The sequence below is a fragment of the Streptomyces sp. C36 genome (assembly GCF_040932295.1).
GTDB classification, from domain to species: domain Bacteria; phylum Actinomycetota; class Actinomycetes; order Streptomycetales; family Streptomycetaceae; genus Streptomyces; species Streptomyces triculaminicus.
In genome coordinates this window covers 224798-332345 of sequence record NZ_JBFQGI010000009.1, presented here as the reverse complement: position 1 = coordinate 332345, position 107548 = coordinate 224798, and the positions used below count along the sequence as shown (strand labels likewise).

94 protein-coding genes and 2 tRNA genes (1 of these 96 only partly in view) are annotated in these 107548 nt (G+C 72.1%); 45 read left to right on the top strand and 51 right to left on the bottom strand.

Annotated elements, in window-relative coordinates; all coding sequences use genetic code 11:
- Positions 1-119 precede the first annotated feature (119 nt).
- A complete protein-coding gene (locus AB4K12_RS27200) occupies positions 120-602 on the top strand; it encodes a MarR family winged helix-turn-helix transcriptional regulator (RefSeq protein WP_368436941.1) in 483 nt (160 codons plus the stop codon).
- 110 nt (positions 603-712) lie between these two features.
- Here the strand turns inward: AB4K12_RS27200 and AB4K12_RS27195 are convergent.
- From AB4K12_RS27195 to galU, 7 genes are all read right to left on the bottom strand, one after another.
- Positions 713-786, bottom strand: a tRNA-Ala gene (locus tag AB4K12_RS27195).
- Positions 787-883: 97 nt separating this feature from the next.
- Positions 884-1945, bottom strand: a complete 1062-nt coding sequence (glpR, locus tag AB4K12_RS27190; RefSeq protein WP_368436940.1) for a gephyrin-like molybdotransferase receptor GlpR — start codon at positions 1943-1945, stop codon at positions 884-886.
- 146 nt (positions 1946-2091) lie between these two features.
- Complete coding sequence (locus AB4K12_RS27185; RefSeq protein ID WP_368436938.1) at positions 2092-2706, bottom strand: GNAT family N-acetyltransferase; 615 nt, start codon at positions 2704-2706, stop codon at positions 2092-2094.
- A gap of 67 nt (positions 2707-2773) precedes the next feature.
- Positions 2774-3256 (bottom strand): molybdenum cofactor biosynthesis protein B, encoded by a 483-nt coding sequence (locus AB4K12_RS27180; protein WP_368436937.1) that lies wholly within the window; start codon positions 3254-3256, stop codon positions 2774-2776.
- Complete coding sequence (moaC, locus tag AB4K12_RS27175; RefSeq protein ID WP_362262787.1) at positions 3253-3735, bottom strand: cyclic pyranopterin monophosphate synthase MoaC; 483 nt, start codon at positions 3733-3735, stop codon at positions 3253-3255. The genes AB4K12_RS27180 and moaC overlap by 4 nt, the downstream gene beginning before the upstream one ends.
- Before the next feature lie 64 nt (positions 3736-3799).
- Positions 3800-5140: a gephyrin-like molybdotransferase Glp gene (gene glp, locus AB4K12_RS27170; RefSeq protein ID WP_368436936.1), complete on the bottom strand. Its 1341-nt coding sequence runs from the start codon at positions 5138-5140 to the stop codon at positions 3800-3802.
- A gap of 4 nt (positions 5141-5144) precedes the next feature.
- On the bottom strand, positions 5145-6047 hold the full coding sequence (gene galU, locus AB4K12_RS27165) for a UTP--glucose-1-phosphate uridylyltransferase GalU (protein WP_362262793.1): 903 nt from the start codon (positions 6045-6047) through the stop codon (positions 5145-5147).
- 81 nt (positions 6048-6128) lie between these two features.
- Here galU and AB4K12_RS27160 point away from each other — a divergent pair, with 81 nt between their 5' ends.
- Positions 6129-6740: a 5-formyltetrahydrofolate cyclo-ligase gene (locus AB4K12_RS27160; protein ID WP_368436934.1), complete on the top strand. Its 612-nt coding sequence runs from the start codon at positions 6129-6131 to the stop codon at positions 6738-6740.
- 12 nt (positions 6741-6752) lie between these two features.
- On the opposite strand, the gene AB4K12_RS27155 is transcribed toward AB4K12_RS27160, so the two are convergent.
- On the bottom strand, positions 6753-9683 hold the full coding sequence (locus AB4K12_RS27155; protein ID WP_368436933.1) for a penicillin acylase family protein: 2931 nt from the start codon (positions 9681-9683) through the stop codon (positions 6753-6755).
- Positions 9684-9930: 247 nt separating this feature from the next.
- Between AB4K12_RS27155 and AB4K12_RS27150 the strand changes: the two genes are divergently transcribed.
- The 5 genes from AB4K12_RS27150 to mscL all read left to right on the top strand — a co-directional run bounded on the left by AB4K12_RS27150 (position 9931) and on the right by mscL (position 15250).
- Positions 9931-11481, top strand: coding sequence for a potassium/proton antiporter (locus AB4K12_RS27150; protein WP_368436960.1), 1551 nt, complete (start codon positions 9931-9933; stop codon positions 11479-11481).
- Positions 11482-11724: 243 nt separating this feature from the next.
- A complete protein-coding gene (locus AB4K12_RS27145; RefSeq protein WP_368436932.1) occupies positions 11725-13005 on the top strand; it encodes an MFS transporter in 1281 nt (426 codons plus the stop codon).
- 66 nt (positions 13006-13071) lie between these two features.
- Positions 13072-13392 (top strand): FmdB family zinc ribbon protein, encoded by a 321-nt coding sequence (locus AB4K12_RS27140; protein WP_368436931.1) that lies wholly within the window; start codon positions 13072-13074, stop codon positions 13390-13392.
- 108 nt (positions 13393-13500) lie between these two features.
- Positions 13501-14358, top strand: coding sequence for an S-methyl-5'-thioadenosine phosphorylase (locus AB4K12_RS27135; RefSeq protein ID WP_368436929.1), 858 nt, complete (start codon positions 13501-13503; stop codon positions 14356-14358).
- A 412-nt stretch (positions 14359-14770) separates the two neighbouring features.
- On the top strand, positions 14771-15250 hold the full coding sequence (gene mscL, locus AB4K12_RS27130; protein ID WP_368436927.1) for a large conductance mechanosensitive channel protein MscL: 480 nt from the start codon (positions 14771-14773) through the stop codon (positions 15248-15250).
- A gap of 34 nt (positions 15251-15284) precedes the next feature.
- On the opposite strand, the gene AB4K12_RS27125 is transcribed toward mscL, so the two are convergent.
- Positions 15285-15542, bottom strand: a complete 258-nt coding sequence (locus tag AB4K12_RS27125; RefSeq protein WP_368436958.1) for a hypothetical protein — start codon at positions 15540-15542, stop codon at positions 15285-15287.
- Positions 15543-15599: 57 nt separating this feature from the next.
- Between AB4K12_RS27125 and AB4K12_RS27120 the strand changes: the two genes are divergently transcribed.
- Positions 15600-16820: a low temperature requirement protein A gene (locus AB4K12_RS27120; protein ID WP_368436925.1), complete on the top strand. Its 1221-nt coding sequence runs from the start codon at positions 15600-15602 to the stop codon at positions 16818-16820.
- Positions 16817-17947 (top strand): P1 family peptidase, encoded by a 1131-nt coding sequence (locus AB4K12_RS27115; RefSeq protein ID WP_368436924.1) that lies wholly within the window; start codon positions 16817-16819, stop codon positions 17945-17947. Before AB4K12_RS27120 ends, AB4K12_RS27115 begins: the two co-directional genes overlap by 4 nt.
- Here the strand turns inward: AB4K12_RS27115 and AB4K12_RS27110 are convergent.
- Both AB4K12_RS27110 and AB4K12_RS27105 read right to left on the bottom strand, forming a co-directional pair.
- Positions 17937-18140 carry a DUF397 domain-containing protein gene (locus AB4K12_RS27110; protein WP_368436922.1) on the bottom strand — a complete coding sequence of 68 codons (204 nt, stop codon included), beginning with the start codon at positions 18138-18140 and terminating at the stop codon, positions 17937-17939. The two genes, AB4K12_RS27115 and AB4K12_RS27110, sit on opposite strands and share 11 nt — an antisense overlap.
- Positions 18137-18967: a helix-turn-helix transcriptional regulator gene (locus tag AB4K12_RS27105; RefSeq protein ID WP_362262823.1), complete on the bottom strand. Its 831-nt coding sequence runs from the start codon at positions 18965-18967 to the stop codon at positions 18137-18139. The genes AB4K12_RS27110 and AB4K12_RS27105 overlap by 4 nt, the downstream gene beginning before the upstream one ends.
- Positions 18968-19106: 139 nt before the next feature.
- On the opposite strand from AB4K12_RS27105, the gene AB4K12_RS27100 reads away from it, so the two are divergent.
- Together AB4K12_RS27100 and AB4K12_RS27095 are read left to right on the top strand one after the other, a co-directional pair.
- On the top strand, positions 19107-19337 hold the full coding sequence (locus tag AB4K12_RS27100) for a hypothetical protein (RefSeq protein ID WP_086574463.1): 231 nt from the start codon (positions 19107-19109) through the stop codon (positions 19335-19337).
- Positions 19337-19570, top strand: a complete 234-nt coding sequence (locus AB4K12_RS27095; RefSeq protein WP_368436920.1) for a hypothetical protein — start codon at positions 19337-19339, stop codon at positions 19568-19570. The genes AB4K12_RS27100 and AB4K12_RS27095 overlap by 1 nt, the downstream gene beginning before the upstream one ends.
- On the opposite strand, the gene AB4K12_RS27090 is transcribed toward AB4K12_RS27095, so the two are convergent.
- Positions 19549-20532: a LysR family transcriptional regulator gene (locus AB4K12_RS27090; RefSeq protein ID WP_368436919.1), complete on the bottom strand. Its 984-nt coding sequence runs from the start codon at positions 20530-20532 to the stop codon at positions 19549-19551. The two genes, AB4K12_RS27095 and AB4K12_RS27090, sit on opposite strands and share 22 nt — an antisense overlap.
- Positions 20533-20722: 190 nt before the next feature.
- Positions 20723-22321, bottom strand: a complete 1599-nt coding sequence (locus AB4K12_RS27085) for an MFS transporter (protein ID WP_368436918.1) — start codon at positions 22319-22321, stop codon at positions 20723-20725.
- Between the two features lie 68 nt (positions 22322-22389).
- Here AB4K12_RS27085 and AB4K12_RS27080 point away from each other — a divergent pair, with 68 nt between their 5' ends.
- Positions 22390-23355 carry a helix-turn-helix transcriptional regulator gene (locus AB4K12_RS27080; RefSeq protein WP_368436917.1) on the top strand — a complete coding sequence of 322 codons (966 nt, stop codon included), beginning with the start codon at positions 22390-22392 and terminating at the stop codon, positions 23353-23355.
- Positions 23356-23453: 98 nt separating this feature from the next.
- On the opposite strand, the gene AB4K12_RS27075 is transcribed toward AB4K12_RS27080, so the two are convergent.
- The gene (locus AB4K12_RS27075) at positions 23454-24467 is read right to left on the bottom strand and encodes a sigma-70 family RNA polymerase sigma factor (protein ID WP_362262835.1); all 1014 of its coding nucleotides are present in this window, start codon (positions 24465-24467) and stop codon (positions 23454-23456) included.
- Between the two features lie 489 nt (positions 24468-24956).
- Between AB4K12_RS27075 and AB4K12_RS27070 the strand changes: the two genes are divergently transcribed.
- The gene (locus AB4K12_RS27070; protein ID WP_368436916.1) at positions 24957-25391 is read left to right on the top strand and encodes a hypothetical protein; all 435 of its coding nucleotides are present in this window, start codon (positions 24957-24959) and stop codon (positions 25389-25391) included.
- Between the two features lie 55 nt (positions 25392-25446).
- Here the strand turns inward: AB4K12_RS27070 and AB4K12_RS27065 are convergent, their stop codons facing one another.
- The gene (locus AB4K12_RS27065) at positions 25447-26214 is read right to left on the bottom strand and encodes a dioxygenase (protein WP_368436914.1); all 768 of its coding nucleotides are present in this window, start codon (positions 26212-26214) and stop codon (positions 25447-25449) included.
- Positions 26215-26342: 128 nt separating this feature from the next.
- Between AB4K12_RS27065 and AB4K12_RS27060 the strand changes: the two genes are divergently transcribed.
- Positions 26343-26894, top strand: a complete 552-nt coding sequence (locus tag AB4K12_RS27060; RefSeq protein ID WP_368436913.1) for a MarR family winged helix-turn-helix transcriptional regulator — start codon at positions 26343-26345, stop codon at positions 26892-26894.
- A gap of 150 nt (positions 26895-27044) precedes the next feature.
- On the opposite strand, the gene AB4K12_RS27055 is transcribed toward AB4K12_RS27060, so the two are convergent.
- Positions 27045-28550: an MFS transporter gene (locus tag AB4K12_RS27055; RefSeq protein WP_362262844.1), complete on the bottom strand. Its 1506-nt coding sequence runs from the start codon at positions 28548-28550 to the stop codon at positions 27045-27047.
- A 98-nt stretch (positions 28551-28648) separates the two neighbouring features.
- Entirely contained in the window at positions 28649-29308 is a 660-nt protein-coding gene (locus AB4K12_RS27050; RefSeq protein WP_086574445.1) for a TetR/AcrR family transcriptional regulator, read from the bottom strand.
- A gap of 263 nt (positions 29309-29571) precedes the next feature.
- On the opposite strand from AB4K12_RS27050, the gene AB4K12_RS27045 reads away from it, so the two are divergent.
- A complete protein-coding gene (locus AB4K12_RS27045) occupies positions 29572-30837 on the top strand; it encodes a M6 family metalloprotease domain-containing protein (protein ID WP_368436911.1) in 1266 nt (421 codons plus the stop codon).
- Positions 30838-30897: 60 nt separating this feature from the next.
- Positions 30898-30973: transfer RNA gene (locus AB4K12_RS27040), tRNA-Arg, on the top strand.
- Positions 30974-31034: 61 nt separating this feature from the next.
- Here the strand turns inward: AB4K12_RS27040 and AB4K12_RS27035 are convergent.
- Positions 31035-31424: a hypothetical protein gene (locus tag AB4K12_RS27035; protein ID WP_368436910.1), complete on the bottom strand. Its 390-nt coding sequence runs from the start codon at positions 31422-31424 to the stop codon at positions 31035-31037.
- 336 nt (positions 31425-31760) lie between these two features.
- On the opposite strand from AB4K12_RS27035, the gene AB4K12_RS27030 reads away from it, so the two are divergent.
- The gene (locus tag AB4K12_RS27030) at positions 31761-32963 is read left to right on the top strand and encodes a cytochrome P450 (RefSeq protein WP_368436909.1); all 1203 of its coding nucleotides are present in this window, start codon (positions 31761-31763) and stop codon (positions 32961-32963) included.
- Between the two features lie 85 nt (positions 32964-33048).
- Here the strand turns inward: AB4K12_RS27030 and AB4K12_RS27025 are convergent, their stop codons facing one another.
- From AB4K12_RS27025 to AB4K12_RS27015, 3 genes are all read right to left on the bottom strand, one after another.
- Positions 33049-34008 carry a thiopeptide-type bacteriocin biosynthesis protein gene (locus tag AB4K12_RS27025; RefSeq protein ID WP_368436907.1) on the bottom strand — a complete coding sequence of 320 codons (960 nt, stop codon included), beginning with the start codon at positions 34006-34008 and terminating at the stop codon, positions 33049-33051.
- Positions 33983-36577, bottom strand: a complete 2595-nt coding sequence (locus AB4K12_RS27020) for a lantibiotic dehydratase (RefSeq protein WP_368436906.1) — start codon at positions 36575-36577, stop codon at positions 33983-33985. Before AB4K12_RS27020 ends, AB4K12_RS27025 begins: the two co-directional genes overlap by 26 nt.
- Before the next feature lie 311 nt (positions 36578-36888).
- On the bottom strand, positions 36889-37032 hold the full coding sequence (locus tag AB4K12_RS27015) for a thiocillin/thiostrepton family thiazolyl peptide (protein ID WP_190067116.1): 144 nt from the start codon (positions 37030-37032) through the stop codon (positions 36889-36891).
- Between the two features lie 195 nt (positions 37033-37227).
- Between AB4K12_RS27015 and AB4K12_RS27010 the strand changes: the two genes are divergently transcribed.
- From AB4K12_RS27010 to recQ, 7 genes are all read left to right on the top strand, one after another.
- Complete coding sequence (locus AB4K12_RS27010) at positions 37228-38304, top strand: hypothetical protein (protein WP_368436904.1); 1077 nt, start codon at positions 37228-37230, stop codon at positions 38302-38304.
- A 46-nt stretch (positions 38305-38350) separates the two neighbouring features.
- On the top strand, positions 38351-39697 hold the full coding sequence (locus AB4K12_RS27005) for a YcaO-like family protein (protein ID WP_368436902.1): 1347 nt from the start codon (positions 38351-38353) through the stop codon (positions 39695-39697).
- A gap of 23 nt (positions 39698-39720) precedes the next feature.
- Positions 39721-40332: a TOMM precursor leader peptide-binding protein gene (locus tag AB4K12_RS27000; protein ID WP_368436901.1), complete on the top strand. Its 612-nt coding sequence runs from the start codon at positions 39721-39723 to the stop codon at positions 40330-40332.
- A 15-nt stretch (positions 40333-40347) separates the two neighbouring features.
- Complete coding sequence (locus AB4K12_RS26995; RefSeq protein WP_368436900.1) at positions 40348-41976, top strand: tpaE; 1629 nt, start codon at positions 40348-40350, stop codon at positions 41974-41976.
- Positions 41973-42674 carry a tpaF gene (locus tag AB4K12_RS26990; RefSeq protein WP_368436898.1) on the top strand — a complete coding sequence of 234 codons (702 nt, stop codon included), beginning with the start codon at positions 41973-41975 and terminating at the stop codon, positions 42672-42674. Before AB4K12_RS26995 ends, AB4K12_RS26990 begins: the two co-directional genes overlap by 4 nt.
- A gap of 153 nt (positions 42675-42827) precedes the next feature.
- Positions 42828-44864, top strand: a complete 2037-nt coding sequence (locus tag AB4K12_RS26985) for a restriction endonuclease (protein WP_368436897.1) — start codon at positions 42828-42830, stop codon at positions 44862-44864.
- A gap of 107 nt (positions 44865-44971) precedes the next feature.
- On the top strand, positions 44972-47059 hold the full coding sequence (gene recQ / locus AB4K12_RS26980; protein ID WP_368436895.1) for a DNA helicase RecQ: 2088 nt from the start codon (positions 44972-44974) through the stop codon (positions 47057-47059).
- A 26-nt stretch (positions 47060-47085) separates the two neighbouring features.
- On the opposite strand, the gene AB4K12_RS26975 is transcribed toward recQ, so the two are convergent.
- The 4 genes from AB4K12_RS26975 to AB4K12_RS26960 all read right to left on the bottom strand — a co-directional run bounded on the left by AB4K12_RS26975 (position 47086) and on the right by AB4K12_RS26960 (position 53260).
- Positions 47086-47763, bottom strand: coding sequence for a class F sortase (locus AB4K12_RS26975; protein WP_368436957.1), 678 nt, complete (start codon positions 47761-47763; stop codon positions 47086-47088).
- A 195-nt stretch (positions 47764-47958) separates the two neighbouring features.
- Positions 47959-48585, bottom strand: coding sequence for a hypothetical protein (locus AB4K12_RS26970; protein ID WP_368436894.1), 627 nt, complete (start codon positions 48583-48585; stop codon positions 47959-47961).
- Between the two features lie 215 nt (positions 48586-48800).
- Positions 48801-50681, bottom strand: coding sequence for an MFS transporter (locus AB4K12_RS26965; protein ID WP_368436892.1), 1881 nt, complete (start codon positions 50679-50681; stop codon positions 48801-48803).
- Between the two features lie 182 nt (positions 50682-50863).
- Positions 50864-53260 (bottom strand): D-alanyl-D-alanine carboxypeptidase, encoded by a 2397-nt coding sequence (locus AB4K12_RS26960; protein WP_368436891.1) that lies wholly within the window; start codon positions 53258-53260, stop codon positions 50864-50866.
- Between the two features lie 376 nt (positions 53261-53636).
- Between AB4K12_RS26960 and AB4K12_RS26955 the strand changes: the two genes are divergently transcribed.
- The 3 genes from AB4K12_RS26955 (at position 53637) to AB4K12_RS26945 (ending at position 56113) form a co-directional block, all read left to right on the top strand.
- On the top strand, positions 53637-54410 hold the full coding sequence (locus AB4K12_RS26955; RefSeq protein ID WP_368436890.1) for a GPP34 family phosphoprotein: 774 nt from the start codon (positions 53637-53639) through the stop codon (positions 54408-54410).
- 311 nt (positions 54411-54721) lie between these two features.
- Complete coding sequence (locus tag AB4K12_RS26950) at positions 54722-55591, top strand: helix-turn-helix transcriptional regulator (RefSeq protein WP_362254568.1); 870 nt, start codon at positions 54722-54724, stop codon at positions 55589-55591.
- Between the two features lie 318 nt (positions 55592-55909).
- Complete coding sequence (locus AB4K12_RS26945; RefSeq protein ID WP_086574626.1) at positions 55910-56113, top strand: DUF397 domain-containing protein; 204 nt, start codon at positions 55910-55912, stop codon at positions 56111-56113.
- 134 nt (positions 56114-56247) lie between these two features.
- Here AB4K12_RS26945 and AB4K12_RS26940 read toward each other — a convergent pair whose 3' ends face one another.
- The 4 genes from AB4K12_RS26940 to AB4K12_RS26925 all read right to left on the bottom strand — a co-directional run bounded on the left by AB4K12_RS26940 (position 56248) and on the right by AB4K12_RS26925 (position 62620).
- Positions 56248-57651 carry a hypothetical protein gene (locus tag AB4K12_RS26940; RefSeq protein ID WP_368436888.1) on the bottom strand — a complete coding sequence of 468 codons (1404 nt, stop codon included), beginning with the start codon at positions 57649-57651 and terminating at the stop codon, positions 56248-56250.
- 123 nt (positions 57652-57774) lie between these two features.
- A complete protein-coding gene (locus tag AB4K12_RS26935; RefSeq protein ID WP_368436886.1) occupies positions 57775-60372 on the bottom strand; it encodes a bifunctional FO biosynthesis protein CofGH in 2598 nt (865 codons plus the stop codon).
- Between the two features lie 134 nt (positions 60373-60506).
- Positions 60507-61034 (bottom strand): DUF4232 domain-containing protein, encoded by a 528-nt coding sequence (locus AB4K12_RS26930; RefSeq protein WP_368436884.1) that lies wholly within the window; start codon positions 61032-61034, stop codon positions 60507-60509.
- Between the two features lie 188 nt (positions 61035-61222).
- Positions 61223-62620, bottom strand: a complete 1398-nt coding sequence (locus AB4K12_RS26925) for a helix-turn-helix domain-containing protein (protein WP_368436883.1) — start codon at positions 62618-62620, stop codon at positions 61223-61225.
- A gap of 205 nt (positions 62621-62825) precedes the next feature.
- Between AB4K12_RS26925 and AB4K12_RS26920 the strand changes: the two genes are divergently transcribed.
- Positions 62826-63521, top strand: coding sequence for a DUF4232 domain-containing protein (locus AB4K12_RS26920; RefSeq protein WP_368436881.1), 696 nt, complete (start codon positions 62826-62828; stop codon positions 63519-63521).
- A gap of 78 nt (positions 63522-63599) precedes the next feature.
- Here AB4K12_RS26920 and AB4K12_RS26915 read toward each other — a convergent pair whose 3' ends face one another.
- On the bottom strand, positions 63600-64457 hold the full coding sequence (locus tag AB4K12_RS26915) for a TIGR03619 family F420-dependent LLM class oxidoreductase (protein WP_368436879.1): 858 nt from the start codon (positions 64455-64457) through the stop codon (positions 63600-63602).
- 121 nt (positions 64458-64578) lie between these two features.
- On the opposite strand from AB4K12_RS26915, the gene AB4K12_RS26910 reads away from it, so the two are divergent.
- Positions 64579-66084, top strand: coding sequence for a CehA/McbA family metallohydrolase (locus AB4K12_RS26910; protein WP_368436877.1), 1506 nt, complete (start codon positions 64579-64581; stop codon positions 66082-66084).
- Between the two features lie 254 nt (positions 66085-66338).
- Here AB4K12_RS26910 and AB4K12_RS26905 read toward each other — a convergent pair whose 3' ends face one another.
- Complete coding sequence (locus tag AB4K12_RS26905) at positions 66339-66746, bottom strand: DUF6415 family natural product biosynthesis protein (protein ID WP_368436875.1); 408 nt, start codon at positions 66744-66746, stop codon at positions 66339-66341.
- A gap of 275 nt (positions 66747-67021) precedes the next feature.
- Here AB4K12_RS26905 and AB4K12_RS26900 point away from each other — a divergent pair, with 275 nt between their 5' ends.
- Together AB4K12_RS26900 and AB4K12_RS26895 are read left to right on the top strand one after the other, a co-directional pair.
- Positions 67022-67900, top strand: coding sequence for a helix-turn-helix domain-containing protein (locus tag AB4K12_RS26900; protein WP_368436956.1), 879 nt, complete (start codon positions 67022-67024; stop codon positions 67898-67900).
- Complete coding sequence (locus AB4K12_RS26895) at positions 67818-68126, top strand: DUF397 domain-containing protein (protein ID WP_368436873.1); 309 nt, start codon at positions 67818-67820, stop codon at positions 68124-68126. The genes AB4K12_RS26900 and AB4K12_RS26895 overlap by 83 nt, the downstream gene beginning before the upstream one ends.
- Here AB4K12_RS26895 and AB4K12_RS26890 read toward each other — a convergent pair.
- On the bottom strand, positions 68123-68644 hold the full coding sequence (locus tag AB4K12_RS26890) for a DUF1203 domain-containing protein (RefSeq protein WP_368436871.1): 522 nt from the start codon (positions 68642-68644) through the stop codon (positions 68123-68125). The two genes, AB4K12_RS26895 and AB4K12_RS26890, sit on opposite strands and share 4 nt — an antisense overlap.
- A 144-nt stretch (positions 68645-68788) precedes the next feature.
- Positions 68789-69706, bottom strand: coding sequence for a LysR family transcriptional regulator (locus AB4K12_RS26885; RefSeq protein ID WP_368436869.1), 918 nt, complete (start codon positions 69704-69706; stop codon positions 68789-68791).
- A gap of 71 nt (positions 69707-69777) precedes the next feature.
- On the opposite strand from AB4K12_RS26885, the gene AB4K12_RS26880 reads away from it, so the two are divergent.
- Positions 69778-70446 carry a maleylpyruvate isomerase family mycothiol-dependent enzyme gene (locus tag AB4K12_RS26880; RefSeq protein ID WP_368436867.1) on the top strand — a complete coding sequence of 223 codons (669 nt, stop codon included), beginning with the start codon at positions 69778-69780 and terminating at the stop codon, positions 70444-70446.
- A gap of 5 nt (positions 70447-70451) precedes the next feature.
- A complete protein-coding gene (locus tag AB4K12_RS26875; protein ID WP_368436866.1) occupies positions 70452-70919 on the top strand; it encodes an anthrone oxygenase family protein in 468 nt (155 codons plus the stop codon).
- On the opposite strand, the gene helR is transcribed toward AB4K12_RS26875, so the two are convergent.
- A complete protein-coding gene (gene helR / locus AB4K12_RS26870) occupies positions 70900-73056 on the bottom strand; it encodes an RNA polymerase recycling motor ATPase HelR (RefSeq protein ID WP_368436864.1) in 2157 nt (718 codons plus the stop codon). The two genes, AB4K12_RS26875 and helR, sit on opposite strands and share 20 nt — an antisense overlap.
- Before the next feature lie 249 nt (positions 73057-73305).
- Positions 73306-73737: a MarR family winged helix-turn-helix transcriptional regulator gene (locus tag AB4K12_RS26865; RefSeq protein ID WP_368436862.1), complete on the bottom strand. Its 432-nt coding sequence runs from the start codon at positions 73735-73737 to the stop codon at positions 73306-73308.
- A 102-nt stretch (positions 73738-73839) separates the two neighbouring features.
- Between AB4K12_RS26865 and AB4K12_RS26860 the strand changes: the two genes are divergently transcribed.
- Positions 73840-74763 carry a zinc-binding alcohol dehydrogenase family protein gene (locus AB4K12_RS26860; protein ID WP_368436861.1) on the top strand — a complete coding sequence of 308 codons (924 nt, stop codon included), beginning with the start codon at positions 73840-73842 and terminating at the stop codon, positions 74761-74763.
- Between the two features lie 90 nt (positions 74764-74853).
- Here the strand turns inward: AB4K12_RS26860 and AB4K12_RS26855 are convergent, their stop codons facing one another.
- From AB4K12_RS26855 to AB4K12_RS26825, 7 genes are all read right to left on the bottom strand, one after another.
- Entirely contained in the window at positions 74854-75516 is a 663-nt protein-coding gene (locus AB4K12_RS26855; RefSeq protein ID WP_368436859.1) for a trans-aconitate 2-methyltransferase, read from the bottom strand.
- A 391-nt stretch (positions 75517-75907) separates the two neighbouring features.
- Entirely contained in the window at positions 75908-76660 is a 753-nt protein-coding gene (locus AB4K12_RS26850) for a hypothetical protein (protein ID WP_368436857.1), read from the bottom strand.
- Positions 76657-77088, bottom strand: a complete 432-nt coding sequence (locus AB4K12_RS26845; RefSeq protein ID WP_368436855.1) for a hypothetical protein — start codon at positions 77086-77088, stop codon at positions 76657-76659. The genes AB4K12_RS26850 and AB4K12_RS26845 overlap by 4 nt, the downstream gene beginning before the upstream one ends.
- Before the next feature lie 186 nt (positions 77089-77274).
- Positions 77275-78843, bottom strand: a complete 1569-nt coding sequence (locus AB4K12_RS26840; RefSeq protein ID WP_368436853.1) for an APC family permease — start codon at positions 78841-78843, stop codon at positions 77275-77277.
- Positions 78844-79038: 195 nt separating this feature from the next.
- Positions 79039-80844: an amidohydrolase family protein gene (locus AB4K12_RS26835; protein WP_368436851.1), complete on the bottom strand. Its 1806-nt coding sequence runs from the start codon at positions 80842-80844 to the stop codon at positions 79039-79041.
- Positions 80845-81041: 197 nt separating this feature from the next.
- Positions 81042-82172: an LLM class flavin-dependent oxidoreductase gene (locus tag AB4K12_RS26830; RefSeq protein WP_368436954.1), complete on the bottom strand. Its 1131-nt coding sequence runs from the start codon at positions 82170-82172 to the stop codon at positions 81042-81044.
- Between the two features lie 189 nt (positions 82173-82361).
- Positions 82362-83582, bottom strand: a complete 1221-nt coding sequence (locus AB4K12_RS26825) for an amidohydrolase family protein (protein WP_368436850.1) — start codon at positions 83580-83582, stop codon at positions 82362-82364.
- A 156-nt stretch (positions 83583-83738) separates the two neighbouring features.
- Between AB4K12_RS26825 and AB4K12_RS26820 the strand changes: the two genes are divergently transcribed.
- From AB4K12_RS26820 to AB4K12_RS26810, 3 genes are all read left to right on the top strand, one after another.
- Positions 83739-86672 (top strand): BTAD domain-containing putative transcriptional regulator, encoded by a 2934-nt coding sequence (locus tag AB4K12_RS26820; RefSeq protein WP_368436848.1) that lies wholly within the window; start codon positions 83739-83741, stop codon positions 86670-86672.
- Between the two features lie 435 nt (positions 86673-87107).
- Positions 87108-87317 (top strand): hypothetical protein, encoded by a 210-nt coding sequence (locus AB4K12_RS26815; RefSeq protein ID WP_207246662.1) that lies wholly within the window; start codon positions 87108-87110, stop codon positions 87315-87317.
- Between the two features lie 674 nt (positions 87318-87991).
- A complete protein-coding gene (locus tag AB4K12_RS26810; protein WP_368436847.1) occupies positions 87992-88219 on the top strand; it encodes a hypothetical protein in 228 nt (75 codons plus the stop codon).
- A gap of 81 nt (positions 88220-88300) precedes the next feature.
- On the opposite strand, the gene AB4K12_RS26805 is transcribed toward AB4K12_RS26810, so the two are convergent.
- Positions 88301-89947 (bottom strand): fatty acid--CoA ligase family protein, encoded by a 1647-nt coding sequence (locus tag AB4K12_RS26805; protein ID WP_368436845.1) that lies wholly within the window; start codon positions 89945-89947, stop codon positions 88301-88303.
- A gap of 126 nt (positions 89948-90073) precedes the next feature.
- Here AB4K12_RS26805 and AB4K12_RS26800 point away from each other — a divergent pair, with 126 nt between their 5' ends.
- The 3 genes from AB4K12_RS26800 to AB4K12_RS26790 are packed head-to-tail and all read left to right on the top strand — an operon-like array spanning position 90074 to position 92460.
- Positions 90074-91225 (top strand): lipid-transfer protein, encoded by a 1152-nt coding sequence (locus tag AB4K12_RS26800; RefSeq protein WP_368436843.1) that lies wholly within the window; start codon positions 90074-90076, stop codon positions 91223-91225.
- A gap of 6 nt (positions 91226-91231) precedes the next feature.
- The gene (locus AB4K12_RS26795) at positions 91232-91696 is read left to right on the top strand and encodes a Zn-ribbon domain-containing OB-fold protein (protein WP_368436841.1); all 465 of its coding nucleotides are present in this window, start codon (positions 91232-91234) and stop codon (positions 91694-91696) included.
- The gene (locus AB4K12_RS26790; RefSeq protein ID WP_368436839.1) at positions 91693-92460 is read left to right on the top strand and encodes an enoyl-CoA hydratase/isomerase family protein; all 768 of its coding nucleotides are present in this window, start codon (positions 91693-91695) and stop codon (positions 92458-92460) included. Before AB4K12_RS26795 ends, AB4K12_RS26790 begins: the two co-directional genes overlap by 4 nt.
- Positions 92461-92470: 10 nt before the next feature.
- Here the strand turns inward: AB4K12_RS26790 and AB4K12_RS26785 are convergent, their stop codons facing one another.
- Positions 92471-95011: a PQQ-binding-like beta-propeller repeat protein gene (locus AB4K12_RS26785; protein ID WP_368436837.1), complete on the bottom strand. Its 2541-nt coding sequence runs from the start codon at positions 95009-95011 to the stop codon at positions 92471-92473.
- Between the two features lie 241 nt (positions 95012-95252).
- Entirely contained in the window at positions 95253-96065 is an 813-nt protein-coding gene (locus AB4K12_RS26780; protein WP_368436835.1) for a VOC family protein, read from the bottom strand.
- Between the two features lie 326 nt (positions 96066-96391).
- Between AB4K12_RS26780 and AB4K12_RS26775 the strand changes: the two genes are divergently transcribed.
- Positions 96392-97039, top strand: coding sequence for a TetR family transcriptional regulator (locus AB4K12_RS26775; protein WP_368436834.1), 648 nt, complete (start codon positions 96392-96394; stop codon positions 97037-97039).
- Between the two features lie 244 nt (positions 97040-97283).
- On the opposite strand, the gene AB4K12_RS26770 is transcribed toward AB4K12_RS26775, so the two are convergent.
- Both AB4K12_RS26770 and AB4K12_RS26765 read right to left on the bottom strand, forming a co-directional pair.
- On the bottom strand, positions 97284-97763 hold the full coding sequence (locus AB4K12_RS26770) for a nitroreductase family deazaflavin-dependent oxidoreductase (protein WP_368436832.1): 480 nt from the start codon (positions 97761-97763) through the stop codon (positions 97284-97286).
- On the bottom strand, positions 97763-99022 hold the full coding sequence (locus AB4K12_RS26765) for an acyl-CoA dehydrogenase family protein (protein WP_368436830.1): 1260 nt from the start codon (positions 99020-99022) through the stop codon (positions 97763-97765). Before AB4K12_RS26765 ends, AB4K12_RS26770 begins: the two co-directional genes overlap by 1 nt.
- 92 nt (positions 99023-99114) lie before the next feature.
- Between AB4K12_RS26765 and AB4K12_RS26760 the strand changes: the two genes are divergently transcribed.
- Positions 99115-100287 carry an acetyl-CoA acetyltransferase gene (locus AB4K12_RS26760; protein ID WP_368436828.1) on the top strand — a complete coding sequence of 391 codons (1173 nt, stop codon included), beginning with the start codon at positions 99115-99117 and terminating at the stop codon, positions 100285-100287.
- A gap of 37 nt (positions 100288-100324) precedes the next feature.
- Here AB4K12_RS26760 and AB4K12_RS26755 read toward each other — a convergent pair whose 3' ends face one another.
- Positions 100325-100744: a Zn-ribbon domain-containing OB-fold protein gene (locus AB4K12_RS26755; RefSeq protein WP_368436826.1), complete on the bottom strand. Its 420-nt coding sequence runs from the start codon at positions 100742-100744 to the stop codon at positions 100325-100327.
- A 131-nt stretch (positions 100745-100875) separates the two neighbouring features.
- On the opposite strand from AB4K12_RS26755, the gene AB4K12_RS26750 reads away from it, so the two are divergent.
- The 3 genes from AB4K12_RS26750 (at position 100876) to AB4K12_RS26740 (ending at position 104749) form a co-directional block, all read left to right on the top strand.
- On the top strand, positions 100876-103095 hold the full coding sequence (locus tag AB4K12_RS26750) for an acetate--CoA ligase family protein (RefSeq protein WP_368436824.1): 2220 nt from the start codon (positions 100876-100878) through the stop codon (positions 103093-103095).
- Between the two features lie 34 nt (positions 103096-103129).
- On the top strand, positions 103130-104005 hold the full coding sequence (locus AB4K12_RS26745) for an enoyl-CoA hydratase/isomerase family protein (protein ID WP_368436822.1): 876 nt from the start codon (positions 103130-103132) through the stop codon (positions 104003-104005).
- Between the two features lie 93 nt (positions 104006-104098).
- Complete coding sequence (locus tag AB4K12_RS26740) at positions 104099-104749, top strand: flavin reductase family protein (protein WP_368436952.1); 651 nt, start codon at positions 104099-104101, stop codon at positions 104747-104749.
- A gap of 44 nt (positions 104750-104793) precedes the next feature.
- On the opposite strand, the gene AB4K12_RS26735 is transcribed toward AB4K12_RS26740, so the two are convergent.
- The 3 genes from AB4K12_RS26735 to AB4K12_RS26725 all read right to left on the bottom strand — a co-directional run.
- A complete protein-coding gene (locus tag AB4K12_RS26735; RefSeq protein ID WP_368436820.1) occupies positions 104794-105798 on the bottom strand; it encodes a hypothetical protein in 1005 nt (334 codons plus the stop codon).
- A 264-nt stretch (positions 105799-106062) separates the two neighbouring features.
- The gene (locus AB4K12_RS26730) at positions 106063-107136 is read right to left on the bottom strand and encodes a Zn-dependent alcohol dehydrogenase (RefSeq protein ID WP_368436818.1); all 1074 of its coding nucleotides are present in this window, start codon (positions 107134-107136) and stop codon (positions 106063-106065) included.
- A gap of 31 nt (positions 107137-107167) precedes the next feature.
- On the bottom strand, positions 107168-107548 hold the end of the coding sequence (locus tag AB4K12_RS26725; RefSeq protein WP_368436816.1) for an aldehyde dehydrogenase. Its footprint extends 1083 nt past the window's final position; 381 of the gene's 1464 nt are visible here — the last part of the coding sequence; the start codon falls outside the window, past its right edge — the gene reads right to left on this strand; its stop codon occupies positions 107168-107170.

The window sequence follows — 107548 nt, the reverse complement described above, 5'->3', positions numbered from 1 at the left end:
AGCTGTCCCCTCCACAAGTTATTGGCCAGCCAAGCAATCGGGCCGAGAGCCACTGTAGCTCATTACTTGGCCAGCCAACATAATGGTGGGGAACCATTCCCCGGCGAAGGAAGCACCTCATGCCCGGCCCCACCCCGCAGAGCGGCACAGCCGCCTCCCCCGCCCCCTCCGCACGCCCCGCGTGCGGAGGTCAGGTCAGCCACGCCCTCGCCCGCGTCGCCCGGTCCCACCGCACCACGGCCGGGCACCTGCTGCGGCGCCTCGGGCTCTACCCGGGGCAGGAGCTGCTGATGATGCGTCTGTGGGAGGCCGGCCCGCAGCGCCAGTCCGAACTGATCAAACTGATGGAGCTCGACCCCTCCACCGTGACCCGCATGGTCCAGCGGCTGGAGCAGGCCGGGCTGATCAGCCGCTGCGCCCACCCCGGGGACCGCCGGGCCGTCCTCATCGAGACCACCCCGGCGGGCGAGGCGCTGCGCGAGGAGGTGGAGCAGGTGTGGCGGGACCTCGAGGAGCGTACGGTCGCGGGCCTCACCGAGGCCGACCGCGCCGAGCTTTCCCGGCTGCTGTCCCTCCTGGAACGCAACCTCGCCACCGGCTGAGCCCGTTGCGCCCGCCCCGCGCGAACCCGCGCGGGGCCGCCGGGCGCTGGGGGATCCCGGGCATGCGAAAGCCCCCGTCGGATACTCCCGACGGGGGCTTTCATGTGCGGTGGACCTGAGGGGATTCGAACCCCTGACCCCCTCGATGCGAACGAGGTGCGCTACCGGACTGCGCCACAGGCCCTTGCAACGAGTGGAACTCTAGCACTTCCATCCGGGTGCCCGGAAATCCGCTCCCCCGCGACTCCCCGCTGGTCAACGCCGGGGCCGGTCGCCGGGGATCACTCGTTGGCGGCGCGGGGGCGGTCGTCGTCGGCGTACTGGTCGAAGAGCGGCGTGCGGCCGCGCTCGCGGCGGGGGCGGCGGGAGCGGGCGGGGCGGCGCTCGTCGGCGGCGGGCTTGCGGTCGGAGGACGGCTCCACGGTGCTGGAGCGGGCGGAGCTCCAGGCGTCCGCGCCGGCGCCGGTGGCGCGCGGGGCGACCGGCGCCGAGACGTACGTGGGCAGCGGCACGGGCACGGGCTCCCAGCCCTCGCCGGTGCCCCGGTCGCGCTGCTGGTCGACCCACTCGGCGTGGTCGGTCTGCTCGACCAGCGCACGGCGGCCCGCGCTGTGGGCGGACATCGCCGGCGGCGCGGGGGCCTGATGGTGGACAACGGTGTCAGCGGCGGCCGGGTCGCTCTCGGGCGCCGCCGCGTGAGGGCGGGCACGGCCCTCACGCAGCCGTTGGGCGGCCTGTTCGGCGCGGCGCTGGTCCATGGTGAAGGCGAACCGGCGGCGCTCCTGGAGCCTCAGATAGACGATGTACGCGCTGAGCAGCGCCGCGGGCCCCGCCGGGGCCCACAGGAACGCCAGCCCGCCGACGCCCGCGACGACCGCGCCGAGGGTGAAGGCGAGGAAGAGCAGCACCGTGGTGCGGCGGCGCCGGGCGAGGACCTTGGAGCGGCGGGCCCGCTCGGCGGCGCTCTGGGCCGCGCCCTGGGCGGCGGCGCTCTGGGTGGCCGGGCTCGCGGGGGCGGCCGGCCGGTCCGGCTCCGCGCCGGACGCGGGCGCGCCGAAGGACCGGACGGCGACCGGGTCGGTCGCGGCGTCCGGCTCGGGCGCGCCGGGCTCGGACCCCGTGGGGTCCGCCGGCGCCGGGGCGTCGCCGGAGGCGCGCCCCTCGAGGTCCTTGGCGTAACGGCGCTCCATGCCCGCCCGTCCGGACAGAAGCCGGATGGCCGTGCTGAAGCGTTCCGTCGGACGGGCTTCATTGAGCTCGTCCTGCCTACGGAGCCACATCGGCACCAAGTAGGCGGCCCAGGCCCCGACGATGACTGCGTAGATCAGGCCGCTGCTGCTCACCCTTCACACGGTAGAGGGGGACGCGCGGGGGATTCCGCCAATTGGCGCGGTGTGTCGCACGATCCGGCTGATATCTCGAACTTTTTTTGTGATTGTTGAGACCGGAACCCAACGAATACCGTCAATTGACAGTCGATTTCGAACGTTTATTTTATTTCCGGGGAGCGCCGGTGCCACCTGGCCACCAGCCCCTCCGGGACCTCGTCGGCGGTCAGCGCGTAGACCAGGTGGTCGCGCCAGGCGCCGTCGATGTGGAGATACCCCGGGCGCAGCCCCTCCTCACGGAATCCGAGTTTCTCCACCACCCGGCGGCTGGGCAGGTTCTCCGGCCGGATGCACACCTCGACACGGTGCAGTCCGACGCGGTGGAAGCAGTGGTCCACCACCAGCGCCACGGCCGTCGGCATCACGCCCCGGCCCGCCACCGCCTCGTCCACCCAGTAGCCGACGTGGGCCGAGCACATGGAGCCCCAGGTGATCCCCGCCACGGTCAGCTGGCCCACCAGCCGGCCGCGGTACTCGATCACGAACGGCAGCATGCGCCCGGCGTGCGCCTCGGCGCGCAGATGCCGGACCATCTGCCGGTAGGTGGGCCGTCGCGCCGGGGGCACGCCGGGCGGCGGCGGGGGGATCGTGGCCTCCCAGGGGCGCAGCCAGTCCCGGTTGCGCTGGTTGACCTCGCGCCACGCCCGCTGGTCGCGCGGCCTTATCGGGCGCAGGGCGACATCGCCGTCCATCAGCGTCACCGGCCAGAAGTTCATGCGCTCACCCGCCCGACACCGCTCACACGCTCATCCCGGTCACCGGCCGGACGCTCGGGCCGGACGCTCATGCGGAGGGGCGGGAGTGGTCACCGCCGTGGATCTGCTCCACCGCGTGCACCAGCAGGCGCTCCAGCACGGCCAGCCCGTCGCGCACCCCGCCGGTCGAACCGGGCAGGTTCACGATCAGTGTGCGCCCCGCGACCCCGGCCAGGCCCCGCGAGAGCGCCGCCGTGGGGACCTTCGCCAGCCCCTCGGCCCGCAGGGCCTCGGGGATGCCCGGGATCTCGTAGTCGAGGACGCGCCGCGTCGCCTCGGGGGTGCGGTCGCTGGGCGAGATGCCCGTGCCGCCCGTGGTCAGCACCACGTCGTACGCGCTCGCCACCGCCTCGCGCAGGGCGGCCTCGACGGGGTCGCCGTCGGGCACGACGCGCGGGCCGTCGACGGCGAAGCCCATCGCCGTGAGCCCCTCCGCCAGCAACGGGCCCCCCTTGTCGGCGTACACGCCCGCGGCCGCCCGGTTCGACGCCGTCACGACGAGCGCTCTCACCCGCGGCTCCACTTCCCGGACTTCCCGCCCGTCTTCTCCTCGACGCGGACGTCGGTGACGACCGCGCCCTTGTCCACGGCCTTGACCATGTCGACCACGGTCAGCGCGGCGACCGAGACCGCCGTCAGCGCCTCCATCTCCACGCCCGTGCGGTCCGTCGTCTTCACGGTGGCGAGGATCTCGACGGCGTCGTCGGCGACCGCGAGGTCGATCGTGACGCCGGACAGGGCGAGCGGGTGGCACAGCGGGATCAGCTCGGGGGTGCGCTTGGCGCCCATGATCCCGGCGATGCGGGCGGTGGCGAGGGCGTCGCCCTTGGGCATGCCCTCGCCGCGCAGCAGTTCCACGACGCGGGGGGAGACGAGCACCCGGCCGCTCGCGCGGGCGGTGCGCGCGGTGACCTCCTTGGCGGAGACGTCGACCATGCGGGCCGCGCCCGTGTCGTCGAGGTGGGTGAGATGCTCCTGGGCGCTGCTCATCGTTCTCCCGGTCCGGGCCCCTGTGGTGCCTGTGGGCAGCCACCGTACCCGGCGGGGCGGGCGGTCAGTCGAGAAGGACCACGTCCACTTCGGCGCCCTCGGCCAGCGAGGTGACGTTCTCGGGCACGACGATCAGGGCGTTGGCGTCGGCGAGCGCCTTGACCAGGTGGGAGCTCGCTCCCCCGACCGTGGTCACCCGGCCGTCGGCGTAGTGGCCGCGCAGGTACTGCCGGCGTCCCCGGGGCGAGGAGGCGACGCCCTGCGGGCACACCGCGCGCACGGTCCGGCGGTCGCCGAAGGGCGGGAGGCCCATGAGCGCCCGGACGGCGGGCCGCACGAAGAGCTCGAAGGAGACGTACGCGCTGACGGGGTTGCCCGGCAGGGCGAACAGCGGGGTGCGGTCGGGGCCGATGCGGCCGAAGCCCTGGGGCTTGCCGGGCTGCATGGCCAGGCGACGGAAGGAGACGCTGCCCTCCTCGGCGGTCAGCCCGGAGAGGGCCTCCTTGACCACGTCGTACGCGCCGACGCTCACTCCCCCGCTGGTGACGACCGCGTCGGCGCGCACCAGCTGGTCGTCCAGCGTGGACCGCAGCGCGGCGGGCTCGTCGTCGACGGCGCCGACGCGGTACGCGATGGCGCCGGCGTCGCGGGCGCAGGCGGTGAGCATGAAGCTGTTGGAGTCGTGGATCCGCCCGGCGGTCAGGGCCTCGCCGGGCGGGACGAGCTCGCTGCCGGTGGACACCACCACGACGCGGGGGCGGGGGCGTACGGTCACGGACGCGCGGCCGATGGCGGCGAGGAGGCCGATCTGGGACGGGCCGAGGACCGTGCCCGCGCGGACGGCGATCTCGCCGGCGCCGACGTCGCTGCCGCGGTCGCGGATGTGGGCGCGGGCGGCGGCGGGGCGGTGGACCCGCACCTCGCCGAGGCCGGGGCCGTCGCCGTCCGCGGCGGGCCGCCCGGCGGTCATCGCGTCGGCCCGGCCGCCGCCCGTGCCGCCGTCGGTCCATTCGACCGGCACGACGGCCTCGGCGCCGGGCGGCACCGGGGCGCCGGTCATGATGCGCACGGCCTCGCCGGGGCCGACGGTGGGCAGCTCGCCGCTGCCCGCCGCGATGTCGCCGACGATCGTGAGCACCGCGGGGAACTCCTCGCCCGCCCCTTCGACGTCGGCGACCCGGACGGCGTAGCCGTCCATGGAGCTGTTGTCGAAGGGTGGCAGGGCGGCGGGGACGGTGACGTCCTCGACCAGCACGCAGCCCTGGGCGTCGAGCAGTTGCAGCTCGATGGGCTCCAGCGGGCGGAGCTTCCCGAGGATGTCGTCGAGGTGCTCGTCCACCGACCAGAGACGGTCCGTGTCCGCGGTCGCGGCGGGGGGCGTGCCCGTGCCCGTGCTGGTGCTCAAAGCGCTACATCTCCTCGGTGACGTAACTGCGGAGCCAGGCCCGGAAGTCCGGACCCAGGTCTTCCCGTTCGCATGCCAGTCTGACGATGGCACGCAGGTAGTCACCACGGTCACCGGTGTCGTAGCGGCGGCCCTTGAAGACCACGCCGTGCACGGGTCCGCCGAGGCCCGGCTCGGCGGCCAGTGCCTGGAGGGCGTCGGTGAGCTGGATCTCGCCGCCGCGGCCCGGCTCGGTCTCGCGGAGCACGTCGAAGACGGCCGGGTCGAGGACGTAGCGGCCGATGACGGCGTAGTTGCTCGGCGCCTCCTCGGGGTCGGGCTTCTCGACCAGGCCGGTGATCTCGACGACGCCCTCGGTGTCGGTGGGCTTGACGGCCGCGCAGCCGTAGAGGCCGATCTGGGCCGGGTCGACCTCCATGAGGGCGATCACACTGCCGCCGTGCAGCCGCTGGATGTCGACCATGTGGGACAGCAGCGGGTCGCGGGCGTCGATCAGGTCGTCGCCGAGCAGGACGGCGAAGGGCTCGTCGCCGACGTGCGGGGCGGCGCACAGCACGGCGTGGCCCAGGCCCCGGGGGTCGCCCTGGCGGACGTAGTGCATGGTCGCCAGGTCGCTGGACTCCTGGACCTTCGCGAGCCGGGACGCGTCGCCTTTGCGGCGCAGCATTTCCTCGAGCTCGTAATTGCGGTCGAAATGATCCTCAAGCGGCCGCTTGTTCCGTCCGGTGATCATGAGCACGTCGGACAGGCCCGCGTGCACAGCCTCTTCCACCACATACTGGATCGCCGGCTTGTCGACCACCGGGAGCATCTCCTTGGGGGTGGCCTTGGTGGCCGGGAGAAAGCGGGTTCCGAGCCCGGCGGCAGGGATGACAGCCTTGCTGATCCGAGGGCGCGATTGAGTCATGAGCCGAACACTATCCGTTGCGTTTGGGCGGAAGATGTTACTCCGCCGAGTATGACCTGAGGCGAGGAGTTTGTACGAACAATGATCGAAGCCAATGCGTTTCCAGGCCCTCCCCAGCCTAGTAAAAGCGGGTTGCGGCGCTCCCTCCTGGCCGTGAGATCCGGGTTGACCTCGGATGACATCGCGACGGCCGAGGCCGCTCTGGCGCGCCGGGCGCTGGAGCTGCCCGAGCTCGCCGGGGCGCGGACGGTGGCCGCCTATGTCTCGGTGGGGAGCGAGCCGGGCACCCGCGCCCTGCTGGATGCGCTGCGCGCGCGGGGCGTGCGCGTCCTGCTGCCGGTCCTGCTGCCCGACAACGACCTCGACTGGGCGCCCTACCGGGGCGCGGACCGTCTCGTGCGCGCCTCCAAGGGCCTGCTGGAGCCCGACGGCGAGCGGCTGGGCCCCGACGCGGTCACCGGCGCCGACGCCGTGCTGCTGCCGGGGCTGGCGGTGGACGACCGCGGCCTGCGGCTGGGCCGGGGCGGCGGGTCGTACGACCGGGTGCTGGCCCGCCTGGAGCGGGCCGGGGCCGACCCGGCGCGCGTGGTCCTCCTCTACGACGACGAGGTGGTCGCGCGGGTCCCGGAGGAACCGCACGACCACCCCGTGCACGCGGTGGTCACCCCTGACGGGGTGCGCCGCTTCGGCTAGCGCCGAGGCCGGCTACGGCTTGAGCGTGAGCGTCGCGTCGCCCGACTTCTTCACCGCGTCCGGGCTAAAGGCCCACGGCAGCAGCTCGCCCTTGGCCCACTTGTCCGTCTGGTCGTAGTAGTGGGCGTTGTAGGCGTGGCCGGAGGCGCCGGTGAGGTTGATCCAGCGGGACTTGTCGAGGTCGTCGAGGTTGACGACCATCCGCATGGACGGCACCCAGATCACGTCGTAGCCGCCCGCCGCGTTCCAGCCCGCGGCGTTGACCGCGGCCTCGCCGCCGGCGAGGTTCCAGGGCCCCCGGTTGAGCATCCACTTCACGATGCCGGGGCCCTCCTTGCCGAGGGTCTGGTTCTTGAGGTTCAGCTGGTGCAGCCGGCCCCAGCTCCAGGACGTGACGTCCTTGCCGAGCTTGGAGGTGAGCTCCCAGCGCGCGTCCTTCATGGCGCGCTCCAGCAGCTCGTCGCGGTTCTTGGCGCCCGGGTTGGTGCGGGTGCCGCTGGTCTTCCACCAGGAGTCCTCGGGCTTGCCGAGGATGCTGCGGACGACCTCGAACCAGCGGTCGCCGCCGTCCGGCTGCGCGTTGTCCGGCTCGCGCTCGCCGCACTCCAGGACCAGGCGGGTGTTGCCGTCCAGGTCCTCCTGCGGACGCGAGTCGTCCGCCGGCCGCACCCGCAGGCACTGGTCCTTGACCCGCAGCTCCTTGGGGAGCTTGTTGCCGAAGGCCAGCTTGAGGGTGTTGCGCCAGACGGCGTTGAAGTACGCGGCGGCGGCCGAGTCGGCCTCCTGGCTGTAGTCCCAGTCCTTCAGCAGCTTCTGGGCCTCGCGGACGTACTTCGTCTCGCGCTCGTTGGCGCCCTTGACGTCGATCTTCAGCAGGTAGGGCGTCAGCAGCTTGGCGATCTCGCTGTTGTTGTCCAGCTGCATCTTCTGCATGTCGTCCGTCGAGATCTTCCCGCCGTCCTTGATCTTCGACTGGATGAGCTCGTTGATCCGCTGGCTGCGGGCGCCGTAGCCCCAGTCCTGCGTGAGGAGGTAGGGGTACTTCTTGTCGGCGACGGCCTGGTTGGCGGTGACGATGTAGCCGCGCTCGGGGTTGTAGTCGTACGGCAGCGCGGACTGCGGGATCCAGCCGGTCCACTGGTAGGCCGGGTCCCAGCCGGGCGCCGGGAGGCGGCCGTCGGGGGCCGCGGCCTGGGCGTCGGTCTTGCCGTCGGTCTTCGCCTCGTCCTTCGCCTCGTCCTTGGCGTCGATCCGGCCGTCGCCGTTGGTGTCGGTCCGGGCGGTCGTGCCGTTGGCACCGGTCTGGCCGGTCTGGCCGGTCGCCTGGTCCTCGCCCTTGGCCTCGCCCGCCTTGCCGCGGACCGGGATGCGGCCCGGGGCCTGGTAGCCGATGTTGCCCTTGGTGTCGGCGTAGATCAGGTTCTGCGAGGGGACGTCGAAGTCGGCGGCCGCCTTGCGGAAGGACTGGAAGTCGTTCGCCTGGTTCAGCGCGAACAGGCCGTCCATGGTCTTGCCCGCGTCCAGCGCGGTCCAGCGCAGCGCGACGGCGTAGCCGTCGGCGCGGTCGGGGGCCGGGTCCTTGACGGGCGCCTTCGCGCCGACCTTGACGAGCTCGTCGTTGCGGTCGGAGACGATCGGGCCGTTGTTGGTCTCACGGACGGTGATCTCGCGGCTCTTCTCGCCCGCGACCTTGATGGTCTCCTTGCGGGTGACGAACGGCTTCTGCTTGCCGTCGTAGAGGTAGGAGTCGGCGGTGACCTTCTCCAGGTAGAGGTCGGAGACGTCCGCGCCCAGGTTGGTCATGCCCCAGGCGATGTCCTTGTTGTGGCCGATTATCACGCCCGGCATGCCGGAGAAGCTGTAGCCGGCGACGTCGTACGGGCACTGGGCGCCGGTCTTGGTGCAGTGCAGACCCATCTGGTACCAGAGCGAGGGCATCTGCGGCGCGAGGTGCGGGTCGTTGGCCAGCAGCGGCTTGCCGGTGGTCGTGTACTTGCCGGAGACGACCCACGAGTTGGAGCCGATGCCGTTGCCGTTCGGGCCGAGCAGCGCCGGGACCTTCTCCAGGGTGCTCGACAGCGAGGACAGGCTGGAGCGCAGCCCGCCGGCCGCGGCGCCGCCGCCGGTCGTGGCGTTCTGGCCCGCGCCGGCCTGCGTGCCGGTGCCCGCGGCGCCCTTCGGGTCGTACGTCTTCGTGGCGGTATCGACCGTTCCGCCCTCGGTGATCGGCTTGTTCCGGTCATACGGGTACGCCGGGTACAGCTGCTCGATCTGCTTCGGGTTCAGCCGGGAGGAGGCCAGCGAGCGGTCGATCTCCTCCTGCATGTTGCCGCGCAGGTCCCAGGCCATGGCCTTGAGCCAGGCGACCGAGTCGACCGGGGTCCAGGCCTCGGGCTTGTAGTCGTTCTCGAACTCCAGGGCCGCGTACTCGACGGAGAGCGACTTGCCCTTGTGGTCCTTGAGGTAGGCGTTGACTCCGTCGGAATACGCCTGGAGGTACTTCTTGGTGGCCGGCGACAGCTTGGTGTCGTACTCCTGCTGCGCGACCCGGCGCCAGCCCATGGTGCGCAGGAAGGCGTCGGTCTCGACCTGGCCGGAGCCGAACATCTCGGAGAGCCGTCCCGCCGTCAGATGGCGGCGGACGTCCATCTCCCAGAACCGGTCCTGCGCCTGGACGAAGCCCTGGGCGCGGAAGAGGTCCTCGGCGTTGTCCGCGTAGATCTGGGGGATGCCGTGGTCGTCCCGGACGACCTTCACCTCACCCGACAAACCCTTGAGCTTCAGGGTGCCGTCCGTCGTGGGGAAGGAGGCGCGCACGGTACTGACACTCCAGTACGCGCCGAAGGCGACGCCCGCCACGAGCAGCAGCACGAATGTGATCACGAGCAGGCGGGCGCGTCGCCCCTTCTTCTTCTTGCCGGGGCCGTTCTTGTTGGCGGGCATCGCTGTCCTTAGAGGGGCAGGTGGTCCTGGAATGCTGGAAGCAACCATAGGCGCAGGGCGGGGAAGGCCCCGACGCGGAGTCGCCTCCCGCGCCCGGTCCCCTGCCCGTCCCGGGGACCTCCCCGTCGCGGCCGCGTCAAGAACCCGTAAAATATTAGATTAGGAAACGAACTTCCCATCGGCTGGTGAAACGTTCCGGTCGGTCGGCGGAAGAGACCGTGTCAAAACCTCGTGAAGGGACCGGCCCCTGACTGTCCACCACCTCAACGAACTCCTGCTGATCTGCTCGCTCGTTCTGCTCGTCGCGGTGGCGGCGGTCCGGGTCTCCTCGCGCAGCGGGCTTCCCAGCCTGCTCGTCTATCTGGGGATAGGCGTCGCCATCGGGCAGGACGGCATAGGCATCTCCTTCAATGACGTCGGCCTCACCCAGGTCATCGGCTACGCCGCCCTGGTCGTGATCCTCGCCGAGGGCGGCCTCGGCACCAAGTGGCAGGAGATCAAGCCCGCCCTGCCGGCCGCCGCCGTGCTCTCCACCTTCGGCGTCGCGGTGAGCGTCGGCGTCACCGCGGCCGCCGCGCACTACCTGGCCGGCATCGACTGGCGCCAGGCCCTGATCATCGGCGCCGTCGTGTCCTCCACGGACGCCGCGGCCGTCTTCTCCGTCCTGCGCAACGTCCCGCTGCCCGGCCGACTCACAGGTGTCCTCGAGGCCGAGTCCGGCTTCAACGACGCCCCCGTCGTCATCCTCGTCGTCGCCTTCTCGGCCGCCGGCCCGGTCGACCACTGGTACGTCCTGCTCGGCAGGATCGCCCTGGAACTGGCGATCGGCGCGGCCATCGGCCTCGCGATCGGCACCCTGGGCGCCTACGGGCTGCGGCACGTCGCCCTGCCCGCCTCCGGCCTCTACCCCATCGCCGTGATGGCCATCGCCGTCACCGCCTACGCGGGCGGCGCGCTCGCCCACGGCTCCGGCTTCCTGGCCGTCTACCTCGCCGCGCTGATCCTCGGCAACGCCCGGCTGCCGCACTGGCCGGCCACCCGTGGCTTCGCCGAGGGGCTCGGCTGGATCGCCCAGATCGGCATGTTCGTCCTGCTCGGCCTGCTGGTCACCCCGCACGAGCTGTTCGACGACATCGTCCCCGCGCTCGTGGTCGGCCTGGTGCTGACCATGGTGGCCCGGCCCGTGTCCGTCTTCCTGAGCACGGCGCCGTTCCGTACGCCCTGGCAGGAGAAGGTGCTGCTGTCCTGGGCGGGACTGCGCGGGGCCGTACCGATCGTCCTGGCCACCATCCCCATGGTGGCCGGGGTCCAGGACAGCCGCCGGATCTTCAACATCGTCTTCGTGCTGGTGATCGTCTACACCCTGGTGCAGGGCCCGACCCTGCCCTGGCTGGCGAGCCGGCTCCGGCTCGGCGACAACGAGGCGGAGGACCTGGGCATCGAGTCCGCGCCGCTGGAGCGGCTGCGCGGGCACCTGCTGTCCGTGGCCATCCCCGAGGGCTCGAAGATGCACGGCGTCGAGGTCTCCGAGCTGCGCCTGCCCCCGGGCGCCGCCGTCACCCTGGTCGTCCGCGACGACGCCAGCTTCGTGCCCGGGCCCACGACCGTCCTGCGCAAGGGCGACGAGCTGATGGTCGTGGCCACCGACCCGGTGCGCGACGCCACCGAGCGGCGGCTGCGGGCGGTCGGCGAGGGCGGCAAGCTGGCCGGCTGGCTGGGCACGGGAAACGTGGCGGGCGATGCGGTCGCGAAGCCGAAAGCAAAGTGGGGTCTGGTAAAGAGGAAGTCGGTTAAGTAAGCTATTCGCTTATTCACGTGCGTAACGGGAGTTTCGTTACGCACCGTGTCTGACCTTCACACCGAACCAACTCTGCCTGATGCAGGGCTGGCGCGACCGCACGGCGGCCGCGGTCGCGTGGCCCCTGGTGCCACAAGGCGGCCGGATAGGCATCTACCACGGTCCTGCGCGAGAGGACAGCTCTCGGCGCGCTCCGTGCGACACCCGTCCGGAGCGCGCTACCAGGCAGCGGAAAGGCCGGCCGTGGCATCCACGGTCAACGACTCCGCCGGGGCCCGCCCCGGATACGGACAGCTGCTGCGCACCCGCGGCGCCTGGACGTTCCTGCTCCCCGGCTTCCTGGCCCGGCAGCCCTTCGCGATGCTGACCATCGGCATCCTGCTGCTGGTCAACGACACCACCGGCTCGTACGGCACCGCCGGCACCGTCTCGGCGACCGCCGGCGTGGCCATGGCGCTCTTCGCGCCGCAGAGCGGCAAGCTCGCGGACCGCTTCGGCCAGGCCGCGGTGCTGATCCCCGGCGTCGTCGTGCACGCCGCCGCGATCTCGCTGCTGACGGTGCTCGCGCTGTCGCACGCGCCCCTGTGGGCGCTGCTGGCGGCCGCCGTGCCGGCCGGCGCCTCGACCCCGCAGATCGGGCCGATGGTGCGGGCCCGGTGGGCGAACAAGCTCGAGGGCTCGCCGCTGATGTCCACGGCGGCGGCCTTCGAGTCCGTCACCGACGAGTTCACCTTCGTGATCGGCCCGGTGCTGGCCACCGCGCTGTGCACCGGCGTCCACCCGGCCGCCGGCCTGGTCGCGGAGGCCGTGCTGACCCTGGCCGGCGGCCTGCTCTTCGCCACGCAGCGGCGTACGCAGCCCCAGCCGAGCCGCTCGGCGGCCGGCACGGCGGACGGCAAGCGCGCCTCCGCGCTGTCCGTGCCCGGCGTGCGGGTGCTGGCGGTCGTCATGCTCGGCATCGGCACCGTCTTCGGCGGCATGCAGGTGTCGATGACGGCCTTCACCAAGGAGCTGGGCGAGCCCGGCCTGAACGGCCTGATGTACGGCGCGTTCGCGGCCGGAAACATGATCGCCGGCATCGTCTGCGGCCTCGTGGCGTGGAAGTCGAGCCCGCAGCGCCGGCTGCTGACGGCCTTCCCGCTGCTGGTGCTGGCCACCTCCCCGCTGTGGGCCGCGGACTCCATGGTGCTGCTGGGTGCCGTGGGCATGCTGGTGGGCCTGTGCATCGCGCCCTCGCTGATCACCGGCTACACCCTGGTGGAGAAGCTGGTCCCGGCGAGCGCCCGCACCGAGGCGTTCACCTGGCTGACGGGCGCCGTCGGCCTGGGCCAGGCGGCCGGCGCGACCGTGGGCGGACGGCTGATCGACGCCCATGGCGCGAGCACCGGTTTCCTGGTGCCGCTGGTCGGCACCGCCATCGCCCTGGTGGTGCTGTTCACGCTGCGCAAGGCCCTGACCCCGCGGTCGGAGTCGGTCGTCGCGGCACGTGGGGTCGGTCACCGTCAGCCCGTTTCGGTGGACTGACGGACCGGAATACTGCACTATTGAGCATCGTTAGCACTCATTGAGTGAGAGTGCCAGGAGGAGCAAGTGCCGACTTACCAGTACCAGTGCACCGAGTGCGGGGAAGGCCTCGAGGCGGTGCAGAAGTTCACCGACGACGCCTTGACCGTATGCCCGCAGTGCGACGGCCGCCTGAAGAAGGTGTTCTCGGCGGTCGGCATCGTCTTCAAGGGCTCCGGCTTCTACCGGAACGACAGCCGCGGCTCGTCGTCCAGCAGCAGCCCGGCCGCGAAGTCGTCGACGACCACGTCGACCGGCTCGTCGTCCGCGTCGTCCTCTGCGTCGAAGAGCACCTCCTCCGCGCCCGCCGCGTCGTCGGGCTCGAGCAGCAGCAGCTCGGCCGCCTGACGCGCAGCCTCACGCACGCACCGGAGCCCGTCGCCCCCCCCTGGGGGCGGCGGGCTCCGCCGTATGTCCAGGCGGGGCCGGGCGGGGCGGTCCCGCTAGGGTGACCGCATGGCCGACACGATCAGCGCATCAGCAGGCACGGCGGAGATAGGCGTCATCGGGGGATCGGGGTTCTACTCCTTCCTCGAGGACGTGACCGAGATCACGATGGAGACGCCCTACGGGGCGCCGAGCGACTCGCTCTTCCTCGGCGAACTGGCCGGCCGGAAGGTCGCCTTCCTCCCCCGCCACGGCCGCACCCACACCGTTCCGCCGCACCGCATCAACTACCGCGCCAACCTCTGGGCCCTGCGCTCGCTCGGCGTGCGCCAGGTGCTGGGGCCGTGCGCGGTGGGCGGGCTGCGCGAGGAGTACGGGCCGGGGACGCTGCTCGTGCCGGACCAGCTGGTCGACCGCACCAAGACCCGCACGCAGACCTTCTTCGACGGGACGCCGCTGGCCGACGGCACGGTCCCCGAGGTCGTCCACATGACCTTCGCCGACCCCTATTGCCCGGTGGGGCGCGCGGTGGCGCTGGGCGCGGCGCGCGGGCGCGACTGGGAGCCGGTGGACGGCGGGACGATGGTGGTGATCGAGGGCCCGCGCTTCTCGACCCGCGCCGAGTCGCTCTGGCACGCGGCGCAGGGCTGGTCGGTGGTCGGCATGACCGGGCACCCGGAGGCCGTCCTCGCCCGCGAGCTGGGCCTTTGCTACACCTCGCTGTCGCTGGTCACGGACCTGGACGCGGGGGCCGAGACGGGCGAGGGCGTCACCCACGAGGACGTGCTGCGGGTCTTCGGGGAGAACGTGGCGCGGCTGCGCGAGGTGCTCTTCGACGCGGTGGCGGCGCTGCCGAAGACCGCGGACCGCGACTGCCTGTGCACCCACGCCCACGACGGCTGGGACCTGGGGATCGAGCTGCCGTAACCGGCCGGGGCCGCGTGGGGTGGGGCCTTCGTCACCCCCACGGGGCACGGGTTTTTCCACAACCGGGCGGTAGTCCACAGGCCCGGGCGGGGTCCGGGAAAAGCCGGGATCGTGAGGAGCGCCGAGAACGCGCTCGCGCTCCTCACGAAAGGCGGTGGCCCGGCATGCCCGCTCCCACTCCCCCTGTGTCTCCTTCTCCGCTCCCCTCCCTGTTTCCCCCTCCGCCTCCCCCGTGGACGCCCCCGCGCCGCCGGGTGCCGCTCTTCGCCCCGGTGCGCGTGAGCGGGCGGCGCGGACGGTCCGCCGGCGGCTGGGCTGATCGTGTTTGGGGATGTCACAGGGCAGCCAGATTCTCTCGTATGTTATGGAATCGACCATTCCGTCACAGGTACGCACAGAGAGAGGTTGTTCGGTGAGCGAGAAGAAGACAGGGGTCCTTGGCGGCTTCAAGGCATTCCTGATGCGAGGCAACGTCGTGGACCTCGCGGTCGCCGTCGTCATCGGGGCGGCGTTCACCAACATCGTGAACTCTGTGGTCAAGGGCGTCATCAACCCGGTCGTCGGTGCGTTCGGCACCAAGGACCTCGATCACTACGCGGCCTGCCTGAAGGGCCCCTGCGCGCGCGGCGCGACGGGAGAGGTGACCAAGGGGGTCTACATCCAGTGGGGCGCGGTGCTCAGCGCCTCGCTCACGTTCCTGATCACGGCGGCGGTGGTCTACTTCCTCATGCTGCTGCCGATGAAACGCTGGCAGGACCGCCAGGCCGCCAAGGCCCCGGTGGAGAACAAGTCCGCCGAGCCCACGGAGATCGAGCTGCTGGCCCAGATCCGCGACACCCTGATCGAGCAGCGCCGGGGCCCGGGCTCGGACTCGGTGCCGGCCCCGCGCTAGGCAGGCGCGCGGCGGGCGGCACCGGTGGCGCCCGTCAGACGTGGTGGGGCGGCTTCTCGTCCAGGAAGCGGGCCAGATCGGCGGCGCTGTCGCCACCGCCGGATGCCGGGCGGTCGCCCCACCCACGGTCGGTGTCGTCCGAGGACTGCTGCGACAGCGGGTCGTCGAAGATCAGCGCGGCTGCGGTGGCCGGGTCACGCCGGGGCGTGCGCGGTTCGGGGGCGGTACTCATGCCTCCAGGGTACGGGCGGCGGGCCCGGCGGCGGGCGGTCGGGCGGCGACAGGCGTTCAGTGGGCGACGGGCGGCGTTCGCCGGGCGGCGGGCGGGCGCCCCGGCGACAATCGCCCTATGAGCGAGGAATCGCCTCCCGCCCGGAGCTCCGGCCTGCTGCGGCCCATGACCGAGCGCGGGCGCGAGGAGGAGCACCGGACGGCGACCCCGCTGGAGCTCTTCTTCGACCTCTGTTTCGTGGTCGCGGTCGCCCAGGCCGGCCGGCAACTGGTGCACGCGCTCGCGGAGGGTCATCCGGGCCACGGCATCCCGGGCTACCTGATGATGTTCTTCGCCATCTGGTGGGCCTGGATGAACTTCTCCTGGTTCTCGTCCGCGTACGACACGGACGACGCGCTCTACCGCGTGGTGACGCTGGTGCAGATCGCCGGCGTGCTGATCCTGGCGGCGGGCATCCCCCGCGCGTTCGACGTGAGCGACTTCTCGCTGGTGTGGTTCGGGTATCTGGTGATGCGCCTGGCGCTGGTCTTCCAGTGGCTGCGCGCGGCGCACGCGTCGACGGGGGCCGAGAGACGCACGGCCCTGCGGTACGCCATCGGCGTGTGCATCTGCCAGGTCGGCTGGCTGGGCCTGCTGGTCCTGCCCGACCACGCCAAGCCGTGGGTCTTCGTGGTGATGGCGATCGCGGAGATGACGGTCCCCGTCGTCGCCGAACGCGGCCGGGCGACCGCCTGGCACCCGCATCACATCGCCGAGCGGTACGGCCTGTTCACCATCATCGTCCTCGGCGAGACGGTGGCGGCCGCCACGACGGCGGTCCAGTCGGCCGCGGACGAGCACGAGGCCCTGGGCACCCTGGTGCCGATCGCGGCCGGCGGCCTGCTCCTGATCTTCGCCGCCTACTGGATCTACTTCGCGGTCCCCATCCACCTCCATCTGGCCTCCAACCGCCAGGCCTTCCTCTGGGGCTACGGCCACTACGTGGTCTTCTGCTCGGCGGCGGCCATGGGCGCCGGCATCGAGGTGGCGGTCGAGCAGGTCATCGGCAAGGCCCACATCTCCACCTTCGCCGCGTCGGCCACGGTGACCGTCCCGGCGGCCCTCTTCACGTTCTCGGTCTGGCTCCTCCACTCCCGCCACTACAAACGGGGCCCCGCCCAGCAGTTGACCTTGCCGACCGCATCCGTGGCAGTCCTGGCCTGCACGTTCGCGGGCAGCGCGGCGGTGCTGCTGGCGGGGTTGGTGGCGGCGGTGACGGTGGCGGTGGGAGCGGTACTGGCGGCGAGAGGGGAAACGGGCCTGTCCGAACGTCCGTCCCGTGGTACGCATGCCGCATGACCACCCTGCGGCCCGCCCCGATCCCCGGCCCCCTCGACGCCCTCCAGGACGTGCCCGGCCTGCGCGTGGGTCACGCGCAACGCACCGGTGACGGCGCCCTGACCGGCACCACCGTCGTCCTCACCGACCCGGGCGCGGGAACGGGTGCGGGCGGGGTCGTGACCGCCGTGGACGTGCGCGGCGGCGGGCCCGGCACACGGGAGACCGACGCCCTCGACCCGCGCAATCTCGTCCAGCGCGTCGAGGCCGTCGTCCTGACCGGCGGCAGCGCCTTCGGCCTGGAGGCGGCGGCCGGGGTCATGGCCTTCCTCGAGGACGCCGGCCGCGGCTTCCGCGTGGGCCCGGACCCGGCCCAGGTCGTGCCGGTCGTCCCGGCGGCGGCCCTGTTCGACCTCGGCCGCGGCGGCGACTGGCGCGCCCGGCCGGACGCCGCCCTCGGCCGGGAGGCGGCCGAGGCGGCGGCCCGCGGCCGAGGCGACGGGCCCGTGGCGCAGGGCAATGTGGGCGCCGGCACGGGCGCGGTGGCCGGCGGCCTGAAGGGGGGCATCGGCACGGCCAGCCTCGTGCTGCCCTCCGGGGTGACGGTCGCGGCCCTCGCGGCCGTGAACGCGGCCGGGTCCGTGGCCGACCCGGCGACCGGCGTGCTCTACGGCCGCTACGTCGAGGGCGGCCGCGTCGAGTACCCGGAGCCGGAGCGCCACGCCGCCGCCCAGCGGGCCCTGGACGAGGCTCGCCAGGAGTCGGTGCGGCGCTGGGCGGCGTCGGCGCACCCGCCGCTGAACACGACCATCGCCGTGGTCGCCACCGACGCCGTCCTCACCCGCGCCCAGGCGCAGAAGCTGGCGGGCACGGCCCACGACGGCCTGGCCCGCGCGGTGCGGCCCGTACACCTGCTGACCGACGGCGACACGGTCTTCGCCATGGCCACGGGCCGGCGGCCGCTGCCGCACGAGGAACACCTGCCCGGCAGCGCCGACTTCGCCGCCGGCGCGGTCAACGAGATCCTGGCGGCGGGCGCGGACGTGCTGACGCGGGCGGTGGTCAAGGGGGTGCTCGCGGCGGAGAGCGTCGACGGGCCGGGCGGCGTCTTCCCCTCGTACCGCGAGCTCTACCGGTCTACGACGTGAGCGTCGCGACGAACGCCGCCCACGTTCCGGGGGCGAAGTGGAGCGGGGTGCGTTCGGGGCGCTTGGAGTCGCGTACGCGTACCGTGCCGGTGCGCGCCAGGGCGGGGGCCCATTCCACGCAGCCTCCGCCGTCCGCGTTGCTGTAGCTGGACTTGACCCATATCGCCTCAGCGGGAATCGTCGTAGCGTTCATGACGGAAGATCCTCCACGATGGCCCGGATGAATGCCCTCGAGTCGCTCGGTGAGAGGGCGAACGCGCCCAGCACCTCGAAGGACCGTTGGTGGCGACTCACGTGGCCCGGTTCTTCCAGCGACTCGATCGTGGTGATGCTCTCCTCGTAGGCGATGACCGTGTCGTCATCCAAGGTGAACAACACCAAGTGACCGCCCATCAGAGGGTGTTCCCCGTGCGAGAACGGCAGAACCTGCAGAATGCTCGTCGACGTGCTGGCCACCTCGGCCAAGGCGGTCAGCTGTGCGCGCCAGACGTGGGGCCGGCCGACGGGACGGCGTAGTACCGCCTCGTCGACGATGTACGAGACGTCGGGCGGCGCGTCGGACCGCAGGAGCGCCTGGCGGGCCATGCGGACCGCCACCATCTCCTCGATCTTGCTCTCGGTGCGTCTCGGATCGCCCAGCCGGAAGATCGTGCGGGCGTAGTCCTCGGTCTGGACGAGTCCCGGGATGAAGCAGCCGGCGTACTCCTGGATCAGCCGCGCCCGCGTCTCGAGCTCCATCCGGCGCCGGTATTTGTCGGGGTGAACGTCGTGGCGCGCCAGCGCGTAAATCCGTTCAAAGATGCCGTCCGTCCCGAACGCCGCGTCCAGTTTCGCCGCGAGGTCCGGCGGTGGCACATAGTCCGCGATCTCGATGCGCGAAAGGTGGCTGCGGCTGTACCGCACGACCTCCGACAGTCCGTCCAGCGTCATCCCGGCCTGCTCGCGGCGCCGCCGGATCTCCGCGCCGAACAGATGTCGGGCCGACTTCTCCGGCGTGAGTTCCCGTACGCGCCGAGCCATACGCACCGCCCCCTATCCCATGGTCGGGGTTGGGATCCCCACCCCCTACCGACGGTACGCACCGTGCGCAACCCTGGTCTCCGGCAAAGTAGTTGACCCGCTCGAACGAGTGAACACCCGAACACAATCCGAGGTCTTCATGCCCACCCCCGTCCCACATGCCACTCTCGACCCGTTCGACGAGGCCGAAGCCGCGCTGGCCACGCTCCGAGAGGCGCTCTTCGGCGCCAGAATCGCGTTGCCGGCCCTCGGTCTGCACACCGCGCCCGGGATGAGCGAGACGGTGTTCGTCGACCTCGGGATGGTACGGCCGCACGCGGCGCGGGATCTCGCGCGGGTGATCGAGGCGGGGACGGGGGCGGGTCGCTGATGGGGGTCGAGGTCGAGATCGAGGTCGGGGCCAACGCGGTGGACACCGTCACCGGCGGGCGGGGCAAGGTGACCGCCATCGATGCCGACCGCATGGCCAGCGTCCGGCACCCCAACGGGACGACCTGGCGTACGCCCGCGTCCAATCTGCGTCCGCCGACCGTGCAGGAGGAGCTCGGCCTGAAGGCGGCCGAGGTGACGTTCGCCCGCCGCTACGGCGTCTGGCCCGACTGAGCCGGGGGCGGAGGCGGGGGCGGGGGCGTGTCCCACCACCGGGCGTTCGGCCCGCCCCCCGCGGTCGCGCCGCACACCTCGCGCACGACGCCGCGCAGCGCGACGATCGCCGGTTTCTCCCGCCGTGCCGCCGCCCAGGCGAGGACCACGCTGCACGGCGACAGGTCGGTGACCTCGACGTAGCTGATGCCCGGGCGGGGCATCAGCTCGCGGACGTCGGCCGCCGCGAAGGTGATGCCCTGGCCGAGGCAGACGGCGGACATCAGGGTGTCGAGCGTGGTCGCGCGGTGGTCCGTGGCCAGGACGGGCGAGCCGTCGGGGCGCGGGTCCACGGACCAGAAGTCGCGGTAGACGCGGGGGACGTGGTCGGCGACGTTGACGAGCGGGATGCCGGCCAGTTCGGCGATGGTCACCCGGTCGCGGTGGGCGAGGGGGTGGCCGTCGGGGAGGCAGACGAGCCGGTGCTGGGTCGCCACCTCCAGGGTCTGCAGGCCGGGCGGCAGGGGGCCGAAGCACAGGACCGCGTCGACGCGGTCCTCGAGGAGGACCTGGGCCTGCTCGGCGAAGGTGACCTCGCGGAGTTCGATGTCCAGGCCGGGGTGGAGCCGGCCCATCCGCTCGACGACGGCCCGGATGACGGGCAGGGCGACGGCGTACGCGCCGAAGACCAGCCGCCCGGACAGGGTCCGGGTCCGCCGCGCCGTGTCCACGGCCTGGCGCAGTCCGTCGGCGGCGTCCACCATGACTCGCGCGTGGGGCAGGAGGGCCTCTCCGGCGGTGGTGAGTTCCACGCGTCGGGTGGAGCGTTCGACGAGGGTGAGGCCGAGGCGTTCCTCGAGGGCACGGATCTGCCGGCTGAAGGCCGGCTGGCTGATGAACAGCCGCTGTGCCGCCCGTCCGAAGTGCAGTTCCTCCGACAGGACGAGCAGCAGCCGCAGTTGGCGCACGCTCGGATCGGACACGCCGCCCTTCACCATGCAGGCAACGTTATCAATCCCGCCCGCCTTCGCATCACTGCTCGCTTCCGGCCGGTACGGGCGGAAAGGAAGAATGAAGCGGCGGGGGCAACGGGGGAAAGACGTCCGGCGCACCACGCGCGAGGGCCCGGTCTCCACGGGGGAGGACCGGGCCCTCAGGCGTCGGTTCAGCGGTTCAGCGTGTAGCTGCCGTCTCCTTGCCGGTGGCCGACGCGCCGGCGGAGGCGTCGCCCGCCGCGGCGTCCTCGACGGCCTCGACACCCTCGGCGGGAGCCGTGGCCTTGCGGGGCAGCGCGAACATCAGGGCCAGCACGACGACGAGCACGCCGGCCGCCCACCACATGCCGTGGCGGAACGCTCCCGCGAACGCCTCGCCCGCCTGGCCCTGGGCCATCTTCTTCTCGTCGAGGGCGTTGAAGAAGACGACCGAGACCAGGCCGAGGCCGATCGCGTTGCCCAGCTGCTGCGTGGTGTTGATCAGGCCGGACGCGGAGCCGGAGTGCTCGCGCGGGACCTCGGCGATGACGGTCTCCGTCAGCGGGGCGACGATCAGGCCCATGCCGAGGCCCATGACGATCAGCGGAAGGGCCATCTGCCAGGGCGCTATGTCCAGCCCGAAGTGCTCGGTCTCCCAGATGTAGAGGACGACGCCGCCCATCATGGACAGCGCGCCGGCCTGCAGGACCTTGCGGCCGAACTTCGGGACGAGCTTCTGCACCGAGATGCCCGCCGCCACCGAGACGCCGATCGAGAACGGGATGCCGGTCAGGCCGGCCCGCAGCGGGCTCCAGCCCAGGCCGATCTGCATGTAGAGCGTCCAGATGAGGAAGAAGATGCCGCAGACGATGCCGAAGGCGATCTCGACGCCGATGCCGGCGGCGAAGCTCTTGACCTTGAACAGCGACAGCTCGACCAGCGGCGACCCGTCCTTGCGGGTCTTGTACCGCTCGTACGCCACGAAGGCTGCGAAGACCAGCACGCTGCCGGCCATGCACAGGTGGCCCCACAGCGGCCAGCCCAGCTCGCGGCCCTGGGTGAGCGGGTAGAGCAGCATCAGCAGACCGCCGGTGGCGAGGACGACGCCCACGAGGTCGAGCTTGAGGGCCTGCGGCGCCTTGGACTCGGAGATGAACTTACGGCCCAGGATCAGGCCCGCGACGCCGACCGGCAGGTTGACGAGGAAGATCGGGCGCCACTCGAGCCCGAAGAGGTTCCACTGGGTCAGCAGCGCGCCGAGGATCGGCCCGGAGACCGCGCCCAGCCCGACGATGGCGCCGAAGAGACCGAAGACCTTGCCGCGCTCGTGCGCGGGGAACGTGGCGTGGACGATGGCGAGCACCTGCGGCACCATCAGCGCCGCCGTCGCGCCCTGCAGGACGCGGGCCGCGACGAGCAGATGCGGGTCGCCGGCCAGGCCGCAGAGCATCGAGGCGACGGTGAAGCCGCCCATGCCCAGCAGGAAGACGCGGCGGCGCCCGTATATGTCGCCGAGGCGGCCGCCGGTGATCAGGCCGGCGGCGAAGGCGAGCGCGTACCCCTCGGTGATCCACTGCAGGATGCTGAAGGAGGCGCCGATGTCCTTCTGGATGCTCGGCATGGCGATGTTGACGATGGTGACGTCGACGAGGTCCATGAAGGACGCGGTCATCACCACGGCGAGCGCCAGCCAGCGGCGGCGGTCGGCGGCGCCCTCGAGGGGCGGATCGGTGGTCGCGGTGGTGGTCACAAGCGGGGCCTTCCTTGTCGTTCGCCGGGTTCGTCCGGTGTCGTCCATGTCGCTCAGGAAAAGCTAACCCGGATGTAGGACAAAAGGAGTCCTACATCCCTGACACTGTGAGGACCATGACGGACACCCCGGTACGGCTACTGAATCTGTTGTCCCTCCTCCAGACGCCTCGTGAATGGCCCGGCAGCGAGCTCGCGGACCGGCTCGGCGTCAGCTCCCGCACGATCCGGCGGGACATCGAGCGGCTCCGCGATCTCGGCTACCCCGTACAGGCAACGATGGGAGCGGAGGGCGGGTATCGGCTGGCGGCGGGAGCCGCCCTGCCGCCGCTGGTGCTCGACGACGAGGAGGCCGTCGCCATCGCGGTGGGGCTGCGGGCCGGCGCGGGCCATGCCGTGGAGGGTATCGAGGAGGCGTCGGTGCGCGCCCTGGCCAAGCTGGAGCAGGTCCTTCCGTCCCGGCTGCGGCATCGCGTCTCCGCCCTGCAGGCGGCGACGGTGCCGCTGACCTCCGGCGACGGCGCGACCGTCGACCCGCGCACGCTGACCGTCATGGCCTCGTCCGCCACCGGCCACGAGCGGCTGCGCTTCACCTACCGTACGGGTGACGGCACCGAGACGAAGCGGCTGGTCGAGCCGCACCGGCTGATCAGCACCGGCCGGCGGTGGTACCTCGTCGCCTACGACATCGACCGCGACGACTGGCGCACCTTCCGCGTCGACCGGGTGAGCGAGCCGTTCGCCACGGGGGCGCGCTTCACCCCGCGCGAGCTGCCGGTGGCGGACGCGGCGGAGTTCCTCAAGCGGTCGATGGCCCGGCTGCAGCCGACGTACCGCCTGGTGGCGACGTTCCGGGCGCCCGTGGAGTTCGTGGCGGCGCGGCTGCCGAACTGGCTCGGGGTGCCCGCCGCGGACGGCGACGACGCCTGCCGGCTGGACGTGACGTCGTCGGACGCGCTGGAGTGGGTGGCCTTCCGGCTGGCGATGGTGGACTGCGAGTTCACCGTGGAGGAGCCACGGGAGCTGGTCGAGCTCCTGGAGGGGCTGGGCGCCCGGATCAGCCGCGCGGCGGCCGCGCGCTGAGCCCTGCGGGGCGGGAAGCGGGCGGCACGCGGGCAGAGAGAAGGGCCCCGGCGCAAGGGGGGGAGGCGCCGGGGCCCGGTCTATGAGGGTATGCCCTTTTACGCCGCCGCGTCGAACCCGGTGTCGTGAGCCATCTTCTTCAGCTCCAACAGAGCATGCTTCTCGATCTGCCGGATGCGCTCGCGCGTGAGGCCGTGCTGCTTGCCGACCTCGGTGAGCGTGCGCTCGCGCCCGTCCTCGATGCCGTAGCGCGCCTTGATGATCGACGCGGTGCGGTGGTCGAGGCGGCCGATGAGGCCCTCGAGCTCCTCGCTGCGCAGGAGCGCGATGACGGACTGCTCGGGCGATACGGCGGAGGTGTCCTCCAGCAGGTCGCCGAACTGGGTCTCCCCCTCGTCGTCCACGTGCATGTTCAGGCTGACCGGGTCGCGGGCCCAGTCGAGCACGTCACCGACGCGCTGGGGCGTGGTGCCCAGCTCGGTGGCGATCTCGGCGTGCTCGGGGTCGCGGCCGTTCTCGCGGTTGAACTCGCGCTGGACCCGTCGGATGCGGCCGAGCTCCTCGACCAGGTGGACGGGCAGCCGGATCGTGCGGGACTGGTCGGCGATCGAGCGCGTGATGGCCTGGCGGATCCACCACGTGGCGTACGTGGAGAATTTGAATCCCTTGGTGTAGTCGAACTTCTCCACCGCGCGCACCAGGCCGGCGTTGCCCTCCTGGATGAGGTCGAGGAGCGGCAGGCCGCTGCGCGGGTAGCGGCGGGCCACGGCGACGACGAGGCGGAGGTTGGACTTGATGAAGACGTCCTTGGCGCGGGCGCCGTCGGCGGCTATCGCCTCCAGCTCCTCGCGGGAGGCCGCGCCGGCCTTGTCACCGCCGTCCTCGAGACCGTCGAGGATCTGCTGGGCGTAGACGCCCGCCTCGATGGTCTGCGAGAGCTCGACCTCCTTGGCGGCGTCGAGCAGGGGCGTACGCGCGATCTCGTCCAGGTACATGCCGACCAGGTCGCGATCGGCGATCTCCCCGCCCGAGGACACGCGAACGCTGCTTGCCTCGTCCGTTCCACCGGTGGCGCTGGTGGTCCGACGACGGGCGACGGCACGGGTTGCCATGCGTACTCCCTTGCGATGAGACGGTCGCGGGGTGGGCCGGGCGACCGATAGGGCGCCCCGTCCGAAGTAAAGAACGGCCGGAATCCGGACAGAATTCCCCGAAGCTTTCTTCTTTTTTGTGATCATGCAGTATCCTGCGCGGCCGCAACCGGGGCGGCCGACCGGCCGGCCCGGACGGAAGCGCAGGTCAGGCGGGCGGCGACGCCGTCGTCGCACCCGCCGCGCCACCGCGCGGCCAGGGCGCCCATGAGACGGCCGTCACACTCCGGCGCCGCCCGTCCGTGGTCACCCTTCCCCTGCACAGACGCCGCCCGGCGGGCTCCGGTTGCCCGGAGAAATCCCGGAAGGTCGGTTTCCCGGGCCGCCGTTCCGCCGGGTGACGGCCGCGTTCCACCAGGTGACGGCCGTGTTCCGCCGGATGATCGAGTTGCCGGGCCAGGTGGGCGGGTGTGCGCTGGTGGGACGGAGGGTGAGTGAGAGGAGCCCGACATGCCGACGCACTCGATCACCGGGCGGTACCCCGCCCACGAAGCCCCCGGACCGGTCTCCCGGACCGGCCATGTGCGCCACGAGGGGCGGGCCTCCCGCGCCGTCTGGGCCGTCCCCGTCGCGGGCGGCGTGGTCCTCGGCCTCTACGCCGTCTTCCTCGCCCACGACAACGGCTTCTCCCAGGGCGGCGGCTGGGTGCTGGGCATCGTCGCCGGCGTGATCGCGGCCGCCCTGGGCTACTTCGTGATCCAGGAACGCAACCAGATGATCACCGAGGTGCGCGCGGCCGCGTTCGGCACCCTCTTCGGCGTCTCGATGGGCTTCCTGCGCAGCCTGAGCGGGGCGTCGGTCCTCGACTCCTGCTTCGTGGGGCTCGCCTTCGGCGTGGGCATGGGCCTCTCGTCGTACTACATCTTCTACTGGCACGAACACTGAACGCGGCTACCCGCACCCGGCGCCCGTACTCCTTCCCGGAGGCGGGCGCCGGGAGTCACCCGAACTGCACCGAGCGCTTGGCCAGCCCCATCCAGAAACCGTCGATGACGCTGCGCTGCCCGCCGAGGTCGCCCTCGGCGGCGCCCATGGCGACGAAGAGCGGCGCGAAGTGCTCGGTGCGGGGGTGGGCAAGCCGGCCCGCCGGGGCCTTGTGGGCGAAGTCGGCGAGCGCGTCGACGTCCCCGGCCTCGAGCGCCTCGCGCCCCCACGCGTCGAACTCCGCCGACCAGGAGGGCGGCCCCGACCCCGCGTGCTTGAGCGCGGCGAGGTTGTGGGTGAAGAAGCCACTGCCGACGATCAGCACGCCCTCGTCGCGCAGCGGCGCGAGCCTGCGGCCGATGTCCATCAGCCGCCGCGGGTCGAGCGTGGGCAGCGACATCTGGAGCACGGGTACGCCGGCGTCGGGATACATCTCGACCAGCGGGACGTACGCGCCGTGGTCGAGGCCCCGCTCCGGCAGGTCCTGTACGGGCGTACCGGCGCCGCGCAGCGTGCGGCGCACCCGGTCGGCGAGTTCGGGGGCGCCGGGGGCGGGGTAGTGGACGCGGTAGTAGTGCTCGGGGAAGCCCCAGAAGTCGTACACGAGGGGGACGGTCTCGGTCGCGCCCAGCGCGAGCGGGGCCTCCTCCCAGTGGGCGGAGATCATCAGGATCGCGCGGGGGCGGGGCAGGCCGGCGGCCCAGCCGGCCAGCTGGCCCGGCCATATGGGGTCGTCCGCGAGGGGCGGCGCGCCGTGCGAGAGGTAGAGGGCGGGCATGCGCATGAGGGCCTCCTCGAGGATCTACTTGAAATATCAAGCTTTACGTCCGACCTTAGTTCATACTTATTTAAACTTCAAGCATCGAGCTCCGGGCACGCGCCGGGGAGGCAGCGAGTGAAACAGTGGACGTTATGAAGAACCGACCCGCGGCGAGCGCCGAGGCCCGAGCCGAGGCCCCGTCCGCCGAGACCCCGGGGGCCGCCGCCGAACCCCGCTGGCTGACCCCGGCGGAGCAGGACACCTGGCGGGCGTACATGCACGCCTACACGCTCCTGGAGGATCACCTCGACCGGCAGCTGCAACGGGACGCGGGGATGCCGCACATCTACTACGGGCTGCTGGTGCAGCTCTCGGAGGCGCCGCGCCGCCGGATGCGGATGACCGAGCTCGCCCAGTCCGCCAAGATCACCCGCTCGCGGCTGTCGCACGCCATCGCCCGGCTGGAGAAGAACGGCTGGGTGCGCCGCGAGGAGTGCCCCTCCGACAAGCGGGGCCAGCTGGCCGTGCTGACCGACGACGGCTTCGAGATGCTGCGGCGGTCGGCGCCGGGCCACGTCGAGGCCGTCCGCGCGGCCGTCTTCGACCGCCTCACCCCGGAGCAGGCCGCCCAGTTCGGCGAGATGTGCCGCGTCATCGCGGCGGGCCTGCAGCCGGCGGGGGCGGACCTGCCCTGGCTGCGCTGACGCCTCAGGCACGCGACCGCTGACGCCTTACGCACGCGACGTACGCATACGACTTACGACTGACGCACACGACGCGAAAGCCCCCGCCGGGGAACGGCGGGGGCTTTCGCGTGCTGGTAGGCGCCTGCGCGGTGGAGCGCCGCTACCCGGTCAGTGGGCCATCACCGGGACGACGTCCTCGGCACCCTCGCCGTCGGCCGAACCGGCGACCGGGCCGCCCTGGTGGCCGGCGTTGATGGCGACGAGCGCGACGACCGCGGACACCGTCAGGATGCCGGCCGCCCACCACACGGCGGTGGAGTAGCCGTGCACCATCGACTGGAAGGTGAGCAGCTTCGGGTTGGCGCCGGACCCCATGTGGTCCTTGAAGTAGTCCGTGGTGGCGCTGGCGGCGATGGTGTTGAGCAGCGCGGTGCCGATGGCGCCACCGACCTGCTGCGAGGTGTTGACCATCGCCGAGGCGACGCCGGCGTCACGGGCCTGGACGCCGTGGGTGGACAGGCTCATGGCCGGCATGAAGGCCGTACCCATGCCGAGGCCCATCAGCAGCAGGCCGGGCAGGACGACGGTGGTGTACGAGGTGTCCAGGTCGATCTGGGTCAGCACGACCATGCCGACGGCCGCGAGCAGGAAGCCCGGGCCCATCAGCAGCCGCGCCGGGACGCGGGTCATCAGACGGGCGCCGATCTGCGTGGAACCGGTGATCATCGCGGCGATCATCGGCAGGAACGCGAGGCCGGTCTTGACGGGCGAGTAGCCCCGCACGACCTGGAGGTAGTAGGTCAGGAACAGGAAGAGGCCGAACATCGCGATGGCGGCGAGAGCCAGCGAGACGTAGATGCCGCCGCGGTTGCGGTCGGTGAGCACGCGCAGCGGCAGCAGCGGCGCCTTGACCTTCCGCTCGACGAGCACGAAGGCGAACAGCAGCAGCGCCGCCGCGGCGAACAGGCCGAGGGTGCTGCCGGCGGTCCAGCCGTCGGACTCGGCGCGGGTGAAGCCGTAGACCAGCGAGACCAGGCCGAGGGTGGCCAGGATGACGCCGGGGATGTCGAGCTTCGAGGGGTTGCGGCTGCCCTCGGGCTCGTGGATCACGGCGATCGCGCCGGCCGCGGCGACGACGGCGAAGGGGATGTTCACGAAGAACGTCCAGCGCCAGTTGAGGTACTCGGTGAACAGGCCGCCGAGGATCAGGCCGACACCACCGCCGGCACCGGCGATGGCACCGAAGATGCCGAACGCCTTGGCGCGCTCCTTCGCCTCGGTGAAGAGGACGGCGAGCAGCGACAGGGCCGCCGGGGCGAGCAGCGCGCCGAAGACGCCCTGCAGGGCGCGGGCGCCCAGCAGCATGCCGGTGTTGACGGCGGCGCCGCCGAGCGCGGACGCGGCGGCGAAGCCGATCAGGCCGACGACGAACGCGCGCTTGCGGCCCCACAGGTCGGAGATGCGGCCGCCGAAGAGCAGCAGACCACCGAAGGCGAGGGCGTAGGCCGTGATGACCCACTGCCTGTTGCCGTCCGAGATGCCGAGGTCGGACTGGGCGGAGGGCAGGGCGATGTTCACGATGGTCGCGTCGAGCACGACCATCAGCTGGGCCAGGGCGATGAATATGAGCGCTTTCCAGCGCTTGGGGTCGGCTTGTGACAGGGCGTCAGGCATGGATGGGGCCTACCTAGCGGGTTGCGGAGAGGTGGTGGAGGAGTCGGGCCCGGCGCCGGTGGTGCGTGGCGCCAGTGGTGTGTGGTGCTCGTAGTGCGTCAGCGGTGGAGCACGGAGGACTCCCGCGCCGCACGACGCAGGTCCTCCAAAGTCGTGGGGGAACCGGGGAGTTCCGAGCGGACCGGGGTCATCAGCCCGTCCAGGAACAGCTGGAGATGGCGCCGCGAGAAGTCCTCGAAGCCGAGGCAGTCGGTGCCGGGCACCGGCCTGGTGAGCTGAGTGATCGCCACCATCAGGTCACCGATGGCCACATCGGGGCGCAGCTGGCCGGACGCGTGGGCGGCCTCGATCAGCGCCTCGATCCCGGTCTCCAGGCGCTCGCGCGCCACGACGTGTTCGGGGTGGTCCTGGTCGACGCCGCCTTCGCGCAGCAGCGGACACAGCGCCCCGATCCGCTCGTCGGCGGCGGCGTGAACGAAGCGCCTCAGCGCGCGGAAAGCATCGGGCTCCTCGGCTCGTGCCTGCTCGGCCTGGTCCGCGATGCGGTCCATGACGGAGAGGGTGACATGGTGGATCAGCTCGCGGCGGTCCGCGAAGTGCCGGTACAGCGTGGCATTTCCGACCCCGGCGCGTCGAGCGATTTCATCGAGCGAGGAATCGGCACCGTGTTCGACGAGCGCCTCACGCGCGGCCGCGACGATCCGCTCGCGATTGCGGAGCGCGTCGGCGCGAAGACGCGGCTGCGGGGCTGTGACCACGGCCGATCACTCCTTACCTGGGCTTGTCGGGGCCCGTCCGGGCCTTGGGGATCCGAAACGGGCCCTGCTCTGGCCCTTGCTCCGGACTGTTCCGCAATCGGGGACGGACTCCCCGTTTGGCAGGAACGCTCAGTTAAACGGGGAGAAGCTCCCCGGATATTTCGCCTCCGAATGAGATGCGCGTCACACCCCGGGGAGGGCCCTGCGGCCATCTGCCGCAACCCGACGGGCACCTCCGGGCCGCCCGGCGAAGGCTGGACGGCATGAGGACCCTGGTCATCGCCGTCACGATCGCCGCGGTGCTGGCCCTTGCCGCCCCGGCCCCGAACCGGGCCGGGAAGCAGAGCCCGGCGGCCCCCGGCGCGCCGGCCGGCGCGGGCGTCCGCCCGTACGGCCCCTGCGCGCTGCGCACCCTCAGCCGCGACGTCTCCGAGGGCGCCCGCACGCCCCGCGGCTTCGCCCCCTCCAGCGGCCGGGTGCGCGCGATCACCTTCTTCATCGACTTCCCCGACGCCCCGGCGCGCATCAGTCCCCGGCAGCGGTACGCCGAGTTCTTCCCCGCGGTCGCCGACTACTTCCGCGCCAGCTCCTACGGACGCCTCGACTACCGCTCCACCCCGGTGCCCCGCTGGATCCGCATGTCCCGCCCGTACCGCTCGTACGGCATCACCCGCAGCACGACCTTCGACCCGGCGCGCAACGACGGCTACCACGCGATCGCCCGCGAGATCCTCGACGCCGTCGACGAGGACGTCGACTTCCGGCGCTACGACCTGATCAACGTGCTGGCCGCGCCCAACGCCGGGCCGTCCGCCGTCCGGGACGTGCGCTCGGTGACCTTCGCCGGCGCGCCCACGGGCCTGGAGACCGACGACGGCGTCGACATCCAGAACGTGTCCTTCATCTGGAGCCGCCAGACCGGGGACAGTCCCTTCCGCGTCCTCAACCACGAGAACGCCCACAGCTTCGGCCTGCCCGACCTCTATTACGGCGGCCGCGTCCGCGCGGGGCACACCCCGGTGGGCCACTGGGATCTCATGGACGAGGACTGGGGCCCCTCGAACGACTTCATGGCCTGGCACAAGTGGAAGCTGGGCTGGCTCGGCCCCGGCCAGGTCCACTGCCTGACCCGCCCCGGCACCCGGACCGTGACCCTCACCCCCACCTCGGCGCCGGGCGGCGCCAAGCTGGCCGTGGTCCCCCTCACCCGCACCCGGGCGATCACGCTGGAGGCCCGCGCCCCGGGCCGGCTCGACCACGCGGTCTGCCGCCCGGGCATCGTGGTGAGCACGATCGCCTCGGACCTCTCCTCCGGCGCCGGCCCGGTCCGCACCGCCGACGCCACGCCAGGCAGCCGCGGCTGCCACCGGGGCGACCCCAATGTGGCGGCGGACATGACGGACGCCGCCTACCGCCCCGGCCAGAGCCTGACGACGGCGGGCGTCACGATCGACGTCCTGGAGCGGACCCCGTCCGGCGCGTATCGCGTTGCCGTCACCCGCACGCGCCCACCGGCCCACCACGCCTGACCCGCGCCTCGGCCGCCCTGCCCCCGCCGCCCCGGCACCCGCTACACTGACGGCGGTCCAGCCTCCGTAGCTCAGGGGATAGAGCACCGCTCTCCTAAAGCGGGTGTCGGCAGTTCGAATCTGCCCGGGGGCACCAGCGACAACGCGCCGGCCTGGGGTTTCTTCCCCAGGTCGGCGTTTTGCCATGCTGGGTCGGGTCAGGCCCCGGCCTCCGGCCCGGACACCGCCCCGGCCGCCGGCCCCGTCTCGAGACCGCTCTCCAGGGCGAGCCCCAGTCCGGTCAGCGTCTCGTGCACGCTGTTTCCCTCGGCTATCGCCTCGAGGGCGAAGGCGCCGACCGACGTCGGCGGATAGCCGATGATTTCGATCGCCTTGCTGACGCTGAACAGGCTCTGCATCTGATCGGGCCGGTCCCACAGATAGACCGCGCCCCACACCTGCCGTTCGGCGTTGGAGAACCACGCCTTGAGCCGCATACCGTCCAGCGTGGAGTAGGCGTCGACGGCATAGTCACGCAGGTAATCCCTGAGGCTCTCCACAGTGGCCTCCGACTTCTTCAGATCCCACATGACGATCGAAACGTACATAACCCAACGCCCCCATACGCACGGCTGACTTCGACAACTCCACGGTGTGGATTCCCTCCCGCAGACTACCTGTCATGACGTGCCCGCACGAGGGCCCACCGGGCATCAGAACCGGCTTATCCGGAGGGAGTTGTTCCGGTGGCCACCCCCGCCGCCACGTGCACCTTCTCCCGAGGGGAGAGAACGGAAGGCACGGTTCCGCCAGCGAACTCGGGTGGTATAGCGCCGGGTTAATCGCATCGCGTCGCGTGAGATCGGCCTCATTATCCCGTGGTGGCGAATAGAGCCGGATAGAGTGCGTCAGCAAATTCCCTTGAGTTGCCAGCGGAGCAGACCATGACGGACAGTCAGATCGGCGCTTTCCCCTATCCGAGGACCTGCCCTCTCCAGCCGCCCAAGGAGTACTCCTCCCTGCGCGCCGAACAGCCGATCAGCAAGATAACCCTGGCCTCCGGGCGGACCGCCTGGCTGCTCACCCGCCATGAGCACATCCGGCAGTTGCTCGCCAGTCCCGACGTGAGCTCGAATATGGCCCACCCCGGCTATCCGCTCCACTTCGACATCCCGGCGGAGGTCATGGAGCAGATGCGTCCGGTGATGCTCGCCATGGATCCCCCGGTGCACACCGCGCAGCGCAGGATGGTGATCCCGGAGTTCACCGTCAAGCGGGTGCTCCAGCTGCGTCCCCGCATCCAGGAGATCGTGGACGAGTGCGTCACCGCCATGCTCGCCGCCGAGGGGCCGGTCGATCTGGTGGAGGCGCTCGCCCTTCCCGTGCCGTCCCTGGCGATCTCCGAGCTGCTCGGAGTGCCCTACGCCGACCGCGCGTTCTTCCAGGACTGCTCCAAGAAGATCGTTTCGATCGACACCGACCCCCAGGAGCGGAACCAGGCGCATCAGGATCTGCAGGCGTACTTCGCCGAGCTGATCACCGCCAAGGAGGCCGACCCCGGCGACGACCTGCTCAGCAGGCTCGTCGTGAAGAACCGCGAGACCGGCACGCTCGACCACGACGGCCTCGTCGGGATGGCGAACGTCCTGCTGGTCGGCGGGTTCGAGACCACCGCGAACATGATCTCCCTCGGCGTCGTGGGCCTGCTGGAGAACCCCGACCAGCTGGCCAAGCTGACGGCCGACCCCGCTCTGGCCCCGCAGGCGGTCGACGAGCTGCTGCGCTACTTCAGCATCGCCGACCAGGTGACCTCCCGCGTGATGACGGCGGACATCGAGATCGGCGGGGTGCTGATCCGCGCCGGCGAAGGCGTCATCGGGCTGAGCGCCTCCGGCAACTTCGACGAGGCGGTGTACTCCGACCCGGACCGGCTGGACATCGACCGGGGTGGCAAGCACCACCTGGCCTTCGGCCACGGCATCCACCAGTGCATCGGCCAGAACCTCGCCAAGATGGAGCTGGAGGTCGTCTTCACCACCCTCTTCGCCAGGATCCCCGGCCTGAAGCTGGCCGCCCCGGTGGCGGAACTGCCGTTCAAGGACAGCATGGGCGTGTACGGACTGCACAAGCTCCCGGTGACGTGCTGAGGCACTCGCCTTGAGGTGAAGCACCCGTCCTGACGGGTGCGGCCCAAAGCCGGGCGAGGCCACTCGCCCGGCTTCACGACGTCCGCTAGCCGACCAGCCCCTCGAGCCCCCGGCGGACGAGGTAGGCGACGAGCCCCTCACCGGCGGGGATCAGCCCCAGGCGGTTGTTGGTGGTGTGCACGTAGTTCGAGACGCAGCTCAGGTACGGCGTGCCGTCGAGCCGCAGCTCGCGGACGTCGGCGTCGGGCTCCGCACCGCACACGGCACGGGCGCGGCCGGTGGCCTCGACGCTCATCCTGTGGAAGACGTCCCCCGTGCCCTCGCCGCGCCAGACCGCGGCGCACAGGTTCGTGAGCTGCGACGAGACGCCTTCGTGCATCTTCGGCCAGGCACGCTGCACGTCCTCGGGCGCGTACTTCCGCCAGTAGTCCTCGTACTCGCGGAGGAACCGCGTGGCGGCCTCCGGGTCGAGGCCCGCCCCGTGCAGGAACATCACCATGATCTTGGCGGCCTCGCCGACGGGGGCCCGCCCGGGCCCGGCGCCCGCCGGTTGCCGGGCCAGCAGGTCGAGGACCGCCACAGACGACTTCCGGAAGACGGTCTCGGCGATCGCCACGCCCTCCGTACCGCCGTACTTGCGGAACTCCGGCTCGTAGGTCACCGGGGCCAGGGCGCCGAGGGGCTGTCCCTCCCGGGAGCTCTCCCCCTCCAGGCGTGCGAGCTCGTCCTGGAGCCTCAGCCCGACCGCGTACTCCTCGCGGGCCGCGGCGTCGAACTCCGGCATGGCGTCGGCCAGGCGCGCGACGACCCGTTCGGCCGCCTCCGCCGAGCCGGCCTCCGGGCCGCAGAGCATCCGCAGCCGCACATGGGGCCCGCCCTGCCAGTACCGCAGGAAGAAGAAGTGGTCCTGGAGTCCCTCGTCCTCGAGCAGCGGGCCGACCACGTCGCACAGGAAGGAGGTGTGCAGCGAGGGCGGGATGTGGATGTGCACCGGACGCCACTGGGCCGTCCCGGTCTGCTCACTGCTTGTCTGTGTGCAGTTCAACGAAGAACTCCTCTGCTGCGGTCCAGCCCGTGTCCGGGCCGTAGTCGTCCACCGAAGGAAGGCACTCGCGGATCGACACGAGCACGTCGCCGCGCGACAGCGCGGACTTGGCCCAGCTGCGGACCAGGTAGGGGTTCCGGAAGTCGACGTACATCGGCTTGTGGACGCTGGCGCGGCGCAGGTGGGCGTAGTCCGCCCACTTGCGGGTCACCTTCCGGCCGCGTCCGGCCATCACGTCGCGCTCCTCGGCCGTCTGGCACAGCACGAAGGCGTGCCGGGGAAGGCCCTGGGACCGGCGCCACGCGTCGAAGGCCACGAGGGCCTCGTACGAGTCCCGGCTCAGGTCCTGGAGCATGGGGATGTCGGCCGCGGCCACGGTCCAGGACCTGCGGTCGGCCACGACGTCGCCCACGACGAGGCGGGGCGTCGTCCCCGTGTACTCGACGGAGCCTCCGACGTCCCGGATGTCGTCCAGGGGCTTCCACATGTAGCGGTTGGACGGGGACAGCGCCTCGAGCAGGCGGTAGAGCAGCGGCACCCCGATCGGGGTCAGGAAGTTCATGGGCACGAGGCCGAGGTCTTCCCCCGACGCGGGGTCGTGGAGGCGCAGCGACCTGGTGGCGTGGTCCGCCCGGACCTCCAGACGCTCCGGGCCGTACACCGTCCGGTCCGCGCCGAGCGACACCGCGCCGGGGTAGTTCACGACGCTCGGGGTCACCGGCGGATGCAGGTTGAAGTTGAAGCCGAGCACGGAGTTGAGGTCGACCTGGCCGGGGAACCGGTCGGCCAGGTGCTTGCGCTGCGCCTCCCGCAGGGACCAGTCGTCGGTGCCGGCGACGAACGAGCCGAACCGCGAGAAGTAGACGCCGTAGCCGGTGAGCAGGCCGTTGACGACCAGCGTGCGGTCCCGGTCCGGCAGCACACCGCGGGCGAACTGCGCCCGGAAGGTCACGGACTCGGTGTCCACGAGGTCGTCCAGGCCCGCGCAGGCCCGCTCGATGTCCGCGGGGTCCAGGTGCAGGGCGCCGTCCCCGGGCACGAGCCGCTCCCGGATCGTGCGCAAGGCCTCGGCCCGCTGCGTCCGGTACGTCTCGGCCGCCGCCACGCCACGGCCCATGAGGACGTCGAGCTGGTCCTGGTCGGTCAGCGACGAGAACGCCTTGAAGAACTCCAGGAACGGCATGGTGCGACGGTCCCCGAGCACCCGGGCCGCGAAGGCGTACAGGCCGATGCGCTTCACCTGGCCGTTGTCCAGCATCGAGGCCAGTCGCCAGAGGCCCGTCAGGGCGGGGAGGCTTCCCTCCACCGTCGGCAGGCTCCATGCCTGGGGCGCCGTGGCGGCGGGGGTGTCCTCGAAGACCGGTGACTTCAGGACCGACTCGGGGGGCGGGGACACCTTGCACAGCTCGGCGATGCCGTTGATCGCCCGGTACGCCGAGTCGAGCAGCCGCTGGCGCTCCTCGGCCGTCGCGGCGGCGAAGTCCTGCTCCAGACGCCTGAGTTCGGTGAAGTGCTCGCGCAGCGCCGCCGTCTCCGCCGTGACACCGGCGGCGAGCACCGCGTCGAGCTTCGCGGCGTACTCGGGGTCGTGGTCGTCGATCTCGGGGCGGAAGAACAGGACGCCGGCCCGGATCAGGCCGTGGACGACCTTGCGGCTCAGTTCGTCGTTCCCGGTGACGGCGGTGAGCGCGCGCAGCACGGAGGCGGCGGAGGCCGATCCGTCGGGCATCGCGGCCAGCAGCGTGTCGAACAGGGCCTCGCGGCGCATCCGGAGGACCGTCTCGGAGGCGATGTTCTCGCCGTCATGGGTTCCGGGGGCGACCCCGATGAATTCGATCGCCTCGGCAGCGGCCCGCAGGGTCGAGTTCAGCAGCAGGTGCCCCGTCTCCAGGCCGCCCGGTATGCGCGGCAGCGCGGCGAGCACCCAGTTCACGAGCAGCCGGTTCAGCACCGTGACCGACGCGTCCGACGCGTCCGGCCCGTGGTCCCGGGCGGGCGCCGCGGCACCCGGGTCGTCCGGAGGGAACGCGCCGATCTCCGTGAAGCGCCCGAAGGGCGACGGCTTCAGGGCGGCCCGGTAGGCGAAGTTGACGAGGGACGACTCCCGTAGCCGGGCCTTGCTGGGCTTGAGGGCCCCGCCCTCGCCCGTGACGAAGTCGTGCAGGCCGCGGTAGAGCTGGTCGCCGGAGAGCTGGACGCTCCGGGCCATCGCATCGTGTTCGAAGAGCGCGCGGAAGCCCGCGACCGCCTGCTTCTTCTCGTGCTCGAGTGCCTCTTGGCCCTCGCGCTCGCACTGTTCCGCGCGCACGCCGAGGGCGCACCAGCTCTCGAGCTCGGCGAGCGTCCCGGAGTCCAGGTGCGGGCGCAGTGAGTCCAGGCGTGCGGCAGCCCGGTCGTGGCGCAGGTTGTGCACGTCGCGCCGCACCCGGATCACGTCGGCCCGAGCGCTGTCGTCCAGCGTGGGCACGGCTTCGCCGAGGCGGTCGGACAGGCCGGCGGCCCGCTTGCCGATCTCTTCCCGCAGGGCGTCCAGCTCGTCGACGCGCGACCAGGCGGTGGTGAACGACATCCCCTCGAGCTCACCCAGTGGGAGTCTGCTCCGTCGGTAGACGACGTACGGACTGACACTCACACCCATAGGAATCCCCCAGCTTCGTCACGCGGGCCCGGTTCACCACGGCGTGCGCACGTCGGGGGCCGGGCCGTGGAGAAGGGGGCCCGTCGCTCCGGAGCCCGCCTGTCATTCCACCGAACCGGTTAAGTTCGCGGTTTAAACATTTCTGATGACGCGCGTAAAAGAACAGAAGGCCACCGCCGAGGTGCACCTCGACGGTGGCTCAACTATTTGCTAGCCCTGAATCAGGACTTGCTGGCCCTGGATCAGGACGAGGACGACGAGGAAGACGTCGAGACGCTGCTGGTCGTGCACGAGGCGGCCATGACCTGCGCCAGGTCGTCGTTCTCGCCGGCGCCGGCGATCAGGTCGGAGATCTCGAGGACGTTGAGGTCCATCTGCTGCTCCATTTTGAAGCACCCCCTTTTGGGTTTGTTGGTGTGCTCAGAAGTTAGCTATTCGATCGAGCGGCATGCAAGCGATATTCAAGGTGGCGTGGATCACACCGCACCCTCCCTTCATGATGATGATCATGTGAGTTACGGTCGGCGGCCAGAACACCTGTCGGCCGATCTGGGCGGGCACAGATCTGGGGGGATCTACCTGTGCATTTGTTTGTCACCATCCCGCAGCCCGAGGGTTCCTCCTATAAGGAGACGTTCGCGCCTCTCATAGGCGAGCTCTTCTCGCCCGAGCGCACGAGCACGCACGGCCCTTACTACTTCGTCCGTACGTGGGACGGCCGGGCCGGTGCGGAGGTCCTGCAGATCAGCGTCGACGGGGTCGCCGATCCCGACGCCTTCAGCGATCAACTGCGCAGCGTGGCCCGTACCTTCGGTTGCACACCTCAGATCGAGGAGACGCCGCTGGATCAGGTCCCGTCGCCCCTCTGGAACGCTGGCTTCGACGGAACCGGATTCTCCGCTTCCTCCAAGCGGCTCTTCCAGGAAGCCGCACCGATCCTCGTTTCATTCATGCATCGCACGATGCATGAACAGGATTCACTGACGCCGGCGCTTGATGCGATCCGCCTCATGGTCGCGCACAGCAGATCGACCCTGCTGATGTCTCCGCAAAGGGAACTCGAGGGGTATGCATTCCGAGATCTGCTATCCCTGCGCCTATTGAGCTACCGCTCCCATTACGAGGCGATCTATGCGCGCAGTAAGGATCCGGAATCCTTCGAAGCGGCCTGTGCAAGGTTCTATGAACAGGTTGGATCCGTCGCTCGGGAATTCATCGCGGAATGCGGCGATCCAGGTAACGTACTGACGACCGATACGCCGGTCCGGCAATGGTCCGAGTTCATCGTGTCCAGATCCGGCTCGCTGGCGGAGGACTTCCTGGACGGTACCGTCGTCAACGCCGGCCGAACGCTCGAGGATCTCGTCCGCGAGCGAGGCGGTCCGGTCGAACCGACGCGTTTCCATACGCCGCCCAGTGCCGAGCTGGATCGCCTGATGAACCGCGACGCCGATTTCATGGCTTTCCGGCTGCAGACCAGCATGCTCTACAGCTGCCTGTACACCCTCGGCTTCAGCCTGGCGGAGCGCTACGTCTTCTGCTACGTCGCCGCCCGGGCCAACGAAGAGGTCGCCGGGAAGCCCATGCAGGTGCTCCAGGACGAGCTCGACGGGCTGGCCCGGCGCATGGCGGCGGTCTCCGCGCCCGCCGCGGAGTGACGCGGCGCGAGCACGGAGACCACACGACCGCAGGAAGAAGAACCACATGGATCTGAGCAGGCCCCAGGAGCACATCTCGGCCGAGCTGCGCGGTCTTAAGGACCTCGTCTCGCCGTACGGACTGGTCTCGCGCACCGCGTCACTGCCGGTGCGCGAGGGCGAACCGTCCTTCGCCGTCCACCTGGCGTACCTCGGCGTCCCGTCCCGCGCGCTCGCCAACCTCCACACATGGGCCCATGACGAGGACCTGGGCAACGCCGACGGCGCGGGCACCGGGCTCACGCCCGAACGCGCCGAGCTGATCTCCATCGCGGAGGCGCTCGAGCGGTACTCCACGTGCGCGTGGGACGACGACGCGATGGTGCTCGCCGCCGAGAACGACCTCGACGAGGAGTTCATCTCGCCGTCGCGGTGGCCCAAGCTGTCCCCCACGGAGCTCGCGCGCGAGGACTGCAGCCTGGCCGAGTACGACCCGTCCGTCCCGATCCGCTGGGTGCGCGCCTGGTCGCTCACCCGGCGGGTGCCGGTGCTCGTGCCCGCCATCTCCGTCTATCTGCACATGCCCTACGAGTCGGAGTCCGAGCGGTTCACCCGTGGCATCACCACGGGCGCCGCGGTCCACTCCGACGTGCGGACCGCCGTGCTCGGCGGGCTGCTGGAGGTCGTCGAGCGGGACGCCATCGCCATGGTCTGGCTCCAGCGGCTGCGGCTGCCCGAGCTGGCCGTGGACCCGGAGCGGCTCGACCCCGTCACCCGCGAGTACTACCGCGTCGGCACCTCGACGGACCTGCGCGTGAGGCTGTTCGACGCGACGACGGACTTCGGCATCCCGGTGATCTACGCGGTGCAGCTCTCCGACGCCGATCCCACCCTCGCCCAGGTCGTCGCCGCCACCTGCGACATCGATCCGGACCGGGCCCTGGGCAAGGTCTACCGCGAACTGTCCTCCCTGCGGGTGGCCCTGCGCGGCTACGTGTCCGCCTACGCCGGGCGCGAGCTCGACCCGGCCAAGGTGAGCGTGGTCGGCGGCGCCGTCCACAACGGGGCGCGCGCCCGGCGCGACGTCTTCGACTTCCTGCTCGAGGGCGAGCGCCCGTCGTACGGCCTCGAGGGCATGCCGGCCCTGCCGGCCGGGGCGGACCCGCTGGACACCGCGGTCTCCCGGCTCGCGGCGCGCGGCGCCGAGGTGCTCGTCGCCGACATCACCACGGACGAGGCGCGTCAGGTCGGCATGCGGGCGGTGAAGGTGCTCGTGCCCGAGGCGATGCCCGTGTCATTCGTGCACGGCGAGCGCTTCCTCGGCACGCGGCGCCTGTACGACGCGCCCCGCGCGATGGGCCACCCGAGCCACCCCGAGGACGCGATCAACCCCGAGCACCAGCCGTTCGCGTGAGCGCGAAGAAGGAGCAGAGCAGCATGCCGCACGACCCGCGCCCGCAGTGCCTGTACATCATCGGTGACGCCTTCGGCCAAAGACTCATGGACCACCGCGGTGTTCCTCCGGAGCGGCGGGTGTCCTTCGAGGAGTTCCGCGACGGCACGGCCCCGCACGCGGACGTCGTCGTCGCCGTGCACTCCGGTGGCGACGAGGAGCTCCGCGACGAGATCGACCGGATCTGCGCGGAGCGGGGCACCCCGTCCGTCGGACTCCAGCTGCAGCCGACCCGGATCGTCTGCGGGCCCGTGGTGGTCCCGGGCCGGACGGCGTGCTTCGCCTGCCACCGCAAGCGTGCCGCGCAGCACGCGGGCTCGGCCCGCCACTACGACATCGACGCGTCCCTGTCCGGCCTGTCCGAGGGGTTCGGCCCGCAGCACCTGGCCGTCGCCTCGGGCCTGGTGGAGCTCGCCCTGACCGAGATCGCCTCGGGCGTCACGGGGATCGGGGGCACCGTGCGGACCTTCAACCTCGTCTCGGGGGCGGTCTCGGCCGCGGCGACGGTGTCGGTGAACCGGTGCCCGCGGTGCGGGGACAGGTTCGCCGAGGAGCGCGCGGCGAGCGCGATGCCGGTTCCGGAACTGCTGCGGTAAAGAGGGGGATTGATCATGGTTGCCGAGATGAAGGCCGAGCAGATCGGCCGGGCGGCGCGTACGGACATGCAGTTGACGGTTCCGGCCCGGCCCGTCCTGCGACGCGGGGTGAGGCTGCGCCGGGCCGGGGACTCCGTCGTGCTCGACGGCGCGGACCGGGGGCAGGCGTTCTCCGGCGCGTTCGCGCGCGAAGGACTGGTGCCGTTGGCCGAGGCGTGCGACGGCACCCGCGATCACGCGGCGCTGGCGCGCGAGCTCGGGCTCGACGAGGCGGCGGTCTACAAGTGCCTGGCCCTGCTGTGGACGGCCGGTGTGGTGGAGGAGGCGGCGTCCGGCGAGGAGCCGGGCGTGGCTCCCGAGCTCGCCGTCTTCCTCTCCCGGCTGGGCAACTCCACCGGGGCGAACCCGTCCTGGGCGGACGCCGTGGCGCGGCTGGTACGACGCCCGGTGCGGCTCGAGGGCGACTCCGCCCTCGTCGCCGCCGCCCGGGAGGCGCTGCGCGGGGTGTGCCAGGTGGTCGAGGACCCGGCCGGTCCGTCCGGACCCGGGGACGAGCTCACCGTGTTCTTCGAGACGGTCTCGTCGGCCGCGCTGCTCGCCGCCACCGAGGAACGCTGCCGCGAGGACGGGCGCCCGCTGCTGAGGGTGCGCGCCGACGCCACGACGATCGTCGTCGGCCCGTACGTCGACCCCGCGATCACGCCCTGCCTGGAGTGCGGCCGCCACGGTGAGGCGGCCCCGTCCGGCGAGCCCCCCGAGCACCTGCGCGACCTGGTCGCCGGCCTGGCCTCGCACCACGTCACCGCGCTGGTCGCACGGTCCACGATCACGCACCTGCCGATCGACTCCAGCGTGATCGACGCCGCGACCCTGGCCACGACCTACCGCCCCGCGGTCAGCCGTCCGGGGTGCCCGCGGTGCTCGTACGCGACGGGGCCGGTCGCGCCCCAGGCACCGGCCGGCGCCGTCTATGAGGCCTCGGTCGCGATCCCGCCGCGCGCGTTCCTGTCCCCGAAGGACCATCAGGCGCACTACTACGCGTCCAACCTGCGTCTGCAGTCGCAGTTCAAGGACTGGCCGAGCCGCCCCCACACGGCGCTTCCGGCCCCCGACCTCTCCGTGCTCGCCGGGGCCGGGCGGCCCGAGGAGTCCCCCGGCGACGTCCCGCTCACCGCGGACTCCCTCGGGCTGGTGCTGAAGGTCGCCTTCGGCATCAAGGACGACGAGAGCACGCCGGAACGCGTCAAGCGCTGGACCGCGGCGGCGGGGAACATCGGCTGCACCACGGCCTATGTGGTGCTGCGCGACGACCGGGTGCTGCCCCGGGGCGTCTACGCGTACGCCGTGGGCAGCCACACGCTCGCGACCGTCTCGAGCACGGTGCCCGCGGGCGACGCGCCGTGCGAGATCGTCGTCACCGGCGATCTGAAGAAGGTCATGACCAAATACGGCACGTTCGGCTTCCGGCTGGCGTTCCTGGACGCCGGCTGCGGGCTGACCAGTGCCCGGGAGGTCGCGCGGCACCTGGGGCTGGGCTTCGCCCCGGCACCGGACTGGGACGACGACGCCCTGGCCCATGTGCTCGGCACATCACCGGCCGACGAGCCCGTCGTCGCCGTCGCGACCCTGGGAGGTACGTCATGAGGAGCGATCTGGACACCATGAGGTCCGTCCTGGAGGGGCTCAACTCCCGGACGAGCGCCTCGGACGGCCTGGCCGCGGAGCGCCGGGCGGTGCCGTTCGCGAACGCCGTGCCCGTCGCCCCGGCCCCGGAGGCCGAGGACCTGCGGCCGGTCCACGACCTACGGGACACGCTCGCGCTGCGGCGCTCCTCGCTGCAGTACGCGCAGACGCCCGTACGCACCGACGTGATCCTCGCGCGGCTGGACGAGGTGCTGCGCCGGGACCGCGACGACTGGGGCCTGGACGAGGTGGCGGGCCCGCTGGAGGGCTTCGTCTTCGCGTTCCGCAGCGAGGGCGCCGAGCCCGGCGTCTACCGGGTGACCGCCGAGGGGACCTCCTACCTGGCCGGGCTCGACGTGCTCGGACCGGCCGAGGACCTGGGCGTGCAGCGGGAGTTCTCCACCGCCGCGGGCATCGTCGCGGTGTACGCCGACCTGGACCGGGCGGACAGCTGGGCGGGAGCCCACGGCTACCGCGTCAGTGCGGTGCGGGCCGCGATGGCGACGTACGACTTCCACCTCCGCTGCCAGGCGGCGGGGCTGGTCGGCACGCTGTTCGGGGGGCTCATCCCCTCGTCGGTGCGTCATCTGGTGCACGGCGACGGCGCGACGCGTCATCCCCTGCTGGCCACCACCTACGCCCATCCCCCGCGGAGCTGACCGGATTCCTCTCCTCCACGGGGCCCTTGTGACCACTCCGTGACCAGTTTGTCCTCCGCCCATTAGAGTTGGGGGATCGCCGCTGGTCATCGGGCCAGTACTGACGTGTGGTCCGGGGGCCCTGTGGCGTATCCGGGGGAGGGAACACAGCCGATGAGCCGCCGCTCCAGTGGACTGATGGGCGTCTGGGCGGAGGCCCAGCGGCAGCAGCAGCGCCAGCACGAGGCCCGGCAGCGGGCGGCGGCGCAGCAGCAGCGGGACCAGGAGCGGCAACAGCGGGCGCGCGACCGCGAGATGGCCCGCCAGGACCGGGAGCGCCGGCAGGCCTACCGGCAGGCGCGCGAGGCGGAGGCCCGGCGGCTGACGGAGGAGCTCGAGGAGAAGGTCGCGGCGCTGGAGGGCATGCTGGCGGCCGGCTGCGGGGCGCCGGCGTTCACCACCGCGGCGCTGGCCCGGTCCGAGCGGCTGGAGCCGTTCAACCCCGGCGGCCTGGCCCGGCCCATGGTCATGCCGGACCCCTACGACCCCCGCTACCAGCGCGACCGGCGGGGCTTCGAGAACGACTGGTACGCCGCGCAGGCCGCCGAGACCGAGCGGCTGCGGCGGCTGGAGGAGTACCGGCAGCAGTACGACCGGTGGGCCGCGAGCACGCTCGCCGAGACCCGCGAGTACAACGCCGGCATCGGCGAGATGGCGGCCGCGCTGCGGGAGGGCGACCCGGAGGCGGTGGTGGAGTACTTCTCCGCCGCGCTCTACGCCTCCGGCGCCTGGCCCGAGGACTTCCCCCACCGGATCGCCGCCGCCTACGACCCGGCCGCCCGGCAGCTGGTGCTCGACTGGGAGCTGCCCGGCCCGGACGTCGTCCCCGACGTGAAGTCCGTGCGCTACATGGTCAACGCCGACGAGCAGAAGGAGATGTCCCGGCCCGTCACACAGCGCCGGGCGCTGTACCGGGACGTGCTGGCGCAGTGCGTGCTGCTGGCGGTGCACGAGCTGTTCGCGGCGGACGGGTTCGGGGCGCTGGAGTCCGTGGCGCTGAACGGGTTCGTCGACGGCAACGACCCGGCCACCGGGCGGCCCGCGCAGATCTTCCTCGCGGCCGTCACCGTCTCCCGGAGCGTCTTCGCGGGGCTGCGCCTGGAGCAGGTGAGCGCCGTGGAGTGCCTGACCGAGGCGCTCGGCGGGCAGCTGGCCGCCCGCCCCGAGCAGATGGCGGCCGTGCGGCCGGGGCGGCGGCCGGACGAGGTCGGCCGCGGCGTCGTCTCGCACGGCGGCGACGACGACCCGGACCTCTTCGAGATGGACCCCGTCGCGTTCGAGGGGCTGGTCGCCGAGCTGTTCCGGGCCCGGGGCATGCGCGCGGTGACCACCCAGCGCTCCAACGACGGCGGCGTGGACGTCGAGGCCGTCGACCCGGACCCGATCAGCGGCGGCCGGATCATCGTGCAGGTCAAGCGCTACCGCAAGACCGTCCCGCCGACCGCCGTGCGCGACCTGTACGGCACCGTGCAGGGGGCCGGGGCCAACAAGGGCGTGCTCGTGACCACCTCGGGGTTCGGCCCCGGTTCGTACGCCTTCGCCAACGGCAAGCCGCTGACGCTGGTCCCCGGCGAGGAGCTGGTGGAGCTGCTGGCCCAGCACGGGCTGCGCGGGCGGCTGGGGGGCGGCGCGCCGCGCGGCCGGCGGGCCGCCGCCGCGCCGCCGGACGACCACAACCTGCTCGGCATGTCCTGGTCCGGGGGCGTCGCCCTCGACGTCTGCGCGCTGGTCTGCGACGGCACCCGCGTCCTCAGCGACGATCACTTCGTCTTCTACAACAACCCCCGCACCCCCGACGGCTCCGTGCGCGCGGCCGAGCCCACGCTCGCCGACAAGGCGGCGCTGCGGGTCGCCTTCGACGCGCTGCCGGCCGGCGCCGACCGGCTGGTGCTGGTGGCGGCGATAGACCCGGCGGTCGACCCGGACGCCGATCTCTCGCACTTCACCGACGCCCGGATACGCCTGGCCGACGCCTCCGGCGCCGAGCTGGGGCGGCTGGAGGTCTCCGACGGGCGGCCGGGTGAGAAGGCGCTGGTGCTGGGCTCCTTCCGCAGGCGGGCGAGCGGCGACTGGGACTTCGTGATCGGCGGCAAGGGGTACCCGGGCGGGCTCGAGGCGCTGGTGCGCGACTACGGAATCGACGTGGCCTGATCGACGTGCCTGATCGACATGGCCCGATCGACGTCGCCCGACCGCCCGGCCCGGCCCGATCGTGTGATCCACCACCGGGTGTCGGTGGCGGCTCGTAGACTTCTTCAATGGCCGACCCCACAACGATCACCGAAGCCGCCGCCGGCAGCGACGCCCTGGCCTGCCTGAGCCGCGTCTTCGGCTACGACGCCTTCCGCGGCGATCAGGAAGAGATCATCGAGCATGTCGTCGCCGGCGGCGACGCGCTCGTCCTGATGCCGACCGGCGGCGGCAAGTCGCTGTGCTACCAGATCCCGGCGCTCGTCCGGCCGGGCGTGGGCGTCGTCGTCTCACCGCTGATCGCGCTCATGCAGGACCAGGTCGACGCGCTGCGGGCGCTCGGCGTGCGGGCCGGCTTCCTGAACTCCACGCAGGACTTCGACGAACGCCGCACGGTGGAGGCCGAGTTCCTCGCCGGCGAGCTGGACCTTCTCTACCTGGCGCCCGAGCGGCTGCGCGTGGACGCCACGCTGCGGCTGCTCGAGCGGGGCAAGATCTCCCTCTTCGCCATCGACGAGGCGCACTGCGTCGCCCAGTGGGGCCACGACTTCCGGCCCGACTACCTCGCCCTGTCCGCGCTGCACGAGCGCTGGCCGGACGTGCCGCGCATCGCCCTGACCGCGACCGCCACCGACGCCACGCGTACGGAGATCGCGACGCGGCTGAACCTGCGCGACGCCCGGCATTTCGTCGCCAGCTTCGACCGGCCCAACATCCAGTACCGCATCGAGCCCAAGAACGACCCGAAGAAGCAGCTGCTGGAGCTCCTGCGCACCGAGCACGCCGGCGACGCGGGCGTCGTCTACTGCCTCTCGCGCAAGGGGGTGGAGGACACCGCCGCGTTCCTGGCCCAGCACGGCGTCGAGGCCCTGCCGTACCACGCGGGCCTGGACGCGGGCACGCGCGCGGCCAACCAGTCGCGCTTCCTGCGCGAGGACGGCGTCGTCATGGTCGCGACGATCGCCTTCGGCATGGGCATCGACAAGCCGGACGTCCGCTTCGTGGCCCACCTGGACCTCCCCAAGTCCGTCGAGGGGTACTACCAGGAGACCGGCCGCGCCGGCCGTGACGGCCTGCCCTCGACGGCCTGGCTGGCCTACGGCCTGCAGGACGTCGTCCAGCAGCGCAAGATGATCGACGGTTCGGAGGGCGACGACGCGCACCGCCGCCGTCTGGGCACCCACCTGGACGCCATGCTGGCCCTGTGCGAGACGGTCTCCTGCCGTCGCGTGCGGCTGCTGGAGTACTTCGGCCAGCCGAGCACCGCCTGCGGCAACTGCGACACGTGCCTGACCCCGCCGGAGACCTGGGACGGCACGGTCGCCGCCCAGAAGTTCCTGTCGGCGATCTTCCGGCTGGCCCGGGAGCGGCGGCAGAAGTTCGGCGCGGGCCACATCATCGACATCCTGCTGGGCAAGAAGACCGCGAAGGTCATCCAGTTCGACCACGACGCCCTGTCCGTCTTCGGCATCGGCGCCGAGCTGTCCGTCGCCGAATGGCGGGGCGTGGTGCGGCAGCTGCTGGCCCAGGGCCTGCTGGCCGTGGAGGGCGACTACGGCACGCTCGTCCTCACCGACGCCAGCGCGGACGTGCTCGGCTCGCGCCGCCAGGTGCCGCTGCGCCGCGAGCCGAAGAAGCCGGCCCGCTCGTCCAAGTCCGCGAAGTCCTCGGGTACGGGCAAGCGCGCCGCCCCGGTCGACCTGCCCGCCTCCGCGGTGCCGGTCTTCGAGGCGCTGCGCGCCTGGCGGGCGGCGGCCGCGCGGGAGCAGGGCGTACCCGCTTACGTGATCTTCCACGACGCCACGCTGCGCGAGATCGCCACGGCCCGGCCGGCCTCGCTCGGGACGTTGTCCGCGGTGGGCGGCGTCGGCGAGAACAAGCTCGCGAAGTACGGCGAGCAGATCCTCGAGGTGCTCACGGGCCTCGGCGACGCCGGGCCGGACGCCGCGGACGCCCCGGCCGCGCCTGCCGTGCCGGCCGCGCCGCACGCTTCGGCGCCGCAGGTGCCCGCGCCGCGCGCGGACAGCCGGCCGCGGCAGGCCCGCCCGGCGGCGCCCCGGGCGACGGCGCCCCGGCCGACGGCCGGGGACGAGCCGCCGTGGCCCGAGGAGGAGCCGCACTGGGGCGACGAGGAACCCCCCTTCGAGGACTTCTGAGGAGTTCCGAGAAGTTCTGAGGAGTTCTAGGGCGCCCTCGGGCCTCGGCCTCGGTCCCGGGCCGGGGCCTTCCAGTCGCCCGCCGGCCGGGGTGTCACGCGCACCCCGGTCAGGTGGGCGTAGACCACCACGTTGCCCAGGTAGGCGTCGTCCTCCGTCGAGAAGCCGCCGCCGCAGGTGATCAGCCGCAGCTCGGCCCGCCCGGAGGAGCCGTACACCTTCGCGGACGGGAAGCGCTGCCGGTCGTAGACCTCGATGGCGTCGATGGTGAAGACGGCGGTCCGCCCGTCCGCGCGGGCCATCTCCACGGTGTCGGCCTTCTTCAGGGCGCCGAGGTTGTAGAAGACCGCCGGGCCGCTCTCGTTGTCGACGTGCCCGGCGACGACGGCGGTGCCGGACGCGCCGGGCGCGGTCCCGGCGGCGTACCACCCGGCGAGGTTGGTGTCCGCCTCCGGCGGGCTCGCCAGGCTCCGGTCCGGCAGCAGCCCGAGCGGCATCAGCGGGGCGTCGACCCGGATGGCGGGGATGACCACGCGCGTGGGGGCGGCGGGCGGCAGCGGCGGGACCATCCGCTCGTTGCGGCGCGGGGCGAGGAGGGGCTCGTCCGGGGCGGCGAACGCCTCGGCTCTGGAGGGCTGGGGCGGCGGCGCCTGGTCCTTGGCGCCGTGCTCGATGAGCCAGCTGCCCGCCAGCAGCGCGACCATGAGCACGGCGGCGAGCAGCGCCTTGCGCCGGGCGTCGCGCTCGACGCGGTGCTCAGGGCGCTCCCGGGGCACGGGCGCGGCCCGCAGGAAGGCGCCGCTGCCCGGGAATCCTCCGGGGCCGTCCCAGGCCCCCGGACGCCGTGCGCGCGTCCGGGGACCGAGGGGCGGACCGGCCGGCACCCGGGAGGGCCTCGGTCAGACCCGGCTGCCGCCGCCGCGGCGGCGCAGGAACCAGGTGCCGGCGACGGCCGCCGTGGCCAGCACGGCCGCGCCCGCCACGATCTCGGCCGTGCCCGAGCTCTCGCTCGTCCCGCCGACGCCGGTCCGCATGCCGCCCATGGGGGGCGAGGCGGGCGTCGCCGGCATGGTCGCCGGCATGCTCGGCGCGGCCGGCTTCGAGGCGGGGGCGGCGGAGGCGGGGGCCGATGCGGGGGCGGAGGAGGCGGCGGACCGGGAGCCTCCGGCGCCCTCGGTGACCATCAGGTCGCCCGTGGCCTCCTTGCCGTCGTCGCACTTGGCGCCGATGCCGTACGTGCCGGGCTTCGCCGAGTCGGGCACCTTGAACCGGCCCACCACGACCTCCTTGTGGCTGCCGGGCGTGAGGTCGAACGACGCCGGGCCGCCGACCGCGCTGGCGTCACCCGTGCCGTGCCCCTTGGGGCCGCAGGCGGTGGTGTTCACCGTGACCGTCGCGCCCGGCCGCACGCTGCTCGGGCTGACCTCCAGCTGTCCGAAGGCCTCGTCGGCGTGCGCGGGGCCGCTCGACAGGACCGGTGCCGTTATGGCGAGGGCGGCCCCGGTGAGCACTCGTGCAGTACGCATGCTTCCTCCGTGAGCGCGGACGCGGCACGCCGATGTGCCGCAACGGAGTCGGGTTTCCGCGCTTCTCTATGCCGAGCGAAGCCGCGATCCCCCCGGCCCGCAGCCCGGCGGACGACGAACGGGTGACCGAGGCGCTACCCTCGGTCACCCGTTCGACTCACGTTCCGGTGCGTTCCGCCGGCGTCAGGCCACCCGACCGTCAGGCCACCCGACCGTCAGGGCGCCAGGTCCTCCGGGCAACCCGTGCCGCGCGGCAGCTTGTACGGCGACGCGATGCGGTACGTCCCCGCGCGCGGGGCGCGCAGCAGGGTCCAGTCGTCCTCCGGCTCGCCCGCCTTCGCGGGCACCACCTGCTTGGCCAGGCAGCCGTGGACGTTGACCGCCGGCTCGCCGCGCGGCCCCGCCTTGGGCGGCTGGAGCGCCTTGCCGCCCTCGTCCACCAGCGCCAGCCACGGCGAGTACGGGATGCGGACCCGCACCACGCCCGCCGACCGCACGGTGACGGTGATCTCGTTGGCCTTCACCTTGTCCACCGTCGCCGGCGGGTCCGCGAGCGGCGTGGGGTCCTTGACCTCGAACAGCCGCCAGTTGGCGTCCGACCAGATCTCGCGCAGGTACGTCTGCCCGGCGCCGACCAGCTTGGCCTCCTCGACGCCCGCGTTGTCCGGCTCGTCGGTGGGCAGCACCACGTAGTGCACGGCCCAGCGGTCGAGCCAGTCGCGGTAGCTGGCCGGGGTGAGCAGGCCCTCCTCGTAGAAGAGCGGGTTGCGCTTGAGGTCGGCCTGCCGGTTCCACCCGCGGGCCAGGTTCACGTAGGGGAACAGCGCCGAGGCCTCGCGGTGGCTGCGCGCCGGGACGACCTCGACCCGGCCGCGCGAGGCGTCCACCCGCTGCAGCCGGTCGACCAGGGGGGCCAGCTCGCGGGCCCAGGAGGCGGCGGGGGTGGTGTGGATGATGTCGCTGATGGAGTTGGCGGACTGCCAGATCGTGAGGGTCAGCACCGCCAGCACGCTCGCGGTCCAGACCCGGCCGCGCCGGAACAGCTCGGCCCGCGGCGGGACCTCGACCTCCATCAGGGCCGCGATCAGCACCACCCCGCCGAAGATCATGCCGAGCCGGGAGATGTTCGTCCCGATCTGCGAGGGGATCAGCCAGACCAGCAGCACACCCAGCGCGTACAGCGCCGAGACGACGCGGACCGTCCGCCACGAGGAGGGCGTGAACACCATCCCGAAGACGCCCGCGAGGAGGGGCAGGATCACCGAGGCGAACGACATCGGCTGCTGCCCGGAGAACGGGAACAGCCACGCCGACAGCCCCACGACCAGCACCGGCGTCAGCCCCAGCGCGTACGCCGCCGGGCGGCGGGCGCCCAGCCACAGCGCGGCGGCCACGATGCCCACGTACAGGCCCGCCACCGGGCTCGAGGCCGTCGCCAGCCCCGCCGTCAGGCCGGCCAGCGCCGCCCGTCCCCAGCGGTAGCGGCCGTCCGCGCGCCAGGCCGCCGGCCACGCGAAGATCGTCGCCACGGCCGCCAGCCCGAACATCACGCCCAGCGCGAAGGTCACCCGGCCGGATATGGCGTTGCACAGCAGCGCGAACGTCCCGTACAGCGCCGGCCACAGCGGCCGCTTCACCACCCGGCTGCGCACGAGCAGCAGCGCGATCAGCCCGGCCGAGACCGTGCTCGCGATCATCATCGTGGTGCGCACGCCCAGCAGCGCCATGAGGTAGGGCGAGATCACGCTGTACGAGACGGGGTGCATCCCGCCGTACCAGGCGAGGTTGTACGCCGACTCCGGGTGCTGCAGCGCGAACTCGGCCCACGCGTCCTGCGCGGCCAGGTCGCCGCCGCTGTTGGCGAAGACCAGCACCCACAGCAGGTTCAGCACCGCGGCCACGAGGAGGGTCAGCGGGACGGTCCGGGTGAGGAGCGCCCACCCGCCGTCGCGCCGGTGGCCCGGCACCACCGCCCACGACGGGCGGCGCCGGCCGGACGCTCCGGGCGCCGGATACGGCCCGGTGGCGCCGTCGCCGGATCTCTCACTGTCCGGCTCTCCCGGCCTACCGGCACGCGCCGGCCCCACGGTGCTCACTGCGGCTCTCCCCGTCTTTCCCCCGAGGTTCCAATCACCCCATCTTCACGCATGCCCGGTCGTGGCGAGCAAACCCCCACGTCCTGACACGCCTCCACACATCTCCGAGGCCGTGCGGCGGCTCCCGGCCCGTACGCGGAGTACGGACCGGGAGCCGCACCGGGCACGTCAGCCCAGGCGCGTCAGCCCAGGCGCGTCAGCTTCGAGCCGAAGGACGGCTCGGCCAGGGGCGCCTTCAGCGCCACCGGCACCTTGACCGCGTCCGCGCCGCTGCCCACGGTCAGCTCGCCGACCTCGGTCCCGGCCTTCGCCGAGTGCGGGAGCTTGCGGCCGGCGTCGCTCAGCGTGAACTTGGTCGTGAAGCCCGCCCAGCCCACGGCCGTGACGTCCTTCGTGGCCACGACCGGGGTGCGGCCGCCGAGACCGTCCTCGACCTGGCCGACGACGTCGCCCTTCTTGATCACGGACGCCGAGGTCAGGGACTTCTGGACGGCCAGCGTCTGCTTGTAGCTGTTCTCGAGCACCACCGCGAGGTGGGCGTTGGCGTCGGTCGAGCGCGGGTTGCGCTGGTCCATGGTGGCGCCGACGATCAGCCGCTCCTTGCCGTCGATCGTCCGCTTGGCCGCCCACATCAGCGCGCCGCCGGCCGGGCCGCTGGAGCCGGTCTTGACGCCCAGCACGCCGGTGCCCTTGGTCAGCAGCTTGTCGTTGTTGTTGTAGATCGGCTCGCCCAGGCCCTGGATCGTCGCGTTGGGCTTGCCCACGATCTCGCGGACGACCGGGTTCTTGATGATCACCTCGGCCAGCTTCACCTGGTCCGTGGCGGTGCTCTTGGTCGTCTCCTTCAGACCGCTGGGGTCCGTGTACGTCGTGTTCGTCATGCCGAGGTCCTTGGCGGCGGCGTTCATCTTCGTGACGAACTCCTCCTCGGACTTCGAGTCCCAGCGCGCCAGCTGGCGGGCGATGTTGTTGCCGGAGGGGATGAGCAGCATCTGCAGCATGTCGTACTGCGAGAACTGCTGGTTCTCCGTCACGATCAGGCGCGACTCGTCCTTGGCCTGGGACTCGGCGGCCGCCTGGGCGTCGATGGTGATCGGCGAGCCCTTCTCGCCCCGCTGCAGCGGGTGGTCCTTGAGGATCACGTACGCCGTCATCACCTTGGCGACGCTCGCCGTCGGCACGGGCTTCTGGTCGCCGGACGTGCCCACGTCACCGGAGCCCAGCACCTTCACCGCGGACTGGCCCTGCTGCGGCCAGGCCATGTCGGGCTGCTCGCCCGCGAAGGTGAAGGACTTCTTCCCGGCCAGCGAGAGCTTCGGCTCCGGCAGCGGCCGGAACGACTGCACGACGACGAAGACGATCCCCAGCAGGATCACCAGCGGCGTCCAGATCTTCACCCGGCGCGCGAACGTGCGGACGGGCGTCTCCGGCGGCGGCGGAGTGTTGGTCAGCTGAGCCAGCAGATCCAGCGGCGCCGCCGGCTGCTGCGGCCCCTGCGGACGCGCCGCGGCACCGGGCGGCCCGACGGGCGGCGGAGCCGACACCGGGACGCCGGGCTTGCCGGGCACGGACGGCTTGCCGGGCACGGCGGGCTTGGGCGCCGCCGGCTTCGCGGGCGCGCCGGCCTTGGGCGTGGCGGGCTTCGCCGTCGCGGGCTTGGCGGGGGCCTCGTCGTCCTTCTTGAGCGGGACGAACTGGCTCTTGCGCTCCTGACCGGGGGTCGGGAGCGGGGTGGGCGCCTTGAGGAGCTCGGTGGGCTCCTCGATGGCGGGCTTGGCGGCGGCGGGCTTGCCGCCGGCCTTGGCCTCGTCGCCGGCCTTGGAGTCCTTCGAGTCCTTGGCGTCCTTCGGGGCCACGGCCTTGAAGGCCGCGGTGGGCTTGTCGACGGCGGGCTTGTCGCCGGCGGACGAGTCGCCCTGCTTGCCCTCGGCCTTCGGCGGCATCGTGCGGAAGACGGCGGTCGGCTGATCGGCGGCAGGCTTGCCGGCCTTCTCGGCGCTCTCGCTCTTGTCGGCCTTGTCAGCCTTTTCGGCCTTCGCCGGCATCGTACGGAAGACGGCGGTCGGCTGGTCGGCGGCGGGCTCGTCGGACTTGCCGGCCTCGCCCCCCTTGGCGTCCTCGTCGGCCGCCTGGGCCTCGTCGGCCTTGGCCGCGCCCTTGGCGTCCTTGGCGTCCTTCGAGGTGACGGTCTTGAAGACCGCGGTCGGCTTGTCGACGGCGGGAGCGGGCTTCGAGTCCGGCTCGGCGGCCGGCTTCGGGTCCGGCTTCGCGGCGGGCTTCTCCGCGGGAGCGGAGGCGGCCTCGGCGTCGTCGGTCTCCGCCTCGCCGGCGTCGGCACCGGAGTCGACGCCGGAGTCGGCCTCGTCCTCGTCCGCCCCGGCCACCCACGCCTCCACGGCGGCCTTCAGGCGGTCGTCGCGCCCGGGGGCCTTTGCGGACGCGGAGGCACCGTCAGCAGCCTTCCCAGCGCCCTTGCCGGGGCCGGATCCGGCGTCGGCCGGGGCCGCGTCCGTGCTCTCCTCGGGGGAAACGTCCTCAGAGCCGGGCGCGGCCGAGGACGGCTTCACAGCCGTCTTCACCGAAGACCCCGTTTCCCGGATGACTCCGAGCCTGGGATCGCGTTCGCCGCCGGTCGTGCCAGTCGTCTCCCCCGACGACTTCCGCTGCTCCGACTTGTCGGGGGACTCGCCCGCCACCGATGCCTCCTCGAATTCCCGCGCCATACGCCGAGGCGGGGCGACTGGTCGCCCCGCTCCCCGATGCTCTCAACGTGTACCAGTGTCCTCTGGCACGTCACGTCGCAGCGCACCGTACGTCAGAGGACATCGTCAGGTCTTCACCCACGTGCAAGACGAGACGACATACCTACCGGTTCCCGCCCGAAGCCACCACGCACTCTCGACAGACCAATGTGAGAGGGGTCACCCTGTCACTCATCCACGCGGGGAGGCATGGATGGGCAGGAGCCGCAGAACAATTCCGGAGGAGCTTCTGCTGCTCGCCTTGGACCCGGCGACGGGAACAACGGCGCAGCCGCAGTCGCTCGACCTCGGTCTCGCCGGAGCCCAGCTCGTGGAGCTGGCTCTGGCCGGACGGATAGCCCCAGACGGGGATCGTATCGCCGTGGTCCACCCACGGCCGACAGGAGATCCGACGCTGGACACCGCGCTCGAACTGCTGCGCCGTCGCGGCAGCCCGGTGCGGGCCGTGCACTGGATCGGCGGGCCCCGGCTGGGGCTGCGTCAGACGTATCTCACGCACCTGGAGCGGTGCGGCATGGTGCATGCCGTGGCGGGCCAGATGTGCGGGGTGCTGCCGACCACGCGCTACCAGGCGACGGACACGGCCATCAGCCGGGAGATCAGGACCCGGCTGGACAGCGCGATCCGCACCGGCGTCCCGCCGGACCCGCGGACCGCGGCGCTCGCCGCGCTGGCCCACGCGGTCGGTCTCGGAAAGCACCTCTACCCGGGGAACGAGGGCCGCTCCTCGCGTTCCCGGCTCCGGGACCTGATCCGGCACGACCCCATGGGCGGGCTGGTGGCGCACGCCGTGATGGACGTGCAGAACGGCGTCGCGGCGCAGCCGCGACGGGCGCCGGCGACGGCCGGCGGCAATGGAACGGGACGCCGGGGCACGGCCGTACGGCCCCCCTCCGAGGCGGCCGGGGTGGCCGCCGCGCAGCAGGCGCAGCAGCATGGCGTCATGGCCCGCGCGGGCGTCTCGTGAAACGGTTCAGCAGCCGCTGAACCACGCATCGCCTTCCGCTCCACCCGACCGCACCGCAGTCCCCACGAGCCGGTCCGGTAGCCGCGACAGCGCGCGGGGCGGCGGGCCGTGGCGTCGACCTCGACGACACGGCCCCGCCGCCCCGCGCGCCTGTCCGCGCGCCCGTGCGTAGACACCCCTACGTCACGCGCCCCCAAGTGCCGGTCGCCGCGGGCGGACTTGGTGTAAGCATTTTCCAGCGCCGCCCAGGCCAGTGGTGGCAGGCTGCGGAGCAGGAGAGAAGCAGCATGACGGAGCCGGAGGTGCGTCCCGTGGCGTCCAGTGTCAACCCCACCGTGAGGCGGCGCCGCTTGGGGCAGGAGCTGCGCAAGCTCCGAGAACTCAAGGGCATGACCGCCGAGGAGGTGGCCGAGCGGCTACTGGTCTCGCAGTCGAAGATCAGTCGCCTGGAGAACGGGCGCCGCAGCATCAGCCAGCGTGACGTCCGGGACCTGTGCAGCGTGTACGGGGTCGAGGACCACCGCATCGTGGATTCCCTGATGCAGATGGCCAAGGAGTCGCGCCAGCAGGGCTGGTGGCACGCCTTCGGCGACATTCCCTACAGCGTCTATATCGGCCTGGAAACCGACGCCGCCTCGTTGCGGGTGTACGAGGCGTCGCTCGTTCCGGGTCTGCTGCAGACCCCGAATTACGCCAGTGCGGTGACCGAGGGTTCCTGGCCGGAGGCGACCGCGGCGGATGTCGAGCGGCGGGTGCAGGTGCGCATGCGGCGCCAGGAGCGCATCACCGACCCGGAGAACCCGATGCGCCTGTGGGCGGTGATCGACGAGTCGGCGCTGCGCCGGATCGTGGGCAGCGGCTCCATCATGCGGGAACAGATGGAGCATCTGGTGGAGTTCAGTCTCCAGCCGCACATCACGGTGCAGGTGCTGCCCTATTCGGTGGGCGCTCATCCCGGCATGTACGGAAAATTCTCGATTCTTGAATTCCATGACCCGCAGGACGCCAGCACGGTGTATCTGGAAGGGATCACCAGCGATCTTTATCTGGAGAAGCCCAACGACGTCCAGGCCTACAGCGTGATGTACGAGCATTTGCGGATGCAGGCTCTCAACGCCGAGGACTCCCGGCGGTTCATCCTCCAGATCGCCGAGGACTGGGCGGGGGCCGGCGAGGGCTGAGCGGTCGCGCCCGAGGGACGCCGCCGCCCGAGGAACGTCGATGCCCAAGGAACGGTGCCCCAAGGCCCGTTCCCTCAGGCCCCATCCGGCTCTGCTGCCACCGGATTCTGTCCATCCGCTCGTGCGGGAGGGAAGGTACACCGCTCTCCCTCCCCACGGAAGGGATGAATGGAATACGCCATCCGGTCGAGTGATGAGCCCGTTCATCTGGTGATGTTGGCGCGTAACGTCGATCGCGCCTCGGGAAACCGGCGGTCTGATCCAAAGGATCAGGGCTCATCAGCACACAGCTGTACCTCAATGGCATCGGAGCAACTCATGGCGATTCAGCAGGGAAAGACCACGTGGCGGAAGTCCTCGTACTCGCTGGCCCACGGCGACTGCGTGGAGGTCGCCTCCCCTGTGCGGCACACGATCGCGGTCCGTGACTCGAAGGACCCGCAGCGCCCGTCCCTCGCCTTCACCCCCGAGAACTGGTCCGCGTTCGTGGCGGTCGTCAACGACGGTTCGCGCGCCCTCTGATCAACCGCGGGTCCTCCGGCACAGCGTCGCCATCACCGCGATCGCCGTGAGGACACCGCCGCACAGAGCCCTCTCGCCTGGCACGCCGTCCCGGCCGAGAGGGCTCCGTCATGTCCACCGGACCTTCCGGCCCGTCAGCTCTTCTTGAGCGGCCGGACCGTCCCCATGATCTTGTCGATCTGCTCGGTGGACAGGGCGTCCGGGACGCCCTGGTCGGCGTAGAGGACCCAGCCGTGGAAGGTGCCGTCGGGCATCTTCTGGGCGATGCTCTTGACGATCGCGGTGGCCGGCACGCAGAGGCTCGGGCGGTTGGCGATCGTCACCTTGGCGGTGGCGGTCCAGCCCTCGAGGCCGTTGCGCGTCCAGGCCTTCTCGTCCGTGATCTCGATCTTCGGCTTGTGGTCCTTGCCGCCGTAGGCGAAGAAGCCCCAGTTGCCCGCCCAGTTCCGGGCGTTCGTCTTCAGGTCGCCGTCCCGGCCGCCGCCGGTGGTGCCGACCGTGGCGAGCTGGCCCTTGCCGGCCTCGCCGACCGAGTCGGGGTTGGCGGACGAGGCGCAGCCGCCCTCCTTGAAGTTGGCGGTGCCGGACATCACGACGGCCGGCTTGCCGTTCTCGGTGTAGGAGACGGCGGTGTCCGTGGGGAAGACCTTCCACTTGTCGGCCTTGCCCGGCACGTCGTACTGGAAGAAGTGCTCCTGGCGCATCTGGGTCTGCCAGCCGGCGACCATCGGCTGGGAGGAGCCGGGGGCGGCCGAGGCGCCGCCGTCGCCGCCCTGGGCGGGCGCCTCCGGCTGCTTGTCCTTCCCCTTCTCGTCGCCCGGGTTCTTGGGCGCGCCCTGGGCCTCGTCGGCCTTCTTGTCGCCGTCGTCGCCGGTCAGGAAGTAGACGCCGGCACCGCCGATGACCGCCAGCGCCACGACGCCGCCGACGACGGCGAGGAGCGTGGTGTTCTTCTTCGGCGGGCGCGGCGCGGGGCCGCCCGGCGGCATGCCCGGCTGCTGCATGCCCGGGGGCATCCCGTACTGCGGCTGCTGCGGCGGCGCCTGGTGCGCCTGGTGCGCCTGGTGCGCTCCGGGCGGCGGGGCCATGCCGGGACCGCCGTACGGCGCGGGCGGCGGGGGCGGGGCCATGCCGGGGCCGCCGTGCGCCGGTCCCGGCGGGGGCGGGACGGCCGGCTGGGAGAGCATCGTGGGCTGCGCGTGGGCGCCGCCCTGCGCCGGACCCGGCGGGGGCGGGGCCATGCCAGGGCCGCCGTGCGCCGGACCCGGCGGGGGCGGGACGGCCGGCTGGGAGAGCATCGTGGGCTGCGCGTGGGCGCCGCCCTGCGCCGGACCCGGCGGGGGCGGCGGCATGCCGGGACCGCCGTGCGCCGGTCCCGGCGGTGCCGGCACGGCCGGCTGGGAGAGCATCGTGGGCTGGGCGTGTCCGTCGCCGTTCGGGCCCCATGCGGGCGCCGGGCCGAAGCCGCCCTGTGACGACTGAGGGTCCTGCGGCTGCTCGGGCTGCTGCGGCTGCTGAGGGTTCTGGGGCCAAGACATGCGGGAAACCCTATGCGGGGTCTGTCGCCGCCGGGTCGGCGGGCGGCGACAGAACCGCAACACTTGTGCGAATACGGGTTGTCAGCCGTCCCCGAGCGGTTCTCAGCCGTCCCCCGGCGGATCTCAGTCGTTCCCCAGCACCGGCAGCAGCTCGGGCAGATGCCCGTCCGAGGCCAGCGCCGCGTCCTGCCGCTCCTGGGACACCGCGCCGTACACCGTCGTGCGCGGCCGCGCCGGCCGTCCGGCCTTCTCCGCTATGGCCACCAGGTCGTGGATCGAGCGGTACGACCCGTACGACGAGCCCGCCATGCGGGAGATGGTCTCCTCCATCAGCGTGCCGCCCAGGTCGTTGGCGCCCGAGCGGAGCATCTCCGCCGCCCCGTCGGCGCCCAGCTTCACCCAGCTCGTCTGGATGTTGGTGATGTGCGGGTGGAGCAGCACCCGGGCCATGGCGGTGACCGCGCGGTTGTCGCGGTGGGTCGGTCCGGGGCGGGCGATGCCGGCGAGGTAGACGGGGGCGTTGGTGTGGATGAAGGGGAGGGTCACGAACTCCGTGAACCCGCCGGTCTCCTTCTGGATCTCCGCCAGCGTGCGCAGGTGGCCCAGCCAGTGCCGGGGCTGGTCCACGTGTCCGTACATCATCGTGGAGGACGAGCGGATGCCGAGCTCGTGCGCGGTCTTGACGACCTCGATCCAGGTGGCCGTGGGCAGCTTGCCCTTGGTGAGGACCCAGCGGACCTCGTCGTCGAGGATCTCGGCGGCGGTGCCGGGGATGGTGTCGAGCCCGGCCTCCTTGGCGGCGGTCAGCCACTCGCGCAGGGACAGGCCGGTGCGGGTGGCACCGTTGACGATCTCCATGGGCGAGAAGGCGTGCACGTGCATGTCCGGCACGCGCTCCTTGACCGCCCGCGCGACGTCGAAGTAGGCCGTGCCCGGCAGGTCGGGGTGGATGCCGCCCTGCATGCACACCTCGACCGCGCCCACGTCCCACGCCTGCTGGGCGCGGTCGGCGACCTGGTCCAGGGAGAGGGTGTAGGCGTCGGCGTCCGTGCGGCGCTGGGCGAAGGCGCAGAAGCGGCAGCCGGTGTAGCAGACGTTGGTGAAGTTGATGTTGCGCGTGACGATGTAGGTGACGTCGTCGCCGACCGTGGCCCGCCGCAGGTCGTCGGCGATGCCGCACAGCGCGTCCAGCGCGGGGCCGTCGGCGTGCAGCAGGGCCAGCGCCTGGGCGTCGGTGAGCCGCGTGGGGTCGTCGGCGGCCTGGGACAGCGCCTCGCGCACGTCGGTGTCGATCCGCTCGGGCACCATGCCGGGCGCCGCGGCCTCGCGCAGCGCCTCCCAGTCGCCGTACACCTCGTCGAAGTCGTCGCGCCGGTCGGCGGTGCGGCCCTCGGTGTCGACGGTGCGGTGCAGGTCCGTGCGTCCGCTGGGGACGAAGACCTCCTCGGGCTCCTGCCAGGGGTGGCCCTCGACGACGGCGTCGGGGCGGGCCAGGCCCGTCTCGGGGTCGGCCAGCGCCCGTACGTGCGGCAGCAGGCGCGGGTCCAGCCAGGGCTCGCCGCGCAGGACGAACTCGGGGTAGACCGCGAGCCGTTCCTTCAGCTCGAACCCGGCGGCGGCCGAGCGCTCGGCGAGCTCCTCGATCTGGGGCCAGGGGCGCTCGGGGTTGACGTGATCCGGCGTCAGGGGCGAGACGCCGCCCCAGTCGTCGATGCCGGCGCCGATCAGGCGGGCGTACTCGTCGTCCACCAGGTTGGGCGGCGCCTGCAGGCAGGCGGAGGGGCCCATGATATGCCGGGCGACGGCGACGGTGGCGACGAGCTCGTCCATCTCCGCGTCGGGCATGCCGCGCATGGCCGTGTCCGGCTTGGCGCGGAAGTTCTGCATGATGAGTTCCTGGATGCCGTGATAGGCGCGGGAGACGCGGCGCAGCGCGAACAGCGAGTCCGCGCGCTCCTCGTACGTCTCGCCGATCCCGATCAACAGCCCGCTGGTGAACGGCACGGAGCTGCGCCCGGCGTCCTCCAGGACGCGCAGCCGGACGGCCGGTTCCTTGTCCGGCGAGCCGTGGTGCGGGCCGCCGGGCTCGCTCCACAGGCGGGTCGCCGTGGTCTCGAGCATCATGCCCATCGAGGGGGAGACGGGCTTGAGCCGCTGGAAGTCCGTCCAGGACATCACGCCGGGGTTCAGGTGTGGCAGCAGCCCGGTCTCTTCGAGGATGCGGATCGCCATGGCCCGTACGTACGCGATGGTGTCGTCGTAGCCCTCGGCCTCGAGCCACTCGCGGGCCTCGGGCCAGCGGTCCTCGGGCTTGTCGCCGAGGGTGATGAGGGCTTCCTTGCAGCCGAGTTCGGCGCCGCGCCGGGCGATGGCGAGGACCTCGTCGGGCGACATGAACATCCCGTGGCCCGCGCGCCGCAGCTTGCCGGGGACGGTGGCGAAGGTGCAGTAGTGGCACTTGTCGCGGCAGAGGCGGGTGAGCGGGATGAAGACGCTCTTGGAGTAGGTGATGACTCCGGGCCGGCCCGCCGCCTCCAGGCCCGCGTCGCGGACCCGGGCGGCGGAGGCGCACAGGTCGACGAGGTCGTCGCCGCGCGCCTGGAGCAGCACGGCCGCCTCGGTGACGTCGAGCGCCACGCCGTCCCGGGCGCGCCTGAGCGCGCGCCGCATCGCGTTGGAGGTCGGTGCGGGTTGCTCGGGTCGCTGTGCGCTCGAAGTCATTGTCCGAGCATACGAGCGCCCGCTGACGCCGTGACGTACTGGATGAGCCGGTTCCATGTGCCTCTTGTCACGTCATACGGAGGCATCCTCCGGAATATCCCGGCGATCTTCTTCTGGCTGGGGAAGCGCCGTGGTCACCACATCAAGGCGTCGGAGACATCGGACTGCCAGTAGGTGACGGCCGCGCTGTCGTCGATCCACGTGCCCTTCGGCAGGGCCAGCGAGTCGGGTCCGCCCTCGGAACCGTCACCGCTGTCGAGGAAGACATGCACGGTGCGGACGTCACGCCCGTTCTCCCCGGAGCCGTCGGCGGACGACAGCCGGATGCCCGCATAGGCGGACCGGCCCGGCTCGAGCGTCACGACCGACTGCGGCGCCGACTCCTCGATCGCCTGGGCGCCGACGTAGGTGTCGTTGTCGAAGCCCAGGAGCGGGGCCTTGACGAGGGTGCAGGACTCGGAGCCGGTGTTGGTGACGGTCAGCAGCTGGTGGTTGACCGGGCGGCTCACGTTCCGCACGGTGAAGTCGGCGGACGAGGTGGAGCACAGCGCCCGGACCGGGCCCCGGTCCGCCTGCGGGGCGGCCTGGGCGGGAACGGCCGCCGTCGCCAGAACGGCGGCGGCGGACAGGGCGGCGGAAGCGACGATACGTGCGAAGCGCATGGGGGCTGCTCCTGATGAGAGGTCAGTGACCGGTGGTCGCCCCGGTGTTCCCCGAGGCGTCATCAGCCTGCGGCGTCACCCGTCCCCGCTCCAAGGCCCGCCCGGCATTCCGGGACGCCGGGACGGCCACACACGGCCTGACCTGCGCACATGCCAGGCCGTGGAACGCCTCGGTGGAACGCGGACGGTCAGCCCTTGGGGGCGGGCGACCACCGGGTGTCCCCCGGCGGCTGCTGATACGAGGGCCTGCCCATGGAACCGCTGGTGCGGAAGGGCCTGCCCTGGTCGTCGATCCTGAACACCCCGCGCCGGCCGCCGCTGGACCACTGCACTTCCAGGTGCCATCGCACGTCGTGCTGCTTGGCGTCGGCCTTGACGTAGAAGACCTCGGGGTCGGTGCGGCTGACCTTGTACGGGAAAGCGCGCTGGCCGGCGATCGGGGTGAGGGCGGGTGACCCGGCGTCGAGGTCGACGCCGAAGGACCGTGTCGCCACGTCACCGCCGCAGCCGACGCCCGTGGCGTAGGTGTTCCAGGCGAGCGGCGCGTTCGTGCTGTCCACCCTGACGTGCAGTTCTTCGAGCACGACCGTGCTCGTGCCGGTCCCCTGCAAGGTGACCTTGACGAACTGGTTGTCGGCGGAGACGGCTCCGAGCTCGGACACCCAGGCGGGCGCGTCCTGCTCGAAGGGAGGTTTCGGCATCTGGTCGGGGCCCCGGTTGACCAAATAGCTCTGGGAGCAGGGGCTCTCGTAGGCGTAGGGCCGGGTGTGGACGGTCAGCGGAACGTCGCCCTGGTCGCCGCCGCCCTTGCCGTCACCGCCCTTGTCGTCACCACCGTCCTGCTTGCCGGCGGAGGACGGGGACGTGGTGCCGTCCGGCCCGGCGGAGGCGGCGGGCTCGCCGCTCTCCTTCCCCTCTTCCTCCCCCGGGGAGGAGGACGGCGTGGCGCCCGGGCTCGTCCCGGGCCTGCCGGGCCGGGCCGCCTCGGCACCCCTGGAAGAGGAGGCCGCAGGACTCCGAGGCCTTTTGTCGTCGTCGCCATCGGCGAGGCTGACGGCGAGTGCGGTGGAGCCCATCACACAGGTGACGGCCAGGGCGGCCAGCACGGCCTTCCGGAACTGCCACTTCCGTTGTGGGCGGCCGTCCGGCGAAGCCTGGGGAGCCGGCCCGCTCGACCGCGTGCCGGCGGGACCGGCAGGAGCCGCCGCCACGTCGGGCACCGGTGTCGCCGCCTCTGCCGGAGCCACGGGTTCCGGCGCTGCCGAAGCTGCGGGTTCCGGCTCTACCGGAGCCATGGGTTCCGGCTGGGCGGCATCGGCTGACGCCCCGTCCGCCCGCGGCTTACGGCCCCTCGTCGCGTCCGCGAGGATCCACTGCCGGTGGACCTCGAGCAGCTCTTCCGGAGTGGCCTTGCACAGGCGCGCCAACCGCTCGACCGGAGCGAACTCCGTCGGCACGGTGGACCCGTTGCAGTACCGGTGCAAGGTCGACGTACTGACGTGCAGCCGCTTGGCCAGCACTCCGTAACTCAGGCCGGACCGCTCCTTCAGCGATCGCAGCGACTCCGCGAGATCGCTTTCCCCCACGCCACTCCTCCGTCCCATGTCCCCGTTCCAGAGAACACCCATTCCCCCAGGTCAGAGCCGGTGCCAACGTTCCAGCGTCCCTAACCGGCCAGCGGAGCTGGCGCCCAGGACACGGCGTCGCACAAGCTTTCGTCATCCAAGCACGCCGCTCCCGGATCCGGTCGAGCGGCGCTCCGCTTCCCACCCGTCAAGAAAGAGATCCGCCATGCGCGCCTCCGTCCGCCGACCCCGTCTGCTCGCCGTCGCCGCCCTCGCGATCGCCTCGCTCGCCCTGACGGCGTGCGACAACGGAGAGGGATTCCGCGAGGAGGGCGCCGCCTCGCAGCCCGCCGGATCCCACCGGTCGCCGGCCCAGGACAAGCCGGCCGCCACGCCCGGCGGGACGGCCACCGCCAAGGCCCCGGCTGCGAAGGGGACGGGCACGGGCGGTACGGGCACCGCAAAGGGAGGGGGCCGCGCGTCGGCCGCAGGCACCGACCCGGACGCCCCCGAGAACCGCGTGCCCTGCACCGCCGACAACACCGAGGTCGTGGCCACCCCGGTCTCCCGCCCGCTCAACCACATGCTGCTGACGATCACCAACACGGGCTCCACCCTGTGCGACCTGGCGGACTACCCCATCGTCAAGTTCGAGGGCGCCCAGTCCGTCCCGCCGGTCATGGAGCACACCAAGCCGCAGGCGGTCACCTCGCTCCGGCCCGGCAAGAAGGGCTACGCGGGCGTGATCCTGTCCGCCGGTGACGGCCAGGGCGGCAAGGGCTACACGGCCCGGAGCCTGGAGATCGGCTTCAAGGGCAGCGACAAGATGACCGACGTCGCCCTCCAGGCCAAGGGCGTGCACATCGACAACTCGCTGCGCGTCACGTACTGGCTGACCACGGCCGAGGACGCCCTGTCCTGACCACCGCGTTCGCCGCCTGCCCGGTCACCGGATCCACGTGATCCACCACAACGCTCGAACGCCTGAACGTCTGAACGCCTAGAGGAACTCCGCATGCGCGTCCAACGCCCTGAGCACCTCGGACTCGGGCGCCGACGGAAGCCCCACCACCACCTCGGCGATGCCCAGATCGGCGTAGTGCGCGAGCTTGCCCGCCGAGGGATGCACGGCGTACGGCACCACCTCCGGCTCCCCCGGACGGCCCGCCTCCGACCACACCCGCCGCAGCTCCGGCAGCGTCTCCCCCAGCCCGCTGCCGCCGACGGGCATCCAGCCGTCCGCGTACTCCGCGACGTGCGCGAAGAGCTTCGGCCCGGCCGACCCGCCGATCAGCGTCCGGGGCCCGGTCAGCGGCTCGACGCCCTTGCGCTCGCGCGGCGCCCGCACCGGCTTGGGATGCGCCCAGCTGGCCTCCACCGACCCGAAGTCCCCGGCGAACGCCGTCGGTTCCCCGGCCCACAGCGCCCGCATCAGCGCCATCCGGTCGCGCACCAGGTCTCGGCGCGTACGCCACTCCACGCCGTGGTCGGCGGCCTCCTCCACGTTCCAGCCGTAGCCGACGCCGAACGTGAACCGGCCACCGCTGAGGAAGTCCAGCGAGGCCACCTGCTTGGCCAGCACGATGGGGTCGTGCTGGGCGACCAGCGTCACGCCGGTCCCCAGCTCGATCCTGTGGGTGACGGCCGCCGCCTGGGAGAGCGCCACGAACGGGTCCAGGGCGCGCCCGTACTCGCGCGGCAGCGGATCGCCCGCCGGCGCCGGCGTCACCCGGCTGACCGGGACGTGCGTGTGCTCGGGCAGGAAGAGACCGGCGAAACCACGCTGCTCCAGCTCATGGGCGAGCCGGACCGGAGTGATCGTCTCGTCGGTGAGGAAGGTCGTGGTGGCGATGCGCATGCCGGGCACCCCTGTCGTCGCGTGTGACCAAAGGTAAGCCCTGCCGGGCCACCGTGACCCCCACGACAATCAGCCGACACACCACTGGCCCACACGGGCGTCCCTCCGCCACACTGCGGCCATGCGCCGCCGCGACGTCCTCAGAACGACGGCTATCGCCGGAGCCGTCACCGTGCTTACGCTCGACGGCGTGAGTTCCGCCCACGCCGACGGCCCCGCCCGCACCACGGGCGAGGAGACCCGCACGCTCACCGGCCGGCTTCCGGCCGATACCGCGGACTTCGTCTACCTCCCCGTGGAAGTACCGCGCGGCGTCCGTGAGATCGCCGTCTCCTACGCGTACGACAAACCGCCCGTCCCACCGGGCACCCAGGGCAACGCCTGCGACATCGGCATCTTCGACGAGCGCGGCACCGCGCTCGGCGGCCCCGGCTTCCGCGGCTGGTCGGGCGGCGCCCGTACGGAGTTCGCCATCAGCGCCGAACGGGCCACCCCCGGCTACCTCCCCGGCCCCGTCCGCCCCGGCACCTGGCACGTCGTCCTCGGCCCCTACACCGTCGCCCCCCAGGGCCTGGCCTACGAGGTCAGGGTCACCCTGCGGTACGGGCGCCAGGGCGCCACCCCGCATCCGGTCCACCCGCCGCGCCGGGCGAAGGGCCGCGGCCGCGCGTGGTACCGGGGCGACAACCACCTCCACAGCGTCCACTCCGACGGCCTCCGCACCCCCGCCGAGATCGCCGCGGCCGCCCGCGCCGCCGGCCTGGACTGGATCACGACCACCGAGCACAACACCACCTCCGCCCACGCCGCCTGGCAGGGCCTGTGGGGCGACGACCTGCTGATCCTCACCGGCGAGGAGGTCACCACCCGCAACGGCCACGTCGTGGCGCTCGGCACGGACCCCGGCACCTTCATCGACTGGCGCTACCGCGCGAGAGACGACCTGTTCGGACGTTTCGCCCGCAGAATCCGGCAAACAGGCGGCATGGTCGTCCCGGCCCACCCCTTCGGCGCCTGCGTCGGCTGCAACTGGAAGTTCGGCTACGAGCACGCCGACGCGCTGGAGGTCTGGAACGGCACCTGGACCCCGGACGACGAGATGGCCGTGGCCGCCTGGGACGCGATGCTGACGACGGCCGCCCGATCGGGCGGCCGGTGGCTGCCGGCGATGGGCAACAGCGACGCCCACCGCGAGCCGCAGGTGGTGGGCCTGCCGCACACGGTCGTCCTGGCCGACGACCTCTCGCACGACGCCCTGCTGGCCGGGCTGCGGGCGGGCCACAGCTGGATCGCCGAGTCCCGCGCGATCGACCTGACGTTCACCGCCACGGACACCCATGGCGGCCACGCGAGCCTGGGCGAACGCCTGCGCACGGACGACGCCGTGACCCTCCGCCTGACCACCAAGGGCGCCACCGGCTGCACCGCGACCTTCGTGACGGACCAGGGCGTGCTGTTCACGGCCCCCGTTCCGGCCGACGGAACCCTCGAGTGGCACACCACGCCCGCCCGGTCGGCGTACGTACGGGCGGAGATCCGCCGGCCGTCGGGCGCGATGGTGGCCCTGACGAACCCGGTGTTCCTGGAGCGGCGCTCTCAGGCGGCGACCGGCTCGTCGGACAGGTAGGGCGGGGCCGGCTCGTACTGGATGGCGTCAACGACGCGCACCCCACGTTTCGCGCCGCGCCGCGCAGGTGCAGCCGGGCGGTCGCGTGAACAGCGGCGCGTACCCGGCCCGCGTCGCCGCAGCCAGATGCCGTTCCGGCAGGGTGGGGGGTCCGGAGGCGTGGGCGAGGAGCGGTACCGGCTGGGGCCGGGGTGGTGGCTGAGGCGTGGGCTGAGTGGTCTCCGCCCGAAGCCGCCACCGGAACCACAGGCGCCTCACGCCTCCTCCTCCCGCCGCAGCCGCCGCTCGTGGTGCAGCAGGTCCTCGGCGGCGCGCCCCAGGCTCCGGGCGAACGTGATCGCCGACGCGTACCCGTCCCCCGGCCCCAGCCCCAGCCGGTACCGCGCCTCCCGCACGGCGGCGAGCGCCGGACCCCGGACCGGATCGCCGAGCGCCCGCGCCCGGGCGGCGACCTCCACGTCGTAGGCCCGCTCCTGCACGAACACCTGAAGCCGCGCGGTCACCGCCCGCACCCGCCGCGTATCAGGCAACCAGCTGCCGGGGGCGGCGGCCTCGCGGATCACGTCCTCGATCGGCTCACGCCCGAGCCAGGGTCCGGGACCGGGCCCGGTCCTGCCGGTGCGCGCGGGACCGCTGTTCGCGGTCCGGGGGAAGAAGGGCATGGCGGCTCCTTCGAGAGGTACGGAGGCGACAGCCGAGCCCTCGCCCCGAGGTCGTCACCACCTTGCCGAATCCCAAAATTAGGATTCAAGAGAATCGGCGTCGAATCATCGCTAGGCTCCGAAGTGGCAAATGCCAGGGCGCCAACAGAAGGCTTGGTGGCGGTACTTGCCGCTCACGCGACGATGTCGGACGCACTCATGACGGGAGCAGAGGGGTGCGCGACACGAACACGCGGTGCCAGACTCAGCCCAGCAACAAGCGGCCACGGAAGGCAATGAGGGTGGGAGCACGCATCGGCCCGACGGCCCGGCGAATCGAACTCGGAATCGAACTGCGCCGACTGCGCAGTGAGGCCGGAATGACGCTCGAACAGGCGGTCAAAGGCCTCGGCTTCAGCGAGACGCAACTTCAGCGCGTGGAGACCGGGAGCATCCCTCTCAAGCAAGCCGGTCACCTGCGCAAGCTGCTCGAGCGATACGGCATCGCAGACGAAGAGCACATTGCGACGCTCATTCATCTGCACCGGGAATCCGGAAGCCAGGAGTGGACGTCATTCGCCAGTACGGTCCACCCCACCGTCCGAACCTTTGTGGGCGTCGAGTCGGTGGCCCGATCCATCAAGGCATGGCACCCGACTCTCGTCCTCGGCCTACTTCAGACCCGGAGATACGCGACCGCTGTCTTCGAAATGGAGAAGATGCATGACGAGTTCACGAGCGAGTACATCGAGCAGAGTGTTCGCCTGCGCATGATGCGCAAAGAGCTGCTGACCCGGCAGGACGATCCAGTGCACCTCTGGGCGATCCTGGGCGAGGCGGCGCTCCGCCACATCGTGGGCGGCAGCGACGTGATGCGCGAGCAATACTCCGAGATCACCGCGCTCGCGGAGCTGGACAACGTAACGGTTCAGATCCTCAGGACCAGCGAAATCGGCTACAGGTTCGGGAGCGACTTCACAGTCCTCGATCTGGGCGGGACACTGCCGTCGACGGTCCAGGTCGACGTGCCCTGGGGAGCCGCGTCCATGTCGGACAAGCCGCGTGAGGTCGGGAGATTCTCCCGGAAGTTCAATGCCCTCAGCGCAACGGCTCTGCCACCCGAGCAGACCTCGGGGTTTCTGCAGCGACTATCGAGAGAACTCAACGATGTCTGACATACGCACCACTCAACCTATCCTCACCGGCCACCCGTGCGTGTGGATCAAGTCCTCCTATAGCAACGCCGGGCAGAACTGCGTCGAGGTAGCCGGACTCGGAAGCCATGCGACCCGGGTCGGAGTCCGCGACTCGAAACAGAACAACGGCCCCGCCCTCGCCGTACCGGCCGCAGCCTGGACCTCGTTCATCCGCGAGGTCCAGGCGGGGGGCCGCCTAGGCTAGTGATCGATTCCGGCGGTGGGCCGTCGCACCTCGAAGTGGAAGCATCCGTATTCCAGTGCCCTGACGTGCACGAGCACCACGTCCGGGTCGCTGAACGCATCGTCGAAGGCTGCGTCGAAGCCGGCCGTGGTGTCGGCCGGAATCTCCAGAAGGCGTCCGCCGGCGATATGGCCCCGGGCATCGTAGCGGCGCACGGTGCGCAGGGCGCCCAGCCGATCGAAGGGGTAGTTCTCGCCGGGAGTGAACCCGCCGCAGTCATCGGCGTGGATGAAGACGGGGCCCTGTTCGTCGTACGCGCCCGGCAGTGCACCCCTATCGGCGGCCCAGCGTCGCAACGGGGCGTACGAAACGAGGGCAATCCGCTCGCCGAGCGTGATGGGGCGCAGGCAGCAGCGCAGCGGGGAGCCCGCATCGTCGCGGGTCGCGATGTACGGGGCGCAGGGACGGCCTGCGTCGTCGGCAACCCGTAGTTCCTTGAGGGCGGCTGGGTCAATGGGGAGCACGGTGTACCTGGTCATGTGCCCATGCTGGTTCGACGCACGTGTGTTCGCTGGCAGGAAACGGACGTCGCGTTCGTGCACGCTCACGCAGAAGGCTGACCGGAAACGTCACACCCGCTGAACGCAGGCCCCCTACGATCGCCATCCCTTGGAGTCGATCATCTAGCCCGCCGGCACCGTGGGCAGAGCCCCGCGCAGGGCGTCGAGGAGCGCTCGGGCCGCGGGGCTCGCGGGGCCGGTGGACCGCCAGGCGAGGGCGACACGGGCGCGGATGCCGGGACGGGTGATGGTCAGTGTCCGCAGCTGCCCGTCGGAGGCCGAGCCGTCCTCGCCCGTCGGTAGCACCGCGAGGCCCAGGCCGCGGGCGGCGAGCTGGGCGAGTACATGGGGCGCTGCCGCCTCGAAGGTGACGCGGGGCCGGAATCCGGCCTGTGCGCAGGCGCGTTCGAGCGCGGCGCGCACCCCGGTGCCGCGCGGCAGGCAGATCAGGGCGCGGTCGCGCAGCTCGGCGAGCGGAACGCTCGTACGGTCGGCCGGGGCGAGGAGCGGGTCTCCGGGCGCGACGGCGACGGCCAGCGGGGCGTCGATGACGGTCTGGAAGGACAGGCCGGGCGGGGGTACCTCGTCGATCGGTCCGAGGAGGGCGATGTCGAGTTCGCCGGCCAGGAGCGCGGCCTGCATGCGCTCCGAGGTGTCTTCGGTGAGCGCGATCTCCAGAGCGGGGTGGGCGTCGTGGAAGTCCGCGAGGAACGAGGCGACGTCGAAGGCGTGGCCGGTGGCCCCGGAGACCAGTCCGAGCGAGACGCGGCCGCGCAGCAGCCCCGTGTACGCGTCGACCGTCTGCCTGACCGCGTCGGCGGCGGCCAGCGCGGCGCGGGCGTACGGCAGGACGGCCCGGCCCGTCTCGGTCAGCGTCACCGACCGGTGGGAGCGGTCGAGCAACGGCTGTCCCAGCTCCTGTTCCAGCTGGCGGATCTGAGCGCTCAGGCCGGGCTGGGCGAGGTGCAGGCGGGCGGCCGCACGCGTGAAGCCGCCCTCTTCGACGACGGTGACGAAGTAGCGCAGCTGACGAAGCTCCATAAGCATCAATGCTAGATGGCAGCAGGACTATCTATTGGACGTATGGATCGACCGCCCGCACGCTTGATCGCATGCACAACACGACGGGGCGCGCCGGCGATCAGGCCGGCGTCGAGACGGACGTCAGGGCCGCTATCGCGGCGGAACGCCGGGAGCTGGCCGACCTCTTCGAGGGCCTGCGGGCCGACCAATGGGATGCGCCCAGCCTGTGCGAGGGCTGGAGGGTCCGTGAGGTCGTCGCCCACATGTCGATGGGATTCCGGCTCTCCCTGCCCGCCACACTGGGCGAACTCGTGAAGGCACGCGGGAATCTGCACCGCATGACCGACCGTGTCGCGCGCAGGGACGCGGCCGCCCACTCGGCCGGTGAGCTCGGCGCCTTCCTGCGGGACAACGCCGACCACCCCTGGACGCCGCCGGTCGGCGGGTTCGTCGCGGCCCTCGGCCATGACGTGGTGCACGGGCTGGACGTCACCGTCGCCCTCGGACTCGACCGGCGCGTTCCCGATGACCGGTTGCGCGTCCTGCTCGACGACATCAAGCCCCGCGGCCTGAAGTTCTTCGGCGTCGACCTCCGCGGAGTGCGGCTGTGCGCCGAGGACATGGACTGGTCCTACGGTTCCGGGGCGCCGGTGTACGGCGCCGCCCAGGACCTCCTCCTGCTCGCCTTCGGCCGCAGGCTCGCGCACGGCCGCCTGCGCGGCGAGCCGAGCAGCCGCTTCACCTCCACCGGCCGGTGAGGGCCATGCGTACCCGACTCCTCCAGGCGCTCTCCCTGTTGTCCACCGGCCTGCTGGCCGGTGCCTTCGGCTACGGCGCCGCCAACCTCGTCCCGACGTTCAATGCCGTGCCGATCGAGATGAGACTCGATTTCCACACGGCTCTGATGAGGATGAACGGCATCACCATGCAAGCCACGATGGCGGTCTCGGCCCTCAGCACCCTCGCCCTGGCCGCCGCGGAGCGCGGCCGGGCCCGCGTCCTCGCCGGCGCGGCGGGAGCCCTGGTGGTGTCGTCGTCCCTGATCACGCGGTTCGGGAACGTCCCCATCAACGGCCGTATCAAGCAGTGGGCCGCCACCGCGCCACCGGCCGACCACGCGGAAGTCCTGCGCCGCTGGGAACTGTTCAACGACGCCCGCACTCTGACCGCCGCGATCGCCTTCGGGCTCCTCGTCCTCCTCGCCCTCCGGGTCAGGCGCTCGCGCTCGTGAGGACCACGAGCTGCTGGGTCGCTCGCGTCATCGCGACGTAGCGGTCGACGCCTCCGGCGACGCCCTCGCCGAACGACTCCGGGTCGACGACGACCACCAGGTCGAACTCGAGGCCCTTCGAGAGCTCAGGGGTCAGCGACCGGACGCGCGGCGTCGCCCGGAACGTCGGATCGCCGATGACGCAGGCAATACCATCGGCGTTCTCGGCGAGCCAAGCGCCGAGGATCGAGTCCAGGTCCGTGACGGATCCGCGGACGACGGGGATGCCGCTGCTGCGGATGGAGGTCGGCACGTTGGCGTCGGGGAGCACGGCCCGGATGACCGGCTCGGCTTCGGTCATGACCTCGGCCGGCGTCCGGTAGTTGACGCTCAGCGACGCCACGTTGATGCGGTCGAGTCCGATCCGCTCGAGCCGCTCCTGCCAGGACTCGGCGAAGCCGTCCCTGGCCTGGGCACGGTCGCCGACGATGGTGAAGCTGCGGGACGGGCAGCGCAGGAGCAGCATCTGCCACTCGGCGTCGGTGAGTTCCTGGGCCTCGTCGACGACGATGTGCGCGAACGGGCCGGCGAGCCGGTCCGGGTCGGCGGCGGGGAGGGCGGTGTCGTCGATGAGGGTGTCCTGCAGGTCCTTGCCGCGCAGCATGGTGACCGCGCCCTCGCCGTCTTCGTCGGAGGCGAGGACGTTGTCGATGACGGCGGCCATGCGGGCGCGTTCGGCGGCGACGGCAGCCTTGTGGCGGCGCTGCCGCCGGTCCGACTCCGGGTCGCCGAGGCGCTGCCGTGCGGCGTCGAGGAGCGGCAGGTCGGAGACCGTCCAGGCCTGGGGGGCGTCCTTGCGCTGCAGCTTGCGTATCTCGTCCGCACTGAGCCAAGGGGCGCAGAGACGCAGGTAGGCAGGCACCTCCCACAGGTCTCCGACGAGGTCGGCCGCCTCGAGCAGGGGCCACGCGCGGTTGAGGGTTCCGACGAGCTCTGCGTCGTGTCGCAGCGCCCTGCGGAAGAGGTCGGTCGGGAGGTCCTCGTTGTCGCACCGGTCCAGCAGGATGGTGACGAGCTCCTCCCAGATGAGCTCGCGCCCTTCGTTGTGCGGGGTACCGGCTGCCGCGTCGAACGCCTCGGCCCAGTCGTCGGCGGTCAGCCGGATGTCGGCCCAGGTGGTCGAGACCGTCATCCCCTTCGTGGGGGGCTCTTCGTAGATGCTGACTGCCTTCTCGATCGCCTTCACCATGTCCGCGTTCGACTTCAGGCGCGCCACCTCGGGGTCGGTCTCGAGGGCCGCTGCGGCTCCCTCGGTGACGAGGTCGCGGACGGTGCAGGTCTGCACGCCCTCCTCGCCGAGGCTGGGCAGGACGTCGGCGACGTAGTTCAGGTAGGGCTGGTGCGGGCCGACGAAGAGCACGCCGCCGCGACGGTGGCCGAGGCGGGGGTCGGAGTAGAGGAGGTGGGCGGAGCGGTGCAGGGCGACGACGGTCTTTCCCGTACCCGGGCCGCCGTCGACGACGAGGGCGCCGCGGGAACCGGCGCGGATGATGGCGTCCTGGTCGGCCTGGATGGTGCCGAGGACGTCGCGCATCCGGGGCGACCGGTGGCTGCCGAGGCTGGCGATGAAGGCGGACTGGTCGTCGAGGGCGGCGTGGCCTTCGAAGCCGTCGGCGGTGAACACCTCGTCCCAGTAGTCGCCGATACGGCCGCGGGTCCAGCGGTACCGGCGGCGGCTGGCCAGACCCATGGGGTTGGCGTGGGTGGCGGCGAAGAACGGCTCGGCCGCCGGCGAACGCCAGTCGATCAGCAGTCGGCGGCCCTCGCCGTCGGTGAGGCCGAGCCGTCCGATGTACACGGGCTCGGAGTCGTCCGCGCCGACGATGCGTCCGAGGCACAGGTCCAGGCCGAAGCGGCGCAGGGCGCGCAGGCGGGCGGTGATGCGGTGGATCTCCGCGTCCCGGTCCATCGCCTCCCGGCCCAGGCCGCCGGGCGCCTTGCGCACGTCGTCGAGGCGGTCGGACAGCTCGGCGATCGTCTGCTCGAGGCTCTCCCCGAGGGCCGCGAAGTGCTGCTCGTCGTCGGAGATCAGTTTCGGGTCGGCCTTGGCGGCCAGGCGCTCAGGAAGATCAAACGCGCTGGTGGTCAGGGAGTTCATGGGTCTCATTTCCGCAGGTTCCGGCCTCGAGCGGTCGATTCTGCGGCATGACCGGGGCCTTGCCGCAAGGCCCCCCGTGCGCTATAAGTTAAGAGTGGCGAAGGGTGAGTACTCCCCTTCGCCTTTGTTGTTGTCGTCCACTGCGGACGCACACACGCCCACACGCCCCACAAGCCCGGGGCCACCCTCTCACGCACGCCTTACGGCCACGCTCGCCTTCACGCCTTCACCCCTTCACGCCTTCACGCCTTACGGCGCTTCGTGGAGCCGGGTCAGCAGGGCCATGAGCTGCTGCCGCTCCTGCGGGGCGAGCGGTGAGAGCAGCTCGTCGTTGGCCGTTTCGGCGAGGGCCGCGCAGCGGCGGAGGACGGCCTCGCCGTCCGGGGTGACGGTGACGGCGTTCTTGCGGCGGTCGGCGGGGTCCGGGGCGCGCAGGACGAGGCCCGCGTCCTGGAGGTGGTTGAGGATGCCGACCATGTCCTTGGGGTCGACGGCGAGCCGGCGGCCCAGGTCGGCCTGGGCGACGGGGCCGTATTCGGCGGTAGCGGCCAGAACAGCGTGCTGCATCAGCTTCAGCCCCTCGGCGGCGATCGCGTCGGCGACCAGGCCCCGGCCGCGTGCCGCGACACGGCCGACGAGCCAGGTCGGCAGGGACTGGATGTGCTGGAGGGGCGAGGTCATGCGAGCACTCTAACGAAAACCGTTGGACTTCCCCACGACTTTTCCCTTACCGTTGGGACACCCAACGAATTGAACCAGGTCAGATCGGATCGGGGAGGTCCTGTGCTGCGCATTCGCCATGAGGTCAACGGTGGGCCCGAGGTGCTGTTCGCCGAGGAGGTCGACCGGCCGGAGGCGGGCGAGGGGGAGGTACTGATCCGGTCCGAGGCGGTCGGGGTGACGCTGCCCACCGTGCGCAAGGTGCGCGAGGGCAGCGAGCCGACGTCGTTCGGGGGCGAGGTCGCCGGGGAGATCGTCGCCGTCGGTGCGGGAGTCACCGACTTCGCCGTCGGGGACCGCGTCACGGGCCTGTGCTTCACCGACGCCTACGCCGAGTTCGTCGTCCTGAACACCGCGATGGCCTCCCGGATACCGGACGGCGCGAGCGCCGTGGAGGCGGTCGCGCTGGTCCGCAGCGGGCTGGTGGCGCGCGGCGCCTACGAAGCGGCGCGCGTAGAGCCCGGCGAATCGGTGCTGGTCACGGCGGCGGCCAGCGCGGTCGGCACGCTCGCGCTGCAGTTCGCCAAGGCCGGCGGGGCGGGACGGGTCGTCGCCGCCGTCGGCAGCGCCGACAAAGCCGACTTCGTCCGGGGGCTGGGCGCCGACGACGTCGTCCTGTACGAGGACGCCGACTGGGGCGCCCCGTACGACGCGATCATCGACGGCGTGGGCGGCGACCTGCTCGGCCGCGCCGTACGGGCCCTGGGGACGGGCGGCCGCCTGGTGGCCTTCAGCTCGGGCGGCGGGACGGTGGAGGCGTACGAGCTCCTGGTGCGCGGCGCCTCGATGATCGGCTTCCAGATGCGGGCCGTAGCCCTGGGCAAGCCCGAGCTGTACGACCGCTGGCTGCGCGAGCTGTGGCAGCTGCGCGACGCGGGCACCCTGCGGACCGCCGTGCACGAGGAGATCCCGCTCGCCGAGGCCGCCCGGGCCCACGCCGTCATCGAAGAGCGCCGCAACCTCGGCAAGGTCGTCCTCGTCCCCTGAGCCCGGCCCTACCGCCGTCCTCGGAGCCCGAACCTACGGTCGGCGCCCTGGCCTACCGCCTGCGCCCGGTCCTACGGCCGGCGCCCTGACCTACCGCCTGCGCATCAGCAGATGCCCCCGGCGGTACCGCTCACCCTCGCGGGGCTCGCGCAGCATCCGGCCGACCTCGTCGAACCCGGCCTCGTACGCCAGGGCGGCGAGATCGTCGACCGGCCACCGGTACGCCGTGGTCACCTTGTGGTCGAACGCCACCACCGGGCCACCCTCGGACTCGAAGAACGCGAGCAGGAGATGGCCGCCCGGGGCCAGGGCCCGCCGGAACTCGGCCAGGTAGGACGGGACGTCCCGCGGCGCGGCATGGATGACCGAATACCAGGACAGGATGCCGCCCAGCTCGCCGTCGGCCGACTCCAGCGCGTCGATCGAACCGAGCTCGAAGCGCAGGTCGGGGTGCGCCCGGCGGGCCAGGTCGATCATCGCCGGCGACAGGTCGACGCCGAAGGCGTCCAGTCCCAGGTCGCGCAGGAGCGCGGTCATGTGCCCGGGCCCGCATCCGAGGTCTCCGACGGGCCCGGCGCCGGTGGCCCGTACCGACTCGGCGAACGCGCCGAGCATGGCGCGGTCCAGCGGAAGGTGGTCGAGCGCGTCGCGGACGAGTTCGGCGTAGAGGACGGCGACGCCGTCGTACGCCTGGGCCGTCGTCTGGGCCGTCGTCTGGGCCGTCGCATGCGTCGAAGGGGAGGATTCACTCACGGGACACGACACTAATCACCCCCTGCCACGCCCCCAGCGGCCCGGCACGCGCGCGTGAAGTGACGGGCGCCACAGCCGAAGTAGCCGGCAACCTCATCGCCGCCGCCCGCTCGGCCGGGGCCACCCGGGTCGCCCCCCAGGGCCTGGCCTACGCGTACGACCCGGCCGCCCGCTCGACTGACGGCCGGAGGGGCCGGGGTGGGATGGGCCGGGCCCTGAGAGGGACGTCAGGGTTATTTGCGGCCCAAGTACGGGCCAACCATCTCCGGGGAACGGCTCCGGGCCGTAAATAATCCAGTCCCGTAAGGGCCCGGCCCATCCCACCCCGGCCCCGCCCCCACCCCCCGGGCGCGCCTGGAGTTGAAGGTCACCGGACCGTCAGGCCGACGGCTCAGCGCCCTCCGGAGACCTGGGACCAGACGATCGCGTCGACCATGACGCCCGTACTGAAGCTGTCGCTGATCGATGTGACGGTCAGAACGGCCGTGCGTCCGCCGCTCGTTCTGACGCAGATCACGGTGCCCTCCTTGACCTCACCGAACTGCCCGGTCCCCTGGCTGGAGACCAGATCGGCGCACGCCTTCCGGGTGGGCTTGCCCGGGCCCTTCCACTCGGCGAGGTTCGGGGTGTTGACACCGTTGTCGGCACCGAAGACCCGGGGCGGGTTGACCATGACCAGGTGGATGTCGCGCTCGAACCTCACCGCCGCCGGCGGGACCGCGTCGAGCTTCGGACCGATCTCCGCGATGCGGACGGCCCCGGTCCACTGGACCGCGTCGGCCGGCACGGCGCCGGCTCCCGAGGGGGACGGGCCGGACCCATTCTGCGCCGGGGCCGGAACGGTGGCGAGCCCCGCGGCCGAGGGGGAGGACGCGGCGCCCGGCGGGACGACGACCCTGCCGCCGTCGTGCGCCGAACGGTCCGAATCGCTGCCGAACTTGATCAGGGCGAGCACGGTACCGACCGTCAGCACCACGGCCGCGGCGCCGGTCACCGCGAGCCACGCCTTGCTGCGCGGTGGGGCGTAGTGATTGACCTGGGTGTTGTACTGGCCGGCCTGCGCGGCGGCGGGACCGTGGAAGTCGTTTCCGGACGTGCCGCCGGTGCCCGGCCGGGCACCGGCACCGGCACCGGGCTCGCTCACGCGCCCCGCCCGAAGTGGTTGTGCTGCTGGTTGTGGTTGCCGGTCTGTACGGCGGCGGGGCCGTGGAAGGTGTTGCCGGACACGCTGCCACCTGTGCCGCCTCGCTCCGCCCGCCGGGCCGCCTCCTCGAGGAGCGCGCGGCACTCGACCGCGAACCGGGCGCGCCGATCGTCCGGCAGGCTCTCCATGAGGTCCGCGACGCGCGTCTCCCACACCACCTGCTGGCGCTGTCGCTCCCTCTCGCCCGCCTCCCCGGCCGGCCCCTCGAGCGCCGCGGCGGTCCGGTCGAGCCGTTCCAGTTCGACGCGCTCGCGCCCGCTGTCCCCCAGCCCCACCAGCCGGGCCAGCCGCCCCCGGAAGCCGGCCCACGCGTCCGTACCGGCGGCCTGAACGACCGCCGCGCCCAACGCCGTTGCTAAGGCCGTCAATGACTCCCCAAGCATCTCCGTTCCCCTCCTCAACACGCACGTGCGGGCATCGTACGGCGGTGCAGGTCGCGGCATCCACGGATTGAGCACGTCCGCTACCGCGCGACGACCGCCTGCCGCCGGCCCATGACCACGGGCCGCACTTTGGCCGGCATCAGGTCCAGGAACCGCTCGGGGAGGATCCCCTCAGTCCTCCGCCACCAGCGCCGGCGTCGAGCGGGTCAGTACCTCGCCCCGGAAGAAGGCCGGGCTGCGGCGCTGCATCAGGAGCATCAGGACGAGGCCGAGGAGCAGCAGGCCGACGCCGATGACGAAGACCGAGCCGACGCCGGCGACCGCGCTGCCGCTGCCGTACGCCGGGTTCCACATGTCGTAGAGCGTCTTGCAGAAGACGGCCGCCAGCAACACGCCGCCCATGAGTGGGAAGAGACCCTTGAAACACGCGTCGCGCACCGAGTTGCGCAGCTCGTGGCGGAAGAACCAGGCACACGCGAACGCCGTGATCGAGTAGTAGAAGCAGATCATCAGGCCCAGCGCGTAGACCGTGTCGATCAGTACGTTCTCGCTGAGGAAGCTCATGACGGCGTAGAAGACGCCGGTCGCCACGCCGGCGGCGATGGTGGCGCGGCCCGGGGACTTGAAGCGCGGGTGGACGCGGGCGAAGGACGGGGGCAGGGCCTGGTAGGTGCTCATGGCGAGCACGGTCCGTGCGACGGGCAGGAACGTGGTCTGCAGGCTCGCGGCCGCCGAGGCCAGGACCGCGACGAAGAGCAGCACGCCGAGCGCCGTGCCCAGCACGGGGTCGGCCAGGGCGGCGAAGACGTTGCCGGCGGTGTCGGGGTTGCCGAGGCCGGTGCCTTCCTCCCCCACGCCGGAGAACATCTGCGCCGCGACGGCCGTCAGCAGGTAGGAGCCGACGAGCACGACCATGGCGAGGAGCGCGGCCCGGCCGGGGGTCCTGGCGCTCCCCTCGGTCTCCTCGTTGACGGTGAGGCAGGCGTCCCAGCCCCAGTACATGAAGATCGAGAGCGACAGTCCCGCCGTGAAGGCGCTGAAGGACTCGACGCCGAAGGGGTTCAGCCAGGTCCACGAGAAGTCGATGGAGCCGGGGAGGTCGCCGGAGCGTGCCTTCGCGATCGCCATGGCGACGAACACGGCGAGGACGGCCAGTTGGAGGCCGACGAGCGCGTACTGCACGCCCTTGGTGGCGGTCATGCCGCGGTAGCTGACGGCGGTCGCGACGGCGATGAAGGCCAGGCACGTGCCGACGTGCGCGATCCGGTTGTCGTCGAGGGCGGCGACGGCGTCGTTGCCCGTGATCTCGCCCAGCAGCAGATAGAAGAAGGAGGTCGCGACGCCCGCCAGGTTGGACAGCACGATGATGGTCGCGATGACCAGGCCCCAGCCGCACATCCAGCCGACGCGGGGCCCGAAGGCCCGTACGGTCCAGGTGAAGGACGTGCCGCAGTCGGGCAGTACGGCGTTCAGCTCGCGGTAGGCGAAGGCGACGAGCAGCATCGGGAGGAAGCCCGCGAGGAAGACGGCGGGCATCTGCACCCCGACCTGGCCGACGGTGGGGCCGAGGGTGGAGGTCAGGCAGTAGACGGGCGCGACGGTGGAGATCCCGATGACGGCGCTGCCCAGCAGGCCGACGGAGTTCCCGCTGAGTCCCTTGGCGCGCACATCTCCCGCGTCGCGGCCCGCGACGCTCATTACCGTGTCTCCGGCCCCTGGCCGTGCGTGTACGTGAACCATGGCGAGGACGTTAAGCGGTGCTGTTTCCGCAACCGGAGGGCAAAGATCCGGACGTCGAACCTTGAACAGGCGCATGATTCCCGGCGATTGACCTCGCAAATAAAGGCGGCACGCACGTTACGACCGGTAACACCTCGGCTCGAGCGCCCCCGGAGCCCGCTACGATAACCGCAACACCGCCCCTTTTGTCCCGGTTCAAAAATTTCCCGTCCCGACCGTCCCGACCGTCCCCACCGTCCCCACCGTCTGGGTGTCCCGCCCCGATCGCAGCACCCGCCCCGGCACCGCCCCCGTCACCACGTCGTGCCGCACCGTCTCCACCCCGTTGACCCGTACGCTCACCACCCCCACCGCCCGCGCGTCCAACCGCGCCCCGCCGCCCGGCAGGTCGCGCACCAGCGTCGCCGCCCCGGCGTCGATCCGCTCCGGGTCGAAGAGCACCAGGTCCGCGCACCACCCCTGGGCGATCCGCCCCCGCCCGCGCAGCCCGAACAACCGCGCGGGCTCGTCGCTCAGCATCCGCACCGCCCGCTCCAGCGGCACCAGCCGCCGCCCCCGCAGGCAGTCGCCGAGAAAACGCGTCGTGTAGGGCGCTCCGCACATCCGGTCCAGGTGCGCCCCCGCGTCGGAACCGCCGAGCAGCACGTCCTCGTGGTCCCAGGCCTGGCGGCGCAGCTCCCAGCTCGCCGGGTCGTCGTCCGTCGGCATCGGCCACAGGACGGTACGCAGCTCGTCGGCGACGCAGATGTCGACGAGCGTGGCGAAGGGGTCGGTGCCCCGCTCGGCGGCGATGTCGCGGACGACGCGGCCGGTCAGGTCGTCGTTCTCCTTGGTGTACGTGTCCCCGATGACGTAGCGGCCGAAGTCGGCCAGCCGCCGGAAGACCCCCGCCTCCGGGCTCGCCGCGCCCCGCAGCAGCTCCGCCCGTACCGCCGGGTCGCGCAGCCGGTCGATCCGCTCGGGCACGGGCAGCGCCAGGACGGCGCCCCAGCCCGGGATGAGGTTCAGCGCGCAGAAGGTGCCCAGCGACATGTTCATGGGGGTGAGGATCGGCATGGTCAGGGCGACGATCCGGCCGCCACGCGTGCGTGCCCGCTCGCTCGCGGCGAGCTGGTGCGGCACGCGCCCGGGTACGGCGGAGTCGATGGTGAGGACGTTCCAGTTCAGCGGCCGCCGCGCGGCCTCCGTCATGCCCACCAGCAGCTCGGCCTCCGCCGCCGAGAAGCGGTCCAGGCAGCCGGCGACGATCGCCTCCAGCTGCGTCCCCTCGTGCTCGCCGACCGCGCGGGCGAGCGCGAGCAGTTCGCCGGGCAGGGCGTGCCGGGAGGCCACGGGCTCGCCCGCCCCGTCGGAGTGGGTGTCCGACTGGGTGGTGGACAGCCCCCAGGCGCCCGCGTCCATGGCCTCGTGCAGCAGCGCGAGCATCCGCCGCGACTGCGCCTCGTCGGGCGTACCTCCCACGGCGTCGGCCCCCATCGCGTACCGCCGCAGCGCGCAGTGGCCCACCATGAACCCGGCGTTGACGGCGATGCCGCCGCCCTCCAGGGCGTCGAGGTAGTCGCCGAACGACGACCAGTCCCACGGCGCGCCCTCTTCGAGGGCCGACAGCGGCATGCCCTCGACCCTGCTCATCATCCGCCGCGTGTAGTCGGCGTCGGCCGGCCGGGCGGGGTCGAGCGGCGCGAGGGTGAAGCCGCAGTTGCCGCCGACGACCGTGGTGACGCCGTGGCTCATGGACGGGGTGGCGTAGGGATCCCAGAAGAGCTGCGCGTCGTAGTGGGTGTGCGGGTCGACGAAGCCGGGGGCGAGGACCAGCCCGTTCGCATCCTCCTCGGTACGCGCCCGCTCGCCCAGCCGCCCGCCCGCCTTCACGGCGGCCCTGCCGTGACTGCCGCGCTCGATCACCGCGATCCGGCCGTCCCGTATGCCGACGTCGGCGACGTAGGAGGCTCCTCCGGTGCCGTCGACGACGGTGGCGCGGCGGTAGAGGTGGTCCAGCACGGTCGGGTCCTCTCACTCGTCCTCGTCGTGTGCCCGGGCACGCGTCCTCGTCGTGTGAGGGCACGCGTCCTCGTCGTGTGCGCGGGCACGCGTGCTCGTCGTACGCAGCGGGCACGCGCGCGTACCCGCAGGGGCCTACGAGCGGGGCCGGGGCGGCGGCCCGGGAGGCGCCGCCCCGGTGCGCGGGGGCGCGGCGCTCAGGCCGTGGCGGCGGCCTGGCGGAAGCGCGTCGTGCGGTGGACCGGATCGGTGTCGATCTTCGGGACGACGTGCTCGCCGATGAGCCGGATGGTCCGCATCGTGTCCTCGTACGGCACGCCCACCGGCAGCCCGAAGGACAGCTGGTCGGCGCCCGCCTGCTCCCAGCGCTTGCACTGGCGGAACACCTCGTCCGGGTCGCCGCAGATCATCAGCTCCTCGGCGATGAGCAGCTCGATGATCTCCTCGGTGTACTCGGGCAGCAGCTCGGGCCACTCGGGGATGCCCTCGGGACGCGGGAAGGTGTCGTGGTAGCGGAAGAGCAGCGACTGCAGGTAGTGGAGGTTGCTGCCCGCCGCGATCCGCACCGCCTCCTGGTGGGTCTCGGCGCAGATGGCGGTGGTGGTGACCATGACGTTGTCGTTGACGAAGTCGCCCACGGCCTCGGCCTCCCGGACGGCCGTACGGTAGGAGTCGACGACCCACTCCATGTCGGAGACCTTCTGCACGCTGAAGCCCAGCACGCCCAGCCCCTTGCGGGCGGCCATGGCGTACGAGGAGGGCGAGCCGGCGGCGTACCACATGGCGGGGTGGGAGGGGCCGTACGGCTTGGGCAGGATCCGCCGCGGCGGCAGCGACCAGTGCCGGCCCGCGAAGCCCTCGTACTCCCCTTCCCGCCACATCTTCGGGAACTCGGCGATCGTCTCCTCCCAGATCTCCTTCGTGGCGTCCATGTCGGTGACGCCCGGGAGGAAGCCGAGGATCTCGTGGCTGCCCGCGCCCCGGCCGGTGCCGAACTCGAACCGCCCGCCGGAGAGGTGGTCGAGCATGGCGGCCTTCTCGGCGACCTTGACGGGGTGGTTGACCTGCGGCAACGGGTTGAAGATGCCCGAGCCGAGGTGGATGCGTTCGGTGGCGTGGGCGAGGTAGCCGAGGAAGACGTCGTTGGCGGACAGGTGGGAGTACTCGTCGAGGAAGTGGTGCTCGGAGGCCCAGGCGTACTTGAAGCCCGCCCTGTCCGCCTGGATGACGTACTCGGCCTCCTCCATCAGCGCGTGGTGCTCGGCTCGCGGATCGGCCCGCGAGCGGGTCGCCGGTACGTAGCCCTGCACGAAGATCCCGAATTCCACGGTGGCCACCGCCCGTCTTCCGAGGTTTCTGACGTACCGTCAGATCAAGTAGGTGCGACTGTGGCACCGCGCGCGGGGAGCGTCAAGAGGCCCCAGAGGCCCATGGCGGGGTTCCGCGGACGCCCCCACCGGCAGGCGCTCTCACCGGCAGGCACTCTCACCGGCAGGCACTCCCACCGGCAGGCACTCTCACCCGCCGGCCCACAGCCCCTCCGGCGTGAGCCCCAGCAGCTCGATGGCGTTGCCGCGCACGACGCGCTCGGTGACCTCGGGCGACAGGTGCGCCATCTGCTCCTCGGCCACTTGCCGTGATCTGGGCCAGGTGGAGTCGGAGTGCGGGTAGTCGGTCTCGTAGAGGACGTTCCCGGCGCCGATGGCGTCGAGGTTGCGCAGGCCGAAGGCGTCGTCGAAGAAGCAGCCGTGGACATGCTCCGCGAACGCCTCCGACGGCGGCCGCAGCACCTTGCCCCCGATGCCGCCCCAGCCGCGGTTCTCCTCCCACACCACGTCCGCCCGCTCCAGAATGTACGGAATCCAACCGATCTGCCCCTCCGCGTACATGATGCGAAGGCCGGGGAAGCGGTCGAACGTGCCCGACATCAGCCAGTCGGCCAGCGAGAAGCAGCAGTTGGCGAAGGTGAGCGCCGAGCTGACGGCGGGCGGGGCGTCCTCCGACGTGGAGGGCATGCGCGAGGAGGAGCCGATGTGCATGGCCACGACCGTCCCGGTCTCCGCGCAGGCGCGCAGGAAGGGATCCCAGCCGTCGGAATGGACCGACGGCAGGCCCAGGCGGGGCGGGATCTCGGAGAAGCACACCGCGCGGACGCCGCGGGCGGCGTTGCGCCGCACCTCCTCGGCGGCGAGGCGCGCGTCCCACAGGGGCACGATGGTGAGCGGGATCAGCCGGCCGCCGGCGGCCGGGCCGCACCACTCCTCGACCATCCAGTCGTTGTAGGCCCGCACGCACAGCAGCGCCAGCTCGCGGTCGGCGGCCTCGGTGAAGGTCTGCCCGCAGAAGCGCGGGAACGTCGGGAAGCACAGGGCCGACTGGACGTGGTTGAGGTCCATGTCGGCCAGTCGCTCGGGAACGCTGTACGAACCCGGCCGCATCCGTTCGTAGGTGATCCCCTCGAGCCGGATCTCATCTCTGGAGTATCCGACGGCGGTATCAAGCCGTGTGAGAGGACGGAACAAATCCTCATAGACCCACCAGTCCGCCACGGGCCCTTCGTCCCCCGGGGCGCCCATGACGGTCGCGAAGCGTCCGCCGGTGAACGTCATCTCCTTCACCGGCGCCCTTACGATCCGGGGCCCGACGTCGCGGAATTTCGACGGAAGCCGGTTCCGCCAGACGTCGGAGGGCTCGACCGTGTGGTCGTCCACCGAGATTATCGCGGGGAAGCTCGCCATGGCCGACACGTTAGCGCCGATCTGACGCTTCGTCAGTAACGCTCGGGGAAGGCCCTTGGCGAACGGAGGCGAGAGGCCGGAGACCCCTGCTGACGCAGAGGGCCCGAACAAGGCAGACTGGCCGGTGCGACCGAGCAGGACAGGCAGGGGGTCACGATGGCCGGTGATACAGGGCACGGGCTGGAGCTGCGTTTCGCTGTGCTCGGGCCCGTTCGCGCCTGGCGGGGAGAGGCACCGCTCAACACCGGGTCTCCGCAGCAGCGGGCCCTGCTCGCCGCCCTGCTGCTGCGCGGCGGACGGACCGCCACCGCGCCCGAGCTCGTCGACGCCCTGTGGGGCGGCGAGCCGCCGCACGCGGCGCTGGCCGCGCTGCGCACGTACGCCTCGCGGCTGCGGAAGGCGTTCGGGCCGGACGCGGACGCCCTGGTGAGCGAGGCGGGCGGATACGCGATACGCGTCCCGGTGGACGGGCTCGACATCGACGTGGCCGAGCGGCTGGCGGCGGAGGCCGACAAGGCGCACGGCAGCGGGGACCGGGTGCGGGCGCGCGAGCTGATGAACGACGCCCTGGCGCTGTGGGACGGCGAGCCGCTGGCGGGCCTGTCCGGGCCGTACGCCGACACACAGCGGGCGCGGCTGGAGGAGTGGCGGCTGAGCCTGCTGGAGGCCCGGCTGGACGTCGATCTGGAGGTCGGCGGGCACGCGGAGGCCGTCTCGGAGCTGACCGCCCTGACGGCCGCGCATCCGCTGCGCGAGCGGCTGCGGGAGCTGCTGATGCTCGCGCTGTACCGCAGCGGCCGCCAGGCCGAGGCCCTGGCCGTCTACGCCGACACCCGGCGCCTGCTCGCCGACGAACTGGGCGTCGACCCCTGCCCGGAGCTGTCGGAGCTGCAGCAGCGCATCCTCAACGCCGACGCCGACCTCACCGTCCACTTCACCACCGCCGACCGCGTCGCGGCCGGCCCCACGTTCGTCCGCCCGGCCCAGCTGCCGGCGACCGTCTCGGACTTCACCGGCCGCGCCGCCTTCGTCGACGAGCTCAGCGAGCAGCTGGCGACGGCCGAGGGCCGCATCATGGCGGTCTCCGCCGTCGCGGGCATCGGCGGCGTCGGCAAGACCACCCTCGCCGTGCACGTCGCGCACGCCGCGCGGAACCGCTTCCCCGACGGCCAGTTGTACGTGGACCTGCAGGGCGCCGGGCCCGTCGTCGCCGAACCGGAAGCAGTCCTCGGCTCCTTCCTCCGCGCCCTCGGAATCCCGGATTCCGCTATTCCGGACGGCGTCGAGGAACGCGCCGCCCTCTTCCGCTCCACCCTCGACGGCCGCCGCGTGCTCACCCTGCTCGACAACGCCCGCGACGCCGCCCAGGTCCGCCCCCTGCTGCCCGGCACCGAAGGCTGCGCGGCCCTGGTCACCAGCCGCATCCGCATGGTCGACCTCGCCGGCGCCCACCTCGTCGACCTCGACGTGATGAGCCCGGAGGAGGCGCTCGTCCTCTTCACCCGCATCGTCGGCTCCGAGCGGGTCAACGCCGAACGCGACGCCGCCATGGACGTCGTGGCCGCCTGCGGCTTCCTGCCGCTCGCCATCCGCATCGCGGCCTCCCGGCTGGCCGCCCGCCGCACCTGGACCGTGTCGGTCCTGGCGCGCAAGCTCGGCGACGAACGCCGCCGCCTGGACGAACTGCGGGCCGGCGACCTGGCCGTGAAGGCCACCTTCGAGCTGGGCTACGGCCAGCTCGAACCCGGCCAGGCCCGCGCCTTCCGACTGCTGGGACTGGCCGACGGCCCCGACATCTCGCTGGCCGCCGCGGCCGCCGCCCTCGACCTGGGCCTCGAGGACACCGAGGAGCTCCTCGAGTCGCTCGTCGACACCTCGCTCCTGGAATCCGCCGCCCCGGGCCGGTACCGCTTCCACGACCTCGTACGCCTCTACGCGCGTGCATGCGCCGAACGCGACGAACAGCCGCCCGCCGAACGCGACGCCGCGATGTCGCGCCTGCTCGACTTCTACCTCGCCACCGCCGCCGGCGTGTACGTCATGGAACGGCCCGGCGACCAGCTCCTCGCCCACCTGACGCCCACCACCCACCCCGGGCTCACCTTCACCGACCGCAGCGCGGCCGGCGACTGGCTCTACGTCGAGGCCGGGTGCCTGCTCGCCTGCGTGCGCCAGCACGCCGGCTCCGGCGGCGACACCCTGCGGCGCGCCGTCGACCTGCTGCTGGCCGCCAAGGACCTCGCCGAGTCCGGCGCCGACGCCCGCCAGTACGAACTGGCCGCCACGTCCCTCCTGGCCGCCACCCAGGCCGCCGGCGACGCCCGCGCCGAGGGCCGCGCGCGAACGGTCCTGACCCACGTCTACAACTGGTCCGACCGCTTCGCCCTGGCCGACGAGCACGGCCGCCACGCGGTGCGGCTCGGCCGCTCCACCGGCGACCCCATCGCCTGCTGCTACGGCTCCAACAACCGCGCCATCGCCGCCATCTACCAGCAGCGCCACGAGGACGCCGAGGCCTTCGTCAACCAGGCCCTCAGCTACTTCCGCGCCGACGGCAACCGCCCCGGCGAGGCGAGCACCCTGAGCAACCTCTCCCGGGTCCACCTGGGCATGGGACAGGTCCAGTCCGCCGTCCGCCTCGCCGAACAGGCCCTGGCCATCTACCGCGAGATCAACGTCTCCTGGCGGCTCGCCAACGGCCTCTACGCCTACGCCCTGGCCCTCACCAAGGCCGGGCGCTTCGACGACGCGCTCAAGCGGCTCAACGAGGCCCTGCCCATCTTCCGCGACAACCGGCAGCGGCTGTGGGAGGGCATGACCGTCTTCCGCATGGCCGAGCTCCACTTCGCGGCCCGCCGGCCCGCCCAGGCCGCCGCCCACGCCGAGCAGGCCCTCGCCCAGCTGCGCGGCATCGGCGGCGCCAGGCGGCGCGGAAACGTCCTGACCGTGCTGGGCCGTTCCCTGAACGCCCTGGGCCAGCCGGGCCGCGCACAGGCCTGCTGGACGGAGGCCCTGGCCATCTTCGAGCAGCTGGGCTCGTCCGAGGCGATGGAGGTACGCAGCCTGCTGACGCCGGTCGCGGCCGCGTAGCGGAGGGGGCCGGGGCGACGGGGGCCGAGGCGGCGGGGGCCGAGGCGGCGGGTTTTTTACGGCCCGCGCGGCGCGGACTCCTTGTGGGACTCCTTGTGGGACTCTTTGCGGGATTCCTCGCCCTTTCATGGGCTGTTCCGCATGCCCCGGAACGGCCTGGAAGGGCCCCGTCCGGGCCCCGAAAGGGCCCCGAAAGGGCCTGGTGCGGACCGCAAAAACGCTGTCACGTGCCCGTTCATCGATCGTTTATCGCGGTACGGCACTCTAAGGGATGTCGATCCGTCGCGTCGGGGGGCAGGCGGGTCGTAGGTGAGGCCTCACCTCCAGGGTGAACAGCCCTGATGTGCCCGTCCGGCGGTCCTCGGGGGAGTCGCCGGGCGGGTTCTGCAGTCCCCATCGAACCTTACGACTCGCACTGACCATCTGGAGAAGACGATGAGCGACGAGCGACAGCTCAAGCCGGTCGACGCAATACCGCAGGACGACCACCCGACGGGGACCGAACCGCTGGTCGCGGTCCAGGCCCGGCCGGGGGACGACCACCCGACGGGGACCGAGCCGTTCGTCCTTATGGACGACCACCCCACGAGTCCTCCGCCGCTCCGCCTGCTGGACGACCACCCGACCACCGAGAAGCCGTTCTAGCCGCGGCTCTCACGCTCCACAGCTTTCCAAGAGCTTTCCGACCCACGGCGTGAGCCGGGGAGCTTCCGCCACACATCGGCCGGAAGCTCCCGGGCCCACCGGGTCCCCTGGGGGCAACGGGGGAAATCAGGGGACGGGTACGGAGAGGGTGCACGAAGGCCACCGGGGAACCACGGGGGAATCACGGGGGTCACGGGGGAACGGGTCCAGGGGCACGGGGGAACCAGGGCCACAGGGGAAACCGAGGGACAGGCCAACGGGGGAACGGGGGCCGGTCCAACGGAGGTAACAGAGGTAACGGGGGACACGGGGGAAAACGGGGGGAACGGGGGACTCAGCCCAACGGGGGAAACGCTGGGCTGAGTCCAACGGGGACCACGGGGGAAACGGGGGGACGGACCCACGGGGGAAACGGGGGTCAGGCTCAACGGGGACACGGGGGAACGGGTCCAACGGGGGGATACGGGGGAACGGGGGAATCGGGGGAACGGGGGTTGAGCAACGGGGGATCGTCAGGGGCCGGCGTCGACGGCGGGGAGGGGGAGCCGTCGATGCCGGCCCCTGCGTGGCGTCCCAGGCGGAGCCGTGCCCCACCACGGCACCCGCCGACGGAGCACCACGGAGCACCCGGGACCAACCGGCCCACGCATCAACCCCCGAACAGAGGAGTAGCGATGAACCGCACGACCACGATCGCCAAGACGGCACGCGGCAGAAGGGCGCTCGCGATACTCGGCGTCGCCGCGGCCGCGGCGATCATCGGCACCGTCCCGGCGGTCGCCGACGACGACCACCCGGCGAACGAGACCGCCACCGTGCAGGCTCAGCGGGTCTTCGACGACCACCCCGCCGGCGGCGGTGACGACCACCCTGACGCCGTCTCGTACGACCGCATCGGCTGACGACGGGCAGGCCGGACGGGCCGAGGGGAGCCCGTCCGGCTGTTGAACGCCGAGCGCCTGAGCCCTGCCCCAGGAGGCGTCCTAAGGCAGGTCCCTCAGCTTCCGCTTGAGCACTTTGCCCGCCGCGTTCCGTGGCAGCGACCGTACGAACTCCACCCCGCGCGGCACCTTGTAGTTGGCCATCTCGCGTCGCGCCCAGGCGATCAGCCGCTCCGGGGTGAGCTCCGGCTCCACCCCGGCACGCCGCACCACGAACGCCCTGCCGACCTCCCCCAGCCGCGCGTCCGGCATGCCGACGACCGCGACCTCCGCGATTCCGGGATGCCGCGCCAGCACGCGCTCCACCTCGGCGGGGTACACGTTGAAGCCGCCGACGACGAACATGTCCTTCACCCGGTCGGTGATCCGGAGATTGCCCTCGCCGTCGAGGACTCCCACGTCCCCGGTGTGCAGCCATCCCTCCCGGTCCACGGCCCGCGCCGTGGCCTCGGCGTCCTCGAAGTAGCCGGACATCACCTGGTAGCCGCGCACCAGGATCTCCCCCGCCTCGCCGGGCGGCAGCACGGCCCCGTCGGCCCCCGCCACCTTCACCTCGGTGCCCGGCACGGCCCGCCCCGACGTCGTCGCGACCTTCTCCGCCGGATCGCCTCGCCGGCACATGGTGACCAGCCCGGTGGCCTCGCTCATGCCGTACGCGGTCAGCACCGTGGGCACGCCCAGCTCGCCGCTCAGCCGGTCGATCAGCGGCCGCGGCACGACCGCCGCCCCCGTCACGACCACCCGCAGCGACGAGAGGTCGTGCCCGGCCCTCGCCGGGTGGTCGAGCAGCGACTGGTAGAGCGTGGGCGGCCCCGGCAGCACGGTGATCCGCTCGGCCTCGACGGTGGCCAGCACGGCCTCCGGTGTGAAGACGGCCTGGGGAACCATCGTGGCCCCGCGCATCAGCGAGGCGATGACGCCCGCCTTGTAGCCGAAGGTGTGGAAGAACGGGTTGACGATCAGATAGCGGTCTCCTTCCCGCAGTCCGGCCAGCGTGCTCCAGTCCCCGAAGGCCCGCAGGGTCTGGGCGTGGGTGATGACGGCCCCCTTGGGCACCCCCGTGGTGCCGGAGGTGAAGAGGATGTCCGAGGGCGCGTCCGGGTCGACGGCGTCGGCCCGCGCCCTCACGGAACGGGCGGGCACCGCGTTCCCGGCGGCGAGGAACTCCTTCCAGCCGTGGAAGTCGGCGGGCGCGTCATCGGCCAGGACGACGACGTCCCGTAGCTCCGGCAGCCCGCGCAGCGGGCCCGCCGCCCTGGGCGCCGCCCCGGGTGCCGCTCCCGGGGCCGCTCCGGCTCCCGCCCTCGCCGCACTCCGCAGCGTGGCGACGTAGGAGGTGCCGAGGAACGTTCCGGTGACGAAGAGCAGCCTGGCCCGGGTGTGCGCGAGCACCTGGACCGCCTCGGCGCCCTTGAAGCGGGTGTTGACCGGGACCAGCACAGCGCCGGCCGTCACGGCCCCCAGGGCGGAGACGATCCAGTCCACCGTATTCGGTGCCCATACGGCGATCCGGTCGCCCGCTTCGACCCCGAGGGCCAGGCACGCGGCGGCGGCCTGGTCGACCCGCTCGCCGAGCTCCCGGTACGTAAGGCGGGTGCGGCCGTCGACGACGGCCTCGCGATCGGCGTACCGGGCGACCGCCGCATGGACGAGCCGGGGTATCGAGCCGAATTCCAGGTCACCGCGCATCGCACGCCCTCCCGGGCCCCAGGCGTCGCCCGGCGCCCCGTACCCGGCATCCCCATGAGCTGACTGTTCGTCAGATTAGCGATACCCTTCCGCGCTGTCAGCAGGACCAGCAGTCCGGAGGCCGCGATGACGGCAACGCTCAAGGACACCACTGCGATCGTCGGCATAGGTCAGACCCCCTTCGCCCGACAACTCCCCGAATCCGAGAAAACCCTGGCCTGTCGCGCCGTCCTCGCCGCGCTGGACGACGCGGGCATCCCCCCTTCCCAGGTCGACGCCTTCGCCTCGTACACCATGGAGGAGACCGACGAGGTCGAGCTCGCCAAGGCCATCGGCGCGGGCGACGCGACCTTCTTCTCCCGCGTCGGCTACGGCGGCGGCGGTTCCTGCGCCACCGTCGCGCACCTCGCCGCCGCGATCACCACCGGTCAGGCGACCGTCGGCGTGGCCTGGCGCTCACGCAAGCGCGGCTCCGGCCCGCGCCCGTGGACCGACACCCGGGCCCAGCTCCCCACCCCGGCCCAGTGGACCCGCCCCTATGGACTCCTGCGCCCGGTGGACGAGATCGCGATGCTCGCCCGCCGCTATATGCACGAGTACGGCGCCACCCGGGACCATCTCTTCGACGTCGCCCTGGCCTGCCGCAACCGCGCCAACCAGAATCCCGCCGCGATGATGTACGACCGTCCGCTGACCCGCGAGATGTACATGACCTCGCGCTGGATCAGCGAGCCGCTCTGTCTCTTCGACAACTGCCTGGAAACGGACGGCGCGCTGGCCTGCGTCGTCGTCTCGGCTGACCGTGCCCGCGACTGCCGCCGCGCCCCCGTGTATGTGCACTCCGCCGCCCAGGGGCTGCCCGCCCAGCACCACGGCATGGTCAACTACTGGACCGACGACCCGCTGAGCGGCCCCTCCTGGGCCGCCGCCCGGCAGCTGTGGAAGCACGCCGACTTCGGCCCGGCCGACGTCCATGTGGCCCAGATCTACGACGCGTTCACCCCGCTGATCCCGCTCTCGCTCGAGGGCTACGGCTTCTGCGGGCGCGGCGAGGGCGCGGCCTTCTCCGAGGGCGGCGCCCTCGAGATCGGCGGCCGGCTTCCTATCAACACCGGTGGCGGCGGGCTGAGCGAGGCCTACGTCCATGGTTTCAACCTCATCACCGAAGGTGTCCGGCAACTCCGCGGCAGCTCCACCGCGCAGGTGCCCGGCGCCACGACGTGCCTGGTCACGGCGGGCGAGGGCGTCCCCACTTCGGCACTTCTGCTGAGGAGTTGAGTGCTCATGTCCTCCATGATGAGGGGCACCACTGACAACGGGCCGCTGCTGCCCGTGGCGGACGCGGACGGCCTGCCGTTCTGGGAGTACGCCGCACGCGGTGAGCTGCGCGTTCAGGCCTGCCCGGACTGTCACGCGCCGCGTTTCCCGCCCCGCCCCTGCTGCCCCGGCTGCGGTTCGTTCGCCACCGAGTGGCGCCGGATGTCCGGGCGCGGGCACATCTGGTCGTACGTCCTGCCCCATCCGCCCCTCCTGCCCGCGTACGCCGCACAGGTGCCGTACAACGTCGTCATCGTGGAGCTCGCCGACTCCCCCGGCATCCGCCTGGTCGGCAATGTGGTGGCGGCGGCCGATGCGGGCCTCGGCTCGGTACCGCCCTCGCGGCTGCGGATCGGCGCGCCCGTCACGGCGGTGTTCGCCGAGGTCTCGCCCGGCGTCACCGTGCCGCGCTGGATCCTGGAGGGCCGATGACCGTCCGCACCGACATCCGGCCGGACGGGGTCGCGCTCGTCACGCTGGACCGGCCCGAACGCCACAACGCCATCGACCTCCCCACGGCCGCCCGGCTGAAGCGGCTGTGGGGCGAGTTCCGCCGCGACGACGGCGTCCGGGCCGTCGTGCTGACCGGCGCGGGGGACCGCGCCTTCTGCACGGGCATCGACCGCTCGGCGGACGTCCCGCAGCCCGGCTCCCCGTACTCCCTGGACGACCCCCTCCTGGACGTCGGACCCAAGGCCGCCGACCTGTGGAAACCGGTCGTGGCGGCTGTCGGCGGCATGGCCTGCGGCGGGGCGTTCTACCTGCTGGGCGAGTCGGAGTTCCTCGTCGCCTCCGAGAACGCGACCTTCTTCGACCCCCACACCTCGTACGGCATGGTCAGCGCCTACGAGTCCCTTCACATGGCCCAGCGCATGCCCTTCGGCGAGGCCGCGCGCATGGCGCTGACGGGCACGGCCGAGCGCCTCTCCGCCCGCCGCGCGTACGACATCGGGCTGGTCTCGGAGCTCACCCCGCCGGGCGAGGCCGTGGCCGCGGCCCTGCGCGTGGCGGCCGTGATCGCCGCCTGCCCGACCGAGGCGGTCCAGGGCACCGTGCGCGCCCTCTGGGCGGCCAAGGAAGCCGCCCGCGCGCACGCCTTCGCCCTGGCCCCCCACCTCGTCTCGCTGGGGAGCCTGCCGCCGGCGGACCAGGCGGCACGCTTCGCCGCCCGCACCCGCGACCACCGGGTGCGGTGACCGCGGGCCGTCACCGCCGCGACAGACCCGTCCCCTTCGCCGCGTCCAGCGCGTAGACGCACCGGTCCTTGCTGCACGCGTAGACGACGCCGGCGGCCGCCACCGGCGAGCCGGTGATCTCGCCGCCCGTGGCCAGCTTCCAGCGGAGCTGCCCGCCCGCCGCGTCCACCGTGTAGAGACAGTGGTCGGCCGAGCCGAAGTGGACCCTGCCGTCGGCGACGACGGGGGCCCCGACGATCTCGCCGCCCGCCGCGAAACGCCACCTGGGCGTGCCCGTGACGGCGTCCAGCGTGTACAGCGCGCTGCCGCTGCCCAGGTGCACCGCCCCGGCCGAGACCAGCACCGGCTCGGTCGACTGGCGGGCCTCGGTGGCGATGCGCCAGCGGTCGCGACCGGTCGTCGCGTCCAGGGCGTACACCGTGCCCAGGTAGTCGGCGATGTAGACGCCGCCACCGGTCACCGCGGGCCCGGAGGCGAACGCGGGCGCGCTCAGGAACACCGCCGGCGCCTCGAAGCGCCAGCGCACGTCGCCCCGCGCCACGTCGATCGCGAGGACGCGCGTCCCGGCGGCGACGTAGACGACGCCGTCGGGCGCCTGCAGCAGCCGCACCGGCACGCCACCGCAGGCCGCCGTGTCGCCCACGGGGTACGACCAGCGCTCCACGCCCGTGCGGGCCTCGAGCGCGCGCAGCCGCGCGTCGGCCCACACGTACACCGTGCCGTCGTGGACGACCGGCCCGCAGTCGGGGGTCTCGAAGTCGGTCTGCGCCCCGCTCATCTCCCACAGCAACTCGCCGTTGGCGGCTTCCCAGGCCTGGACGCCGCCGCCACGGGTGCCCGTGACCACGGTGCCCCGGTCGGCCTTGAGGGAGTACACCCACCCGTCGGTCGCCAGCCGCCACCGTTCCGTACCGTCGGCGGCGTCGAGCGCGTAGAGGGTCGGGCCGTCGGAGGCATGTATGCGGCCGTCGGCGACGGCCATGGCCCAGGCCACGTCGCGGGTCTTGAACTGCCGTCGCCCGCTGGCCACATCGAGGGCGTGGACCTCGAAGGACGTGACGTACAGCAGGTCCTCGGAGACGACGGGGGTGCCCCACACGTCGTTGGACATGCGGAACCGCCACGGCCGCCAACGTCCCGGGGTCTCCTGGGTGTTGGCGCCGCCGTCCGGCGTCGCTTCCGGCGCGGGCGCCGGCGGCTGGGCGGGCACGGCCGCCATGGGCGAGCCGACCGGGGGGCGTACCCAGCCGGTCGTGGAGCTCGCGCCCGTACGGTCGAGCGGATCGCGCGCGTCGGCGACGCGCGGCCCCGGGCCGATCGGCACCTGCGAGCCCGCCAGCCGGACGGTCCCGTCGGGCGCGGCGGCCGCCGGGACGGCGGCGTGCCGGCCCTGCGGGCTGATGGGGGCCACCCCGGAGCGTGCGGCGTGCGGACCGCTCAGCCCGCCCCGGGGGTCGGGCGCACCCACGGCGGACCGGCCGGCGACCGGGCCGCTCGCGTGGCCGTCGCCCCAGGCGGCCGGGGCGCGGCCGCCCGACGGCTCGTACGCCGGCTCAGGGGTGCGGGCGGGAGTCGGCGGCTGGGCGGGCCGGGGCGGCGCGCTCGGCCGGCTCCGGCCGCCGCCACGGGCCCCTCCGGCGGCGGGCGGGCGGTGCCCGGCCCGGCGCTGCTCGATCAGGGAGACGGCGTTGTCGGGCAGCCATGCGGAGGCCGTGCCGCTGTCGTCGTCCCCGCCGGAGGCGAACAGATGCGGGGCGAGCTGGGACTGCAGGTCGGCCGGGCTGGGGCGGCTCTCCGCCGCCATCTGCATGCAGGAGTCGATGAGCGGTCGCAGCTCGTCCGGCAGGCCGCTCAGGTCCGGGCCCTCCCTGAGCAGCATGAAGACCGTCTCGACGGGGTTGGCGCCGTGGAAGGGGGCGTGCCCGGTCGCGGCGAAGACCAGCGTGGAGCCCAGGGAGAAGATGTCGCTGGCGCCCGTGACGCTGCGGGAATCGCGCGCCTGTTCGGGTGACATGTACGCGGGGGTGCCGACGGCCACATTGGTCATGGTCAGGCGCGTGTTGGAGACACCCGACGCGATGCCGAAGTCGATGACCCGCGGACCGTCCTCCACCACGAGCACGTTCGACGGCTTGAGGTCGCGGTGCACGAGCCCGGCGCCGTGGATGGACTGCAGCGCCTCCGCGATGCCGGCGGCCAGCCAGCGCACGGCCTGGGCCGGGAGCGGCCCGCACTCATTGACTATCTCCTCGAGCGAGGGCGCGGGGACGTACGCGGTGGCCAGCCAGGGCACGGCCGCCCGCGGATCGGCGTCCACGACGGCGGCGGTGTAGAAACCGCTGACCGCACGAGCCGCTTCCACCTCACGGGTGAAGCGGACGCGGAAGAGCTGGTCCTCCGCGAGCTCCGTACGCACCGTCTTGATCGCCACGCGCCGGCCGGACGCCGAGCGGGCGAGATAGACCAGCCCCATGCCGCCGGCACCGAGTCGGCCGAGCACCTCGAACGGGCCGATCCGTCTCGGGTCGTGCTGCGTAAGCTGCTCCACCACTGACCTGCCACCTCCCCGTGGGGGCTTGAAGAGTTTCAGCCCCGTGCAGCGTCTCACCGCGAAATTATCCCGGGGTACGCACCCTGATTCTTCCTGGCGAAGCCCCCGGTTGCGAACCCGGGGCACGCTTCGCCGTGTCTCCGCCATATCCGGCCATATGCCATCACATGCGGATCACTCGCCCCTACACCCCCTCCTCACCTCGCGTTTTTCTCCCCTCCCCCGTCCCGCCCCGCGCCGGCTACCCCTGTCCCGGCCGGGTGACGTCGGAGACGTCGATGACCGCGAAGTCGGCCCCCTGGTCGTCGGCGAGCACGGCGAAGCGCCCGTAGGGCGTCTCCTGCGGATCCCGGCGGACCCGGCCGCGCAGACGCAGCGCCGTGCGCACCGTGTCGTCGCAGTCCTCGACGACGAAGTAGACGAGGAAGTGGGCGGGCATCTCCTGGGGGAACCGGCCATCCATGACGGCCCGGCCCGCCACGGCGTTCTCCGGGGCGGCGGCCTTTCCTGTGGGCGTCCATATCGCGAACTCGACGCCCGCCTCGTCGCTCACGTCATGGGTGCTGAAGCCGAAGACCGCCTCGTAGAAGGGGTCGATCGCCTTGGCGTCCCAGGTGAACACCTCGGCCCAGCCGAACGAGCCGGGCTCGCCCCGCTTCTCGAAGCCCTTGTGGCTGCCCGCCTGCCAGACCCCGAACACCGCTCCTCCGGGGTCGACGGCCATGAGCATCGTGCCGAACGGGCCGACCGCCATCGGCCCCATGATGATCTGCCCGCCCGCGGCCCGGATCCGGTCCGCCGTGGCGGCGGCGTCGGCGGAGGCGAAGTAGACGGACCAGGCCGTCGGCATCCGGCCGTCGGACTTGGGCGCGAGCGCCGCGACGTTCTTCCCGTCGTGGAAGGCCTGGGTGTAGTGGCCGTACTCGCCGCCGCTGTCCTGGAAGGTCCAGCCGAGGAGTTCGCCGTAGAACCGCTTGCCGGCCTCGACGTCGGACAGCATCACATCCGCCCAGCAGGGCACGCCTTCCTGGATTCCGTCCGTGGCTGTGCTCATGGTCGGCTCCTTCCCGCGCGACCGGACTGCGCGACCGGGCTGTGCGAGGTGGACACGACACCCGGCGCACCGGGTGTTCTCGCTGCCACGGTAAGGGCCTTTCCCCGATCCCGCTCGGCCTGTGGATAGCGCCGGGAATGCGCCTGTGGATATCCGCGTCCACAGCTTGTTGATAGGACAATTCACCGGTACGGGCCAATCCGGTTCAACTGTCTTCCCGGACCCTCGCAACGGCTCTGACCTGCGGTTGTACCCCACCGCAGACCCCCGCCCCCATTTGCATGCGGCCGAATCGCGCTCCGATCACCCCTCGGTAAGCTGACGGCATGACAGGACAAGTACGCACCGTCGACGGCCGGGTGGCCGGTCGGCGCGGCCAGGCGACGCGGCAGAAGCTGCTCGACTGCCTCAGTGAAATGCTCAGCTCCTCGCCCTACCGGGATGTCAAGGTCATCGACGTCGCCCGCAGGGCCGGCACCTCACCCGCGACCTTCTACCAGTACTTCCCCGACGTCGAGGGCGCCGTCCTCGAGATCGCGGAGGAAATGGCGAAGGAAGGCGCAAGCCTGACCGAATTCGTCGCCGGGCGCTCATGGGTGGGCAGGTCCGGCTGGCAGGCGGCCGAGGAACTCGTCGACGGCTTCCTGGCCTTCTGGCGGAAACACGACGCGATCCTCCGCGTCGTCGATCTCGGGGCGGCCGAGGGCGACAAGCGGTTCTACAAGATCCGCATGAAGATCCTCAACGCCGTCACCAACTCCCTGACGGACTCCGTCAAGGAGCTCCAGGCCAAGAACAAGGTGGACAAGGACGTCAATCCGGCCGCCGTGGCCGGCGCGCTCGTCGCCATGCTCGCGGCCGTGGCCTCGCACCAGAAGGGCTTCCAGAGCTGGGGCGTCAAGCAGGCCGAGCTCAAGCCCAACCTGGCACTGCTGGTGCACCTGGGCATCACGGGCAAGAAGCCGACCAAGTAACGCCCGGAGCCGCCGGCCGAACAGGCCCCGGCGCACGGCGATCCGGCGCGAGAGCGCCGCACCACGCACGTCCTGTCATCGCAGCGGCGGGCCGCTCGGGCTCGGCCCCGTGCGGCCCGCCGCGGTGCGACGCGCCGGCGGACGCCGCTCGCGCGTTCCCTTTCTCCGCACCGCACCCACCGCGCTCGTCCCCCGCGCCCGTCGCCGACGTCCGCTCACCGCGACTGTCGCCCGCTCACCGCGACTACCGCCGTTCCAGCCGGAAGAGCCGGATCTCCCGCTCGATACGCGCCTGATAGCGCGCGTACGGAGGCCAGAAGTCGAGCACCGCCGCCCACGCGGCCTCCCGCTCCACCCCCCGCAACAGCCGCGCCCGCACGGGAATGTCCTGCCCCTTCCAGCTGATCTCCGCGTCCGGGTGCTTCAGCAGATTCGCCGTCCAGGCGGGGTGACCGGGCCGCCCGAAGTTGCTGCCGATCAGAACCCATGTGTCATCGCCCGCGCCCCGCTCCGGCATGCACGCCAGGGGCGTCCGCCGGGCCTGGCCGCTCCTGGCGCCCGTGGACGTCAGGACGACGCCGGGCAGCATGCGAGCGCTCAGCAGCGCCCTTCCGCCCGTCAACCGGTGCACCGCCCGGTCCACGGCCGGGAGGAAATGCGGGGCGACCCTGGCGAACGTACGACTCGAGGACACCCTCTGCACCAGGCGCACCAAGGCGGCCATCACAGCACCACCGCTTCCCGGTCGTCCGTCGCGTCAAACAGCCCGGCCGCTGCCGCCGCCCGCGCGCGCAGACCGTGCACCGGCCCGAACAGCAGCTCGTCCGACGTCGCCCGTTTGAAGTACAGCTGCGCGTCGTGGTCCCAGGTCACCCCTATGCCTCCGTGCAGCTGAATCGCCTCACCGGCGACCAGCCGGGCCGTCTCCAGCGCCCTCGCGAGCGCCACGCCCGCGACGGCCGCGCCGACGGCCGCCTGCCCCGCACCGGCGGCCCACGCCGCGTAGTACGCCGCCGACCGGGCCGCCTGTACGGCCACGTGGAGATCCGCCAGCCGGTGCCCCACGGCCTGGAAGGAGCCGATCGGCCTGCCGAACTGTTCCCGCACGCGCGCGTACTCCACGGTTCGCTCCAGCACCCGGTCCGCCGCGCCGACCGCCTCAGCCGCCAGGACGGCCGCCACGGTGCCGCCCAGCGCCGCCAGGGCGCCGCCCGCGTCGTCGTCCGCAGCGTCGTCCGCCTCGCCCAGTCGCTCGGCCCGTACGTCCCGCAGCTGGACGCGAGCCTGGGGCCGGGTCTCGTCGAGAGCGGTCAGCCGCCTGCGGACCACACCGGGCGCCTCCTCCGGCCGGACGAGGAAGAGCAGCGTCCGGCCGCGCACGTACCCGCCGGTGTGCGCGGCGACCAGCAGGAGGCCGACGCTGTGCCCGTCCAGTACCTGGCCGGCCTCGCCGTAGAGCCGCCAGCCGTCGTCCGTCCGCCGCGCCTGCACGCCGCCCGACCGGCCCCCGCCGGACCAGTCGGCCGCGTTCCCTCCGGCCTCCCTCCCACTGATGGCAGCGGCCCGATCGGTCAGGCCGAGGGCGGCGGGGATGGTGCCGCTCGGCAGCACGAGCGTTCCGGTCAGCTCACCGGAGGCGAGACGAGGCAGCAGCTTCTCGCGCTGCTCCCGGGTGCCGTGCGCGGCCACGAGCGGCGTGGTGAGCGCGGCCGTCGCGAACAGCGGCGAGGGGCACAGCGCGCGCCCGGTCTCCTCGCACGCCAGGGCGAGCTCCATCGACCCGTAGCCGGCTCCCCCGTACCGTTCCTCCACCGCCAGCCCCGCCAGCCCCAGCTCGCGCCCGAGCCGCCGCCACAGCTCCTCGTCGTAGCCGCCCGGGGTCAGTACCGCCGCTCTGACATCACCGGAACCGCAGTGCTTGAGCAGCACATCACGGACGGTACGCCGGATCTCCCGCTGCTCCTCGCTGACCGTGGCATCCATGAGCGGCACCCCTCTCGGCAGAACTGACGGTGGGTCATATTAGGTTCGCGCGACCGGCTTTCCCAGAGCGCAGCTGATGTACCGTCAGATACATGACTCCAGGCAAGCGCAGAGCCGCCGTCCTCGGTGTCGCCCTCGCGGACTGCGGCCGTCTCGACACGACCACGCCGTACGCCCTGCACGCCCAGGCCGCCCGCCGCGCCCTCGCCGACTCCGGCCTCGGCAAGGACCTCGTCGACGGATTCGCCTCCGCCGGGCTCGGCGCGCTCGCCCCCGCCGACGTCGCGGAATACCTGGGCCTGCGCCCCACCTGGGTGGACTCCACCGCCGTCGGCGGCTCCACCTGGGAGGTCATGGCCGCCCACGCCGCCGACGCCATCGCCGCCGGGCACGCGAACGCCGTCCTGCTGGTGTACGGATCCACCGCCCGCGCCGACATCAGGGCCGGCCGCCGCACCGCCGCCCTCTCCTTCGGCAACCGGGGCCCCGCACAGTTCGAAGCCCCCTACGGCCACACCCTCATCGCCAAGTACGCGATGGCGGCCCGGCGCCACATGCACCAGTACGGGACAACCCCGGCCCAGCTGGCCGGCATCGCCGTACAGGCCCGCGCCAACGCCGCGCACAACCCGCACGCCATGTACCGCACCCCCCTGACGATCGACGACGTGCTCTCCGGCCCCGTGATCGCCGACCCCTTCACCAAGCTCCAGTGCTGCATCCGCTCCGACGGCGGCTGCGCCGTCCTCCTGGCGGCCGAGGAGTACGTCGCCGACGCCGCGAAGCCGCCGGTGTGGGTGCTGGGAGCGGGCACGGCCGTGTCGCACACCGCGATGTCCGAGTGGGAGGACTTCACGGTCACCCCCGCGGCCGCGTCCGGACGCCTGGCCTTCGAGCGCGCCGGCGTCGCACCGCACGAGATCGACGTGGCGGAGCTCTACGACGCCTTCACCTATATGACCCTCGTGACGCTGGAGGACCTGGGCTTCTGCGCGAAGGGCGAGGGCGGCGCGTTCGCCGCGGACGGGCGGCTGACCGTCCACGGCGACCTTCCCGTCAACACCGACGGCGGCGGGCTCTCCGCCTGCCATCCTGGCATGCGGGGACTGTTCCTCCTGGTGGAGGCCGTGCGCCAGCTGCGCGGCGAGGCCGAGGACGGCCGCCAGGTGCGGACGGCCGACGGGGCCGCGCCCCGGCTCGCCGTCGCCTCGGGGACCGGCGGCTGGTTCTGCTCCTCCGGCACGGTCGTCCTGGGCCGCGACTGACCGGCCCCCTCACCCCCCTCGCACCCGGCCGGCCGCGTCACTCCGGCCGGAACACCGGTATCGCCACCGGGACGCCGGGATCCCGGCGGAAAGCCACCCGAAGCCGCATGCCGATGCGCAGTTCCCGCTCGGGACAGTCGACCACCTCGGTCATCATGCGCGGCCCTTCCTCGAGATCGACCACAGCGGCCGTGTACGGCAGCCTGGCCCCGAAGGGCGGAAGGTCGTTCACATGGATCACGGACCAGGTGTAGAGCCGGGCGCGGCCGCTCGCCTCCTCCCAGGCGACCTCCGTGCTCCAGCACCGCGGGCAGAATTCGCGCGGATAGTGGTGCGCCTTCCCGCAACCGGCGGCGTGGCAGCGGCGTATCAGCAGCCGGCCGTCGGCCGCGGCGGCCCAGTACGGCCGTGTGAAGTCGTCGATCTCCGGCACGTCGGAGCGCGGCGATCCGTTCACGGTGCCCACCTCGTCATCTGTTCCGGATTGTTCGGACCGTTCCGGCGCAAGACCGTTCCTGACTGCTTGTCAAATCTGTAATCTGACTCAACGTCAGCTTATCGGCCAGCGAGCAGGAGTGGGCGAGAACGATGCTCGGATCTACTCACGGCACCCTCACCACCACCTCCCGTCCGGCCCGCGTGGTGGCCTGCGGCAATCGCCCCGGCCCCGTGGTCCACGGCACCGCTGCCGCCGAGGACGTGGACGTCAGCGGACGCCCTTTGCGGTCGGACGTCCCCGACCTGGACCGGTTCTTCCGGCCCGAGTCCGTGGCCGTCATCGGCGCCTCGGAGACCGAAGGACGCCCCAACACCGGCATCACCCGCCAACTGATCACCTGGGCCGAGCGCGTCGGCGCCCGCGTCCACCCCGTACACCCCACGAGAACCACCGTCTTCGGCCTCCCCTGCCACCCTTCGGTCCGCGACCTGCCCGAGCAGGTCGATCTCGCCGTCCTCCTCGTCGGCGACCCGACCGCCGTCATCGAGGAACTCGCCGACTGCAAGATCAAGTTCGCCGTCGCCTTCGCCTCCGGATTCGCCGAGGCCGGAGGCGAAGGCGCCGCCGCCCAGGCCCGGCTCGCCGCGGCCGTCCGACGCGCCGGCATCCGCCTCCTCGGCCCGAACACCAACCTCAACGCCTTCGAGCACTTCCGCGACGATCTCCAGGGCCCGGCGATCGCCCTGATCACCCAGTCAGGCCACCAGGGCCGACCGGTCTTCGCCCTGCAGGAGCTGGGCATCCGCCTCTCCCACTGGGCCCCGACCGGCAACGAGGCGGACCTGGAATGCGCCGACTTCATCTCCTACTTCGCCACCCGGCCCGAGGTCGGGGCGATCGCCGCCTATGTGGAGGGCCTCAAGGACGGGCGGGCCTTCCTGCTCGCCGCCGATCGCGCCGCCCGCCACAAGGTGCCCGTCGTCGCCGTCAAGGTCGGCAGGACCGAGACCGGCGCCCGCACCGCCGCGACCCACACCGGCAAGCTGACCGGCGCGGACGACGTGGTGGACGCCGCGATGCGGCAGTTCGGCGTGATCCGGGTGAACGGCCTGGACGAGCTTCAGGACACCGCCGCCCTGCTCGCCCGGGCCCGGCCGCCCCGGGCCACGGGCGTCGCCGTGTATTCGATCTCCGGCGGCACCGGCGCCCACTTCGCGGACCTGGCCACGGCGGCCGGCCTCGAACTGCCCGTCCTGTCCCCCGGCAAACAGAGCGAACTGCACCAGTGGATACCCGGCTACCTGAGCGTGGCCAACCCCATCGACAACGGCGGTCACCCCGTCGGCGACTGGCGCGGCCGCAAGATCATTGATGCCGTGCTCGCCGACCCCGCCATCGGCGTCCTCGTGTGCCCCGTCACCGGCCCCTTCCCGCCCCTGAGCGACAGGCTCGTGCGGGACCTCGTCGACGCGGCGGAGACCACGGACAAGCTGGTCTGCGTGGTGTGGGGCTCCCCGGTCGGCACCGAGGACGCCTACCGCACCACCCTCCTCGGCTCCTCGCGCGTGGCCACCTTCCGCACCTTCTCCAACTGCGTCACGGCCGTCCGCGCCTATCTGGACCACCACCGCTTCACGGCCGGCTACCGCTCCCCCTTCGACGACGCGCCCCGTTCCCTTTCCCCCTCGGCGCGCAAGGCGCAGGCACTGCTGCGCCCGGGCGAGCAGCTCAGCGAGCACGCGGCGAAACAACTCCTGCGCGCCTACGGCATCCGCGTGCCCCGCGAGCAGCTGGTGACCAGCGCCGCGGCGGCCGTGCGAGCGGCGGCCCAGGTGGGCTACCCGGTCGTCATGAAGGCCTCGGGCCCTCAGCTGGCCCACAAGAGCGAACTCGGTCTCGTCAGGATCGCGTTGACCTCCGCCAGTCAGGTGCGCGACACCTATCGCGAGCTCACCGACATCGCGCGCTACGAAGACCTTCCCCTGGACGGCGTCCTCGTCTGCCAGATGGTCGGCCCGGGCGTCGAGATGGCCGTGGGCATCACCCACGACAGTCTCTTCGGCCCCACGGTGACGGCGGGCCTGGGCGGCGTTCTGGTGGAGGTCCTCGCCGACACGGCCGTACGCGTGCCGCCGTTCGACGAGGGCCAGGCACGGACGATGATCGGCGAACTCCGTGGAAAAGCCCTGCTGGGCGGCGTCCGGGGGGCTCCCCCGGCCGACGTGGACGCCCTCGTCGAGACCGTCCTGCGCGTCCAGCACATGGCCCTCGAGCTCGACGGCCTGGCCGAGCTCGACATCAACCCCCTCGTGGTGCTCGAGCGAGGCCAGGGCGCCGTGGCACTCGACGCGCTGGCGTTCTGCCGCTGAACCATGTTCTGCCGCCGAACCAAGGAGCCTTCGCATGAGCCTCTCCCCCCGTGAGACACCCGTCGGCTGCGATGGACACGGCGAAGCCGACGGGTCCGCGACGTCCATCGAATCCGTTGAGTCATTGGTACTGCACACCACTGACAACGGAGTCTCGTGGATCACGCTCAACCGGCCCCACTCACTCAACGCCATCACCTCCGACCAGCGCGAACACCTGATTTCCCGGCTTTTTCGCGACTCGGCGGACCACGCCGTCCGAGCGGTGGTCATCACCGGTGCCGGCCGGGGCTTCTGCTCCGGCGCGGACCTGCGCGCGGCCCCGGCCGCGGGGCTGACCGAGCGCGTACCCGGCGACGTGGCCCGCATGGTCAAGGACGGCGCCCAGCGGCTGATCAGCGCGGTGCTGGACTGCGAAAAACCTGTGATCGCGGCCGTGAACGGCACCGCGGCGGGGCTCGGGGCGCATCTCGCGCTCGCCTGCGACCTGGTGCTGGCCGCGGAGTCGGCCCGGTTCACCGAGGTGTTCGTGCGGCGCGGCCTGGTCCCCGACGGAGGCGGCGCCTATCTCCTGCCACGGCTCGTCGGGCCGCAGCGCGCGAAGGAACTGATGTTTTTCGGCGACACCCTTTCCGCGGCCGAGGCGGAACGTTTCGGGCTGGTCAATCGCGTGGTGCCGGACGAGGAGCTGGTCGGGACCGCCCGTACCTGGGCCGAACGGCTGGCGAGCGGCCCGACCCGAGCGCTCGCGCTGACGAAGCAGCTGGTCAACGCCTCTCTCGATGGGGGCAGGGCGGCGGCCTTCGCCGCCGAGGCGGCCGCGCAGGAGATCAATTCGGCGACGGCGGACGCGGCCGAGGGCGTCGTCGCCTTCGTGGAGCGGCGCGACGCCGCGTTCCGGGGACGCTGAACGTACGCCGTGCGAGGCGCCGGGCCACGGCGGTCGCGGCGCGTGCCGGAAGGGTTCCGATCTCATGGCTCATCGGATTCAATGGGCCGCATGATGGGACACGCCGGAATGGCGGCCATCGCGGTGCGCTGTCTGCGGTCCACGGGCTCACCGGCCCTCACCGCCCAGCCTCGCGACCCCTCGCCCCGCCCCCGACTGCGGGCCGTACGGGCGGACGAGCCGCCCCCGCCGACGCCGGAGGAATTCCGGAACGTCCTCGGCCACTTCGCCAGCGGGGTGACCGTCATCACCGCACCGGGCGAAGAGGGGGAACCCCCTGCGGGGTTCGCCTGCCAGTCCTTCTGCTCGCTGTCACTCGACCCGCCTCTCGTCACGTTCATGGTGGGCCGTGCGTCGACGAGTTGGCCGCGCATCGCGCGGGCCGGAGTCTTCTGCGCCAACATCCTCGGTTCCGGGCAGAAGGACCTCTGCAGAGGTTTCGCGGCCAGAAGCTCGCAGACAGCCGACAAGTTCGCCGGAGTGACACACGAGCCGTCTCCGGTGACCGGTTCGCCAAGGCTCGCTGACGCATCCGCCTGGGTCGACTGCACGATTCACGCCGTGCACACCGGCGGGGACCACCTCATCGTGGTCGGACGCGTGGAGGCCCTCGGAGCCGATCCGGGCGCGGCGGACGCCGGGCCACTGCTGTTCCACCGGGGCGCGTTCGGCGCCTTCGACGCGTTCGGAACGTACGAGGGCTGAGTTCGCGGCGTACACAGGCCGAACCAGGCGGTGCGGCGGCCCCGCTACTTCCTGTGCCTGACCACCTTGGTCAGCACGTACCGCTTGCCGGAGCCCGGCTTGCCGATCTCGTGGTAGATCCGCGGCCCCTTCTGCGTACCGACGACGGTCCAGTCGCGCGTGAGGTCGCAGGCACCGATCCTCAGGAAGACGCCCCGCACCGTGCCCTCCGTCCTGACCGGCTTCCAGGTGCCGGAGCCGTCGCAGTCCGTCGGCCTGTCCTTGCCCGTGCCGTCCCAGACGAAGTTGTCGAGCCCATGGGCGACCGCGTTCCCGTCGGACGCGAGTCTGACGGTCCCCCCACGGCCGTCGGTCCACATACCCGCGAAGTCCGACGTGGCCAGCCGCGGCGGCTCGTACACGCTCACCAGACCCGTGCCGTACGCCCCCGCACCCAGCGCGCCGACGACCAGTGATGCCAGCAGGCCGTCGCGCGTCACCCTCCGGGCCACGCTCCCGGCACGATCCTCGCGGACCCGCCGGGCGGCGGCCCGGCCGGCCAGGGTCGCGGGCAGCAGTACGACGGTGAGCGCCCCCCACCACAGGAGGTAGGCGAGCGGCGGCGCCAAGGAGAGGCTGCCGAGCGCCGCCACGGCACCGAATACGGCCACCGTCACGGCCGAGACCACGGGCACGGCGCCGACGGCCCACCACGGACCGGCGGTCCTGTCACGGGCACGCGCGAACCTACGGGCCAGCGCCAGTGCGGGCATCACGACCGAAGCGGTGACGAAGCCGCTGACGAGCACGGTCAGGAGCAGCACCCCCAGTGCGAGGGCCAGAACCAGCGGGATGTTCCCGGGAATTCCGTCGTGTTCGCGGGAGAGCATGACCAGCGCGGCAGTTGTCCCGCCGATGACGGCCTCCGCGCACAGCGCGGCCATCGAGGCGCAGAACGCGGCACCGAAGCCGTCGCCATGCGGCGCACGCTCGGAACGGTCACACCTCTCGGCGGACGCGGCGTCGGGCGCGTCGTCCCCTATCACATGCGGCTCGGCCTGCTGTGTCATCTCCGCCCCTCCCTCTCCCGAAATGAGTCCCCCAGAGGTCGAGAGGTTCCGCTGCGAAGAGCCCGAGGACCGCGCTCGGTGCTCATCGGCCCACCGACTGTGAGCCCGGGCAGCACGAATGAGCCGTCCGGGCGGTGCATTCCTGCCGAATGATCCAGGTTGCCCCGAATCAAGGCGGCTCGGGCAACAGTACGATCACACCCCGCACTCAGGCAGCGTTCTGTGCGAAAACTGCGGCAGGGATCACACGTCGGGGAGCCTCGGCTACCGGTCGAAGGAGAGGACGCAGCGCGCCACCGAAGGGTTGTTCACCTCGGCTGCCGCGCGCTCGAAATCCTCGACCGGATAGACCTTGGTGACCAGCTCGTCCAGGAGGAGCCGGCCCTCGCGGTACAGCCGTGCGTAGAGCGCGATGTCGCGCTGCGGACGGGAGGAGCCGTAGCGGCAGCCCAGAATCGACTTGTCGAGATAGAGCGAGGAGACGCGGAAGGACGCCTCCGCGTCGGCGGGCGGCACTCCCAGCAGAACCGCGCGGCCGTGTCGGTCGAGGAGGTCGATCGTCTGCCGGATGAGGCGGGTGTCCCCGACGCACTCGAAGGCGTGGTCGACGCCCGTGGGAAGGATCCGCCGCACCGCTGCCGGGACGTCGGGGACGGCGGAGGCGTCGATGAAGTGCGTGGAGCCGAAGCGGCGGGCCGGCGACTCCTTGCGCGCGTCCACGTCGACGGCGACGACGGTGGAGGCCCCGGCGATCCGTGCGCCCTGCAGGACGTTCAGCCCGATGCCGCCCGCGCCGATGACGAGCACGGACTCGCCCTGGCCCACCCGGGCACGGTTGAGGGCCGCCCCGACGCCGGTCAGGACGCCGCAGCCGATGACAGCCGCCGAGAGCAGCGGTACGTCGTCGGGGATCTTGACCGCCTGTACGGCCTTGAGGACGGTGCGCTCCGCGAAGGCGGAGTTGGACGCGAACTGGAACAGCCTCTCTCCTCGCCGGGAGAACGGCCGGCCGGGCCTGCCGATGGCCGAGCGGCACATGGTGGGCCGACCACGGTCGCAGTCGGCGCAGGCACCACAGTTGGCGAGCGTGGACAGTGCGACGTGATCGCCGGGCGTGACATGTGTGACGCCTGGGCCGACGGCCTCCACCACACCCGCGCCCTCGTGACCGAGGACGACGGGCGCGGGATACGGAATGGTGCCGTCGATGACCGACAGGTCGCTGTGGCACAGACCCGCGGCGGCGACGGCGACCAGAACCTCGCCGACGCCCGGATCGCGGACTTCCAGATCGTCGACGACCTGCGGGGACTTGCCGTCGAAGATGACGCCTCGCATGGTGGGTTGTCCTCTCCGGCAGGCTGGGTGATCAGGACGGCCAGACGAGCGACTGGAGTTCGCTGTACGCGTGGAGGGCGAAGGAACCGCCGTCGCGGCCGATGCCGCTCTTCTTGAATCCGCCGAAGGGCGTCTCGGGGTGCCTCCGGACGGTGTTGATACCCACGTTTCCGCTGCGCAGCCCGGCCGCGAGGGCCCAGGCGCGCCCCGTGTCGGCGCTGAAGACATAGTCGTAGAGGCCGTACGAGGTCCCGTTGGCGATACGGACCGCCTCGTCCTCGTCGTCGAAGGGCATGACCACGACGACAGGGCCGAAGATCTCCTCGCGGGCGACGGCCATCTCCGGCGTGGCGTCGGCGATGAGGGTCGGTGCGACGTAGAAGCCGGGCCGGACGGCGGGGCGACTGCCGCC

What these genes read in the sequence shown, in the direction of transcription:
- AB4K12_RS26935 (WP_368436886.1), bottom strand. Translation starts at nt 60,372, where the DNA reads ATGACTTCGAGCGCACAGCGACCCGAGCAACCCGCACCGACCTCCAAC.
- AB4K12_RS27155 (WP_368436933.1), bottom strand. Translation starts at nt 9,683, where the DNA reads ATGCCCGCCAACAAGAACGGCCCCGGCAAGAAGAAGAAGGGGCGACGC.
- AB4K12_RS26765 (WP_368436830.1), bottom strand. Translation starts at nt 99,022, where the DNA reads ATGGATGCCACGGTCAGCGAGGAGCAGCGGGAGATCCGGCGTACCGTC.
- AB4K12_RS26990 (WP_368436898.1), top strand. Translation starts at nt 41,973, where the DNA reads ATGAGGAGCGATCTGGACACCATGAGGTCCGTCCTGGAGGGGCTCAAC.
- AB4K12_RS26760 (WP_368436828.1), top strand. Translation starts at nt 99,115, where the DNA reads ATGACTCCAGGCAAGCGCAGAGCCGCCGTCCTCGGTGTCGCCCTCGCG.
- AB4K12_RS26880 (WP_368436867.1), top strand. Translation starts at nt 69,778, where the DNA reads ATGCACAACACGACGGGGCGCGCCGGCGATCAGGCCGGCGTCGAGACG.
- AB4K12_RS26945 (WP_086574626.1), top strand. Translation starts at nt 55,910, where the DNA reads ATGGCGATTCAGCAGGGAAAGACCACGTGGCGGAAGTCCTCGTACTCG.
- AB4K12_RS26915 (WP_368436879.1), bottom strand. Translation starts at nt 64,457, where the DNA reads ATGCGCATCGCCACCACGACCTTCCTCACCGACGAGACGATCACTCCG.
- helR (WP_368436864.1), bottom strand. Translation starts at nt 73,056, where the DNA reads ATGAACTCCCTGACCACCAGCGCGTTTGATCTTCCTGAGCGCCTGGCC.
- AB4K12_RS26820 (WP_368436848.1), top strand. Translation starts at nt 83,739, where the DNA reads ATGGCCGGTGATACAGGGCACGGGCTGGAGCTGCGTTTCGCTGTGCTC.
- AB4K12_RS26890 (WP_368436871.1), bottom strand. Translation starts at nt 68,644, where the DNA reads ATGACCAGGTACACCGTGCTCCCCATTGACCCAGCCGCCCTCAAGGAA.
- AB4K12_RS27005 (WP_368436902.1), top strand. Translation starts at nt 38,351, where the DNA reads ATGGATCTGAGCAGGCCCCAGGAGCACATCTCGGCCGAGCTGCGCGGT.
- AB4K12_RS27075 (WP_362262835.1), bottom strand. Translation starts at nt 24,467, where the DNA reads ATGGCAACCCGTGCCGTCGCCCGTCGTCGGACCACCAGCGCCACCGGT.
- AB4K12_RS27035 (WP_368436910.1), bottom strand. Translation starts at nt 31,424, where the DNA reads ATGTACGTTTCGATCGTCATGTGGGATCTGAAGAAGTCGGAGGCCACT.
- AB4K12_RS27015 (WP_190067116.1), bottom strand. Translation starts at nt 37,032, where the DNA reads ATGGAGCAGCAGATGGACCTCAACGTCCTCGAGATCTCCGACCTGATC.
- AB4K12_RS27060 (WP_368436913.1), top strand. Translation starts at nt 26,343, where the DNA reads ATGAAGAACCGACCCGCGGCGAGCGCCGAGGCCCGAGCCGAGGCCCCG.
- recQ (WP_368436895.1), top strand. Translation starts at nt 44,972, where the DNA reads ATGGCCGACCCCACAACGATCACCGAAGCCGCCGCCGGCAGCGACGCC.
- AB4K12_RS27200 (WP_368436941.1), top strand. Translation starts at nt 120, where the DNA reads ATGCCCGGCCCCACCCCGCAGAGCGGCACAGCCGCCTCCCCCGCCCCC.
- AB4K12_RS26895 (WP_368436873.1), top strand. Translation starts at nt 67,818, where the DNA reads ATGCCCTCAGCGCAACGGCTCTGCCACCCGAGCAGACCTCGGGGTTTC.
- AB4K12_RS26910 (WP_368436877.1), top strand. Translation starts at nt 64,579, where the DNA reads ATGCGCCGCCGCGACGTCCTCAGAACGACGGCTATCGCCGGAGCCGTC.
- AB4K12_RS27160 (WP_368436934.1), top strand. Translation starts at nt 6,129, where the DNA reads ATGATCGAAGCCAATGCGTTTCCAGGCCCTCCCCAGCCTAGTAAAAGC.
- AB4K12_RS26930 (WP_368436884.1), bottom strand. Translation starts at nt 61,034, where the DNA reads ATGCGCTTCGCACGTATCGTCGCTTCCGCCGCCCTGTCCGCCGCCGCC.
- AB4K12_RS27120 (WP_368436925.1), top strand. Translation starts at nt 15,600, where the DNA reads ATGAGCGAGGAATCGCCTCCCGCCCGGAGCTCCGGCCTGCTGCGGCCC.
- AB4K12_RS26810 (WP_368436847.1), top strand. Translation starts at nt 87,992, where the DNA reads ATGAACCGCACGACCACGATCGCCAAGACGGCACGCGGCAGAAGGGCG.
- AB4K12_RS27000 (WP_368436901.1), top strand. Translation starts at nt 39,721, where the DNA reads ATGCCGCACGACCCGCGCCCGCAGTGCCTGTACATCATCGGTGACGCC.
- AB4K12_RS26790 (WP_368436839.1), top strand. Translation starts at nt 91,693, where the DNA reads ATGACCGTCCGCACCGACATCCGGCCGGACGGGGTCGCGCTCGTCACG.
- AB4K12_RS26750 (WP_368436824.1), top strand. Translation starts at nt 100,876, where the DNA reads ATGCTCGGATCTACTCACGGCACCCTCACCACCACCTCCCGTCCGGCC.
- AB4K12_RS26805 (WP_368436845.1), bottom strand. Translation starts at nt 89,947, where the DNA reads ATGCGCGGTGACCTGGAATTCGGCTCGATACCCCGGCTCGTCCATGCG.
- AB4K12_RS26825 (WP_368436850.1), bottom strand. Translation starts at nt 83,582, where the DNA reads ATGGCGAGCTTCCCCGCGATAATCTCGGTGGACGACCACACGGTCGAG.
- AB4K12_RS26770 (WP_368436832.1), bottom strand. Translation starts at nt 97,763, where the DNA reads ATGGCCGCCTTGGTGCGCCTGGTGCAGAGGGTGTCCTCGAGTCGTACG.
- AB4K12_RS26775 (WP_368436834.1), top strand. Translation starts at nt 96,392, where the DNA reads ATGACAGGACAAGTACGCACCGTCGACGGCCGGGTGGCCGGTCGGCGC.
- AB4K12_RS26865 (WP_368436862.1), bottom strand. Translation starts at nt 73,737, where the DNA reads ATGACCTCGCCCCTCCAGCACATCCAGTCCCTGCCGACCTGGCTCGTC.
- AB4K12_RS27115 (WP_368436924.1), top strand. Translation starts at nt 16,817, where the DNA reads ATGACCACCCTGCGGCCCGCCCCGATCCCCGGCCCCCTCGACGCCCTC.
- AB4K12_RS26745 (WP_368436822.1), top strand. Translation starts at nt 103,130, where the DNA reads ATGAGCCTCTCCCCCCGTGAGACACCCGTCGGCTGCGATGGACACGGC.
- AB4K12_RS26985 (WP_368436897.1), top strand. Translation starts at nt 42,828, where the DNA reads ATGAGCCGCCGCTCCAGTGGACTGATGGGCGTCTGGGCGGAGGCCCAG.
- AB4K12_RS26975 (WP_368436957.1), bottom strand. Translation starts at nt 47,763, where the DNA reads ATGGTCGCGCTGCTGGCGGGCAGCTGGCTCATCGAGCACGGCGCCAAG.
- AB4K12_RS27055 (WP_362262844.1), bottom strand. Translation starts at nt 28,550, where the DNA reads ATGCCTGACGCCCTGTCACAAGCCGACCCCAAGCGCTGGAAAGCGCTC.
- AB4K12_RS26920 (WP_368436881.1), top strand. Translation starts at nt 62,826, where the DNA reads ATGCGCGCCTCCGTCCGCCGACCCCGTCTGCTCGCCGTCGCCGCCCTC.
- AB4K12_RS26735 (WP_368436820.1), bottom strand. Translation starts at nt 105,798, where the DNA reads ATGACACAGCAGGCCGAGCCGCATGTGATAGGGGACGACGCGCCCGAC.
- AB4K12_RS26955 (WP_368436890.1), top strand. Translation starts at nt 53,637, where the DNA reads ATGGGCAGGAGCCGCAGAACAATTCCGGAGGAGCTTCTGCTGCTCGCC.
- AB4K12_RS26795 (WP_368436841.1), top strand. Translation starts at nt 91,232, where the DNA reads ATGTCCTCCATGATGAGGGGCACCACTGACAACGGGCCGCTGCTGCCC.
- AB4K12_RS26840 (WP_368436853.1), bottom strand. Translation starts at nt 78,843, where the DNA reads ATGGTTCACGTACACGCACGGCCAGGGGCCGGAGACACGGTAATGAGC.
- AB4K12_RS27080 (WP_368436917.1), top strand. Translation starts at nt 22,390, where the DNA reads ATGACGGACACCCCGGTACGGCTACTGAATCTGTTGTCCCTCCTCCAG.
- AB4K12_RS27045 (WP_368436911.1), top strand. Translation starts at nt 29,572, where the DNA reads ATGAGGACCCTGGTCATCGCCGTCACGATCGCCGCGGTGCTGGCCCTT.
- AB4K12_RS27110 (WP_368436922.1), bottom strand. Translation starts at nt 18,140, where the DNA reads ATGAACGCTACGACGATTCCCGCTGAGGCGATATGGGTCAAGTCCAGC.
- AB4K12_RS26970 (WP_368436894.1), bottom strand. Translation starts at nt 48,585, where the DNA reads ATGCGTACTGCACGAGTGCTCACCGGGGCCGCCCTCGCCATAACGGCA.
- AB4K12_RS26940 (WP_368436888.1), bottom strand. Translation starts at nt 57,651, where the DNA reads ATGTCTTGGCCCCAGAACCCTCAGCAGCCGCAGCAGCCCGAGCAGCCG.
- AB4K12_RS26815 (WP_207246662.1), top strand. Translation starts at nt 87,108, where the DNA reads ATGAGCGACGAGCGACAGCTCAAGCCGGTCGACGCAATACCGCAGGAC.
- AB4K12_RS27185 (WP_368436938.1), bottom strand. Translation starts at nt 2,706, where the DNA reads ATGAACTTCTGGCCGGTGACGCTGATGGACGGCGATGTCGCCCTGCGC.
- AB4K12_RS27065 (WP_368436914.1), bottom strand. Translation starts at nt 26,214, where the DNA reads ATGCGCATGCCCGCCCTCTACCTCTCGCACGGCGCGCCGCCCCTCGCG.
- AB4K12_RS26885 (WP_368436869.1), bottom strand. Translation starts at nt 69,706, where the DNA reads ATGGAGCTTCGTCAGCTGCGCTACTTCGTCACCGTCGTCGAAGAGGGC.
- AB4K12_RS27085 (WP_368436918.1), bottom strand. Translation starts at nt 22,321, where the DNA reads ATGGACGACACCGGACGAACCCGGCGAACGACAAGGAAGGCCCCGCTT.
- AB4K12_RS26800 (WP_368436843.1), top strand. Translation starts at nt 90,074, where the DNA reads ATGACGGCAACGCTCAAGGACACCACTGCGATCGTCGGCATAGGTCAG.
- galU (WP_362262793.1), bottom strand. Translation starts at nt 6,047, where the DNA reads ATGACTCAATCGCGCCCTCGGATCAGCAAGGCTGTCATCCCTGCCGCC.
- AB4K12_RS26780 (WP_368436835.1), bottom strand. Translation starts at nt 96,065, where the DNA reads ATGAGCACAGCCACGGACGGAATCCAGGAAGGCGTGCCCTGCTGGGCG.
- AB4K12_RS26740 (WP_368436952.1), top strand. Translation starts at nt 104,099, where the DNA reads ATGGGACACGCCGGAATGGCGGCCATCGCGGTGCGCTGTCTGCGGTCC.
- AB4K12_RS26875 (WP_368436866.1), top strand. Translation starts at nt 70,452, where the DNA reads ATGCGTACCCGACTCCTCCAGGCGCTCTCCCTGTTGTCCACCGGCCTG.
- AB4K12_RS27070 (WP_368436916.1), top strand. Translation starts at nt 24,957, where the DNA reads ATGCCGACGCACTCGATCACCGGGCGGTACCCCGCCCACGAAGCCCCC.
- AB4K12_RS27095 (WP_368436920.1), top strand. Translation starts at nt 19,337, where the DNA reads ATGGGGGTCGAGGTCGAGATCGAGGTCGGGGCCAACGCGGTGGACACC.
- AB4K12_RS27020 (WP_368436906.1), bottom strand. Translation starts at nt 36,577, where the DNA reads ATGTCGTTCACCACCGCCTGGTCGCGCGTCGACGAGCTGGACGCCCTG.
- moaC (WP_362262787.1), bottom strand. Translation starts at nt 3,735, where the DNA reads ATGAGCAGCGCCCAGGAGCATCTCACCCACCTCGACGACACGGGCGCG.
- AB4K12_RS27105 (WP_362262823.1), bottom strand. Translation starts at nt 18,967, where the DNA reads ATGGCTCGGCGCGTACGGGAACTCACGCCGGAGAAGTCGGCCCGACAT.
- AB4K12_RS27135 (WP_368436929.1), top strand. Translation starts at nt 13,501, where the DNA reads ATGGCCGACACGATCAGCGCATCAGCAGGCACGGCGGAGATAGGCGTC.
- AB4K12_RS26730 (WP_368436818.1), bottom strand. Translation starts at nt 107,136, where the DNA reads ATGCGAGGCGTCATCTTCGACGGCAAGTCCCCGCAGGTCGTCGACGAT.
- AB4K12_RS26995 (WP_368436900.1), top strand. Translation starts at nt 40,348, where the DNA reads ATGGTTGCCGAGATGAAGGCCGAGCAGATCGGCCGGGCGGCGCGTACG.
- AB4K12_RS26905 (WP_368436875.1), bottom strand. Translation starts at nt 66,746, where the DNA reads ATGCCCTTCTTCCCCCGGACCGCGAACAGCGGTCCCGCGCGCACCGGC.
- AB4K12_RS27100 (WP_086574463.1), top strand. Translation starts at nt 19,107, where the DNA reads ATGCCCACCCCCGTCCCACATGCCACTCTCGACCCGTTCGACGAGGCC.
- AB4K12_RS26900 (WP_368436956.1), top strand. Translation starts at nt 67,022, where the DNA reads ATGAGGGTGGGAGCACGCATCGGCCCGACGGCCCGGCGAATCGAACTC.
- AB4K12_RS27030 (WP_368436909.1), top strand. Translation starts at nt 31,761, where the DNA reads ATGACGGACAGTCAGATCGGCGCTTTCCCCTATCCGAGGACCTGCCCT.